Origin of the sequence: Planococcus chinensis (assembly GCF_020071995.1) — a bacterium.
In the GTDB taxonomy this organism is placed as follows: domain Bacteria; phylum Bacillota; class Bacilli; order Bacillales_A; family Planococcaceae; genus Planococcus; species Planococcus chinensis_A.
The window spans coordinates 56006-169394 of sequence record NZ_JABWTK010000003.1; the positions used below are offsets into that span (position 1 = coordinate 56006).

Below are 113389 nucleotides of genomic sequence, written 5' to 3' on the forward strand. Positions count from 1 at the left end.
TCTTCGTATTTTGTACCTGGTTTGCCGTAGTTTGTATAAGGGTCGATCGACAAGCCGCCACGCGGCGTAAATTTGCCCCATACCTCGATATAGCGGGGTTCAAGCAATTTGATCAAATCGTTCATGATGATGTTTACAACGTCTTCATGGAAATCGCCGTGGTTGCGGAAACTGAACAAGTACAATTTCAGCGATTTGCTTTCCACCAATTTTTTATCCGGGATAAAGCTCAAGTAAATCGTGGCAAAATCCGGTTGTCCGGTCTGTGGACACAGCGAAGTGAATTCCGGGCAATTGAATTTTACAAAATAATCGCGTGTATGCAGATTATCGATTGCTTCCAGAATATCGGGGTCGTACTCAAATTTATACTTCGTGTTTTGGTTGCCGAGAAGCGACAAATGGTCCAGTGTATCTTCGTTTCTTCCTGCCATAAAAAAGGCCTCCTTCAAGTGTCCGACTTGAGAGAGGCCTATAAAAACGGAAAAAGAAAAAGCCAAATCGCATGTGGATTTGGCTGAGTTTCGTCAATCCATAGTTTTTTATAGAGGGTGAAATGCTATGAACCTCTCCCGTCGCCGGGTTATTTAATTGATGCTTCCTCACTCATCGTAAAAGACTTTCGGTTTGCTGTCAATTCTCTTTTAAAAGAAATCATACAAATTGCCGTAGGGGCCAAGGGGAGTTTTTGGTGCTGCACAAAAATGAATGTCTCGGATTGTTTGGCAGATTTTCCTTGAGGGTAAGTTAATTGGAAAAGTAGCGCATTAAAGGAGGAATTGCAGTTTATGGCAGAAACTCGACCAATCCCGCGTGATAAGGGCGTAGACAATACATTGGCTTTGATGACAGAAGGTTATCTATTCATACCGAACCGGACAAGGCAACTGAAGACAGATGTTTTTCAAACACGTTTGCTTGGCCAAACGGCGGTATGCATAGCGGGCGAAGAAGCGGCGCAGGTATTTTATGATGAAGACAAATTTCGGAGAAGAGGAGCCGTTCCAAAGAGAATTCAGAAAACCTTGATGGGCGAAAAAGGGATCCAAACAATGGATGATGCAGCCCATAAGCATCGCAAGCAGCTCTTTATGTCGCTTATGACCCCGGAACGTTTGCGTCTCTTAAATCTTTACGTTGCAGAAGAATGGCGTTCCGCTGTTGAGCGATGGAGCGCGATGAAAGAAGTTTTGTTTTTTAAAGAAGTGGAAGAATTAATGATGCGGGTTGCCTGCCGCTGGGCAGGAGTTCCTCTCCGGGAGAACGAAGTGGAAATGCGTTCCCGTGATATGGGGGCTTTGATTGATTCGTTTGGAGCTGCTGGCCCAAGGCATTGGAAAGGCAGAACTGCGCGTAAACAGTCGGAAGAATGGATTGAGAAAATAGTAAAAGCGGTGCGCAAAGGAAAACTGCAAGCGCCAAATGGAACAGCGCTTCAAGCCATGAGCTGGTATAAGCAGCCGAATGGGAAAAAAATGACGACTCATATGGCGGCAATTGAAGTGATCAATATTTTACGGCCGATTGTCGCAATTGGCCGCTATATTACCTTTGGAGCGATCGCTCTTCATGAAAATCCCGAAACACGTGAAAAATTGGCTGCCAACCGCGGGGACTATAGCCAGTGGTTTGTCCAGGAAGTGCGCCGTTATTATCCGTTCGGGCCATTTACAGGAGCAAGAGTCCGTGAAAACTTTGTCTGGCAAGGATATCATTTTAAAAAAGGGACGCTTGTGCTGTTGGATATCTACGGCACGAACCATCATCCGGATTTATGGGTTCAGCCGGAAGAATTCCGTCCGGAACGGTTCCGTGACTGGAAGGAGAGCCCATTCAGCTTTATTCCGCAGGGAGGCGGGGAATACGATTTGGGCCATCGATGTGCAGGAGAATGGGTAACGATTGAAGCGATGAAGACCAGCCTCGAGTTTTTGGTCAGAAAAATGGAGTACGATGTTCCAGATCAAGATGTCAGTTACAGTATGGCACGAATGCCTACACTTCCGAAGAGCCGCTTTGTTATCCGGAATGTGCGTCCGGTGCGGTATTAAAGGTTAATTTGCCTGCTTGAACTGGTTTAACCAGAGGGCGGGCTTTTTTCTGTCCAATGAAAGGAGAAGGGAAGATGACGATAAAACAAATGGGGTGGCTGCCGTCCAACATCGTGGAGTGGGTGGATAAAAAAGTCGGTGAACAAAAAGAACTTCTCCGTATCGAACCGCTTGTAGGGGGCACTTCTTCCCATCTGTATGAAATAGATTATTCAGATGGAACCGGTACAGAATCCTGCGTCCTGAGGCTTTTTACAAAAGCCGAATGGCTGGCGATGGAACCCGATTTGGCGGACCACGAAGCAGCAAGTTTACGGGAAGCCGCCAAAACGGGTCTTGCCGTACCGGAATTATTGGGATTGGATGCCACTGGCGAACAATGCGGCGTACCGGCGGTTTTGATGACGAAAATTGAAGGAAGCGTCGTGCTGCAGCCGGACAATGAACAAGAATGGCTGGAGGGATTGGCAGAGGCGCTCGCGAAGATCCATTCACATCGAGCTTCTGACTTCCGGTGGGAATACTTTTCTTACAACCAAGCTCTGTCTTTAGAGCGGCCGGCATGGTCTGATCATCCGGAAGATTGGATGCGGGCCTTTTCGATTGCTGGCGGAGCCCGGCCATCTGTTGAAGCTTGTTTTCTTCATCGCGATTTTCATCCAGCCAATGTATTATGGGACAATCGAAAAGTGAGCGGGATAGTGGATTGGGTGAATGCATGCAAAGGGCCGGCTGGAGTAGACGTCGGCCATTGCCGGCTGAACTTGGCACAGCTTCACGGCGTTGAAATGGCTGATCAGTTCCTCGATGCATACGTACGGCATGCCGAGGGTTTTGTCTATCAGGCTTATTGGGATATTCTCGCTTTGACCGATATTCTGGACGGACCTCCAGCAGTTTATCCGGGATGGGAAACCTTTGGAATGAGCGGATTAACGGATGAATTGATCAGGCAGCGGCTGGATGCTTATTTGCTTAGTTTGCTCGGTCGTTTCGAACCGGAATCTACTTGAAAACCGTCAGGCTTCTCTGGCATCAGGTTTGATTTCTCTGAAAAAGGAAATATACAGAACAAGCAAGTTTTGAGGAGGAAACCCAATGACTGATGAACAATTAAAGCAATTAAAAGACCAATTAATGGAACAGAAAAATTCGATTGAAGACCGGGTTGAACATGCCGAAGAATTCGATACAACTGAACTGTCCAATTACGATAACCATCCAGCCGATAATGCCACCGATTTGTTTGACCAGGAACGCGGAATGGCATTGAACCAGTTCAAAGAAGATGAACTCAATGATACGAATGCCGCGCTAGAAGCAATAGAAAACGGCACGTACGGCAAATGTGCAGTATGCGGCACGGAAATCCCGTTTGAACGCTTAGAAGCACTCCCGACGGCTTTGACGTGCATTGATCATGCTCAGCAGGACATTGATATGACGTCGCGTCCGCCGGAAGAAGATGTATTGCAAAGTTCTACAGGGCAGCCGGTGGAAAAAGAAGACAGCCGGATTCGCGATTACACCGATACTTTCCAGGATGTTGAAGACTTTGGATCTTCGGACAGCCCGCAAGACCAGCCTGGAGAAGATAAAGATATGAAAGATTTCTACGAAGAAAGAGACGGAGAATGAGCATGACCCTGTGCCTGATGAGCATGGGGTTTTCTTTGGTTCAAATGCAATTGGAGGAGAATGAGATATGAAAGAGCTGGAAAAAAAGATTTTCGAACTGGAATGCAGCCACATTCAACCTGACGTACGAATTTCAAAAGAGAAGCTGGGAGAAATACTGGATGATGGCTTTTTTGAGTTTGGAAGCTCGGGGAAAGTATGGAAGCGGTCGGATTACGATACAGATCATTCTTTATCCCCTGACCGCATGGAGATTTCAAGCTTCAGGATGGAGGAGCTGGGACCTGAAGCGGTGCTCACTACATACCAGATTTTCAACAAAACCACTGGAATATCTTCCCTCCGCAGTTCCGTGTGGAAAAAGCGGGAAGCCGGATGGAAACTGTTTTTTCATCAAGGGACGCGTTCGGATTAGGTGTTTGAGGGAAGCGAAAAGAGGTTATTACATAACTAGGTGTTTTAACGTGAAGGAGGGATAAAGATGGATCATGCAGTAGTATTGTTTGATGGGGATTGTAATTTCTGCGACTCCAGTGTGCAGTTCATCATAAACCACGACCCCGCCGGCTATTATCAATTTGCTTCTCTGCAAAGTGACATTGGCCGTGAACTGAGAAAGAAACATGAAGTGCCGGAAGACGTGGACAGCCTGGTCTTGATACAGGACGGCAAAGCGTACGTTAAATCAGAAGGGGCATTGATGATTTCCCGCCACCTGACAGGGTTATGGAAACTGGCTTTTTATTTAAAATCATTCCCGCGCCCACTGCGCGACGGAGCTTATGATGTTGTAGCAAAAAACCGCTATAAGGTATTCGGTAAACTTAACAGTTGTATGTTGCCGCCTCCACATATCCGGAAACGTTTTCTGGATAAACAATAAAATCCTGATGCGCTGAAGCGCACCAGGATTTTTATTTGGGTCGGTCGGGGTTAAATGAGCGCTTGCGCTTTTCCTTGTCTAACTCCGGCTCCCAGCCCCTCGAGGTCGCGGTCTGCCTTGCCGATGAGGGCAAAAGAACGCCATCACGGAGGCGCTTCCGCTTTTCTTACTCAAAGTTCGATATTCTCCAGTACTGGCTGGCGATGCTTCGCGACATCCAGGCCAGGCCTTTGCTTTCCGCTTCATGGATTTGGAGCCAGTCATCCATTTGATCGTTTTTCAAGTAAACTTCATGGTTGGGTGCCTGATCGTGAAGGCCGGTGATATCATAATGCCCATCCCGATAAAAGGTTGCCGATACATCATAGTCAATATTCGGTGACGTGGTTAACGGATTACCGACGCTATGCGTCAAGTTAACCACCACGTTTCGTTCGTCTTCTTTTACTTTTTCCAATTGGATTCCTTCAGAAGAAGCGACATCCGCTTTCCGGAATTTTTTCCGCCAATCATACGCAATGCTCGGACCCACATCTTTATGCAATTCCAGCTTGGCATCTTCTTTTCCTAATTGCAGCGAAAAGGTGACCTGCGTGCGGTAATGAGACGATTCAGGATCAAATGTCCGGTTGTCTCCTGCAAAATAGCGGTTGGGCGACAGCAAATTTGGATTGGTTAAATATTCGTCCGGCAGGAAAGTGGTGTAGCGGAAATCCCAGACCTGATTAAATTCCGCTACATTGACCTGAGGCGAGTCCGCTAGTAATTGTTTCAAGGGCGCAATTTTTTTCATCATCCAAAATTTTTCCATCGCTGCTTCTTGCTGCGACGATTTGATGTTAAGCAAGCCGAAAAAACGGGCAGCTATGGATTTTTCTTCGCTGAAGCCGGTTTCGGATTGTTCCAAAGGACGTTCCGCACGAATCCAGTAAGAGTATTCCCGGTCCATTTCGACATCAGAATCGGTAAACTGAGTTTTTCGGGTCGTTTCCAACGGTTCGCCGTCCCGGTAAATTTCATATTCTTCGATTCCGTCGATGTCTCCCCATGCCAAGATAATTTTTGATTCCAAGACGATTGTCGTGAAGGCGATTTGCTGCAAATAATTGACGGTGTCTTTTGTATGATCTTCTGTGCTGGTTTGCATTTTGATCCGTTCTTTCACTTGGCCGTCAGTGCCGAGGCGTTCAATTGTATAGATGTACAATTCACCGATTTGCAGATTTTCATCCCTAAAACTGTTTTTGGTCCCGGTATAGACGGTATCGGCATCTCTTTTTACCAAACACTCATCTCCCGTATGTGACCATTCAAAGTAAATCATCGTATCTGTCTGCTGCAGTAAATCAATTTCCAGATGCTTCGCAACCATTCGACCATCTCCTTACAAGGGTTATAGTAAAGCTATACCCTGTTCTGGAAATTCCTGAACCCCGGTTGTCTATTCCGCCACTTTGTTACATAAATAACATGATAAATTTATGAATAAAATTGTATGATTAACGAAATGCTTGCAAGAGGGTAGATTTGCAAAGCCCCGCGACAAATAGTATGTTAAAGAAAGATGATAAGCGACGAAACAGAAAGAGGAATTGAGATGGGGAGGTTGTGGGAATGGCTTTAAAGGAAACAAAAAAAGCAGGAAGCTTTAAGAATTTTGATGACGCTGCTGAACACATTCTTCAAATGCTAAGCAAACAATTAAAGATCAACACCTTATTCATTGCCAAAAATGATGGACAGACAAATGAAATTGTCAAAGCGTTGAATGTTAAAGAGGAATTAGTGACTGCGGGAAACGCGTCTCCTTTGAGCCAAACTTTTTGCAGTTTGAGCATCAACCACGGAAAAGAGCCCTTGATTATCGAAGATATTTCCCGCGAAGATCAATCGAATCAATTGGAAATCGCCTCCCGCTTTGGCAACGGTTCGTTTATTGGCATCCCGATTCTTTACGAATCCGGAGAAGTGTACGGCACGATTTGCGGCATTGACCAAGTGCCTTTTGACTTTACAGAAGAACATAGTCAAGCATTGGCGACGATGTCGTCGCTGCTGACGTATGTGCTGGAACTTGCCAAAGCAAATGAGCAAATTGAATCCCTCTCCTCTCCACTTGTACCGGTCACCCGTGGAGTTGCCATTCTTCCCGTCATCGGTGAAGTGACAGCAGGGCGGGCACAGACCATTATCAATCATGTGCTGGAAAAGTGCGGAGATGCCGAACTGGATTATTTGATCGTCGACGTATCCGGTGTTTCTCAAATCAATTCGGTAGTAGGCGAATACTTATTAAAGCTTGTCAGTATCCTGAAAATGGTTGGGGTCACACCGGTGGTCACTGGAATTCAGCCTTTTATGGCTTTAAAAGTTCCACATTTTGCAAAAGCCTTACAAGGCGTCATGATTCAAGCAAATCTTGAAATGGCGTTAAAAGAACTTGGATTTGTGCTAATAAAAGAATGCCAGGAAAAATCGAGCCGATGAGAAATCCGGCTCGATTTTTAGCTTTCTTTATCAAAAAATACATGCTTAAGCTCCCACGAATCGCCAATCTCCAACAAACCAAATGAATATTGAGGCTGTTTTCGCTTATCTGTAGGGGAACCGGGATTGAAAAGTGTAATGCCGTCCATTTTCCGCTTCACCGGGATATGGGAATGGCCAAAAACAATGATATCGACTTCGTCTTCGGCAAAAGCTTCATAGGCGCGCTGTTCAGTGGTTTTTCGGCTGCCGTCGCCGTGGATGACGCCAATTTTCAAATCTCCGAAGGCAAAAATCTTTTTCTTTCCAAAACGGTCCGCTATTCCCCAAGGGTCGACGTTTCCGGTCACGCCATCAGTTTCTGTATAAGCCGACAATTCGTAATATACATCAAGCGTCTGCCAATCGCCGGCATGAATGATGAAATCCGCGGATTGGCATTCCTCAACCAAACGCTGGGGGAGCTTTTTCGCCCGCACTGGAATATGGGTGTCCGACACAATCACAATTTTTTGCATATGCACGCCTCCATTCATCAACTTTCTTCCACTTTAACAAAGTTTCGGGATGCCGTCCCGCTCCACTAAATTTGCTTTATAGCCGGAATGGTTATTCAACCGAAAAGCGGGGATAATAAATGAAAGCAAAAATCTGAGAAGAAGAGGAGGGAGAACATGGTTCAGGAACGCAAGATCTCTTGTTATATTGCCGCCAGTCTGGACGGCTATATCGCCACAAAAGACGATTCGCTCGACTGGCTCTTTAAAGTGGAGATGGAAGGAGATGCCGGCTACGCCGAATACATGGAAACCATCGACACTGTAGTTATGGGACGGCGCACATACGATTGGGTCATGGAAATGGAAAAAGGGAAACCCCCGTATCCGGATAAAAAATGCTATGTGTTTTCAAATTCAAAAAGCGGCCAAGAAGGGCACATCATCTTTATTAATGAAAATGTTAAGTCTTTTGTCGAAAGAGAAAGAGGGCTTCCAGGAAAAGACATTTGGGTAGTTGGGGGAAGTGCTCTTCTCCACGATTTTCTAAAGGAAAAGCTGATCGATGAATTTATCATTTCGGTTGCCCCTACTTTGATTGGACAAGGCATTCCTCTTTTTCAGGAATTGGATTTCGAAATGGAATTCACTTTGAAAAATGTCCGGCAATCCGGCCAGTTTGCGCAGCTGCACTTAATCCGCAAATGAAAGGAAGAATTGAACATGGCGATGTTAAACCATGATCCGGTCGTCAAAGCGGAAATGAATATAAGAAAACCGGTTGATGAAGTATTCGCGGCATTTATCGATCCCGAAAAAACAACGAAATTCTGGTTCACCAAGAGCAGCGGAAAGCTGGAACTTGGCAAGCACATTCAATGGGATTGGGAAATGTACGGAGTCTCCACAAACGTCTATGTAAAACAGCTGGAAGAAAACAAGCGCATTGTGATTGAATGGGAAGAGCCTTACGGCTATTCAATAGTAGAATGGACGTTTACTCCGAGAAACGACCAAGAAACTTTTGTGTCAATCACCAATACGGGGTTTCAAGGCGAGGGCGATGAAATGGTGGCACAAGCCCTCGATTCCATGGAAGGATTTACAATCGTGCTATGCGGCTTGAAAGCCTATTTGGAGCATGGCATCTCTCTAAATTTGATTGCAGATAAAGCGCCGGATGCCCATGCCAATCCATAATCTTTTTAAGGACCATTATTGGTCCTTTTTCTATTTTTACGCCCTTACTGGTTAAAAAGAATGGCTCTGGCTTTGGCGATCACATGATCCTGGTCGTCGTGGATGATGCAGTCTGCATGCGTAATATTGCGCCCTTCTTTTACAGCAAAAGCGCGGGCAGTTAAAAACTCGGATTTTGCTCCTTTAAGAAAAGTGACATTTAAATCGACGGTCACCACTTTTTGCTTGCCTTCTGCATCGGGCATTACTGTATTACAGAGCGCCACATCAGCGAGTGTAGCAATAATGCCGCCATGAATCACGCCTACACTGTTGACAAATAGCGGCTGGATGGGCAACGTTACTTTCACGCTGTTTTCACTTATACGTTCGTAGGACATATCTAAAAATTCATCGAAAGGCTGTCGGATGAACATCGCAATTCCTCCCCAAATAACATGGTTTTTATTGTATTCGCCAATTTACCACTTGAACCCTTTTTCCTGGGTTCTTTTGGGCAAAATCCCGCAAAGATATAACACTTATTATGTAATTTTATTCCAAATAATTATTATGCAAGACTTTAGTACTTTTATTAATTGGAAATTAAGTAGGTATGAAGGGTTTAATTTTCAAACTTCGCCCTATATACTGAGGAAAGGAATTGTTTTTGGCAATTCCGGATAAAGGAAGGAGAGAAAGCATGAAAAGTCTTAAAACTTTAGCATTCGGTTTGTTTGTAGTTCTGTTCCTGAGCTTTTCACAGGCAGAAGCAGAAGCGCATGCTCCAGATCTTCACTCAGGATCCAAAGGACAAGCAGTAACTGAACTGCAGACCAAACTGAAAAAACTCGGTTACTTCCATGTCACCCCAACAGGTTATTATGGTTCGATTACAGAAACAGCAGTAAGCCAGTTCCAGCGTGATTTCGGCGTCCCGGCAACAGGTTACACGGGAACTTTGACTCGAAATAAAATGGAGCAAGTAGATATGATGGCACACGTAGTGCATGGAGAAGCAAGAGGCGAGGTTTACAAAGGGAAAGTGGCGGTAGCCGCTGTAATTTTGAACCGTATCGATTCGGGACATTTCCCCAACAGTACATACAATGTCATTTTCCAACGCAATGCATTTACCGCGGTCAATGACGGGCAGTACTGGTTGACGCCTGATGCTTCCGCTTACCAGGCAGTGCGTGACGCTTACCAAGGATGGGATCCAAGTGCCGGCGCCACGTATTATTACAATCCGGCTGGCGTTACGGATAAATGGATTTTCTCACGGACCGTCATTACAAAAATCGGCAAGCATTATTTCGCGAAGTAAACGAAAGCCTTGGAGTCTTCTCCAGGGCTTTTTATATTCATCGTGAAAGACATATAGAACTGCTGCTTCGTTTATAATGAAGGGGAAGCAAAAGAAAGGCGGAATAGAAATGGCTGAATTACCGAACAATGAATTGCCACCAAAAACATGCAGCATCGAGAAATTGGTGACGAATAAAAAAGATGTAGCAAAAGTGCTCGATGGTAGCAAAACGGCCACTCGGCGGAATGGCCGCTATGCGGATATCGGAGAAGTGATGGTGCTGGAAGGAAGCGAGTTTGTGGTAGAGCGCGTCTATGCACAAACGCTGGGTGAATTGACGGACGAACATGCACGCCAGGAAGGATACGGCAGTGTGGAGGAATACAAACAATCCATCCTGAAATTTCATCCAGGCATGCCGTGGCTTCCACAAATGTCCGTTTGGGTCCATGAGTTTGCACCGGTTGTGAACTAAACGATGTATACAGTGATTCTGTTTCTACATGTCCTCAGTGCCGTTTCATCCATCGGTCCGTTCTTTGTGCTCGTCCCGTTGATCGAACGGATGAATGCTGCCTCTGAAGACGTGCTGCATGCCCATATCGCCACGTTCCGCTCAGCGGTCCGCCTCGTCAAACATGCTGGCCATGTGCTGGTAACGACAGGCGTGCTGCTGATTTGGCAAAGTTACTGGCAATGGACAACGCCGTGGATTGTGATGACGCTTGTCATCATGTTTGGATCCATTGTCTTTTTGGCCCGTGCATTCAAACCGGTTTTGAGAAAGTTCGAAGAACCGAGTGCTGACCGCCAAACGCTCATCCGAAAACTGCAGCGCTCCTTATGGATTTATATTCTAATTTTATTGGCGATGTTGTGGCTGATGGTGGCAAAGCCGGAGTTATGGTAAAAAGATAAAAGGCTGTCGAGAAGTTCTCGACAGCCTTTTTGAATAGATTAGCCTTTGACGGCGCCTGCTGTCATGCCGGCAACGAAGAAGCGCTGCAGGAAAACGTAGGCGACCACCATCGGGGCAGAAGCGATAATGACACCCGTGAAGAGCATCGGATAGTTTGTGGAATATTGCCCTTGGAATTCAAGCAAAGCGAGCGGCAAGGTCTTGTAGGCATTGTCTGTGATGAACAGCAACGGATAAAGCAAGTCGTTCCAATGCATCACGAACAGGAAAATGGCGGTTGCCGATAAGGACGGCAAGGACAAAGGAATCGCGACTTTTGTGAACATCTGCCAATTTCCGGCGCCATCAATCGTCGAAGCCTCAAATAATTCTTTCGGCAAAGTTTTCATAAAACCAGTCAAAATGAATACGGCAATCGGCAAGGTTGTTGAAACATTCACCAGAATCAAACCTACTAAACTATTGGTAAGATTCAAGTCAAGCATCAGCGAATAAAGCGGCACCATGATAACTTGCGCCGGTACCATCATGCCAAGCGTAAACAATGTAAACAAAATGTTCCCAAGCCAGCTGCTGAGGCGGGTAATGCCAAAAGCGATCATGGCAGCGAACAGCAGCGTGAAGGTTACGGAAAACAGCGTAACGATGACACTGTTCATGAAATAGCCGGCCATCGTCTGTTCCTGGAAAATGGCTACGTAATTATCAATGTTTATGCCGTCTGCAGGAAGCCCGAGTGGATTCGAAAACGTTTCTCTCAAAGTTTTCATCGAGGTCAAAACAACAACCAGCAACGGGATTAAGATAAGCAACGCATAAACGAGCAGAGAAAATCTTCGGAAAAGCAAGCTGTTTTCCTCCTTTCAATTAATAGGAAACCCGATCCGAGCGCAATGCTTTGAATTGCAGGAACGTGATAATCGCTATGATGATCATGAAAATAACGGAAATGGCACTTGCATAACCGAATTGATAATTTCTAAAAGCGATGTCGTAAATGTACGTAGCGATGATTTCGGTCGAATTGTTCGGACCGCCGCCTGTCATCGCAAACACCAAATCGAACGCTTTAAACGATTGAATAGTAGTATAAGCGACAACAATCGTAGCGGAAGGGGCAAGCAACGGCCACGTCACGGAACGGAACGTCTGCCACTTGGATGCTCCTTCAATTTTGGCTACTTCATACATTTCCTGCGGAATGGCTTGCAGACCGGCGACAAATACAATCAGCATTTGGCCTGCGTGGAACCACACTTGGGTAATGGCCAATGAATAAATCGCAATATTGGAGTTCCCCAGCCAGTTCTGCGCTAAAAAGCCAAGGCCGATTCCTTCAAGTATTTGATTCAGGATGCCCAGCGACGGATCGTAGACGAATGCCCAGATAAATGCCACTGAAACGGACGACAGAATCGTCGGGAAGAAATACAGAGCCCGCAGGAAAACCGTAGTCTTTGTATTCTTAATCAGAATCATGGCGAAGGCAAGTGCAACAAGCGTTTGGAAAACGACGACGACCAGCATGAATTTCAAGTTATTGCCGATCGTTTTCCTGAAAATCGAATCACCTGTAAACGCCCGTTCGAAATTATCGAATCCAATAAAGGCGAAAGCATCGCTAAAGCCATCCCAATCGGTGAAGGAATAGAACAAGGCACTTACAGTTGGATATAGAAAGAAAATACTGTACAGGACTAGGCCCGGCACAAAGAATAGAAAAATGGTTTTTGAGGTTTTCATGACATCATTCCCTGTTTTCGTCTACGATTTTCTGTGCAGCTTCTGCAGCTGCCATCGGATCTTCTCCGCCAAGTACGTTTTCAATCGAGCTGAGTACAGCATCTTCAACTTGTGCATTGGTGATTAAATAACGCGGCTGAAATCGGGTTTTTCTTTCATCAATCCAATAAGCTGTATTTTTCAAAGCTTCGGATTCATAGTTCACGTCTGTAATCGTCAAATGCTGGCCGGTTTCATTTGCATATTTAGAAGCTACTTCCGGCTGGCTCAAATAATCGATGAATTTCTTAGCTTGATCTTTTTTCTCAGAATTGCTGTTTACAGCAAGCATGAAAGTCGCTGTGTTGATGCCTTCATAGACTGCTTCGCTTTCTTCAACCGTAATCGGCGCAAGCAAGTCCAATTGAAGATCAGGATTCAATCCCAGCAGAGAAGCCATGTGGTAGGAGCCGGTTGCAAGCATGGCAGCTTCTTCGTTGGCTACCATAGACATTGCGGCATCCTGGTTTGTACCTAAAGCGTTTTCCTGGATATACCCTTTTTGCTCAAGCAATTGGAAATCTTCGAGGGTTTTTACCCACCACTCGTTTGTCAGCTTTTCTTCACCACTTAAAAGTTTGGCGAAAATCTCTTCATCTGGTGCGTTGTTCATGACCATGCTGTTCATAAATTGGTTAGGGCCGATATCGGCGCCAGGGAAGGCGATAGGGGTGATGCCGTTTTCAAGAAGCGTATCACATAATGCCTGGAATTCAGACCAGCTTTTTGGCACTTCCAACCCGAGTTCTTCGAACATGCCTTTGTTGTAAATCGGCATATTGAATACCAACTGATACGGAAGAGCATATTGCTTGCCGTCAACTTGTCCGACACTAATTAAGTTTTCATCAAAATTAGAAACAAATTCTTCGCTGCTTAAATCTTCAAAAATGCCAGCTTCTTGAAGCGACTGGAATTGTGCTCCGGGGAATGAAGCAAAAACATCGCCCGTGGAACCTTCCTGCAGCATGCGTTGTGCAGTTCCGAGGTATTGGTCGGAAGGATAGATGTTCATTTCGACAGCAATATCCGGATTTTCTTTTTCAAATTCAGCAATAATTTCATCGAATACGGCTTTGTCTTCACCGCGCCAATGCATAAAGCTGATTTGTGTCTTGTCGCCGCTTTCGCCGCCGCTGTCATTGCTGCTGTTGCTTTCTCCGGCGCAACCTGAAAGAATCAAAATCAGCATGAGAAATCCAGCCATTAGAAACTTAAAATTTTTCGTCATTTCTGTATCCTCCCCTTTTATAAGTAATAACTGCTTACTAATAGTTATACCGTAAAAATACAACTATGTACAAACAATACTGAATTATCGAATATCAGCCGCTTTTTTATTGACAAAGGGCAAAAATTCCAATAAGATAGGTGCAACCTTTTTGTACGGATTATGGCAGAAGGTGCCGGGAGCGGCATCGCCGGAAGTACAGTTGAGCTGAGAATAGCAGAGCAAATCGTTGAATAAGAAGAGTAGTGCACAGAATTCCTCTCAAAGAGAGCCGGTGGCAGGTGGAAATCGGCGGGGAATGTGCGTGAATGGACTTATGAGAGATTCCTTGAATTACAGTAAAGGAATCCGTTTTCCCCGCGTTACTGGGGACAAAGTGAAAGCTTTTTCAGCTTTAACATGAGGTGGCACCGCGGTCAAACCGTCCTCTGCAAGGGAGATTCCTGTTCCTTGCAGAGGGCTTTTTTTATTGGTTGCAGGTGTGTGACTGAAGCGGTAATGTGGCCGCTTTCGCTTTTCTAAGTGTCTAGCTGCAGCGCCTAGCCCCTCGGGGTCTTAAGTCAGCCCACTCTGGAAACCAGGATTTCCGGCGTGTTCTGCCTTAAGCCTGTCGGGGCTGCACAGGCGCTTCCGCTTTTCTAAATGTCTAGCTGCAGCGGCCAGGTTCTCGGGTCATAAGCCCACCCAGCTATGTGGCAAAAAGCGCCACTTCGCTGGTCCGTCTTATGCCTGTCGAACCTGAACGGCCGCTTTCGCTTTTCTAAAAATCGAGGGAGATGAGCAGAGATGAAGTTGAGAAAAATTGATGGAGATTCATTGACGCCGATTGTAGTGTTCAACCGGCTGCAGGGCAAACGGAAGTGTTTATTGGAAAGCTCGTTGAAAACGGGGGTGACAGGCCGCTATTCATTTATCGGAGCGGATCCTTCGAAATCCTATATTGGAAAGGGAAATGCATTGAAAGAGATAGATTTCCGAACCGGTCTTGAAGAAAGTTATAGTGGAAAGCCGTTGGAGCTTTTAAAAGCCCGCTTGCCGGTTCATGAGGCGAAAGTGGAGGAATTGCCGTTTACCGGCGGGGCTCTCGGCTATATTGGCTATGATGCAATCGGAGCTTACGAACCGGTGGAAGCGGCACGAGCGGATAGCTTGGAGATGCCGGACCTTCATTTGCATTTGTACGAGACACTTGTTGTATTTGATCATGTGAAAAATGATATTACCATCATTTCATTTGAAGACAAACTGGATGAAGTGGAAGCGCAGCTCACTATGCCGGAGCCGGATGCCGTACAGGAAAAGCAGCATCCGCTGAAGTTCACTTCCAAAACCGATGCAGCGAAGTTCCGGGCTCAGGTCGACCAGGCGAAAGCGCATATCCGGAATGGAGATGTGTTTCAATTGGTGTTGTCGCAGCGCTTGTCGGCTGCTTATCAAGGAGACGCCTTTCAGCTGTACCGCAGACTGCGAAAAGAAAATCCGTCGCCCTATCAGTTTTTCATCGACTTTGATGATTATGCTATTGTCGGCGCATCGCCCGAAAGTTTATTGACGATCCGCAATGGCCATATGGTGACCAACCCGATTGCAGGAACGCGAAAACGGGGGCGCACGGAAAAAGAAGATGCATTTCTTGCCGAAGAGCTGGCGAACGATGAAAAAGAACGGGCAGAACATCAGATGCTGGTCGATCTCAGCCGCAATGATGTGGGGCGTGTAGCCGCCATTGGTTCGGTAAAGATTCCGAAATACATGGTCATTGAGCGGTATCAGCATGTCATGCATCTGGTATCCGAAGTGACAGGGGAGTTGAACCGTGCGATGCATCCGCTTGATGCACTGGTGTCTTGTCTGCCGGCAGGAACTGTATCCGGTGCACCGAAAGTGCGGGCGATGCAGCTGATTCAGCAATTTGAAGAAGAGCGGCGGGGAGTCTACGGCGGAGCCATCGGTTATTTCGGATTTAACGGGAATCTGGATGTGGCCTTGGCGATACGGACCTTCGTCGTCAAAGACCAGCATGTCCATGTGCAAGCGGGTGCAGGAATCGTTTATGATTCCGATCCGCAGGCAGAATTTGAAGAAACTTTGCACAAAGCCCGTTCATTGACGGAGGTGTTTGGATGATTCTCTTAATCGATCATTACGATTCTTTTACTTATAATATTTATCAGGCAGCAGCAGAACTGGGAGAAGACGTAGAAGTGGTTCGCTACGGTGCATTAACAATTGATGAAATACTGGCGAAAAAACCGCAAGCCATCATCTTATCGCCAGGTCCGGGGCATCCGGAGGCCTTGCCGGAATCGCTGCGGTTGATCCGCCAAGTTTACCAGAGCATGCCGATTCTTGGGATTTGCCTTGGCCATCAATTAATTGGCGCTGCTTTTGACGGAGAAATCGCTCAAGCGCCAACCATTCGGCACGGCAAAGTCTCACTGGTGGAGCATGGACAGCAAGGAATTTTTGCCGGTTTGCCGGACCCTGTCCCTGTTATGCGCTATCACTCACTAGCGATACAAAAGGAGACAATGCCAGTGTGCTTTGATATCCACGCTGCAGCAACGGATGATGGCACTGTCATGGCTATCAAACACCGGAATTATCCGATATACGGCTTACAATTTCATCCCGAATCAATCGGCACACCCGATGGCGCTAAGTTATTGGAACATTTCTTTGCTGAAATCAAGCGAGAGACTGCTGTCCGGTAAAATCAAAAGAAAGAGGAAGGACCTGTAGGGTCCTTCCTCTCTTTGTTATTTTCTGATAAGCGGCATTGTGCAGCAGCGGAATGCTCCGCCGGATTTAATAATTTCGGAAAAGTCCACTTCGATCACATTGAAATTATGTTTTTTCAACAGGTGATTAACTTTCTTGTTTTGGGGCTGGCTGAAAACACGCCGGTTTCCAATAGACAAGACGTTGGTGCCGAGCGCAAATTGCTCTTCGGCATTCACTTTCAAAAGGGTGTAGCGTTTGGCCAGCATTTTTACTGTTTCTGCATCCAATGCTTCCGGGAAGATGAGCGCTTCTGTAGGCGACAGGATATTAAATACGCAATCAAGGTGCAAGTATTTTTCATCAAACGCAATAGGAACCACTTTAAAGCGCGGAAGTTTTGCCTGCAGTTCCTGGATGGCCGTTTTGGAAGTGCGGCTGCTGATGCCGACATACAAGGTGTCATGGTCGATAATGACATCTCCGCCCTCTACCCGGCTGCAGCCGAGCGATTCAAAGTGGATTTGATGGCCTTTCAGCCATTTTTCCAGCTCCGCTTCTTCGCCTTGCCGGACAGAGGAGGCCATTTCTCCAATAAAGACGGTATCGTCTACGGTAAAACCGATATCCCGGGTAAAGACCTGTTCAGGAAACTGCTCAGACGGTTGGATCAATTCCACCGCCACACCGTTTTCCTGCAGCGCTTTTACAAACTGTTCGTGCTGCTGCGTCGCTTTTGCTATATCGATGTTTTCTTTTTGATAGCGCTTTTGCACATCATTGATCACTTCTTTGATTTCCATGTAATGCGGCGGGCATAGCAAGACCGACTGAAGTGTATCGTATTCGCTTCTGCACCAGGCAAACGGCGCTTCTTTTGCATAAGACGTCATATTTTCTCCTCCAAAAAACCTAGTTAATTATTTACCTATTCCCTTGTGGATGGCCCCTTAAAACATAAGAATGCAGTACAATCAACAAAGAGGCAGCCGGATGCTTAAAAGCTGCAGTCTATATTTTCGTTTAGGAGGGATTATATGCATATTAGTAAACAAGAAGTTCAGGAAGACCGGGAGTTTATCCGGAACAAAGTGATTGAGCACAATGGGGCAAGCTTGCCGGAGGAACAGAAGTCACCAAAAGAAGGAATCAGCTTTATTGCCCGCGATGAGAACGGAGAAATCATTGGCGGTGTGACAGGCACGGCTTACTGGGGACATATGCATATCGACTTTCTTTGGGTAGATCCTGAAGTCCGCGGCCAACGGATTGCCGAACAATTGATGAAGCAAATGGAAGAATACTCAAGAACCCAAAACTACAGCCTGCTGGTCGTTGAAACCTTTAGTTTCCAGGCACCCGGTTTTTATAAGAAGCAGGGGTTCCAGGAGTTTGGAGTATTAGAAGACCATCCAAAAGGGCATAGCAAGTACTTTTTCGAGAAGCGCCTGTGAGCTTAAAGAGAAATGAAAAAAGACGCCCAAATGGCGTCTTTTTTAACTATTCCTGGTCTTTGTAAAATACTTTGTCGACATTGTATTTCGCTTTATGGGCGTTGATCAAATAGGTTTCGTAAATTTCACGTTCCATTGGATCTTCCACAATCGAAACCGTGATGCGATAAACTTCTTCGCGGTGGTTTTTCAAAGGCGATACGTTGTCCTCGAAATGCTTTTTCACACGTTGGCGCAGTTTGCGGGCTTTGCCGACAAACAACAATTCACCGCTGTGGTTGAAAAATTGAATGATGCCGCCTTTATCGCGCGGGATTTCATGCAAATCGATAAAGCCGTATAATGGCTTAATGACTGCTTCGTCGCCTGTGATTTCCTGTTTGCGCTGTGTAATGGTGATATCGGCTTTAGGTGGTTGAATATTAATCATGCTTATCACGTCCTCTATTATCGTAATGCCTATCTTAACATAAAAAAGAGCGAAAATCTATTCGCTCTTCATGTAAACGGATGGCAAGAAATTATAAATTGTTCAGCTCTTCTTCCAGTGGAGTGTCTCCTTGCAACACTTCAAAAATCTTGTGATGCGTATTTGGCTGATCCAAGGCTTTTACCAGAACCGCCGCCACATCAGCTCTTGGAATCGAACGGCCTTCCATGGAAGTGAAGCCTTCAGAAGAAACTTCGATTTTGCCGGATTTGTCTTCGTTGGATAAAGCACCTGGCCGGATAATCGTGTAATCGAGATTGGTCGCTTGCAAAATATCATCTGCTACTCTTTTAGCGACGAGGTAAGGCTTCATTTTTTCGCCGCCTTCATCAGGGTCCGGCGTACCCATTGAGCTTAACTGAACAAAGCGTTTTACGCCTTTGTCCTCGGCGTATCTCGCCGCTTTTACAGAACCCCACAAATCGATTGTCAAGGTTTTATCCGGGCCTGTTGAACCGCCGGAACCGGCTGCGAAAATCACTGCATCCACATCTTCAAAAGCTTCGCTGAAGTCTTTTTCCAAATCGCCCAGCACTACTTTTGCAGCTCCGAGCTCTTTTAAATGATCAACTTGTTCTTGTTTGCGGACCATCGCAACCGCATCATGCTGTGATGCTGCCAATTCCTGGACAACCCGGCGTCCGACTTGTCCATTTGCTCCGATAACTAATACATTCATGTAAATTCCACTCCTTTAAAGTTTACCATTTAGTTATTATTCCCGATGTTTCCCGTACTAAACGTTCAAGGATTGTAACCCGAAGCTACCAAAAACCTTGTTAACAGGCTAAAATGAAAAGATGGAGGTGTATATATGGAGATTACAAATTTTGGTTTTAACCAGTTAAAAGATCCGACGGGCATCATCGAGGGCGAACGCTATGAATTTCTGCTGGATGTAGAAGTGGAAGAAGACGATGAGCTGTTTACAGAAGGCGGCTTGGAGCTGCGTGTTATTTTGGCAGTAGAGGGAGATGGCGCACGGATTGCCCATTATAATTTTGCTGATAAAATGTCCCGCGAAGTTTTGGAGTTTGGGTTGGAAGAAGACGAAGAAGCGGAAGTATTGGCTTTTTGCAAAGATAAATTATAAGAATGCTAGTAAAAATCCCGGCTCAATTGCATTGAGCCGGGATTTTTTTAGATTTTCACATCAATTTTTGCTGTTTCTTTTAATTCTTCGATGCGATCGTAAACCGCTTGCTGTGTGTTTTGCTGTTCAAGAGACTGGCGAATAGTCGGTTCCATTTCTTCAAAAGCAGGAGCTTCTTCCCCAGCTGTTTCAGCAAAACCGTCATATGCCTCCTGTACTTCTTTATCGGTCACTTCGGCGGGCTTCATTTCCTTAGCGACATAGTTTTCATAAGTGATTTGTTCGCGGAGCTGGCTTTCCATATCGTCCATGGTATAGCCGTTTTCTTTCAAAGCTGCGTTCATCGCTTCTTCATCTTCAAACTGGCCTTTCAGTTCTTCAAGGCGTTCTTCAACCGCGGCATCTTCTGCGTTATACCCTTTTTTGTCTGCATCCTGCAAAATCAGCTTATTGCCGACAATAACAGTAATGGCTTGTTCTTTTATCAAATCGGCGTTCTCAGCTTCAGCCGTATCTTTTCCTTGCGTTGCAAGAGACGATTCCAGCTGGCGAGCCACGCTGTTATAGACATTGCCCAATACTTTTTCATCGTTAACAACGACCACTACATCTTTTTCAGCAGGCAGTTTCAGTTTTGTCTGCTGCTCTGCTGGCTGTTCTGTAGATGCCGAAGTTTCTTCTGTTGTGGTTTCTTCTTTCGGTGCTGCTTCTTCGCTGTCTGAACAAGCACCAAGTGCCAATGCCAATAAAATTGGTGCCGCAGCGTATTTCATTTTTTTAATCATGTGTAAACTCCTCTTTGATTAGTCTCGTTACAGTTAAACATATTTGCAGATGGGATACAAATAGTTGTGGTTCCTCGTTTAAATAATAGCACAATTCTGTATAATGGAACGGTATTCAGAATAAGAGCTGCTGAAGGGGATAGAGAAATGAGCAAGTACTTTACCCGGGCGACTGGGTTATTGGCCCTGTTGGTCATTATATGGGGAGTCAGTTGGTCGATTTACAAGCTGGCACTCGAATACACGCCGCCGATTTTGTTTGCCGGCACCCGCTCTTTTCTTGGCGGCCTGCTGTTGGCGCTTGTGCTTCTGCCTGCATGGCGCAAAATCCGCTGGCGAGAAAATTGGAAAGCTTATATGATTTCCGCTTTGTTGAATGCAGTGTTGTTTTACGGCTTGCAAACGGCCGGGCTTGAATATTTGCCGGGCGGTTTGTTTTCCGTAGTGATTTATTTTCAGCCGGTGCTGATCGGCATCTTTGCCTGGATGTGGCTTGGGGAAAAGATGACGGCTTTTAAAATAGCCGGATTGCTCACAGGGTTTCTTGGGATTTTGGTCATCAGTGCGGACAGCTTAACCGGGGACATTTCGATAACCGGAATCGTCATGGCTCTCCTGGCAGCGCTTAGTTGGGCGCTGGGTGTTGTTTATGTAAAGAAAGTGGGCCAGCAAGTGGATTCCATGTGGATGGTAGCTTTGCAGTTCATCATTGGAGGGGCCGTGCTGTTGGCGGGGGGCAGTGTGGTTGAAAGCTGGTCCGACATCACCTGGAACTTTCCTTACTGGACAGGCCTCTTGTTCGGCGCCACTTTTGGCGTACCAATTGCCTTTGTAATTTATTTTTTTCTGATAAACAAAGGCGAAGCGAGTAAAGTGGCGGCTTTTACCTTTCTTGTGCCGCTGGTCGCAGTATTGACGGGGACCGTACTTCTGGATGAACCGGTCACGGTTACACTAGCAATCGGGCTGGTCTTGATCATTTTAAGCATCTACCTCGTAAACCGGCGGCCGTGACAGGCGGCAAGACTGGCTGCAGAGAAGAAAAGCGGTTGATGCGGCAGAAACGGTATTTTAGGGTGCCGATTTGGAGCAATGACTGGTATAGTTAAAGATGTATTTAAATAAAAATTCAAGCAATTGAAACAAACCTGTTGGAGGGACTACTATGCGAAACAATAAAAACATTCAACCGCGCAAAACTTTGAACTCAATTCAACCGTATTCTCCAGGCAAGCCGATCTGGGAAGTGCAAGAAGAATTGGGTCTGGATCGCGTGATTAAGTTAGCTTCAAACGAAAATCCGCTTGGTCCTTCTCCAAAAGCGGTTGCAGCCATCCAGGCAAGCTTATCTGAATTAAACCGCTACCCGGATGCAGATACTACTTCGATGAAACAATCAATCTCTGCTGCTTACGGGGTAACACCGCAGCAAGTGATTGCGACAAACGGCGCAGACGAACTGATTACGCTGGTATCCGAAGCGTTTTTGGAGCAAGGAGACGAAGTTATCGTTCCTTCTCCTTCTTTCAGCGAATATGATTTTGGCGCCCACATTATGGGAGCTTCTGTCGTACCCGTGCCATTTGCTGAAAACTTCCAGTTTGACGTAGAGGCTATTATTGCAGCGGTTACGGAAAAAACAAAGATCATTTATATTTGCACACCGAACAATCCGACCGGCACCATCATTTCCAAAACGGATATTGAAAAGTTGCTGAATGCGGTATCTGATGTGCTAGTCGTCATTGACGGCGCATACAGCCATTTTGCAGATGCACCAGAATACACGAATGGCATTGAATTTGTGAACGCTGAGTATCCAGTGCTTGTTCTTCAGACCTTCTCAAAAATCTACGGCATCGCCGGCATTCGCGTTGGTTTCGGCATTGCTCCGGAAGCAATCATTCAATCGATTTTAAAAGTGAAAGAGCCGTTTAACGTCAATGCCTTGGCGCAAGCTGCCGCTGTTGCTGCGATTTCAGATGATGAACACGTGCGCGCTTCACAAGAAGCCAACAAAGCAGGGCGTGAACAGCTTTATGCCGCATTCACAGACCTCGGTTTAAACTATATTGAAAGCATGGCGAATTTTGTGCTTGTCCAAATAGGGACGGAAGGCGAAGAAATCTATAAAGCCTTGATGGCGAACGGCGTAATTGTGCGCTACGGAAAAACGTGGGGACTGCCGGATTATATCCGCGTCACCGTCGGAACGCCGGAAGAAAACGAATTCTTCATTAAGGTGTTAACAGGATTATTGGCGAAACAGGTATAAGATGAAGCTGCTTCCTTATGGGGAGCAGTTTTTTTATTATGGGAAATTCCTTGGATGATGCCGTGAAAAGCGTTTATCCTACCTGTGAAGCGGGAAGGTTTAGGGAAAAACCTACTAAACAAAGGATGAAGTTCATATGCGCTACGACTGTGTGATTGTCGGCGGAGGCCCTGCCGGGTTAAATGCTGCTTTAGTACTTGGACGATCGAGAAGAAATGTGATTCTTTTTGATGATGACAGTGGACGCAATCTGGTAACTAGAGAATCTCACGGATTCATTACCCGCGACGGGATCCAACCGGAAGAATTCAAGCGCCTGGCACACAAAGATATTGCAAAATACGATTCTGTTGAAATAAAAGAAGAACGGGTAATGACGATTAACCGCGTTTCAGATACCCATTATGAAATCACGACATCAGAAGGAAAAACCTATCACAGCATCAAAATCATCCTGGCAACAGGATTGCGGGAGCAGCAGCCCAATATTCCGGATATTGAAAAGTATTACGGAACGTCATTGTTCAGCTGCCCGTATTGCGATGGCTGGGAATTGCGCGATCAGCCGCTCGCTGTAATTGCCGACAAAAGTGTCTTTGAATTGGCGAAAAAAGTCTATACATGGAGCAAGGACCTGATTGTCTTTACAAACGGCGAAGGACGGCTTGAGCTGAAAGACCGGGACCGGCTGGTTGCCAAAGGCATACAGGTGCGGGAAGAAGTCATTGATGGACTGGAAGGCGAAAATGGACAATTACGCAGCGTGAGACTTGAAGACGGCACGCTCATTGACCGAGTTGGAGGTTTTGTCACACCTCTATGGAGCCACAACGCACAGTTCGGGAAAGAATTGGGCTGTGAAGAAAATGAATACGGCGGCATTAAAACAGATGAGTATGGACGTACCAATGTATGGAACGTCTATGCTGCTGGAGATGCATCTTTGATTGTGCCGGCTCAAGTAGTCATTGCAGCAGGAGAAGGAAGCGCAGCAGCAATCGGTGTAAACGGCGATTTGACAAACGAATATTTCGATTCTGAGGATTGAAAAAGGAAAGCTGTCTCTATTGGACAGCTTTTTTAGGTGGCCGGATGAAAAATTTTTTCCATAGCCAATATTGGCCCAGAAATAACAGCAGTGCTGCCATGCCAAGATTAAGGTAGTACCAGATTCCATTTCCGAAAAAACTTAAAGGCGTAGTGGCTTGAGGCAATTGAGACAAATATAAATAATTGGAGCCGGTAAGCGGATTGATCATCAATCCAATAAGCAGGGCATACAGAACAAGCAAGCTGTATACCAGGAACACGGAGCGGAACGTGATGGCTGAAGGTTTCCAAAGAGCTAAAAACAAACAAGCCCAGGGGATGGACATGTGATGGATGAAGAATTTCCAAAAACGGAAATGCTGGTAATCATACGGCAATTCAGGAGTAATTAAGGTTAACAAAGCTGGAAAGACGCCGATGAAAAAAGACACTTGAATCCAGAATGGACGCAGAGTCACAAGGCCGATTAGCGCTGTGACAGAAGCGATTCCGCATAAATGGAGAGGGATATGTCCGCTGAAGCGCCAAACACCGCTGGAGATGGCCCAGGTTTGATAAGAGATTTCAGAAACGAAAAGAAGGATAAACAAAGTCCAGCGCAGCTGCAAGAAAAAAGAAGAGGATTCGCGAAGCTGTTTTTTTCTGGCCATTAAAAACACCAATCCGCTTGCTGCAATTGCAAGCATGACCAAGTGGCTAACAGAGAATGGCTGAAAAGCAGAAGTGGACGTCGCCCCAAACCAATTTTCCATGCTGTACCTCCTTTTTCAAGTGGATGATGTATGAAAAGTGTAGCATGTTGTTTATGCTTTCGTGCAGCTCTTTTTTGAGAGGAAATCTTTGCTTATTGGATTGGGCATAAGTTAAACTTGACTCAATCGCAAGTCAGGAGGCGAATGTCCGTGGATCATGCAAACTCGTTGTCTTCCATCGCTTACATCGACACGGAACGTTCAATTGAAGCGGGGGAAATGAAACTGGTGCACTTGGAGTATCACTTGCACTTGTATGAAGATACTTTGGTGGCGCCTACCGCGAAGTATAATTTGGCGAATGTTTGGGATATGTCCTATAAATCATTTTCCGAAGAAGCAAACTTATTGTATCTGCATACGCATCGTGGTGTGATAACTTACAAAGTGTATGAAGACCCCGGCCAATTCGTGACAACTTTTAAAAAATTAAAAAATTCCAACTACTGAAGAAGACAGGCTCATCGCTTGTCTTCTTTTGTGTTAAAATTTAGAAAAAAGGGGGCTGCTTAATGGGGAATGACTACGCAATCGGTTGGGGGACACTGGCATTGATTAACGCAGGCATTGCACAAGGGAAAAATCGAAGCGGGCTCAACTGGTTTTTATTGTCTCTTTTAATGGGCCCTCTTGCTACACTCGCATTGGTCGTTTTTGAAAAATTGCCTTATGAAGGGAGCGAATGAACATGACAGAAACCATTAACGTTGCAGATGAATGGGTGGATAAAGTCAATGCGAAAGATATTGAAGGCATGCTGGAACTGTCAGACCACAACATCGAATTGATGGGCCCCAGAGGTTCGGCCGTCGGGCATGATACATTAAGGCAGTGGGCGGAGGAATCCGGCATTCGTTTAAATACTGTCACTCGCTATGCAAAAGGCAATAAAGTGGTTTTTGAACAAGAAGGCACCTGGGAAGACCAAAACGGCCAAGTGACCGTGTTCACATTTATGGAGATTAAGAACGGCAAAGTGGTACGGATTTCGAGATTTGATACGCTGGATGATGCATTTGGGGACAGTGGCTTAAAAGATGAAGACAAAGTTTAAGTGAAGGAAAGTGATTTCTGTAAATAGGAATCACTTTTTATATTTGTATGAAAAAACCGGCCAATTTGTTGGCCGGGCTGATAAAATTATTTAATTTCTTTCTGAATCAATTCCTGCAAATCCGCCCATTGTTTAATGCGCGGCAATTCCACGTGGCGATTATAGGACTGGTCTTTCACCATTACTTTCAGCGAACCATGGGACAAGGTATCAACCACTGCCGGTTTGTCGTCAAAATAGTAATCGAGCTGCAGCTCCTCGATGATGTGCACTTTTTCTGCATCTTTCATGCCGCAGTAAAATCGGTCATCATGCACCGGAAAGCCTTGTTGTTTCAGCCAAATTTTCGTGTTCTCCCCATGTTTGGCCGGACGGGCCGTTATGTAGAAGATTTCATGGCCTTCCCGGTCCAGCTGCTGAAGCAGTTCAACAGCGCCCGGGTAAGTAGGGCAGTCGGTGTAATACAGTTCATCCAAAACACTGTTCCACATGTCCGACCCTTCTTTGTCGGACATGCCAAAAAGTTCATGGATTTCCACGCGGTCAAGGGCATGGAACAGGTCAATGGCCACTTCACGTCCCAGTTTTTGCTGGTACAACTGAAAAGCGTATTCACGCAAGTTGATCAAGGTATCGTCAATATCAAATCCGAATCTCATCGCTAAACTCCTTTTTCACGGGATACCCAGTAAACCTGAAGTCTTTCCCGATTTTCAAAAACTCCCCGTCTTCCAGTTCCACCGCTTGCTTCATCAGCTCGAACCCGGAACCTTCCAGGAAAGTCGGGGCGTTTTTGCCCCCGATTAATTTCGGTGCAAAATACAACACTACTTTATCGATCAAGCCGTTTTCCAGAAATGCGGCATTGATGGTTCCGCCGCCTTCGATAAACAGGGAAGAGATGGATCTCTCTCCAAGGATGCGGACGACATCCGGGATATCGGTGCGCTGTTCTCCGCTGGTCTCAATAATAGTAATGCCTAATGCTTCGAGGCGGGCGCGTTTTTCAGCATCGTGCTGCTTGCTGGTGAAAATCCACGTATCTGCCAAATTATCTGTTACGACTTTGGCATCCAAAGGAATCCGCAGCTTGGAATCCAGGACAATGCGGAGCGGATGGCGTCCGTTTGGAATCCGAGAAGTCAATTCCGGATCGTCCGCAATCACGGTACCGACACCTACTAAAATGGCCCGGTTTTCACTGCGCAGCATGTGGACATCCCGGCGTGCATCTTCCGAAGTGATCCATTTGCTGTCCAGCGTATGCGAAGCGATTTTGCCGTCTAAAGTAGAAGCTGCTTTCAAAGTCACAAACGGCTGTTGAGTCACAATGAATTTATTAAAGACTTCGTTCATTTTCCGAGATTCTTCTTGCCGGATGCCAACGATGACTTCAATGCCGGCTTCCTCAAGCATCTTGACACCGTTCCCGGCAACAATCGGATTAGGGTCCAGTGTGGCAACCACAACTTTTTTCAGACCGGCTTCAATGATAGCGAGTGCACAAGGGCCGGTGCGCCCATGGTGAGAGCAAGGCTCCAATGTGACATAAATCGTTCCGCCGCGTGCAGCTTCGCCGGCCATCCGGAGCGCGTGAATCTCAGCATGGGGCTCGCCGGCTTTCAAGTGGGCGCCGATGCCGACAATGCGATTGTCATTGACGATGACCGAACCGACAAGCGGGTTTGGGTCTGTCTGGCCTTTCATGGTTTTTGCATTATTCAAGGCCAAGTCCATATAAAATTCATGGTTTGGCATGAACAGCGTCCTCCTTATCTCCCAAATGGCCCGAACGATTGATCTTGGTTTGCAGGTACTTGGCGTTGTACTCCGATTCGTCTCCCCACAACGAAATGCGGCCAGCAATTTCAAGGTCTGAATTTTCTAAAGCCGAAATCTTTTTTGGATTGTTTGTCATTAACGTTACCGGTTTAGTGCGCAGCGATTTCAATACGGCAATTGCATCGTCGTAATTGCGGGAATCGTCGACAAAGCCGAGGCTTTCATTGGCTTCGACGGTATCATAACCATTTTCCTGAAGCACATATGCCATGGCTTTGCTGAACAATCCGATTCCACGGCCTTCGTGGTTCGCCAAGTAGAATAAGGCGCCTGATCCGTGGTCAGCAATCTGCTGCATCGACTGCTTTAATTGGAATCCACAGTCACAGCGTTTACTGCCGAAAATATCGCCTGTATGGCAAATAGAGTGCATGCGGATCAACGCGTCTTCGCTGTTTTCAAAATCACCATATACCAATACGCTTGATTGCTGATATTCGGCCAGATTGGCAGAAGACAGCTTTTCAATGATGGTTTCATAATCGCTCGTCACTTCGTCTTGTTTCAACCAGCAATACCACTGGAACACAACGGTTTCTCCGTGTAAATTCACTGGCAGCCGGATGGGGCCGACAACATAAATTGCTTCATTGCCCATTTGAATCAAGTCAATTTTATCTTTTAGCACATCGAACACTTTTGGTTCAAGTTTGATTGGTGTCATTGTAATTCCCCCTGTTTGAAGAGTCTATTTAAATCATGAAGTTATTATACTACAATTGGTTACTAATAGTAAGTAATTGATTCGAAAGTTCAGCATTCTCTTACTAATTATCCTCTAGATAATAATTATTATCAATTGCAAGTTTGAGGACGGGAATTTATTTGATTTTAATTCTCAATTAAAAATTATTTTCTCATGTGTTTTGCAATGGATTATGGGGTATGGTATAGTGTCTACATTAGAATGATTATAAATAAGAAAACGGAGGGATTTCTCATGTTACCACAAAAATTAACGATGGCATTAAATGACCAATTCAATAATGAATTACAAGCTTCTCATGCCTATACCGCAATGGCGGCGTACTTTTCGAAAAAAGGGTATCATGGATTCGCCAATTTCTATTTGATTCAATCCCGTGAAGAACACCAACATGCGATGAAATTTTACGATTACCTTGTGACGATGGACGAAAAACCGGTGCTTCAAGCATTGGCGGAACCTAAAAATGATTATGTAAATGCCATGGACGTTCTTCAAAGTTCATTGGCGCAGGAGAAAGATGTAACAAGCAATATCTATGCACTGGTTACACTTGCAGACGAGCTGCAGGAACATTCCACTTTATCGTTCCTGGATTGGTTTATCGAAGAACAAATGGAAGAAGAAAAAATGTTCCGCGATATTATTGCACGAATGGCCCATATTGAAGAAGGCGGAGAATATTTCTTGAAAATGAACGACGACTTCGCAGAACGCAGATTGGAAAATTAATTAGCTTAAAGCAGCACACGGCTGACTGTGTGCTGTTTTGTTTTTAAAAGGAAGTGAAAAGAGTGCCAATTCAATATAAACCTGCTGTCCATTTCAATCATGTGAGTTATTCTGCAGGCGATACCCATATATTAAAGGAAATTACAGGATCCTTTCCGGCAGGCAAAATCACCACGTTGGTGGGTCCATCTGGAGCAGGGAAAACGACGCTATTAAAATTATGCAACGGTTTGCTGTCGCCGGATACGGGAGAAATTTATGTGAAAGATCAGCCGATTGACAATATTGAACCGGTCGAGCTTCGCCGCCTTATCGGAATGGCTTTGCAAAGTGCCCCAATGATCAGCGGCACGGTTTATGACAATTTGGATTTGCCGCTGGAGCTGCAAGGGAAGAAACTGCCGGAACAAGAGGCATTGGCGTTGCTGCATGATGTCGGGCTTGAGGCAGACCTTATCCGCCGCAATGTAAAAGATTTATCGGGCGGGCAGCGCCAGAAAGTTTCCATCGCCCGTACCCTGGTCAACAAACCGGAAGTGCTGCTGCTGGATGAAATCACTTCTTCATTGGACCGGACTTCTTTAAAGGAAATAGAAGAGCTGATTGTGAAAATCAACCAAAAATACGGCACCACGATTATTTGGATCACCCACAACCTGCAGCAAGCCATGGAGATCGGCGACTACACGTGGGTTATGATGGCCGGTGAAGTGATTGAAACCGGTGAAAGCGAATTGCTGGTCAATCCGGCGAATGACAAAGTTAAACGGTTTGTAAGGGGGGAAGCCGGATGAGTTATTTTGCTTTGTCCTTAACTTTGATTTTTGTATTGATTCCGCTGGTTTTATCAAAAACGTTCAACCTGGGCCTTGAAAAAGACACGCTCGTCGCAACGGTCCGGTCCATTATCCAATTGCTTGCAGTCGGCTATGTACTGAAATTCGTCTTTGAGTCAGATAGCCTGATCTACATCTTCTTGATGGTCACGCTGATGATTGTCGCAGCGACGCATAATGCGCAGAAAAAGGGAGCCGCTATTCAAGGCATTGTCGTCAAGGTTGCTGCAACCTTAGTGTTTGTGGAAGTGTTGACGCAAGGCATTTTGATCGGCTTCAATATCACACCGGCGACTGCACAGTACATCATCCCGATCAGCGGGATGGTCATCGGCAATTCGATGGTGCTGTCCATTTTGTTCCTGAACCGGTTCACTGCGGAAGTGGAAGCGCATCAGGATCAGACCGAGTTGATCCTGTCGCTTGGCGGAACGCCGAAACAGGCCATCCACCGGCAATTAATCCAGTCGATCAAAGCCAGTATGATTCCGACGATCGAAAGCCAGAAAACGGTGGGACTTGTTCAATTGCCCGGTATGATGAGCGGGCAGATCATTGCGGGAGCAGACCCGATTCAGGCAGTTCAATTCCAATTGCTGATTATGTTCCTGTTATTGACAACCGCTGCAGTCACTAGCATTCTGCTCGGATTTTTATCGTATCCAACCTTATTCAACAAACGCATGCAATTGATGAAGAGCTGAGCTGTCCACAGAGGGCAGCTTTTTTGTTTTAAAGAGCGGGATAAAAAGTATCGACTTCGAATTTTCCAGATCCCGGCAATGTTTCAAGGAATCCAGAACCGAATAATTGGGAAGGCGTGTAGCTGCCTCCTGAAAAATTTCCAGCCAGCACCCCGTTTACAGAAGCAAGAGCACCGTAAACTGTGAGATCGTATACATTGGCTGTTTGAATACGTACGACCTTGACGATTCCAGCATCATTCTTGGCTTCTCCCCAAATATAAGCGGGTGAGTTGGAACGGAGAGCTTCGTCGGGTCCGCTAACGCGCTTTTCCACCCAATTTGACAGCGTATCTTGCACGCGGGAAGAAGCGAGCAGCGGCTGCAAGGCCTTCATTAATCCGGTACCAGCAGCAAGCGGTTTTGGAAACGGGATCCAAGTAGTGATGTTCGGAATTTCCGTGGTGTAGTACGCAGTTGCCACATCCCCCCAAGGAATTCCCATAGCCGTCCGCTTGCCGCGCCCAAAATCGATTGTTCGGCGCTGGCTGCCGATGGGCACTGCAGTCAGTTTTCCGTTCCGGCGTTCCGCACTGCCGGTGCCCAGCCCTTGGATCATGGTTTTATAAGTCCCTCTGGAAATGCCAGAATCCGAATCAAATCCGAGTGCCAGATAAGTGGCGTCAGGCATCAGTTCTTTAAGTTTCAAGGCCGTGCAATCCGTTGGAATGACATCGAAACCGACACCTGAGCAAAGAACCACGCCCGCCTCTTTTGCCCGTTCATGCCGGGAATGGGTCCGTTCGAAGACAGGGATTTCTCCGGTGATGTCCATGTAATGGGCTTTGGCAGAAAGGCAGGCTTCAATCATCAAGGCGCTCGTTTTGCTGAAGGGACCGGCGCAGTGCAGCACAGCATCGATGTCCGAAAGATGGTTTGCTGTATGATCGTCTATTGGAAAGCTGCGCATCTCAAGGTTCAGTTCAGTTGCCAAGGGTTCAAGCTTCTGCAAATTCCGTCCGGCAAGAACCGGCTTCAATCCGCGCTTTGCTGCTTCGCGTGCAATCAATTCTCCTGTATAGCCATAGGCTCCATAAATCATCCACTTTTTCTCCATCTGATTTCCTCCTTGTAATGAGTGTTGGTTTTCCAGTCGTGTTTAACGTCGCTGCCGTCTAAATAGGATTAGACAATATCGTGCCACTTCTTCAGCAAAATTGCGAGCTTTTCGATTAATGTTTCTGAACAATCGAAAAGGGGCAATCTAATCACAAAAGCGTCTTTTAAAAAGGGGGACTAATGATGAATAATGTCCATTTAATTCCTTATTGGGTTGAAGAAATTACTGCCGCAGCAGTACAGATTCCACCGGGTATAGAAATGATCCAGGCGCCGGCTGTGTGGGAAGAAGCAGAGCATGGCAGTGGCAATGTCCTGGCTATTTTGGATACGGGTTGCCAAAGCGACCATCCGGATTTGAAAGACCGGATTATTGACGGCAAAAATTTCACGCCGGATTATGGCAGCGATCCAAAGAATTTTGACGACAACAATGGCCATGGCACCCACGTAGCAGGAACGGCTGCCGCATCTTTACGGCCGGAAGGCGGTATTGCCGGAGTAGCGCCGTCTGCGAAATTGCTGATTCTGAAAGTATTGAACGGCGAAGGCAGCGGAGATTACGCCGGCATCATCGATGGCATCCATTACGCAATTGACTGGCAAGGTCCAAACGGGGAAAAGACCAGTGTAATTTCGATGTCGCTTGGTGGTCCGGATGATGTGCCTGAACTGCAGGCTGCGGTGAAACGTGCCGTGGATGCCGGCATACCTGTCGTTTGTGCAGCAGGCAATGAGGGCGACGACAGCCCGTCCACTGACGAAACGGCTTATCCCGGAGCCTATGCAGAAGTGATTCAAGTAGGGGCGGTCGATTTTAACCGAAAGATGGCGCCGTTTAGCAATACCAATGACGAAATTGACCTGGTTGCTCCAGGAGTCCGCATTTACTCGACGTACCTTGACGGCAAATATGCCACATTATCCGGTACTTCGATGGCAACGCCTCACGTAACGGGAGCGTTAGCGTTGGTGAAAAATATAGCGGAAAAAGAGTTTGCAAGAAAGTTGACCGAAGCGGAACTGTACGCTCAATTGGTGCGACGTACCGTACCGCTTGGCTATCCGAAATCAGCGGAAGGAAACGGGCTGCTTGCCTTGGATGCATTAAATAATTTCGAGCGTATGATTGAGTTGATGAATTCGTTTAACCGTTCGGGAAAATGGGAAAACGAATGAAGTTCTGCTAAAGGCAGGTGATGTTTCCGGAAAGGAGGAGAAGAATGGCTGCTGAAAAAAAAGGAGAAGTGAATTGGAAATCGCTTTTGCTTTGTATAGTCTTGGGTTTGGTTTTATGGTTCATTCCTGCACCTTCCGGACTGGAGACGGATGCGTGGCATTTGTTCAGTATTTTTGTAGCGACGATTGTGGCATTGGTGATTAAACCGGTGCCTATGGGAAGTACCGCCATCATTGCGCTGACCCTTATTGTCTTAACGAACATCCTGACCTTGGAACAGGCGTTGAGCGGATTCCAAAACACGACAATTTGGCTGATTGTCATTGCTTTTTTCATTTCCCGGGGATTTATCAAGACCGGTTTGGGAACACGGATTTCCTATATTTTTGTCCGTTTGTTCGGCAAGAAAACGCTGGGGCTGTCTTATTCGATGTTGCTTAGTGACTTGATACTGGCCCCGGCAATGCCTTCCAATACAGCCCGGGCTGGCGGAATCATTTTTCCGATTATCCGTTCGCTTTCAGAAACATACGGATCGAGAGTGGGAGATGGGACAGAACGGCGCGTCGGAGCTTTTTTGGTCAAAGTCTCTTTTCAAGGAGATATGATCACCTCGGCCATGTTTGTAACGGCAATGGCAGCGAACCCGCTGGCTGTCCAGATTACCCAGGAAATCACCGGTGAGACCATTACCTGGGGCGGCTGGGCGCTTGCGGCACTGGTGCCGGGACTTATCAGCCTGGCACTGATACCTTTTGTAATCTATAAACTGTACCCACCCGAATTAAAGGAAACACCGGAAGCTTCTTCGATTGCCACAGAGAAGTTGAAGGAAATGGGTCCGCTGAAAAAAGAAGAGCGCTATATGATCGGGGTATTCGTGCTTCTTTTGGCTCTTTGGATTTTTGGTGGAAACTTTGGCATCGATGCGACGACCAGTGCTTTTATCGGTCTTTGCGTGTTGCTGCTCAGCGGAGTGCTGACCTGGTCGGATATTAAAAAAGAGCAAGGTGCCTGGGATACGCTCGTATGGTTTGCGGTTCTCGTCATGATGGCCACCTATTTGAATGAATTAGGCATGATTCCATGGTTCAGCGAGCTGATGGGGAATGCCGTCGGCCAACTGCCATGGATATTAACCTTGGTGATCCTTGCAATTGTTTATTTTTATTCGCATTACTTTTTTGCCAGCAATACCGCACATGTCAGCGCGATGTATGCGGCTTTCCTATCTGTTATTGTGGCTTCAGGCGCGCCGCCGCTACTGTCGGCCCTGATTCTTGCATTTTTCTCAAACTTGTTCAGCTGTTTGACGCATTATGGAGCCGGTCCGGCACCAGTCTTTTTCGGAAGCGGCTATGTCAGCCAGCAAAAATGGTGGATGCTCGGGTTTATCATTTCCATCATTCACATTATCGTATGGTTCGGTGCCGGCGGACTCTGGTGGAAAGTGCTTGGACTCTGGTAAATGGACAAAATTCCAATTGAATAAAAATCAAGAACCTTTGTCTCTGGTGAAAAGAGATAAAGGTTCTTTTTGTAAAAAAGAGTGTCCAAAAAACAGGACTTTATACCACTTTATGGATATCTTTTATTGACGCACCTCCACTTAAATGTTTTAATTATTTTTAGATTCAGAAAAATGTAAATTCAAAGGGGTGTTGAATTTGGCGAAGACGATAGCTGGCAGTGAGAAAAATGTTGCACATCGGCAAAATGCTGTTAGGGAGGAAAGGCCGGAAGGGCATATTCCAGATTTTCAGGCAATTGAAGAATCAGCAGGATTCAGAGAATTAATGCGCAAGAAAAAAGCTTTTTTGATTCCGACGACGGTCTTATTTTTAGGATTGTATCTTCTGTTTAATGTCATTATTTCATATACGAATCTATTAGACGCGACATTCATCGGAGACATCTCTTGGGTTTGGGTATTCGCTTTCGGATTGTTTGCGATGACCTGGATTCTTGTAACCGTTTACATGAAGCGGGCGGCGAAATTTGATGAAATGGCTCGGGATACATTAGTTGAATTCAATTATGACAAGGAGGAAAATCGATGAATGCTACAGTAATTATTATCTTTTTAGTCATCGTGGCCATGACCCTTGTCATTACTTATTTTGCGGCAAAACGGACGAATACGACGAGTGATTTTTACACGGCGGGCGGCGGCTTGACAGGCTGGCAAAACGGAATGGCCATTGCCGGGGATTACCTTTCTGCGGCTTCGTTTTTAGGAATTGCAGGTTCAATAGCGTTATTCGGATTTGACGGCTTCCTATTCTCTATCGGGTATTTAGTCGCGTATCTAGTAGTTCTGTTTGTTGTCGCAGAACCTCTCCGAAACCTTGGGAAATTTACATTGGCGGATATGATCAATGCCCGCTTTAATGCGAAAAAAGTCCGCGGTGCGGCAGCGTTAAGTTCCATCACAATCGTTATCTTCTATATGATCGCCCAACTTGTAGGAGCAGGTGCACTTATTCAATTGCTGTTTGGGATCGATTATTTATGGGCGGTCCTGCTTGTTGGAATTATGATGACCATCTATGTCTTGTTCGGCGGTATGACAGCAACCAGCTGGGTTCAAATTATCAAAGCTGTCCTATTGATGGTCGGTACAGTCATCTTATCTTTCCTGGTGCTGCAGCGTTTTGACTTCAGCATCCTGGAGATGTTCGCCCAAGTAAAAACGGCGACGCCTCACGGAGAAGCTTTCTTAAATCCAGGCGTAAGATACAAAATCCCACTGGATACGATTTCCTTGATGCTTGCGTTAGTGCTGGGTACAGCAGGGCTTCCGCACATCTTGATGCGTTTCTTCACGGTTAGAGATGCTAAAACCGCGAGAAGTTCTGTGATGTGGGCCACTTGGATTGTCGGGATTTTCTACGTCATGACTATTTTCCTTGGATTTGGCGCTGCAGCGTTTGTTGGATCTGAAACCATCATCAGCACAAATGCTGCCGGCAATATGGCTGCACCGTTGCTTGCCCAGGCGTTAGGCGGCGACATTTTGATGTCGTTCATTTCCGCGGTGGCTTTTGCAACCATCCTGGCGGTTGTAGCCGGCTTGGTATTATCGGGGGCGTCTGCTTTTGCCCATGATATTTACGGCCAAATCATCAAAAAAGGAAAAGCGACAGAGCGCCAGCAAATGCTGGCTGCCCGCTATGCATCCGTTGGAGTAGCAGTTCTGTCGATCACATTGGCGATTTTTGCCCAAAGTTTAAACGTTGCCTTCTTGGTATCTCTGGCGTTCTGTATTGCCGCAAGTGCCAATTTGCCGGTAATCGTCTACACGATTTTCTGGAAAAAGTTCAATACAACCGGAGCAGTTTCCGCCATCTTTACAGGTCTGATTTCTGCTTTGATTCTGGTGTCAATCAGCCCGAGTGTAATGAATCCGGAAGCTGGCGCAGCCATTATAACCGGAAATCCGATTTTCCCATTGACCAATCCGGCGATTGTTTCTATCCCGCTTGGGTTTATCGGCGGAGTCATCGGAACGCTTTTATCTAAAGAAAGCGATGTTAAAAAATATGCTGAAGTCAAAGTCCGTGCCAACACAGGCGGATTCAGACAGTTGTGATTTTTATGAGGAAAATTTAAAAACCGGCTCCCTGATTCTGGGGAGCCGGTTTTTTGCTGTGCCTGTCAGTTTTCCAAATTTCTCAGCAACTTGCACGCCAGTTGAAGATTCAGTAAATCGTCTGGATTTTGCAGGTCGGCATGAAGCAAGTCGGCAATTTTTTTTAGCCGGTAATGCAAGGTGTTCAAATGGATGTGCAATTCCTTGGCGGCTTGTCCGGGATGCTGGATAAATTGCGTATAAACCATCAAGGTCTTCAGCAATTCAGCTTCTTTTCCACGGTCATGCTCCATCACAGGGCCAAGAGTTGCTGATACAAAAGCATTGATGTCTTTGTCTTCATTGGCAATTAAAAGGCTCTCAAAACCAAGAGACTGGCTATTGACCACATTTTCTTTCATCCGGGTAGTCCGCATGAACCGAAGGACTTTCAATGAATCTTCGATGGAAGAAGGCAGATCCTCGATGCTATGCACGCATGGGCCGACGCCGAACTTCAAACGGGCTTCCAGTTGCTGTTGGTCGATAAAGTTCTGCAATTCTGCAGCCAGACGCTTTATTTTTTCAAACTGTACATCTTTTGCGGTGCCTTTGCGTGTGGAAAGCAGAAAAATATAATGCTGCTGTTTTTGGACCACCAGGCTCCCAGGAAAGCGTTGGTTCACTTCCACTTGGAACAGATGCGTGAGCTCTCTTTTGTACAATAAATCAGCCATGGTATTGTCATGTGCGGAAACTGAGGCTTCTACAGCAACCGGCAGAAAGTGATTGTCGATATCCAAGCCAAGCCGCTTGGCGCGTTTGATGAAGTTCTCTGTCAGCATGCCGTTCAGCAAATCGTCCATCAATTCAGCTTTAAAGCGGTGTTCCGCTTCGCGAAGTGCCGCTTCCCGGTTGATTTCTAACGTGAAATATAAAATGCTTTGCCGGATAAAGTAAAGATCGGTATCCGTAATTTTTTCATCCGGTCCTGTTAAAACAAAAAGTTTGCCGAGGAGCAAACGTCCGCTTCGGATAGGAAACTCCTGTACTTCCAAGCCTTCCGGTTGATTGCCCATTTGCAAATATTCTCCGTAAATGGTCAACAGCGATATCGGTTTTTGAATTTGGATGGACAGTTGCTTGAGCATATCGCTTAAACCGACCCCATCGTTCATTTTCAACAGCAATTGCTGCTGATAGCTGATAATCTGTTCAAACTCTTCGTTTTTCTTTTTTAAGTCTTCATGGAGGCGGGCTTTGGATAAAGCGATGGCTGCTTGTCCGGCAATGGCTTGAAGAAGCCGCAAATCTTTGTCGGTAAACGTGCCGCCATCAGCAAAGCCGTTGAGTGTAATGACGCCAATGCACTCGTCGTTTTCTGTAATCAACGGTACGCACATGGCGCGCAATGCATTTTGCCCCTTATGCTGGGCAATGGATTCTTCAAGCAATTGGCGGTTCCGTGCCGTCATCGTTTCTGTTTCGACAGGGAGGCCTTGAGGAGAATTGATGAGGACGGGTTCACGGGTCGAAAAACATTTTCCGGTAAACGATTCATTCGCATCCAGGCTGATGTTTTCGACTGCACGGGTGAAATTCACATAAGAAAGGCAAACAAGCTTTTGGATTTCTTCGTCATATAAAAACAAGACACCGCCATCGGCATCCGGTATGGCTTGAATGGATTCTTTTAAGGTAAGTTGAAACAATTCATTCAAATTGAGCGTGGAGTTAACCGCTTCGGCTACTTTGATCAAAGCTTCCATCTGGGAATGGGAAAAGGTTTTCTGCAGGAGCCGGGGCATTCGATCACCCTCCTTTTTTTCAAACCATTTTAACACATCGAAGCGAATTAAAAATAAAAAATTCAAAAAATAAAAAGCGATTCCTAAAAGAATCGCTTTTATTTCCATTTATTCGGTTTTGTCGTATTCGAACAAAATAGCGGCGAAAGACTTAGCGGTGCTTAACATCGCTTTTTCGTCAAAATCGAACATGGCGTGATGGTGAGGGTACACTTCCTGTTCGTTCTCGCGCTGGGCACCCGCAAAAATAAAGCTTCCTGGGACACTTTGTGTATAGTAGGAAAAATCTTCGCCCGGCATGACAGAAGGGGTTTCGGCGACAGCTTCTGCACCCAATACCCGTTCGATGGCCCGCTTGGCAAGCTGTGTTTCTTCCGGGTGGTTCCAGAGGGCATCATAGCCTTTATCAATCACCACTTCTGCCTGTGCGCCCAGTGCCTGAGCCACTTGGGTCGCAATGCCGGCCAAGCGCTCCGCAGCCAGCGCGCGCACTTCCGGTTCATAAGAACGGATGGTTCCGGTCATCACCGCTTCTGTCGGTATGACGTTGTTCGCTTTGCCGCTATTGATGGAACCGACTGAAATCACCAATTGCTTTAAAGGATCTGTGTTGCGGCTGACAATGCTCTGAAGAGCGGTAACAATATGGGAAGCAGTAACGATCGGGTCGACCGTTTCGTGCGGAATCGCCCCGTGACCGCCTTTGCCGTTAATTGTAATGGTGAACGTATCGACCGCTGCCTGGATGAAACCTTCTTTATAGAAAATGACGCCTGCCGGCATGGTGCTTTGAAGGTGGCAGCCGTAAACGGCATCTACTCCGTCGAGGCAGCCGTCCTCGATCATCGCCTGGGCGCCTCCCGGATATTCTTCTTCGCCAAACTGATGAATGAAAACCACATTCTGGCGGATATGTTCAGCATGGTTCACCAAACTTTTGGCAAAAACCATTAGTGCTGCCGTATGTCCATCGTGTCCGCAGGCGTGCATCACATTCGGCACGGTGGATTTATACGGAACTTCTTTTTGGTCTTGAATCGGCAACGCATCAAAATCAGCGCGGAATGCAATGGTTTTAAGCGGATCTTGCGCTTCGAACTTTGCCACAACACCGCGTCCGCCAACGCCTTCGCGCACTTCAAGGCCGAGCTCCCGGTAATAATCCGCAATGTATTTCGGTGTTGCCACTTCCTGATGGGACAGTTCAGGATGCTGGTGCAAATGGCGGCGTATCGCCACCATGCTTGGAAACAACGTGTCCAACTCTGTACAAACTTCTTCCAAGCCTTTATTTTGTATAGACAGATTCTCTGTTTGAATGGCCATGGACGAGAGTTCCTCCTTTATAAACAGCATCAACGCTGCGGAATGCTGAAATATTGTCTTCCGGATCTTCTGAAAGAACGATAAAGTCAGCAACTTTTCCTTTTTTCAGCGAACCGGTTTGGTCTTGGACGTTCAAGGCGCTGGCCGCCTGATAAGTCGCGGATGTGATGATGTCCCGGATCGGCATACCGCATTCATGCATCAATTCCAATTCTTTTGCAAAGTCGCCGTGCAGATTGAACGGAGTCCCGGCATCTGTACCAGCCGCAATTTTTACGCCGGCTTTGACCGCTTTGCGGAAACTTTCCTGATGGGCATCCAGACAGAAAATGGCTTTTTTGACTGCATGCGGCGGGATAGCGCCGGAATCAGCATTTTGCACAATATAATAAGGTGCGGCAAGCGTCGGCACCAGGACAGTGCCGTATTCGATCATCAGCTCAATCGTTTCGTCATCCAGGAAAATGCCATGCTCAATCGTCGTGATGCCGGCACGTACCGCATTCTGGATGCCTTGAGTCCCTTGTGCGTGGGAAGCGGTTGTTTTTCCTGCATGCAAGGCTTCTTCGACCGCTGCCCGCATTTCTTTTTCTGACAGCTGCGGAGAACCGGGGTCAACGCCTGGCGTCATGACGCCGCCTGTCGCCATCAGCTTCAAGACGTCTGCCCCTTGTTTTAAGGTTTGGCGTGCAGCCTTTCGGACTTCATCTTCACCGTCTGCTTCTGATGCCATCGGGTAGCCGTGGCCGCCGGTCATAACAATGGGCTGGCCAGAACCGTAAACAGTAGGCCCGGTAAGAAGGCCGGCGTTGACAGCATTTCGGTAAGCAAGGTCGACATGCCATTTCGATCCGAGATTTCTTACGCTAGTGACCCCTGACTGCAATTGCTTTACTGCATTTGCCTGATGGCGGTAAGCGGAAGAGGCTTGCGTTTCTTTCGCCATTTCCGCAAATGGATCGGCAACGCCGTCCATCCCGAGGTGAATATGCATATCGAATAATCCGGGCAAAATAGTTTTGCCTTGCCCATCGATGGTTTCAGAAGCTGCCATTTGGACAGCTTCTTGCCCCGTTGCAACGATTTTCCCACCTTCAACTACGATGGCGGATTGCGTCAGTTTTTCTCCAGTACCGGTGTATAACGTGATATTTTCCCATTTTAAAGTCATAAAAATTCCTCCTTATTGTGGCAAATGAATTCCGCCGCCAGGTCCGAGCGGAAGGCCGAGCAAGAACCAGATAACGAACAAGATAATCCAGAAAATCGCAAACGCGATGGAATATGGCAGAAGGGAAGCAAGCAAGGTCCCCATCCCGATATTCTTGTCGTATTTTTTCGCGAATGTCAGCAAGATGGCAAAGTAAGCAAGCATCGGTGTAATTGGGTTGGTAATGGAGTCTGCAATGCGGTAAGCCACTTGCGTAACCGCCGGGTCGTAGCCAAGAAGCATGAACATCGGCACAAATACCGGTGCAAGGAGCGCCCATTTGGCAGAAGCGCTGGCAATCAGCAAGTTGATCAAAGCGGCTATCGCGATAAAGCCCAGGATAAGCGGCAGCCCTTCAAATCCGATGCCTTTCAAGAATCCCGCGCCTTCGATGGCAATGATCGGACCTAGGTTGCTCATGCCGAAGAATGCAATCATTTGAGCAGCAACGAACGCCAAAACGATATAGCCGCCCATTCCGGACATTGCTTTTGTTAAATGTTCGGCAACGTCTTTATCGCTTTTTAAGACTTTTGCACCAAATCCGTAGGCAAGAGCAGGCAACAAGAAAGCAAACAGCATGATTGGCACAATGCCGGTCATAAACGGAGAAACAATGACGCCGCCCGTTTCCTGGTTGCGCAAAATCGCATTTTCCGGAAGAACGAGTAACAAGATGACGACTGTGTAAAGTGCAAGAGCAATAGCTGCCCACAGGAGGCCGCGCTTTTCTTCCGGCGTCGCTTTTTCCAGTTTTTCAACCGTGCCTGTATAGGCGCCTAAGCGGGGTTCTGTAATTTTTGTCGTTACAAACATCGCTACCGGAATAATCACGAATGTGGAAGCGATCATGAAATACCAGTTGATAGCAGGATTCGCAACGTAATTTGGATCAATCAGGTTGGCGCCTGCTTGCGTAAATCCGGACAATAACGGATCGAGCATGCTGACAAGCAAGTTGGCGCTGAAGGCACCGGTAACTGTGGCATAACCGGCAATCAGGCCGGCAATTGGATTGCGCCCGAGTGCAGCAAAAATCATGGCGGCGATTGGAGGCAACACAACTTGCGCTGCATCAGCAGCTGTATTTCCAAGAACTGCAATCAATAAAATAGTCGGCAAAATAATTTTTGCCGGAGCATTTAAAATCGTCGTTTTCATAAACGTCGTTACAAGGCCGGTCGATTCCGCAAGGCCTACGCCAAGCATAACGACAAGCACGAGTCCGAGAGGGGGGAAGCCCGTAAAATTCGGAACCAAGGTTTCAACAATGGACCGGATGCCAGCGCCGTTGAGCAAATTGACGACTTGGATTTCTTCGCCTGTCCCAGGGTGTACCGACTTAACACCAAGAGATGAAAAAATGGCAGAAGCAACTAAAATGATGAGAGTAAAGGCGGCGAACAGTGTTACCGGGTCCGGAAGTTTGTTTCCGTAAATTTCTACTTTGTTTAACAACTTTTGAAACAAGCTTGGTTTTTCTGCTTTGCCATTGGCTGCATTAGCTTCTACAATCTTGCTCATGTATTCACTCCCTTTAGTTTGAATTGTTAAAATATTATTACTTTATTCGATTAAACTATATAGGAAAGTTCACAAAAAGAAGAAGAAAGCTTTGTGGATTGTCATAAAATCTGTTTAATTTGCTAAACGCGTGGGTATAGAAAAAGCTTGTTAATTCGCCAATCGGGCTAGCTTAAAATCATAATTAACAGAATTGATGGATTTGATAATTAATTATTTTTCTATATACTTGTTAACTAACTTCTTTCATAAAATTTTCAAGGAGTTGGGATTTGCATAAATGAAAGAAGAAAAACGACAGGGGGTATGAAAGAAAAGATGAATGAATCCAATGAACCGACTTATGAAAACAATAGAAAAAGCAAGTGGAAATGGGAAATGCCCGATACATACGTGATTTTGCTTTTCGTATTATTACTGGCGGCGGCCGCCACATACATAGTGCCAGCGGGCACATTTGAACGGGAAGTAGTGGAAGAAGTCGAAAGAGTGGTGCCGAATACATACAGCGAAACGGAACAAAACCCTACCGGCTTTATGGATATCTTTTTGGCTTTGCAATCCGGAATGGTCCAATCAGGCGGGCTGATCTTTTTAGTGCTGTTTGCCGGAGGAGCATTTGAAGTAGTGGAACGCTCTGGAGCCATCAAGGGAGGAATTCTTCGGGCAGTCAATAAGACACGCGGAAAAGAATTTTGGCTGATTGCGCTTGTATCGATCCTGTTTGCACTTGGAGGAGCGGTAGGAGCGGTAGCGAATTCCATCATTCCATTTGTGGCTATCGGCCTGATCATTGCGCGGGCATTGAAGCTCGATGCCATAGTAGCAGTATCGATTACATTTGGAGCGACTTTTGCGGGATTCAATGTCGGTTTTTTAAACCCTTACACAGTAGGAATTGCCCAAAGCATTGCGGATGTTCCGCTGTTTTCAGGAATGATGCTGAGAATTTTTGCGTTTGTTGTAATTGTTGGCGTAACCATTTATTATACATGGCGTTATGCCAAGAAAATTCTTAAAGATCCGGCAAAAAGCCTGGTGGGAGTGTTGGAAGTAGGGAGTGGTGATGAATCGGAATTGCAAGCGCCCTTCACCGTCCGGCACAAACTGATTTTGTCGTTTGTCGCACTTTGTTTGGCGTTCTTTGTATTTGCCACCATCCAATTTCAATGGTCGATCGACCATATGGCCGCGTTCTTTATCATCATCGGCATCGGTTCCGGAATCATTGCGGGCATGGATTACAATAAACTGACCATGACGTTTCTGGAAGGCTGTAAAAACCTCGTGTACGGGGCGTTGATTATCGGGGTTGCCCGTGCAATTTTGATCGTTATGGAAAACGCACAGATTCTGGATACCTTTGTCTATGCTTTATCGGTGCCTCTTGAAGGACTGACTCCTGTGTTTGCAGCGCTTGGAATGTTTGTTGCGAATGGGATGATTAATTTCTTAGTTCCTTCAGGCAGTGGACAGGCGATGATTGTGATGCCGATTCTTTCGCCTTTGGCGGATATGATTGGAGTCACGCGCCAAGTTGCGGTCCAGGCTTACCAATTCGGTGATGGATTCACCAACAGCATTTTCCCGACTTCCGGTCCGCTGATGGCGAGTCTCGCCATTGCGGGTGTTCCGTGGATCAAATGGGCGAAATGGATGTTGCCTCTGCTGCTCATCTGGGTGGTTATTGCGGTCGTCATGCTGACAGTCGGTGTACTGATCGAGTGGGGACCGGTATAAAAAGAAGATGCTCCGCTGGGGGCATCTTCTTAAGCTTGTATAGAGTTGCGGCGCTTTTTTGCCGTTTCTGCCCAACCGGTAAAAGCAGCTTTGTTCTCCAGCCGTTCTTTGATGCGGTCGGCACAAAAAGCAATTTCCGCTTTGGACGTATCCACTTCCAGGTCGTATTGTTCATTTTGCTGATGCACATACTCCAGCTGCTTCTTGGCGAGTCCCGGCGGACGGTCGCCTCTTTGGGATTCTCTTTTTTCAATTTCATCGAGCGGGCAGTGGACGCCAACAAACAGCACCGGATAATCTTTCAGGACGGCCAGGCAATCATTCAGTGTAAAATCATCATGCAAAATTTGATCGACCACCAAGTGAATGCCGCTTTCGGAAAACATGGCAATGTTTCGGTGAAAATAATACTCTGTCGGGACCGGAATCAGCCGGTTTTGATCCCGGTCCTCCATCTGTTCAATGATTCCGTCAAACTCATCGATACTCAGCGCAAAATAATCAGGAAGCTGTTTGATGAGTTCGTTTGCCAGAGTGGTTTTGCCGGAACTGGATGTCCCGTTCAATAATATAATCGTTCCTTTATCCATAACTTTCTCCTCCGAAATAGAAAAGTTCAATAAAAAAAGTATACCTGCTGGTTTTCCAGCAGGCAATCTAATGGAAAACTGTCCCAATCCATAAAGGATTATGGTAGAATTTCTTCGTATGCAATAATTCACTACGGGTGTTCAGAAAGAGCAGGTGCAGAAATGATTGTCGGTATCGATGCAGGCGGGACCTTGATTAAAGTGGCGTACACCGAAAACGGTTCACTCCATTTTATAAAATACCCAATTGCCGAAATAGAGCGGGTTGCCGGTTGGATAAACGGGCTGGAGAATCCCGTGATTTGTGTGACCGGCGGTAAATCGGGTGTACTCCGTTCGCTAATAAATATAAATTTAAAGGAAATGGTGGAATTTGATGCCACACATCTCGGCGTTCAATTCCTGTTGGACCGGATGGGGCGTTCAGAAGATATTTATGTCGTGACCAATGTCGGAACAGGCACGTCCATCCATTGCATCCAGAACAATATGCAGGAACGCCTTGGCGGAACAGGAGTCGGCGGCGGAACTTTGGTAGGGTTGAGCCATCTGCTGACGGGCATTACGGATTATGAAGAAATTGTCGAATTGGCAAGCAAAGGTTCGAGAGACCGCATCGATTTGAAAGTAAAGCATATATACGAAGGCAAAGAACCTCCGATTTCCGGCGAATTGACCGCCAGCAATTTTGGCAATGATTTATTTTCTGCTGCCGGTGAACTGTCGAAAGAAGAACTGTTGGCAACAGTGGTCGGCCTGGTTGGCGAAACGGTCAGCACGGTAAGTGTCTTAGCCGCTCGCCAGTGTGCCAGTTCAACCATTATTTACATCGGGTCTTCCTTTATCCACAATCCACTGTTAAAAGAAGTGGTGGAAAGCTACACAATATTGCGCGGGGCAACACCGCTATTTTTGGAGAACGGCGAGTTTTCCGGAGCAGTCGGCGCCATGATCAGTTTAAAATAAAAAAGATGGCGCTTCTGGCGCCATCTTTTTTATTCATTGATGATAATCAATTTTTCCCGGATGTCTGTGCGTTCCCGTTTTTCCGGTACGTGCTGCGGATAACCGATCATCATCGTCGCTACAATCTTTTCGCCGGGCTGTACGCCGATGGCTTCCCGGAATACGGGATCGTAAATCCAGTCATTCGAGCGCCAGATCATTCCGATGCCGCGTGCCCAGGCAGCGAGCTGGAAGTTTTGTAGAAGCGACGAAATCGCACCGTAGTCTTCGTCCCAGCGTCTTTGGCGCGGATCTTCCGGCATGATCACCACCAAATGCAAAGGAATATCGCGGAAGTATTGTGCCTTATTCAAGACTTTTTGCGGAACGGCTCCGTCTTCTTTTGGCATGGCATCGATAAAGGCCTGCACAAATTTCTCTTTGCCGTCGCCGGCATACAATTGAAAGCGCCAAGGCTGATTTACTTTGTGGTTGGGCGCCCATTTTGCCACGTTCAGCAATTCAATGATTTCTTCAATATCCACCGGGTCTTTTTTGAACTTCTTGATGGTCCGGCGCTCTAAAATATTTTGATCTATTGGGGTCAGCATTTGTCTCTCTCCTTTATGCAAATGATAAAGCTTCTCATTCAATCAAACCAGAATGGGCGTGAAAACGCAATCAAGTGCTCTTTTATTGCCTGGGAAATAAAATAGGAAGAAACCGAGGCAAGCGTATTAAAACTGACATAATATCGCCTGCTTTCAGTTCGGTTTGTTGGTAAAATGAAGACAATAGTAAGGAGTGGATGAGGAATGGCAACAGTAGCAGTGGTAGGCGGAGGCATTACAGGACTTTCCGCTATGCACTATTTGCAGCAACTAAAAAAAGAACAGAATCTTGATTTGGAACTGGTGTTAATTGAGCAAAGTGAAGAATTGGGCGGGAAGATCCGTACGGTAAAAGATGCCGAATTCATCATGGAAACCGGTGCGGATTCGATTGTTGCTCGCCATGCCAGCGTCATGCCGCTGATTGAAGAGCTGGACTTGCAGGACCGGGTCGTCTATAACGGCACGGGCATTTCCTATTTATATGCCAATAATCAACTGCACGCTATTCCGGCCGATACGGTATTTGGCATACCGATGGATGAAGAAGCCCTTTTCAGTTCGACGCTAGTGTCGGAAGAAGGGAAGCGAGCGGCGCTGCGGGATTTTGAAACGAAGAATGAGGCCTTCACACGCGACAGTTCAATTGGGGAGTTCCTGGAAGCGTTTCTTGGCAAAGAACTTGTGGACAATCAGATTGCACCGGTGCTGTCAGGCGTTTACTCCGGGAATCTGCATGAACTGACGCTTGCTTCGACTTTGCCTTATTTGGTCGATTACAAAAATAAATACGGCAGCATCATCAAAGGGCTGGAAGCGAACAAACAGCATTTTCAAGGGGCTGCGAACAAGAAATTCATTTCGTTCGACGAAGGCATGGCGGTGTTGATTGACCGGCTGGAAGAAAAACTGGATGAAGCGACAATCATAAAAGGGACGGCTACAGAAGCGGTCGTGAAAACGGAGGGCGGCTATGAAGTGAAGATGGCTGATGGAAGATCGGTGATAGCCGATTACGTCATTCTGGCAACGCCTCATGAAGCGGCGCAAAGTCTGTTGAAGGAAAAAGCGCTGGAACCGGAATTTGGCCAGCTCTTGAATTCATCATTGATCAGCGTCTATTTTGGTTTTGACTTGCCCGACGCACAACTGCCTGCAGATGGCACCGGGTTTATCGTATCTCAGGATACAGATTTGATATGCAATGCCTGCACGTGGACGAGCCGCAAGTGGAGCCATACTTCCCGCAACGGAAACTTGCTTGTTCGATTGTTCTATAAAAGCTCCAATCCGTCGTATGGCCGTTTGAAGGATTTATCAGAAAGCGAACTGGCGGAATTGGCGTTGACGGATATCGAGAAAAGTCTGGGGATTTCGTCTAAACCCGTATCGGTTGAAGTGACCGGCTGGAAAAACTTGATGCCGAATTACACGATGCAGCACAAGACGGCTGTTTCAGCGCTGGAAGAAAAAATGGCTGAACTAATGCCGAATGTGAAGCTCGCAGGTGCTTCGTTTTACGGTGTCGGCATCGGCGCCTGCATCCAAAACGGCAAAGATGTGGCTATGGAGATTGCAGCAAGCATAAAAGGTGAATGAAAACAGGGGGAGTGGCCAACGGGCTGCTCTCTTTTTTAGTTTACGAGCAACTTTGGGGTGGATATGAGCGACTTGCTTGGTTTTACGAGCAAGTCCGGGTGCAATACGAGCAACTTCAGAGCATATACGAGCAACTCGCACCACTTTACGCCCAACTCCCCAAAAAACGATAAAAAAACAGCCATCCCCAAAGGGACAGCTGCCATCAAATTATTTATTTAACTTCAGTAAGGCCAGGTACTGGAAGGCCTAGACCTTCAGCAACGCGTGTACCGAATTCAGGATCCGCTTTGTACAAGTGGCTGATTTGACGAAGTTTGATATCTTCTTTTGTCACCGCGCTCAAGCCGCCGACGAAAGTAGCAACAAGGCGTTCTTGCTCTTCCGGAGTCTGCAAGCGGTAAAGGTCGCCCGGTTGTGTGTAGAAGTCTTCTTCACGGTAAGGCACAGAATCAGTGAAGCCTTCAACTGCAAGTGGAGCTGGTTTTGCAGCAGCCGTTTCAGTCGGTCCGCCGTAGCTGTTTGGCTCGTAGTAGACAGAACCGCCGCCGTTTGCGCCAAAGTTCATTTGGCCGTCGCGCTGGTAGTTGTTTACTTCGTTTTTCGCAGCGTTGATCGGCAGCATTTGGTGGTTAGCGCCTACGCGGTAACGGTGTGCATCGTGGTATGCGAACAAACGGCCTTGAAGCATTTTGTCCGGAGATACGTCGATACCCGGAACCAATGTACCAGGAGAGAACGTTGCTTGCTCAACTTCTGCAAAATAGTTTTGCGGATTGCGGTTAAGCACCATGCGTCCAACTTCGATCAACGGGTAGTCTTTGTGAGACCATGTTTTTGTAACATCGAACGGGTCGAAGCGGTATGTGTTCGCATCTTCCAAAGGCATGATTTGCACGTACATTTTCCAAGCAGGGAAGTCGCCTTCTTCAATGGCATTGAAAAGATCTTCTGTATGGAAGTCAGGGTTTTCGCCGGCAATTTTGTCAGCGACTTCCTGAGTGATGTTTTGGATGCCTTGTTCAGTCAGGAAGTGGTATTTCACCCAATGGGATACGCCTTCAGCGTTTGTCCATTTGAATGTATGGCTTCCGAAACCATGCATGTGGCGAAGAGTCGCAGGGATTCCGCGGTCGCCCATCAAATACGTTACTTGGTGCAACGATTCTGGTGACAATGACCAGAAGTCCCACACTGCGTTAGGGTTTTTCAAGTGAGTGCGTGGATCACGCTTTTGTGTATGGATAAAGTCAGGGAATTTGATCGCATCGCGGATAAAGAAAATCGGCGTGTTGTTTCCAACTAGATCGTAGTTTCCTTCTTCTGTGTAGAATTTCAAAGCAAAGCCGCGTGGGTCGCGAACAGTGTCAGCAGAACCAAGTTCGCCGGCTACTGTAGAGAAACGGGCAAACATATCCGTCTTTTTGCCGACTTCTGACAAGAAAGCAGCTTTTGTATATTTTGTAAGGTCTTGTGTAACTTCAAAGTATCCGTGAGCGCCAGCGCCTTTAGCGTGGACAACACGTTCAGGAACACGTTCCCGGTTAAAGTGTGCTAATTTCTCAAGAAGATGAACATCTTGAAGCAATACTGGTCCGCGTTGGCCAGCCGTCTGCGAGTTCTGGTTGTCGCCAACCGGTGCCCCCCAGCTAGTCGTTAAAGTTCTTTTATCTGTACTCATGAATCGAACACCTCATTCTCATTATTAGGTAAAACACTACATTCATAATGATAACAGTTTTCAAATTAAAATCAATACTTAATGATAATGATTATAATTAAAGAAATTTGTTAGAGGCTGTAAGACACAAAATTTTTATATTCACAAAAGCAATTCTCAATTGGATAGAGGATTCTTTCTACTATCTTTAACATTGCCCGAAAAAAGAAAAAAACTCAACTTTAAACTCCTGTTTGAAAATTAAACATACGTGTATAGAAAGAGATTGCATTTCAAAATAAAAATAGCTAAGATAAAATTCAAGTAAAAGTTTTCAGAAAACTAAATCTATTGAGGTGAAGGAACAATCAAAAAGGGGTTAAAGGACGGATGAAATGTAAGCCTTTTCATATGAGGTTAGTTATGCAGATGCCACTAAAACAAAAGGGGATGGGAAAGATGCTCATTACACAATCAATCGCAGAGTATGCGGATATACAGCCTGAAAAAGTTTATACCTCTTATCAAGGGAGAGAATGGAGCTATAGCGAGTTTTATCAAAAGGTCAAACAGGTTGCGGCATATTTTCAGCAGAAGGGTTACCAAAAAGACGATATTATCGCCTTGTATGCATTGAATTCCGATACGTTTCTTGCTTGTTATTTCGGCATCCAGTTAGGCGGTTTTATTGCCATGCCGGTCAACACGAAACTGGCAGCGCCGGAAGTTCAGTATATTTTCTCAAATTCGGAAGCGAAAGCGTTGATCTATGATGTGCGTATTGAAGAAGTGATCAAAAACACGGCGCATGAGTTCCGGGATACGTTAACCATCGGCGGAGAAGATACGTTAGGGCACATTATGGAAGATGCTTCGCTGGAGTTTAAACCGGTATCCTTGGACGCGGAAGATACCGCTGTAGTGATGTATACCTCGGGAACAACGGGAAAACCGAAAGGCGTGATGCTGACGCACGGCAATATACAAGCATGCGCGGAAATCTGGTCCGAAGCCATGGCGATTACCGGGCAGGACCGGATGCTTATCTCAACGCCTCTTTTCCATTGTGCAGCGGCTCATGTTTTTGTCGTGCCTGTCACCCATAAAGGCGGCTCCTTGGTGATAGAAGAAGCGTTTTCTCCTGACAAGACGCTGGGTATGCTGAAGTCCGCCCAGCCGACCATGTTTTTCGGCGTTCCGGCGATGTACAGCATCATTTTGAACCTGCCGGATATTCAAAAAGTGCAATTGCCGGCATTGCGCCTGTTTTGTTACGGGGCGGCGCCCATGCCTTATGAGCTCGTTAAAAAATTGAAAGAGACCTTCCCGGCTGTCGGTGTCCAAAATTGCTATGGGCAGACGGAAAACGCGCCGGCTGCCTCTTCCTTAAAAGACCATTTTGCCCTTGATAAAATTGGTTCGGTCGGAGAAGTGCTCCCGCAGACGGAAATCCAGGTGGTGGATGAATTTGGGGATCCGCTGCCAACCGGGCAAGTGGGTGAAATCGTCGTCAAAGGTCCGCAGGTGATGAAAGGCTATTTAAGGAATGAAGAAGCGACGCGCCAAGCGGTTAAAAACGGCTGGATGTACAGTGGCGACCTTGGGAAATTTGATGAAGACGGCCTGTTGTATATCGTTGACCGCAAAAAAGACATGATTATCCGCGGCGGCGAAAACGTCTATCCGGTGGAAGTCGAAGAAGTGCTGTACCAAATTCCGCAATTGCTCGAAGCGGCAGTTGTCGGCGTGCCGCACGAAGTATACGGCGAAGTGCCAAAAGCCTACGTTGTCCTAAAAGAGGGGAAGTCCGTGTCAGAAGAAGAAATCAAATCGTATTGTACGACCCAGCTCGCAAAATACAAAGTGCCGCTGGAAGTGGAATATCTGGATGAATTGCCGCGCAATGCGTCTGGAAAAGTGTTGAAGCATACATTGCGTGCGGCGGAAAGTTCGCGGGCTTAATGAGAGGGGAATTTCAAAAAATGCACAGTATCCGACAAAAAGAAACTTTCTGCAAAGAATTCAAACGGGAAATTCAGGAGGCGGCTAATCATGCTTAAGCTTCCAGTGATTATCTCACCTATGTTCTTGGTGTCGACGCCCAAAATGGTTATTGAAGCGGGAAATGCCGGTGTGATCGGCTCATTCCCTCTATTAAATGCGCGTCCAGTTGAAGCATGTGCAGCCTGGCTGCAGGAAGTGAAAACGGCTCTCGGCGATAAGCCATGGGCCGTCAATTTCATTTGCCATACGGGCTCCAACAGCCGCTATGCCGAGGATCTGGAATTGATCCGCCAATACGAGCCGCCCATTGTCATTACTTCATTAGGGTCGCCAGGTGAAGTCATTGAGATTGTACATGCATACGGAGGCTTTGTGTATTCGGATGTAGCGAATGTGCGGCATGCGAAAAAAGCGGCCGCTAGCGGAGTGGACGGCCTGGTGCTGGTTTGTGCAGGGGCAGGCGGGCAAGGCGGCACCTTAAATCCGTTTGCATTTATTGCTGCGGTGAAAAAATTCTACAGCGGCACCATTATTTTATCGGGCGGCCTTTCAACAGGGGCAGACGTTGCCGCGGTTAAACTGATGGGTGCTGATTACGCGTATATGGGGACCCGCTTTTTAGCGGCGGAAGAAAGCAGTGCACCGGAAGACTACAAGCAAATGGTCATCGATTCCACCATCGAAGACGTGCTGTACACCGATTCGTTCAGTGGGGTGCCGGTCAACGTATTGGTTCCGAGCCTGGTGAAACAGGGAATTGATCCGAAAACCTTGAAACCGAAAGAAGAAGTCGATTTATCGCATTTGGTCAATGCCAAAGCATGGCGGGATATTTGGTCAGCAGGCCACGGCGTTACCACCATCACGAAAAGGGAAACCACAAAAGAAATCGTGGACACGCTGATTTCCGAATACAAGGAGGGGGTGGCGAGTCTTGTATGAAACGATTAAAACAGATTTAAAAGGCGGTATTTTAACACTTACGTTAAACCGGCCGGAGCAAATGAATGCCTATACGGATATAATGAACGAAGAACTGCTGCATTTCTACAAAGAAGCGAATCAAAATGACGAGATCCGGGTCATTGTGGTGACCGGAAGCGGCCGTGCATTTTGTGCCGGCATGGATTTATCGGACGGAGGGTCGACGTTCTCTTCCGAACAATCGGCAGAAGAATACCGGGATCTCGGTGGCCAAGTGAGCCTTCAAGTCTATGAAGGCACCAAACCGATCATTGCCGCTATCAACGGTGCAGCGGTAGGCATTGGCCTGACGATGACCCTCCCGATGGATATCCGGATCGTCAAGAAAGATGCGAAAATCGGTTTTGTTTTCGGGCGTCGGGGAATCGGTCCGGAAGCAAGTTCAGGCTGGTTCCTTCCGCGGCTTGTGGGAATTGGAAAAGCGCTTGAATGGACGCTGACCGGGCGTTACATCCCGACAAGCGAAGCGGTTAGAACCGGTCTGGTGCAATACGAATCAGAAGATCCGTTGGCGAAAGCTTACGACATCGCCAAAGACATTGTGGAAAACACCGCAGCTACTTCGAATGGTTTTACACGGCAATTACTATGGAAGATGCTTGGGCAGGAACATCCGCATGCTTCTCATCTGGTCGAATCCCGCTTTTTGCATTGGGCAGGGCAAAATGCCGATGCGGAAGAAGGCATCCAAGCGTTTGTTGAAAAGCGGCTTGCCAAATTTCCGATGAAAGCGTCCGAGTTGCCGGATTTCTTCAATTCCACAAAAGAATAGCGAAAAAGAAAACAACACCGGAAAAAATTCCGGTGTTGTTTTTGGTTTAAGGAGAAAAAACAGGAGTTGTTTTCAATTAATCCATCGCGTATAGGCGTTTGAATCCATCGAAATGTTTGCCCCAATAAGAATCGCTCAAGCTGGTGATTTGGACGCGGTCTCCGCCGGCATGGATGAATTTGTTGTCTCCCAGGTAAATGCCCATATGAGAAATCCCTGCACGGTACGTATTGCTGAAGAACACCAAATCACCCGGCTTTGGATTGCTTACATCGTATGAGCGGGCATCGTAGCCCGTTGTATTCGTGCGCGGAAGGCTGACGCCGGCTTTATTGTAGACATAGTAAATATATCCGCTGCAATCAAATCCGCTTGGTGTCGCACCGCCCCAAACGTATGGAATGCCGGTCAGGGAAGTTGCAGTTGAAATTACTTTTCCGGCAACTCCAGCTGCTGGGACTGCGGGCTGTGAAACAGGTGTAGGTTTAGGCTGTGCAACGACTGTGGCGTTCTTCACATTCAACACTTGTCCAACCCGGATCGAACTTGAAGTCAAGCCATTCCAGTTCATTAATTGTGTCACGGAGATGCCATGACGGTGGGCAATATTTGTCAATGTATCTCCGCTTACCACTTTATAAGTGCTGCCGGAAACCGTCGGGGCCGTAGTTTTAGCTGGTGCCGGCGCTTTAGGGGCGGCAGGAGCCGCAATTGTGCCGCTTACTTTCAGTTTTTGGCCGACGGAAATTGTGTTTGTGGAAAGGTTGTTCAGCTTTTGAATGTTGCTGACGGTTGTTTTATGTAGAGTAGCGATCTTGTAAAGCGTATCTCCTGATTTTACTATGTATAAATTTTGCGAACTGGCTCCGGTCGAAGAAGGAGTAGCTGTTGTAGTAGAAGCTGGCTTTTTTGATGGCGCAGTAGCGCTTAATTTTAAAACTTGATTTGGATAAATGGAATCAGATTTTAAATTGTTCCATTGTTTGATGTTTGCTACCGAGACATTATTTGAAGAAGCGACCTTCCATAATGTATCTCCTGGTTTAATGGTGTACGAACTTGCATCTGCACTCGCAGCTCCGATGCATAGAGCCAAAGAACCTGCAGCAAGTACAGAATAAGCTAATTTTTTCATGTTTTTTCTCCTTTTTAATGAATAATTTGTATATAAAATAGTAAATTTTATTGAATACTTAAGTTGTATTTAATTGTATATTCAAAAAATTAAATAGGCAATAAGTTTTAATATTACAATTGTGTTACAAAGTGTGTGGTCATGGTTTAAATCCAAGTAATAGGGGGTAATGAAAAAAGTTTCGGAACATTGCTGTTCCGAAACTTTTTTCGTTAAAGAGTATGGAGATATTGATGAATCTGCCGAAAATCTTCTGAGGTATCAGCGGCGTTTGCCAAAACATCTTCGTACCATTTGGTTAGCTGTTTGGTTTCATGGAAAGCTAAGCTTTTCTGGTTTTCGGCTTTTTCCACGAAGTGATTGATGCTATTGACCCGATTTTGAAAATAGGGAATATGTTGGCGGAACCGATCTTCTACTTGTGGATTAAAGAGCTTGCCGAAGTGCATCAGCCCATTGTTAATGTATTCTTCTGCGTAAAGCGCAGCACCGGCGACGGCTAACTGATCTTCCAGTTGAGGCTCTTCCGCCACCTTGAGTGTCAGGGGCATAAGTTCTTCGATGGTCTGTAAAGCAACAAGCATTTGCTGTTTCTGTATTTTGGTTAGGCCGTTCTGCCGGTCGAAATTTCCAAAGACGGAGCTCGCGGAATCCAAGTGAGAAGAGAGCCGCTCAAGTTTCAGTTCTTCGGGTTTTGTGCCTACCAAACTTTTAATTTTTCCGTAAACAAAAAGACGCTGCAAGTAACCGTACAATAAAACAACGCCATTGAATTGTGCTTCTGCTGCATTCATCAGCCATGCTCCTTTCGAATTCTGTTTCTTTCAGTATACATTTTTCTGAAGGAGGGCAGACAGCGCCAACAGAAAACATCAGCTTTGTTTTCAAGCCAGATGTTCTTGGACTGACAAGCGGGTTTGGGAAGCACTGCAAGCCGCAGAAGTTTTGCGGAAAAAATTAAAAGCGGGTTTGAAAAAGGTAGGCATCATTCTTGGGATATGATATGTTGGCACTATTAACGAAAAGGAGGAAGTTTATGAAAATCAAGCCATATGAAAAAACGATAATGGGAACGCTCGGAATCGAAATGGGAGAAGTGGAAGCAGATCGTGTCGTCGCGACAATGCCGGTCCACGAAGCAACGCATCAGCCATTTGGCCTTCTTCACGGAGGCGCTTCAGTTGTATTGGCTGAAACGGTCGCAAGCATCGGTACATGGAATTTAATCGATCAGGAAACCGAAATTGCGGTCGGGCTGGAGATCAATGCCAATCACATCCGCGGGAAACAAGAAGGAACAGTAACGGCTGTCGGAACTCCTTTACATAAAGGCCGGACCACAATGGTATGGGATATAAAAATAATGGACGAAGAAGAAAAGTTGATTTGTGTATCGCGCTGCACCGTAGCGATCGCCCCCAAAAAACGCTAAGGTTATGCGGGAAATTTTTTGAAAGAGGACAACTGTTCAAACTTAATTAGTCAGAAAAATTAAAAAACATATTGAACTTGTAGAACGGATTAATGTATACTCAATGAAAATGATTAATTAAAGCGCTTACATTTTTGGTTCCAGCTTCCAAGAAAGATAGTAAGCGTCTTTTTTTAAATCTAACATACCGAACGTTCAGTATTTAGTTTTGGGCATCCGATATGTACGGAAGGAGAATGATGATGACAAATTCTTTTTTTGATTTGAGTGGACGTACAGCGCTCGTTACTGGAGGAGGAAGCGGTTTAGGGAAAAATATTGCCGAAGTCTACGCAGAGTATGGAGCAAACATTGCCGTCTGTTCCCGCAAACTCACCAATTGCCAGGAAACTGCAGAAGATCTGGAGCGCAGATTCGGCATTAAAGCAAAAGCTTACGAATGCGATGTCAGCAACGAACAACAAGTCGAGAAGACCGTTGCGGAAGTGCTTCAGGATTTCGGCGCCATCGATATTTTGGTCAATAACAGTGGAGCCACTTGGGGCGAATTTGCTGAGAACATGCCGCTTGAAGCGTGGCAGAAAGTGATGAATGTCAATGTGACTGGAACCTTTCTCATGTCAAAAGCCGTTGGCAAGCACATGATTGGCAACGGCTACGGAAAAATCATCAACATCGGTTCGACTGCCGGCTTAAAGGCGGAATCTCCGGAAGTGTTGAATGCCATCGGCTACAGCACGAGCAAAGCTGCGGTCCACCATTTCACAAAAGATCTGGCTAGGAAGTGGGCTGGCCATGGCCTGTACGTGAATGCCATCGCCCCCGGCTTTTTTGAGACAAAAATGACAAAACAGACAATCGCAAAGCATGCTGACAAAATCATCAGCAGAAATCCGATGAAAAAGCTGGGAGAACCGAAATCGCTTCAAGGCGTGGCGCTTTTTTTAGCAGGGGCAGCAAGCGACTACGTAACCGGCCAGATTATAGCAGTTGATGGAGGCAGTTCATTATAAAGTTCGGTGAGGAGGGAAGGCGATGGAAAGACCTTGGCTGCAATACGTAGTAGAAGGCAATCCAAAAGAAATAGAAATTCCGGAAATTTCATTAGTGGAGCTGCTTGGCGAATCGCTCCAGGCGTATCCGCACCATACAGCAGTAACTTTTTTCAACCAGACTTATACATACAAGGAACTGGAGAGCCACATCCAAAAAGCGGCCGGCATGCTGTGGGATAAAGGAATCCGAAAAGGCGACCGGGTAGCCATTATGCTGCCGAACTGCCCACAGTATCCGGTCAATTTCTACGGGGCACTTTCATGCGGAGCGACAGTCGTCCAATTAAATCCGATGTTTCAGCCGGCTGAACTGCTTCATATCTTGAAGGACTCAGAAACAAAAGCCTTGATCATCCTGGACCGCTTGTTGCCGCTCTTTCAAAACATCGCGGGAGAAACACCCGTAAAAGAAGTGATAGCGGTTGGCTTGGAACCTGATTTTACGGATGGAGAATCAGCGAAAGAAATGCCCCAGGTGAAAATTGACCCTATAGATGATGTAGCGGTTCTCCAATATACAGGAGGAACGACGGGCCTTCCCAAAGGTGCCATGCTGACCCACTACAACATCGCAGCAAATACGCTGCAAAGTGCGGCTACCGGATTGGTGAAAACGAGAAAAGGCGAAGAACGGGTACTGACGATTGCTCCGCTGTTCCATGTCTACGGCATGACGAGCGGCATGTGCGTGACTTTCCATAATGGCGGCAATCTGATCCTGGTGCCGAAATTCGATGTCGAACAAGTGGTGGCTTTGATCGAACAAACAAAACCAACAGCTTTTCCAGGCGTGCCGACGATGTACATCGCTTTGCTGGACTACTATAAAACCCGGCAGTTCGATCTGGGCTGCCTAACCACTTGTTCAAGCGGCTCGGCTCCGCTGCCGCTCGAAGTGCTTGAACAGTTCAATAAAGTCAGCGGCACCAAAGTGGCAGAAGGGTATGGGTTGTCGGAAGCATCTCCGGTCACGCACCGCAACCCGATTTCAGGGCTTCAGAAAAATGGCAGCATCGGCATTCCCTTGCCGAATACGGATGCCCGCATCGTTGATATTGCAACGGGTGAGCAAACACTTGAAGCCGGCCAAGTCGGCGAATTGGTGATTAAAGGCCCGCAAGTCATGAAAGGCTATTGGAACAGGCCGGAAGAGACCAATCTCACAATACGGGAGGGCTGGCTGTTCACGGGAGACCTGGCAACAATGGACGAAGATGGCTTCTTTTATATTGTGGGCCGCAAGAAAGAAATGATTCTTGCCAGCGGCTTTAATGTGTACCCGATTGAAGTGGAGAATGTGATTTATCGCCACCCCGCTGTGCTGGAAACTGCGGTGTTCGGGATTCCGGACGAATACAGGGGAGAAACCGTACAGGCCATGGTGGTGCTGAAAGAAGGAGCGGAACTGACCGAACAGCAATTGATTGATTTTTGCCGAACGGAATTGGCGGCCTATAAGGTCCCTGCACATGTCCAGTTTGTTCAACACCTGCCAAAAACAGCGGTGGGCAAAATACTGAAACGTACGTTGCGAGAGCAATTCATCAACAATAAAGCCCAATAAAAACGAATGGAGAGATGACGATGCATTTACGTTTAACGGAAGAACAGGAAATGGTCCGAAAAACAATCCGGAGATTTGTCGAGAAAGAATTGATTCCGCTGGAAAACGATGTGCTGAAAAATGAGCGGGAAGGTAAGCCTGGCATTTCAAAAGAAAAACTGAAGGAATTGCAGCAAAAAGCAAAAGAATTCGGTTTTTGGGGCATCAATACACCGGAAGAATATGGCGGAGCGGATATGGGACAGATGATGATGGCGCTGGTCCTGATGGAAGTATCGAAAACCTTCGTGCCGTTCACGTTCGGCGGTTCAGCTGACAATATTCTCTACTATGGCAACGAAGAACAAAAGCAGAAATACTTGATTCCGACCATCAACGGAGATAAAAAATCGTGTTTTGCGATGACGGAGCCGGATGCGGGATCGGATACGCAGAACCTGAAAATGACGGCCGTCAAAGAAGGCAATGAATGGGTGCTGAACGGCGAGAAAACCTTTATTACCGGCGGGAACGAAGCGGATTTTGTAATGGTCATTGCGATTACAGACAAAGAACTGCATTCAAAAACCGGCCGCGAAGGCGTGACGTGCTTTATCGTCGACCGCGACATGGGCTGGAAATCCGAATACATCGATACGATGGGTGAATGGGGGCCAGCCGGGCTGGTGTTTGATAATGTTCGTGTTCCGGAAGAGAACATTCTCGGCGAAGTCAACGGCGGCTATAACCTGGGGCTTGAGTGGATCGGCTTTGCCCGATGGGTGGTAGGAGCGCGCGCTGTCGGCATGAGTGAACGGCTCCTGCAAATGGCGATTGACTACTCGAAAGAACGCAAGACCTTCGGCAAACCGATTGCTGAGCGCCAAGCCATCCAATGGCCGATTGCCGATTCCGCGGTGGAAATCGAGGCAGCGAAATGGCTGGTGCTGAATGCGGCATTTACACTCGACCAAGGAGAAGACAACCGCCATTTGGCATCGATGGCAAAATTGTACGGCGCCAATATGGGCAACCGCGTTGTTGACCGTGTCTTACAGATCCACGGCGGCATGGGGTACACAAGGGAATTGCCGATCGAACGCTGGTACCGTGAAGCCCGTCTATGGAGAATTTACGACGGCACGGATGAAATTCAGCGCATGATCATTTCGCGCAACTTGTTAAAAGGGCATGTGAAGGTAGGCCAATTCATTTAAATCCACGGACTGAAAGGAAGTTATGGAGATGAAAAACACATTTGAAGGAAGAACGGCATTTGTAACCGGAGGCAGCCGGGGAATCGGCAAAGAGATTGCGGAGCGCTTTGCAAGTGAAGGTGCAAACGTCGCCATCATTGACGTCAATGAAGAAGCGCTGAATGAAACGGCCGCGGAATTTTCGGGGAAAGGCTATTCCGTCTATACGAAAAATGCCAGTGTGACCGATAAAGAACAAATCGAAGAAGCGATGAAAGGCGTGTTTGAGCAATTCGGTTCGGTGGACATCCTGGTCAATAACGCCGGCGTGATCCGGGACAATATGCTGTTTAAAATGACCGATGAAGATTGGCTGACGGTGATGGATGTCCATTTAAAAGGGGCATTTTATGCCACACGCGCCGCTCAGGCATATATGACCCAGAACAAATATGGCCGCATCATCAACATTTCGTCCACCTCTGCGCTGGGGAACCGGGGCCAGGCGAATTACGCCACTGCCAAGTCCGGCCTCCAAGGGTTTACGAAGACATTGGCGATTGAGCTGGGCAAGTTTGGCATTACTGCAAACTCCGTAGCGCCAGGGTTTATTGAAACGGATATGACGAAAGCGACGGCTGAACGGATTGGCATTCCGTTTGACGATTTGATCCAGGCAAGCGTCTCGAACATTCCGGTCAACCGGAGCGGAAAGCCGGAAGACATTGCCAATGCAGTGGCATTTTTCGCTGATGAACGCTCATCGTTTGTCAGCGGGCAAGTACTGTATGTGGCAGGCGGTCCGAAAAACTGATGAAAGGGGCAGAAACTATGTTGAAAGAAAGCATTGGGAAACGTTCGGAGAAAGTGAAAAATACGATTGAACGGGGCGCAGTCCGGAAATTTGCAGAAGCAATCGGCGATCCGTCGCCGCTGTTTCTGGATGAACAGGCCGGGAAAGAGTCGAAATACGGGAGAAATATCGCACCGGCGACATTTCCGGTGACATTCGATGCCGGCAGCATCCCCGATTTGAAACTGCCTTCGCAAGGATTGATCCACGGCGAGCAAATTTACCATTACAACCGGCCGCTGTTTGTAGGCGAAGACATTTATTGCTGGATGGAAGTCAAAGACTATTACGAGAAAAGCGGCAATTTCGGCGATATGGGCTTTTTGGTCATCACCAAATACGGAGAAGATGCAGAAGGCGCTTTGCTGTTTACAGAAGAACGCATCGTCATCATCAACGAAGCGGCGAGAAAGGGGATGCCGGTATGAAGCAGCTGAAAGATCTTCAATTGGGAGAATCCCTCTCAGAGATGGAACTGGCGCCGGTTGAGCGCCTGGATTTGATCAAATATGCAGGTGCTTCCGGCGATTTTAATCCGATTCATACGATTGATGCGGAAGCTGAAAAAGCAGGGCTTCCAGGAATCATCGCCCACGGCATGTGGACGATGGGCAATCTATCCAAGCTGTTTACGCCTTACTTAAGTGAAGGATTTATCCAGGACTATTCAATCCGTTTTAGAGGCATGGTATTTATTGGCGACGTCATTACATTAAAAGCGGCCGTTTCGGAAAAGCAGCAGGAATACACGAAGTTCACAGTACAAGCCGTCAATCAGCAAGGCAAGGATGTACTAAAAGGCGATGTCGTTTTTTCGTTTTGAATGAGAAAGAGTGAAAAAAGAGGAGGAGAATGGATTGGCGAATAATCGGGACGCAGTTATTGTATCAGCAGTTCGTACGGCGATTGGCAGGCAAGGAGGGGCACTTGCTTCGGTTCCTGCGCATGTCTTTGGTGCAGAGGCAGTCAAAGAGGCTTTGAACCGCGCTGGCATCAGTTCGGAAGAAGTGGATGACGTCATTATGGGCAATGTCTTGAGCGGCGGCGGAAATATTGCGCGGCTCACGGCGCTTCAGACAGGGATGGGCGACCATTTAGCCGGTCTGACGGTCGACCGCCAATGCGGATCGGGCATCAATGCGGTAAATCTGGCAGCGCAAGCCATTTGGTCCGGGGACGGCGATGTGTACATAGCTGGCGGAGTGGAAAGCATGAGCCAAGCGCCTTATTTGATGGCGCGTCCAGAAAAACCGTTCAGCCCGGCTCCGCCGAAATTCCGGAAATCCCAATTGTCACCAAAAGAAATCGGCGACCCGCCTATGGGCATTACAGCAGAAAATCTGGTGGAAAAATACGGCATCAGCCGCGAGGAACAGGATGACTTTGCACTTCAAAGCCAGCTGCGGACAGCGCGCGCTATGGAAGAAGGGCGTTTTGACGAACAGATTGTGCCGATCACCATTCCGGTGCGCAAAGGGGAACCGGTGGTTTTTGATAAAGACGAACATCCGCGTCCGCAGACAACGAAAGAAGCACTGGCAAAATTGCCGCCGGCATTTCTGGAAGGCGGCACGGTGACAGCTGGCAGTAGTTCCGGATTGAACGATGCGGCTTCAGCAGCGGTGCTGATGTCGAGGGAAAAGGCAGAAGAACTGGGGCTTGCTCCTTTGGCGGTTGTGCGCGCGCACGCCGTAGCCGGAGTGGATCCGAATATCATGGGCATCGGTCCGGTGCCGGCAACCCGTAAAGTTCTCGAAAAAGCCGGCCTTTCTTTGGAGGACATGGACATAATCGAAATCAACGAAGCCTTTGCTGCACAAGTTCTGGCTTGCGATAAAGAATTGAAAATGGACCTTGATAAAGTCAATGTCAACGGCGGTGCGATTGCATTAGGCCATCCGCTCGGAGCAACAGGAGCAATCCTGCTGACGAAAGCGGTCTACGAATTAAAACGTTCAGAGGGCAAATACGCACTGATCACTGCCTGTATCGGCGGAGGACAGGGAATCGCAACAATCATCGAACGGGAAGGGTGAGCTAGGGTGAAGGAAAAACCGGAGATCAACGTTTACGTCAGATTTTGCGAAACCGATGCCGGAGGGCATGTCAGCAATACCAGTTATTTTTTCTATATGGAAGAAGCGCGGTCAAAATTCTTCCGGGAAATCGGTTATACCGGAACCCAAAAACGCGGGAACATCGATTTTATCATCGCTTCGACTGCCTGTGATTTTTTAGCCCAGGCTTATGCCGGCCAAACGCTCCTTGTTAAAACGACAGTTGAACAGATCGGCTCGAAAAGCTTTAAGCTGGTGCACGAATTAACGGAATCGGAAACCGGGGCACGCATCGCTTCAGGAAGTGCGGTTATTGTCTGCTTCGACTATGCACAGCAGCAGACGGAGCTCATACCTGCTGGTTTGCGGGAGGCATTGGAAGAATTCCTCGTCCCTGTGTAAAGGTTTAATGGAATAACAAGCTTAGGAAAAGGAGGGATCTTATGGAGTTGTTTTTGCAGCAGGTGTTCAACGGATTGACTCTTGGAAGCGTTTACACGCTGGTGGCAATAGGCCTGACCTTGGTCTTTGGAATCCTGCACATCCCAAACTTCGCACACGGCGCCTTGTATTTGATTGGGGGCTACGTCACGCTCGTCGTCATGCAAAGCACCGGTGTCCATTATTTTATTGCCATACTGGCATCCATTCTGGTAGTGGCTGCCCTCGGCGTTTTAATGGAGCGCCTCGTATTCAACCCGCTCCGTAATTCGCCGCCCATCCATGACAAAATAGCGGCAATCGGATTGGTGCTGTTTTTTGAAGCACTGGTCCAGCTCATATGGGGAACCGAATACCAGCGGATGATGACGCCTTTTGACAATAATATTTCCATAGCCGGCATTTCCATGACCAGCCAGCGCATTCTGGTCATCGTGGTTGCGGTGGTCACTGTATTTTTGCTGACGCTGTTTCTGAAGAAAACAATGATCGGCGCATCCATCATGGCGATGGCGCAAAACCGGGAAGGCGCATTCCTTGTCGGCATCAATGCCAATGCAGTGGCGATGATGACATTTGCAATATCCGGCGCCCTTGCTGCAATTGCAGCTTCTCTGGCTTCTCCGATCAATCTGGTTTTCCCGGCGATGGGCCACCTTGTCATTCTGAAAGCTTTCGTGGTCGTGATTATCGGCGGCATGGGCAGCATACCCGGCGCCATTGTGGCGGGACTTCTCCTGGGCATGACCGAAAGCATGGGGGCCACTTACATTTCCAACGATTACAAAGACATGATCGCTTTTCTGCTGCTGATTGTCATTATGACGGTCCGGCCAAAAGGGCTGTTTGCGAAAGGGGTGTATTAAATGGGAAAGATTTTAAATCAGCGAACCGTTATTGCCGTCCTGGTGATTTTTGCTTTAGTCTTCCCATTGATCTACGCGGATAACCGCTATGTTCTGCACGTCATGACCATCGGATTCATTTTCGCAATCAGCGTATACGGCATGAACCTGATTGCCGGATTTACAGGCCAATTGTCGCTTGCGCATGCCGGTTTTTTTGCCATCGGCGCGTATACGCTCGGCATCCTGACCACCCGCAACGAAATGAACTTCTGGCTCGCATTGTTGCTTGCGGTGCTGCTGACCAGTGCGGCCGGATTGGTGCTCGGTCTTATTGCCTTGCGGACTAAAGAGCATTTCTTCGCTATCTACACCTTAATCGTCGGCTATTTGATTTACTTGCTGATTGATAAATGGGACGGACTAACCGGCGGCGTGAGGGGATTGATCGGCATCCCGATTCCCGACCCGATCGGCCCGTTGACGTTTGAATCGGCGACTTCGATGTATTATCTCGTGCTGGCGTTTTTGCTGCTGTCGATTTTCATTTCGGTGCGGATTGTCCGCTCACTTACCGGCCGGACGTATATCGCCATCCGCAATAGCGAGGAACTGGCCCAGACGCTCGGCATCAATACCCGCGTCAATAAGCTCGTATCGTTCGTCATTTCGGTTGCTTATGCCGGTCTGGCTGGAGCTCTTTACGCTTCATTGACCCGTTTTATCGGTCCCGATGTAGCCAGCACCAATATGGTTTTCAACTTCTTAATGTACTTGATAGTTGGAGGAATCGGTACGCTGTCCGGTCCGCTCGTAGGAACGATGCTGTTTATCTGGCTTGAGCAGTTTCTCCGGAGCTACCAGGAATACCACCTGCTGATTTTCGGTCCGATCCTGGTGCTGATGGTTATTTTCTTCCCGACTGGAATTGTTGGTGGTTTTTACAAGATCAAAGCCAAGTTGCAGCATAAAAAACTGCCGAAAGAAAGCAAATACTTTAATCCGGTTCCAGAGAAATCCGCTGAAAAATAAGAGGGGGAATTTCAGGTGGCATTTATTGAAGTAAAAGGAATCACCAAAAAGTTCGGTGGATTGACGGCGGTGGACAACGTGGATTTTGAAATTGAACAAGGCAAAATTACGGCAATCATCGGTCCGAACGGTGCAGGGAAATCGACTTTTTTCAATCTGATCAACGGCTTTCATAAGCCGACATCCGGCAGTGTTTTTTTCGAAGGCCGCGACATCACCAAACTGCCGGTCCATCAAGGAGCGCGGCTCGGGATTGCGCGGACGTTCCAAACGACTCATTTATTTGAACAGTCCACAGTGATCGACAACGTGATTGTCGGGCATAGGCTGCGGACCAAATCGAAGCTGTTTGATGCCATTTTCCGGACAAAGCGCGAAAAGCAGGAAGAGCATAACGCATATCAAAAAGCGATGGAGTCGCTGGAATTTGTCGGCATGGAAAAAATAGCGCAAGTACCGGTTTCGACCATTACCCAGGAAGAAAAAAAGCGGTTGGCCATTGCGCTGGCATTGGCAACTGACCCAAAAGTCATGTTTCTTGATGAACCGGCAGCGGGCATCAACCCGGACGAAACAGAAGGGCTCGCCCAACTGATGAAAAAGCTGGCAGCCAGCGGGATTACCATCTGCACAATCGAGCACAAGATGCAGATGATTATGGGCATGGCAGACAAAATCATGGTGTTGAACCAAGGAGCAAAAATTGCGGAGGGCACACCGAATGAAATCAAGAACAATCCGGTGGTCATCGAAGCCTATTTAGGGGGTGAGCCGATTGCTGAAGCTAACTGACGTTACGGTAAGGTTTGGGGCGTTCGAGGCGCTGACGAAAATCAATATCGAAGTGAAAGAAGGCGAACTCGTTGTACTGCTTGGAGCAAACGGAGCCGGAAAAACCACCATTTTCAATACGATCAGCGGATTGTATAAGCCGGCAGCGGGAGAAATTGAATTCGTCGGAAAAAGAATCAACGGCTATTCGCCGGACCGCATGGTAAAGGAAGGGACGTCCCAGTGTCCGGAAGGGAAAAAGCTGTTCCCGGATATGACGGTCCAGCAAAACCTGATGATGGGCGGGTTCGTCCATCGGCGCCATAAAGACCAGTTGAAAACTTCACTTGAAGAAGTGTACGAGTTGTTTCCGATTTTAAGGGAGAAAAAAGAACACGCAGCAGGGTCATTGAGCGGCGGGCAGCAGCAGATGGTAGCAATCGGCCGGGCATTGATGGCCCGCCCCAAGCTGATCATGATGGATGAACCGTCAATCGGCCTGGCGCCGCTCATCGTGGAGCAAATGTTTTCAATCATCCGGAGGATCAATGAAAGCGGGACAACGGTTTTGCTTGCGGAACAAAATGCCAACGCAGCATTGAAAATCGCAGATCGAGGCTACGTGATTGAAAACGGATCGGTCGTCCTGCAGGGAAGCAGCAAAGAACTGTTCCATAACGATGCCATTCGCCAAGCTTATATTGGAGCATGAGACAAGCCCGGATCCAAAGGCTTTAAAGGGGGTGGAAACTGCCTTTGGAATTAGCTTAAGCACCATAATCTTATATGAAAAAGGGGAGATTTGAATGCACTCATTGAAGAAAAGCTTATTCGGCAGTTTTTTACTCCTTATGCTTCTGATATTAGGGGCGTGCGGCAGCGAAGAAGAGGCAAATGACGCAGATGCGAAAAGCGGCGGCTCAGGCGGTTCTGGAGGAGAAGTGACCATCGGATACAGCGGCCCGCTTAGCGGCCCTGCAGCGTCTTACGGAGAAGAAACGTTAAAAGGTTTAAAAATAGCAGTAGAAGATATTAATGAAGCAGGCGGTTTTGAAGTAGACGGCAAAACCTACACGTATAAACTGGAAACAATCGATGATAAATATTTGCCGAACGAAACAGCGGCCAATGCCAAGCGCTTAGTACAGGAAGAAAATGCAAAGTTCATTTATTCCCCGCACAGCGGCGGTATTTACGCAATGCAGGTATTTAATGAAATGGAAGACTTCATCATCATGGGTTATACAAGCGAACCGGGAGTGACAGATCAAGGCAATAAATTGAACGTCCGGATTCCGCCGCGCTATGACCAATATTTAGAGCCGTTTACAGATTACGAAATGGAAAAGTTCGGCAAGAAAATCGCCTTTCTGCCGACAGCTAGCCAGTACGGAAAAGACTGGGCAGAGATGCTTAAGCCGGTGTGGGAAGAAAAAGGCGGCGAAGTGGTGTTCAATGAATCAATCGATTTCAGCAAAGACACGGATTTCCAGACGATTGTAGCGAATGCATTGGAAGAAAAACCGGATGTGCTGTTTATCGGCGGACCTTCTGAGCCGACAGCTTTAGTGGCAAAACAGGCGCGTGATCTTGGCTTTGAAGGCGGATTCCTGATCATGGACCAAGCAAAGCTTGACGAAATGGCGGCAGTTCTCGGCGGCAACTACGATATGCTCGAAGGTGCGATTTCCACGACGCCGTTAATCCATACAGAATTCCCGGGTACAGAAGAATACATCAAGAAGTATAAAGAGAATAACGACCGCGACCCGAGTGCTGAATCGGCATTCCATTATGTGTCTCTCTATGTTTTAACGGAAGCGATGAAAGCGGCAGGTTCAGTGGACGATACAAAAGCCATCATGGCAGCGTTTGACGAGGGCGCCAAAAACTTGCCGGAAGACAAGCAGGTCTATATGATTCCTGAAGTCGGGGAAGACGGCGGATTCGGCTCCATGCTGCGCATTGCTTATGTAGAAAATGGAGAAATACAAGTCATCGAGAAATAATCATGCAGCTCACACTGTCGAGAAACCTTGAAAGTCTTCCTTATCCCGCTTCAGGCGGACGCTTTTCGCGGGCTTGCGCCGAGCCGCTTCGTTGCTCCTGCGATTACTCGTCGCAAATTGAAAAAATATTCGCTTTGCGACTCCAGGGTCTCGACGGCTCCGTCGCTTGCGCTGCCCCGCAGGAAAGGCATTGAGCGAAGTCTGCGAGCCCAAGTCTTTGCGACGAAGCTAGCGCAGCGATGCAACGCTCTTTCATGTTTCGAAGATAGCGAAGCGATGCAGAAACAGGAGCATATGTTTTTAGCGGAGCTGTTTTGCGGAATATCGGAGCTATTCTATATCTAAGGGGGATTTTTTCTATATCTTTCTCAACAAGCTGGAGAGTACAAATTGTACTCTCTTTTACTTTCTGGATAAGTGAAGGCTGCGTGAGTAATGGTATAATATTTTAAAACATCTGGTTATAGCGAAAGGCAGTGGAATGCGATGAAAGCAGAATTAATCAAGGAAAGCATCAATCTCTTTGTGGAGAAGGGGTTCAGTGCCACTTCAATCCAGGACATCGTGGATAAGCTGGGCGTGACAAAAGGTTCCTTCTATTATCATTTTAAGAGCAAAGAGGCGCTTCTTATGCATATTCATCTGTCTTATATTGATGATTTGCTGAAAAGGCAAAAAACGATTTTGGAGACAGAAAAAGAGGCACGCGGAAAACTAGTGAAAGTGGTCGAACTGCTGATTCATGATATTGAAAAGCAGGGAGCCCTTGGACGGGTTTATTACCGGGAAATACGCCATTTGACTCCTGAAAATGCAGCGACTATCCGGGAAAAGCGCGCCGAGTTCAGAGATCACATTGAAAGCATCATTAAAGAAGGGATTGAAAATGGTGAATTCCGTAAAAATCTGGAAGCCAAAATGATTACATTTGCCATCCTGGGCATTACCAACTGGAGCTATCAATGGTTTAACCCGAGCGGCGATTTGTCCGTAAGGGAATTGGCTGATATGTATACAGACTTCATCTTGCACGGCATTCAATCAAAAGAATCATAAATAATGGATACGTACGTTATCCGAAAAAACCTCCAAACGGCTTTCACTGGCCGTTTGGAGGTTTTTTGATAGAGCTTGAAATCAATTCCGCTCCACAGAAGGAGAGCCGGGAGTATGCGCGTTTTCTTTATGTGCCTTCTCAAGTTCCAACAGGAAGGTTTTCAATTCCAAGCCGCCGCGGTAGCCTGTCATGGCGCCATTTTTGCCGACGACCCGGTGGCAAGGTACGCTGATCATCACGGGATTTGCGCCGATTGCGGCTCCGACTGCCCGGACTGCCGCTGGACGCTGGATGCGCACGGCAATGTCGGAGTAGGAGACGGTCTGGCCATAAGGAATCTCACGCAATGCCTGCCAAATTTCTTCTTGGAAAGGAGTCCCTTTCACATCGATCGGCAAAGAAAAAAGCGTCCGGTTACCGCTGAAATAACCCTGCAGTTCTTGCAGATAAGGTGCAAGAGAATCCGGATTTTCGTGCAGCACCGCTCCAGGAAAACGTTTTTTGAGATAGGCTTGGAAATCTTTAAAACTTTGGCCGGGAGAACCGACGTAGCAAAGGCCTTTAGAAGTTTTGGCGACATACAAAGTCCAGCGGCTGTGTTCTAAAACCGCCCATTCAATTTGATTTTCCATATTCATTTGCTCCCCTCAAGGATTTTCGGTAGCTGGCAGGCGTCTGCCCATTATTCTTCTTATATAAAGTGATAAAATACGGCGCATTCGGAAATCCGCTAAGCCGGCCGACTTCTGCAATCGGATCATCCGTTTCAGCTAAAAGCCGGGATGCCTTTTCAAGGCGCAATTGCTGGATGTATTCCAAAGGACTACAGCCTTTCAGGCGTTTGAACAGGCGCTGCAAATGGTAGGGGCTGCCATGTAAAATGTCGGCAAGGCGTTCCAAATTTATAGATTCTGTAAAATGTTCATCAATCCAGTCCGTAATCTGCTCAATCCATTCGTCTGCAGGAAGATTCAGTCCATCCGGCTTGCATCGTTTGCATGGCCTGAAATCCTCAGCTAATGCGGCATAAGCATTTTTAAAAATAAGCACATTCTCTTTGTTCGGGATTCGGGAATGGCAGGAAGGACGGCAAAAGATTCTGGTAGTTCGGACTCCGTAAAAAAACTGATCGTCGAATGAGGCATCGTTTTCCAAAATGGCTTTCCAGTAAACAGCGGGAACAACAGCAGATTTTTGTTTTGCCATCGCATTTCACCTCTAGTAATAGTATATACGCTAAGCTTGAATAATTAAGCTTTTAGCGATGGAACAGCAAGATAACGAAATAAAAAATTTAAAAATTTTGCAGTTTTATTAAATTTCTTTGGGGAATAACAAGCAGTAAGAGGAGGGATTACATGGCTAGAGACAAAAATTTAGAAGAACTTAAAGACACGGTGCGAAAACAGGAGTTTAGGGAAGAGACACAGGAAGTAAAACAACAGACACGTTTTCCTGATGAACGGCGGGAACAGAACGACTTGGACGATGAGGATCAGCAAAAAAAATAATTTTCACTGCCCTGCAAGCCGGTTAACCGGTCTGCGGGGTTTTTAGTTGAAAGGGTTTAGCAACGTGATAAAATGTACACAATCCAGCATACGGAAAGAGAGTGGGGTTATGTTTAATTCGTTAACAGAACTAATGGAAGCAAAAGAGTATAAAGATAAACGGGCTGTCCAATGGAATAAAATCTGCCAGGAAGAAAAATTGAGTGAACAGTTTATCCAGGAAAACGAAGAGCAGGTTAATTGGAGATTATTGTCGGAACACCAAGAGCTGTCAGAAGCCTTTATCCGGGAATTTAGCGGTCGCCTGTTTTGGGAGCCGGTTCTGTCGGAGCAAAAAGTTTCGGAGCAGTTTATCGAGGAATTCGCTGCAAAAGAGAAATGGGAACCGGCAAAAGAAAAGCTGAGCAAACGCCAGTTGAAAACATTGGAAAGAGAAGGCAAACAGTTTGATGAGGGCGAATATTGGACCATTGTTTCGATGAAGCAGAAGTTGTCGAATGCCAAGGGCTTGTCGCCTGCATTTATGGAAAGGCACCAAGACAAGCTGGCGTGGAGCTGCCTGTCGCTTTGCCAAACCTTGCCGATGTCATTGATTGACCGGCATGCCGATAAAGTGGACTGGCATACGGTGACAAGAGTACAAGTGCTGTCAGAGCGCTTTATTGAAAAACATCGCAGCCGGGTAGAGTGGGAAACGATTTCTTTTCATCAGGATTTGTCGGAGCGCTTCATCAATCGGCATCACGCCAAAATGAGTTTCATTTCCGCCGAGCGGAAACGCTCAGAAGGCTTCCTATATACTCACTTGGAAAAAATGGACATTGCTTCGGTCCTTGAAAACCAAAACCTTCGGAACGTCAAAAAGTACGAGCCGTTTGATATTTACAGCGTAGGGAAAAATGGGCGCAAAAAATACATTTTGAAATATCACGGCAATTCTTATTCAGAAGATTTCAGCCTCCACATAGCGGATGAAGAAGAATTGTATGAGCAGCTGGAAGAATTCGAACTGGATGACGTAATTGAAAAAGATTTTCCGGAATTAAAGGCAAAAGAAGATTTTCAGTTTTAATCCGATAATTGTTTCAATAGTCTTTTAATTCATGGTATAACTTGTATAGAAAGTTCTTCTGCAGCAGCGCTTCTTTATTAAATGACGTTATGAACCCACAGCCATGATTCCTTCAGCCGGACTAACACTTCATTGCTTTACCGATTGCATGTATCTCATTTAGAGGAGGAGCCCTTATGGCAAATATCGGCGCAACTGAATGGATTATTATTGTAGTGATTGCTTTGATCATTTTCGGGCCGGCCAAATTGCCGCAGCTCGGCCGTGCTGTCGGCGAAACGCTGAGAGAGTTTAAAAACTCAACGAAAGGAATCATGGAAGACGCAAAAGAAGACGGGAAAACGGGAAAAGAAAAGTGAACGAACTTCAAAGGGAAATCAAAAATAGCCACCCGCCATATATGCGGTATGGTTATTTTTATTTGCCACAGATTTCAGGCCTTTCAGCCGTGCTATTGCGAGGGGAACACGTTAGAATGGAATAAGTGGAAACTTTATTTTTAGGAGGCGAACAGAATGCCGAATATTGGTGTGCCGGGACTGATCCTGATTCTTATTATTGCGCTGCTTATCTTTGGGCCAGCCAAGTTGCCGCAACTCGGAAGAGCCGTTGGGCAGACGCTGCGAGAGTTTAAAAGCTCAACCAAAGGATTGATGGACGAGACAACTGAAGAGGCTAAGACAGAGGAAAGCCTGGATAAAAAAACCGTTGTTGTTAAAGAGAAAGAATTGAAGTAGGAATTTTGTAAATTCCTGTTTTTATAAAGAAGGCGCCGTTTGAACGATTTAAACGGCGCCTCCTGCTGTTAAAAGCCCCTTTAATGGCGAAATTTGAAGCGGAATTTTTTTTGATTTTTTAAGCAGTATTTACAATGGGATGTTTTGTCATTTTGTTCACACCTGCGAGTGTTAATTCATTGAAATACGGGCTATATGATTTACAAATAAGCTGTGTAGCGTATAATAGCTAGTGAATTGAAGCGCGAAAAATCTTCTTTAAAGCAAGGCCGAAAAGATGGTTGATTGGTTTGGATAACGTGCAGCTGTTATGTAGTGGCCAGTGACTGAATTTTTATATTTAGCAAAAATAGGTGGTTAACAAATATGGAGCAGGAATATACCGTTGTTGAGCATTTAACCGAGTTAAGAAAACGCCTGGTCATTATCTCATTAGCCTTTGTCGTTTCTCTGGGCATTGGATTTGCGATTGCAACGAGAATTTTAAATTTTATTAAAATGCAGCCGACCGCCGCAAATGTCGAATGGAACGTTTTCGGCTTTACGGACGGCATTATGATTTACTTCAAGTGTGCGTTGCTGTTGGCGATTTTAATCACCTTGCCGATTGCCTTGCACCAGATCTGGCTGTTCGTCAAACCCGGCCTGTCAGAAGCGGAAGCTAAAGGGACCGCGTGGTTCATTCCCGCATCCTTCTTTTTATTCCTGGCTGGGGTAAGTTTCAGTTATTTCGTCATGTTCCCGATGATGTTGAATTTTATGTCGAACATCAACCAATCCATCGGGGCAACCGAAACGTACGGGATGAATCAGTATTTCAGCTTTTTGTTTAATCTGGTCATACCGGTGGGCATTGTGTTTGAAATGCCGATTGTCATTATGTTCTTGACGAAATTAGGGATCGTGACCCCAGCCTCGCTGCGGAAAATGCGGAAAGTGGCTTACTTCGCACTTGTGGTCCTTGGAGTTCTGATTTCGCCTCCGGATTTCATATCGGATATTTTGATCATCGTACCTCTGCTCGTTTTGTTTGAATTCAGCATCATCATTTCAAGCTGGACGCTGAAACGCACAAACAAAAGACTTGCAGAAATGGCGTTAAAAGAATAATATTACTTACGGACAGGAGGGGAACCTTATGCCAAATATCGGCGTACCAGGATTGATTTTAATCCTTATCATTGCTTTGGTCATTTTTGGACCGGCTAAATTGCCACAGTTGGGCCGTGCAGCAGGACAAACTTTAAGAGAGTTTAAAAACTCGACAAAAGGCATCATGGACGACGTGACTGAAGAGTTCAAAATGGACGAAGAGCCTAACAAAGAAAAGCATGTAGAATTGACAAAAAAACAATAATTTTTCCAATGAACCGTTTCTTGCTGATGCAAGAGACGGTTATTTTTTTGTTTTTTGCGCTTGCAGGTTATAATAAAAGAAAAATTTGAAAGTTGGGGAATGAATGGCATTTACGGATTTATCGATAGCTATGGATGCAAAAATGTTGCCGATACAAGAAGTTGCTGAGCGCGCGGGAATTCCGGGTGAAGCTCTTGAACAATACGGAAATTATAAAGCAAAGATTAATGTCGATTTATTGCCGCCTGCAGAAAACCTTGGGAAAGTGGTATTAGTCACAGCCATCAGCCCCACGCCGGCGGGAGAAGGGAAATCGACCGTGACGGTTGGGCTTGCGGATGCATTCAAGCAATTGGAAGAATCGGTTGTGGTCGCGTTGCGTGAACCGTCCTTGGGGCCGGTGATGGGCGTAAAAGGCGGAGCGACGGGCGGAGGATTTGCGCAAGTGCTGCCAATGGAAGACATCAATCTCCATTTTACAGGGGATATCCATGCCATTACATCAGCAAATAATGCACTCGCTGCCTTTATTGATAACCACTTGCACCAAGGCAATGCGCTGAACATTGATCCTCGGCGCATCACCTGGAAGCGTGCGCTTGATATCAATGACCGGGCGCTCCGGGAAGTGACGATCGGCCTTGGCGGCCCTGCGCAAGGCGTTCCACGCCAAGACGGGTTTGATATAACGGTCGCTTCTGAAATCATGGCCGTATTATGCCTGGCTACCTCGCTGGAAGATTTAAAAGAGCGGCTGTCCCTGATGGTCATCGGCTACACGTATCAGAAAGAACCAGTGATGGTACGGGACTTGGGCGTAGAAGGTGCGCTTGCGCTGTTATTGAAAGAGGCGTTCAAACCGAATTTGGTGCAGACGATTGAAGGGACGCCGGCCATTATCCATGGCGGTCCGTTCGCCAATATTGCACATGGCTGTAACTCGCTTGTGGCCACCCAGACAGCCAGAAGATTGGCTGATATTGTGGTGACAGAAGCCGGCTTTGGCGCAGACTTGGGCGCTGAGAAATTCATCCACATCAAATCCCGCAAAGGTGACTTCCATCCGGATGCAGTGGTCGTGGTGGCAACTGTACGAGCATTAAAAATGCACGGCGGCATAGTGAAAACGGACTTGGCGGAAGCAAACCATGAAGCGGTGAGACGCGGCATGGTCAATTTGGCAAAGCATGTAGATACTATTCGCCAGTTTGGCATCGAGCCGGTCGTTGCTTTGAACCGCTTTGTTACGGATACTGACGCTGAACTTGCTGAAATTTTCAGCTGGGCCGAGGCCAAAAGTGTCCAGGTCGCATTGACGAATGTCTGGGAACAAGGCGGAAAAGGCGGTTTGGAATTGGCCAAGCTGGTCTTGCAGGAACTGGAGCGGCCGAAAAACTTCGTGCGCCTTTATGACGAAACTGATTCCGTGGAAGAAAAACTCCGGATCATTGTACAGAAAGTTTACGGCGGAGCAGATGTCCAATTGACGGATGCGGCGCAAAAGCAATTAGCGGAATTGAAGAAGTTTGGCTGGGACGAGTTGCCGATTTGCATGGCGAAAACCCAGTATTCCTTATCGGATCAGCCGAAATTGCTTGGCCGGCCGGAAGGCTTTACAATCACTGTCCGCGAAATCATGCCGAAGCTTGGGGCAGGTTTCCTGGTCTGCCTGACCGGCGACATCATGACAATGCCCGGCTTGCCGAAGCAGCCGGCTGCTTTGAAGATGGATGTAGGGCCAGACGGCCAAGGGATTGGTTTGTTTTAAAGGAGAAGAGCCCAAAAGCTAATGAGCTTTTGGGCTCTTTTTGGGCCGTGCAGGCCGAGAAGCTCGTATCTCGTAGAAGTTGCTCGTATTTGACGGAAGGTCGCTCATAAAAACGAGGAAGTCGCTCGTATCCGCTGATAAGTCGCTCATAAGCCAATAAAAAGGAGTTATAAAAATGGAACACCGAATTTCCATCATTGATTACGTGGAACGGGGGAGCTCGCTTTACATTCAGCTGGAAGTACAGGATGCTGAAACTGAAAAACAATTCCGGGAAGAAGTCAGGTTTTTGGATGACTTGCTTTACGGGGAATTGGTGCACCCAGAAAAGTCTCCATTATCGGAAAGCTGCCGCACGGCGGTAATCGCTTATTTAAAAAACCACTTCAATCGCTGAAGTGGTTTTCTTGTGTTTAGGAATAAGCTTTTTCGACTTCGGAAAGAAATTCTTCAATGTCTCCTTCGGTGGTATCAAACGAGGTCACCAACCGGATCTCATGAATGGCCGCATTCCATAAGGCAAATGCATAAGTCTTCTGGAGCAGCTCAATTTTTTCTTTTGGCAGGGAAATAAAAACGGCGTTCGATTCAACCGGTTGAGTGAGTGCTGTATCCGGAAATTTCTGCAGGCCAGCCGCTAGCAATTGTGCCATGCGGTTGGCGTGGCTTGCGTTTTCATGCCATAAATCGTCCGTCAGCAAACGTTCAAACTGTGCGGCAATAAAACGCATTTTCGAACCTAATTGCATGCCTTGTTTGCGGATGTATTTTAGTTCGGACGCCAGTTCTTTACTAAAGCACACCACGGCTTCGCCTAGCATCAGTCCGTTTTTGGTGCCGCCAAACGCCAGCATGTCGATTCCGGCATCCACGGTCATTTCCTTAAAGCTACAGCCAAGGTGAGCAGCTGCGTTGCTCAGGCGGGCACCGTCCATATGTACATATAAGCCATTGGCATGGGCAAAAGAAGTGATTTTCTTAATTTCTTCAATGGTATAAACGGTTCCGAGTTCGGTGCATTGCGAAATGGAAACGGCTTTTGGCTGGCTGCGCTGCTGGTTGCCGATATGGTGCAAGTGTTCAGCAATCCCTTCGACTGTCAGCTTGCCGTCTGCAGACGGGACCGTCAGCAGTTTTCCGCCGATAAAGCCTTCTGCAGCGCCACCTTCATCGGCATGGATGTGGGCACCATTCGTGCAAATGATGGCCTGATGGGAGCGCACCATCGCTTTCAAGCCTGTGACATTGGCGCCGGTGCCGTTAAACACAAACAGCACTTCGCAGTCTTCGCCGAAATGGTCTTTGAATTTGCTGATGGCGTCGGCTGTATACAAATCATCGCCGTAAGCCGGGACATGGCCGTCGTTGGATTCTGCAATGGCTTCCAGGATAGCTGGATGGATCCCTGAATTATTATCGCTTGCAAACATTTTAATGGTCATTGAAATCGCCTCCTTTTTTCAGTTTAAAACAGAATTTCTGCCGGCGATAGGTTTTCTATAAAATACAAAAGCATTCACACAAAACGGGCAGAGAAGAGAGTAATATTTAAATTTAGTTGTCAGAAAAGTCATTCTATTTTTAGGGGAAAATGTTAAAATGTCGGTAGATGTGAAATAACTGCTGCTTGAAAGGGGAAAGAAGATGCCGAATTTCGGAAATCAAGTTCAATTTGAAGTGTATCAGACAATGCCGAATCCTTCGCCTGACCGTTTGCCGATTGTCTACGAAGATTGGGAAGCACGGGCGCGGGAAGTGCTGGAGGATGGACCGTATTATTATGTGGCAGGAGGAGCAGGCGGGGAACGGACGATGGCCGCCAATCTGAATGCCTTTGACCAATGGAAAATCGTTCCGCGGATGCTGCGCAATGTAGAAAATCGGGATTTAAGTGTGGAGCTTTTTGGAAGGAAGCAAGAGTTTCCGCTGCTTTTGGCTCCTGTCGGTGTGCAGTCCATCATCCATAAAGATGGAGAGCTTGCTTCCGCTAAGGCGTGTGCGGCAATCGGGGTTCCGTATATCACCAGCTCCGCTTCCTCCGTGCCGATGGAGGCCATTGCTGAAGTCATGGGCAATGCTGAAAGATGGTTTCAATTGTATTGGAGCAAAGACAAAGATATCACCGCCAGCTTTTTGAGAAGGGCAGAAGCATCAGGCCATTCGGCAATTGTCGTGACATTGGATACACCGATGATGGCGTGGCGCGAATACGATCTGAAAAACGTCTATTTGCCATTCTTGATCGGAGAAGGAGTCGGCAATTATTTGAGTGATCCGGCATTTTGCGCAAAGCTTGAAAGATCGCCAAAAGAAGACCCGAATGCTGCCATCATGTACTGGACGCAAATTTTTGGCAATGCCGGATTGACTTGGGAAGACTTGGCGTTTCTCAAAGAGCACACCAAGCTGCCGATTTTGCTGAAAGGCATTCTGCATCCGGATGATGCCGAGCTGGCGATGCGGCATGGAGTGGATGGCATCATTGTTTCCAATCATGGCGGCCGCCAAGTAGATGGGGCGATCGGTGCACTTGATGCGCTTCCTGCAGTTTGCGAAGCGGTGCAGGGAAGGATTCCTGTGCTGATGGACAGCGGAATCCGGCGCGGTTCGGATGTCATTAAAGCATTAGCGCTTGGGGCGAGCGCTGTATTAATCGGCCGTCCGGCGATGTACGGCCTTGCTGTGGCGGGAGAGCAGGGAGTAAAAGAAGTATTGCGCAATATGATTGCCGACTTGGATATTACACTGGCGCTGTCAGGAGAAAAAGCGATAGATGATTTAAAGCCGGCCCTATTAGCGAAGCACCGCAGTTAATCTCTGTATGACAGGAAAGCGGCCAATTCTAAAGCACATAAAGGATGTGTCGAGATGGAATTCCAATCCACTAAAAACGATAGGCTATCGCTGGGTCTGACTCTTTATATGGACGGCTTTGCAGCAGTTAAAGACATGCGTAAACTTGTATCGGAATCAGTAATTGAAGAAGTGCAATTTCTGGATGTGGCAGAACGGATTGAACCCGGTTCCATCGTTATCCGGGGGTCAACCACAACGGAACAAAGTTTTGATCCGGGGCTTTTAGCTAGCGGAAAGCTGCTCGAATTGTACATCGGGGATGTAGTGACTGTCCGCAACCTGGAAGTGGGGGAAGAAACTCAATTGCGCTTATTGAGCGTGTCTCCAAGCCTGATCGGCGAACGCGTCGAGACCAAGGAAATCTTATTAAATCCTTCCGGTGAATTAGTTCTGCCGCCATTGCCGGAAGGCGCAAAAATGAAGCCGTCTGTCACTTGGAAGACTGCACACGGGCCGTTAAATGAGGAAGTGCATGTCTCATATTTAACACGGGGCCTTGGTTGGGAAGCAATTTATATAGTGGAAATCCGGGGAGAAGTGCTTAGCTTGGCGGGCTGGATTAATGCCAATAACCAGACGGGCATTGATTTTCACGATGTCCGATTGAAATTGGTTGCAGGTCAAATAAATCGGCAAGGTCCAAACCAGTTGTATGAAGAAGCCAGTATGATGCTCGCAAAAAACATGCCCATACGGGATTCTTTTGAAGAGCGCAGTTTTGGCGATGCCCATGTGTATGCACTCGAACGTAAAGTCGTTTTATTAAACGGGCAATCCAAGCAAGTCCGTTTTTTGTCGGTGGAAGAAGTTGCGTTCAAAAAAGTCTATAAAGTAGAAAAAGGGAGCAAGCATGCAAGAGCGTGCCTGCTGCTCGCTAATACAAAAAAGAACGGACTGGGAATTCCTTTGCCTACAGGAATGGTAAAAGTTTATGAAGCCGATCAGGATGGAGAGATGGAATTTACAGGAGAAGATGAAATCAGCCATACTCCGGTTGAAGAGAAATTGTCTTTGACGATTGGAGAGGCTTTCGATGTCATTTCGGAGAGCCGGGAAATAACACGTGAAAAACGCGAAGGACTCGAATATGTAACGTATCGATATGAACTGCGAAACGGTAAACAAGAGAATATTCGGATTGATATCGGCCATGTCATTTACGAACAGTTATGGAAGATGGAATCTTCAACCCATGACTACGAGGTTAAAAATACCAGCGAAGTGGAATTCAGTGTGCGGGTAGCTGCAGGAAAATCAGTTGTGGTGGAATTTACTTACAAAGTGGATAAACACACAAACCTCATATAAAATTGCGGAGAAAGCAGCTCCGCATTTTTTTGTGGCAAAAAATTCAGGGACGCTTCTTGTAATCCAAAAGAAATCGTGTTAAATTATTTGTGGATATATTTTATCTATAATGGATAAACGAAGTATATAATAGAGGTGGAAGAAATGAAATTAACAAAAGGCGTGGAACAGGCAATCTGCATTATTGTTTTGCTTGCGACCCAAGAAAGCAGTGCGCCGCTGGCATCGGACGAAATTAGCAGGCGATTGGATGTGTCGCCATCTTATATGAAAAAAATCACCAGAAAGCTGGTGGTGCAAGGGATTGCTATGTCGGTACCGGGAACAAACGGAGGCGTGTCACTCGCAAAATCTGTGGAAAAAATCACAATGCTTGATTTGATTGAAGCGATGGAAGGGCCCATTGAGATGTATCCGGACAGCGGCCTGATCAATCGAGCTTTCCACAATGGCCAGTACGCCGAACGCGGCGAAACGATTTTGCGCAAAGTTTTCGCTCAAGGCGACAACCTGCTCATCGAATATTTTTCGAAAGTGACGGCTGCCGATTTGCTGAAAGAAGGGTTTGGCGTGGAAAACTTGCCGACGCTCAACTGGAATCGGGAAACTTTAAGTGATGTATTGAATAAAGAACAGGATGATAAAAAGTGAAGATGTTTAAACAGGAATGGAAGCAGCTGTTTTCTAAGCCGCTGCTGATCGGAACGATGTTTGTCATGATGTTTATCCCTATTATTTATGGCGGTTTTTTTCTGGGATCTTCATGGGATCCATATGGCAAAACCGATCGGCTGCCGGTAGCTGTTGTCAATCAGGACAAAACGGCAGAGTTTGAAGGGCAAACTTTATCAGTCGGAGAAGAATTGGTCGATAATCTAAAGGGAAATGAAGACCTGGAATGGCATTTTACGGATGCCAAAGAGGCGGAACGGGGAATGGAAGAAGGCAAGTACTTTATGACATTGACCATTCCGGAAGATTTTTCGTTTAATGCAACCACGGCTATGGGGATGCAGCCCAAGCCGATGAACCTTCAATACGAAACCAATCCGGGCCGTGGCTTTTTTATTGAAGCGGTCAGCAAACAGGCGACTGCGGATATCCGTGAACAGATTTCAGAAAGTGTCACAAAAGAATATGTGCAGGCGGTATTCAGCCAAATCCAGACTATCGGCGAGGGCATGGCCGAAGCGTCAGAAGGCGCAGGCAAGCTCGGAACCGGAGCAGGTGACCTTCAAACAGGGAACAATCGGCTTGCTGCCGGGCTAAGTGAACTGACAAGCGGAACTTTGACGTTTCGCGATGGTGCTGACAAGCTGGAAGTGGGCGTCGGCCAATTCGCAGAAGGGGTCAACCAGTTAAGCGCTGGAGCTGGACAGCTTCGGGAAGGGGTTTTTGCTTACACTTCCGGAGTGGGCAGTTTGCAGTCGGGCATAGCTGGACTCGCTGACGGAAGCGTCCGGTTGTCCGAAAACGGATCAGCACTCGTTCAGGGGTCTGAAGAACTTGCCAATGGCATTGGAGCGCTCGTCCCTGGAGCAGCGCAATTGAACGCCGGTTTATACGATGCCCAAAACGGCAGCGGAAAACTGGATCAAGGCTTACACGAACTGCAATCGAAAACCAGTCAGCTGGTCGGAGAAAATTCAAGCGTCCAGCAATTGGCAGACGGACAGAAAGGGCTCCATACAGGCCTGAAGGAATTACAGGCAGGAAGTGCCTCGTTGGAGCAGGGTCTTGCTTCACTGCAAGGCGCTTTGCCGGACAGCGGGCAAATTGAAACGCTGCAAGCAGGCCTTTCCAGTATCCAGGAAAATGCGGCTAAGCTGAATGCGGCTGCCTCTGCCGGCAGTGCTGGCGGCAGCGTTTCAGAACTGCAGGGCAATCTGGCTGCAGCCCAGCAAATCTTAGAAGAACTGAAGAATGCATCTTCTGCAAGCGCAGTGGAAGCGGTGCAAAAAACAGAGGCTTACAATAGCTTAACGCCTGAACTTCAGGCAGAACTGGATGCTGCGCTTCAGCAAAGCGCGGATACACAGGCAGCGAACCAGCAGGCAAATCTCGAAGCGCTAAGCGCTAATTTGTCGGCAGCAACCGCTGGCTTGAACGAAAAAATTCTGCCGGCTTATCAATCGCTCGGCAGCTTGCCTGAGTTAACAGCTGGTTTAAACAGCGCCGTCGCCCAGGTCAATCCGGGAGCGAGCAAGGCACTTGGCGGCTACGCGGCTATCCGCGAGGCGTTAAGCGGCAAACTGATACCGGGAGCGGGCTCTCTAAACGATGGCCTTGCAGAAGCTTCTGCAGCGAGCGGCCAATTGACTGAAGGGACCAGCCAAATGGCTGCCACGCTTCCGCAGCTGGCTGGAGCAGTGGACAGCCTCGCACAAGGCAGTACTGCTTTGAATGAAGGCGTTTCGTCTCTTGCATCCGGGTCTAATGAGCTTGTAGACGGAGCCAATGCTCTTCAGTCCGGATCTGCTTCACTCACTCAGGGAGCTGCAGCTTATACAAATGGAGTTGCGGAATTGGCAGAAGGGGCAGGCCGCTTGAAAGCCGGGTCGGACGAACTGGCAGCGAATTCTGCACAGCTCGAATCCGGTGCAGACGAATTGGCAAACGGCACCGTTGCTTTGAAAGAAGGCGTACCGGCGTTAGCTGAAGGCGCAAAAGGCCTTTCCGGTGGAGCCGGCAGCTTGAATGAAGGCGCTGGGGCACTTGAGGAAGGTGCCGGTGAACTCGGTGCCGGAATCGGAAAGCTGAAAGCAGGCTCTAATGAACTGGCCGGCAGCTTGGAAGAAGGCGCAGAAGACATAAACGGCACTCAGTTGACGGATGCCAATTATGAAATGATTGCGGCGCCGGCTTCTGCTACAGAAAGCCAGCTCAGCGAAGTGCCGAACTACGGTCACGCACTGGCGCCTTATATTTTATCGCTTGGGCTTTATGTCGGAGCGTTGTCGTTCAACCTGGTATTCCCGCTCAATCAGCCAGCGGGACGCCCGACATCAGGCGCTGCCTGGTGGTTCAGCAAGTTTTCGCTCGGCTTTATCCAAGCGACGGCTTCTGCGCTGATTGTCGATGCCATTATGCTTTTCGGCTTTAATTTGCAAGTCGAACATATCGGGGAATTTATTGCGATTTCCATTGCCACATCGCTCGCCTATATGTTCCTGATTATGTTCTTGAGCATAACGCTTGGAAATCCGGGCCGCTTCTTGGCGATGATCATATTGGTGTTGCAGCTGGGCGCAAGCGGCGGCATGTTCCCAGTCGAACTGACCAACTCATTTTTCCAAAAAGTGCACGATTTCGTGCCGATGAGCTACGCGCTTCTCGGGTTCCGGGAAGCCATGTCATCAGCTTATGGAACTGAGACCTTCTTGACCAGCATGGAGGTGTTGGGAGGATTCATGGTGTTATGCAATATCTTGCTTTGGCTGGTGCTCAGCCGCCGAAGCCGCAAAATCCTGAAAACAGCTGAAGCCAATTAGCCGGAAAGACTGCACAGTTTTGTGTAGTCTTTTTTTGCTTAAATGAATTCGCCATTTAGCTGAGGGGGAAAACCATCACTTCTTCTTCGCCGTGGAAATCGCCGGTTAATTTAAAACCGAAATTGAGGTACAGGCTGCGGGCGCGTTGGTTCTCCGGGTAGACCGTCAAGCGCACTTCCCTGCACTGCGGCGAGTGGGCGGCAATCCAGCGGACCATCTCTGAAAGAGCCGCTTTGCCGTAACCCTTTCCTTGCTGCGCTTCATCAATGAAAAAGCCATTGATCCAATACATATCAACCGTTTCTTTCTCGAAAGCGTGCATGATAAAACCGACCATCGTTTCACCATCATAAATAGCAAATGGCAGGTACTCCACCTGATCGCCGTCCGGTTTAATATAAGGCTTTGCTAGAGATACCGCTGCAGCAGGGACAAACCGGCGTTGTTCTGAGCTGACATTTAGGTTTAAGCATTCTTCCCAGTTGGTTCTTGTGATGGGCACCAGGTTTATCTTCATTTTGTTTCCACCTCTTTCCTTGAATCTTGTTTAATCGGTATTTTACCATTCCGCCAAAGTGAAAGCTTTAGAAAACGCAATAAAATCATTGGATTCTTATGGTTTGCAATCCTTGTGCCAAAAAACATTAAGCGTTAAAGGCAGCGAGGAGCGATCCCTTCGGATGTTTACTTTTCCGGAAACAGGAAAGAGGAAAGAAAAGGACAGAAGACTAAATTAGGAGGAGAAAACATGGAGATTGCAAAAGTAAATGGAAAACTGGATGGCAAAAAACTGGCTGTGAACATTCTCGTACCGGTTGTCGGCGGATCGATTATCGGAGCTCTCGCCAACAAGAATACACAGGAAAAGTACAAGAAATTGAAAAAGCCGTCTTTCTCGCCGCCGCCTTGGCTTTTTCCGACGGTCTGGACCACTTTATATACGACAATGGGCCTTGCCAAATACCGGGCAGAGACACAAGCGGAATTGAAAAACCAGAAAACCCAGACGGATGTACCTTATGACATCCAGCTCGGCTTGAATTTCCTTTGGTCGTTTCTGTTTTTCAAATGGGGATTGCGGGGGATCGCACTTGTTGAAATGGCGTTGCTGCTGGGGGCCGTGACGTGGACCACTTATGAATTCTACAAACAGGACAAACTGGCAGGATCGTTGATGGTGCCGTATATCGGCTGGGTCGGTTTTGCGCTGGGCCTTAACTATTCCGTATGGAAACTCAATAAATAAAAAGTTCAAAGACAGGAATCTCAGAAACATTTCTGTGATTCCTGTCTTTTTAAATATTTTCACTTCTTCGTGTAGACAGTCAAATTTTTTGATAAACTGTTAGATAATAGAGTCTATTATTTTCCAATAGGAGGAATTTATACATATGTTCAAAAAAATGGCTTCAGACGCTCTAGGATTATCAGATGTCGGAAAAATTATCGATCCGCAGGATTATGACAAAACCGATGCAGACGATTACGTCATGCACGAAGACCAAGAAAAAATCTTCTTCTTAATCAAAACAAAAGCGGATGAATATTGCTTCACTAATCTGGCGCTTATTCATGTGGACGGAGACAGTGCGATGTCGTCGAAGCGTACATTGAAACGCTATCCGTATTCTCAGCACTCTATTTCAGACGTAGTGATGGAGACGGCGGGAAAAATCGACTTGGACATTGAAATCGGCTTTAAATTGGGCCAGATTCCGTTTAAAATCGATGTGCAGAAAAATCAGATTGAACGTTTGAAGGATCTTTACAAATCGTTATTGCGCATTGCTGAAATGACGCATGAAAATGAAATCATCATTTCGATGGCAAACCAAAGCTTGGATAAAGCAGTAACGGTTCTGCAAAACTCCCGGCCGAATGACGTGGCCTTGGATGTCCAGTACTCGAAATTGACGGATTTCGGCTTTACGTGGATGACTTCTGTCCGCAACCAGTACCATGTAAAAGATTTTGGGGATGTCTTCGAAAAATACATCAACAACTAAACTTTGGTAAGGCCTTTCTTCTCTGATTTTGTTAGGGAAGAAAGGCCCTTTTTTATTTTCTTGAAGCATTTTTGACCAGCTCAAAATCTCTCCATGTTAAGCTGAAACTGAAGAGAAATTTAATTAAAAGGAATTTTTTGATAAATAGAATTGGAGGAGAGAATAATATGGCCATCAAAGTAGCAGCAATCATTGGAAGTGTGCGAGAAGGTTCGATGAATATGAGGCTAGTGGAGTTTATGAAAAAGCGTTATGCAGACCGTCTGGATATCGAATCGGTTACCATCAACGATATCCCGCTGTTCAATCCGGACATTGAAGGAAATGTGCCGCAGGAAGTGGTCGACTTTAGAAACAAAGTGAAGAACGCGGATGCGGTTCTTTTTGCGGTCCCGGAATACAATTACTCAATTCCCGGATCTTTAAAGAACGCCATTGACTGGCTGTCGCGCGGCGGTTTTGTGCTTCGTGAAAAACCAGCGTTCATCGTGGGATCTTCAATGGGGGTGCTGGGAAGTGTGCGAGCCCAGATTCATTTACGGGAAGTGTTGTCAAATCCGTCATTGTCTCCGATGCTGTTGCCGGGAAATGAAGTTTATATCGGATCGGTCCACGAGAAACTGAATGAAAATAACGAAATTATCGATTCCGGAACACTTGGCTTTTTAGACCAGGTGGTGGACAATTTCGTTACATTTTACAACAAAATGGCTTAAGCGCAGAGTTGGTGCTCTTGAAGTTTTTTCCGCTTCAAAGGCACTTCTTTTTTTGTTTTATTTTCTTGATGCAGGTTTTGAAAAAAAAGATTACAATAAGACTTGCTTGTATTGAAGGAGTGCGTCCCATTCTGTTGTCTATTCGTATAAGCGACTTTTAGGGGAATTGTATCAGGAGGGGAAATCATGTTAAAAGATGTGTTTATCGGCTTGTCGCAAAATCAATTTTTAACAAGCGCAGCGAAAAAGTATGGCTTGAAATTAGGAGCCCAAACCGTTGTGGCGGGAACAAATATCGAACAAACAATCGACAGCATCCGGGAATTGAATGCACAAGGAATCAGCTGCACAGTAGATAACCTTGGGGAATTCGTTTTTGAAAAAGAAGAAGCATTAAAAGCGAAAGAAAGCATTCTTGAAGTAATTGAAAGTATCCATGCAAATGGAGTAGATGCGCATATTTCTTTGAAACCTACCCAGATCGGATTGGATATCGATTATGATTTTTGTTATGAAAACTTAAGAGAAATCGTTGCGGCCGCAAACCGGTACGATATGCATATAAATATTGATATGGAAGACTACGGGCACGTACAGCCTTCATACGATTTGATTGAAACGCTTTTGAAAGAATACGACAACATCGGAACTGTGATACAGGCGTATTTCTTCCGGGCAGAAGACGACATCAAAAAGCATAAAGACTTGCGTCTTCGCATTGTTAAAGGGGCTTATAAAGAACCTGCCGAGTATGCTTACCAAACACGGGAAGAAATTGATGCGAATTTCATTCAGTTGATTGAATACCATTTGCTGCACGGGAAATTCACGTCTATCGCCACTCACGACCATAATGTCATTAATCACGTGATCGAATTTGTGAAAGAAAATGACATTCCGCGTGAAAAATTCGAATTCCAAATGCTGTACGGCTTCCGGAAAGACATGCAGTTGAATTTGGCGCGCCAAGGCTACAACTTCTGCACATACGTGCCGTTTGGCGATGACTGGTACGGCTATTTCATGCGCCGCCTTGCTGAGCGTCCGCAAAACTTGAACCTTGTTGTCAAACAAGTATTTAACAAGCGTACGAATACGGCAATCGGTTTGGCTGCCGGAGCATTCCTGCTTGGCCGTTTGACATCAAAAGGGAAAAAATAAATAAAACCAAAAAGAATGGCTCAATCCGTGAGCCATTCTTTTTTCGTTTCTGCCAATTTTCTTTTGCCGAAAATGAAATAATAATAGATAGCGGAAATGCAGTAAAGCGCCGCTGTGATAGTGAAAGCATAGGCATACCCCCAGTAGGAGCCGAACGAGATGACCAGTCCTGCAGCAATCGGCCCCATCGCTGCCCAGCCAATGTTGAAAACCATCTGGTTGGCCGAATTGGCAAGGCCTTTGTATTTGTCGTGGACCACTTCCATTGCAATCGCACTTTGAATCGGATTGCCGGCATTCATCAAAGCTTGCCGCAATAAAAAGCCAAGGGAAGCGAGGAGAAGTGAGGTCGTATAAGCTGTCAAGATCAAAAAGGGAATCGACAGCAATTGAAACAGCAGCATCGCTTTTACTTTCCCGACTTTATTGACCAGCAGAGGCCCGATCAATGTCGCCACTACTGTCATGGCGGAACCGAGTGCCAAAATGAGTCCGATATAGGTGTTGGATGCTTCAAAGCGGTTGGAAAAGTACAAGTTCAGATAAGGAACTACCAATCCGGAGCCGAGGCCGATGAGCAGGCTGGCGAACGAGAAATGAAAAATGGCGACTAAATTTTTTGAAAGGCGGGCATCCGCCGCATCGATGTCGATGCGGGTATTTATTTTTTCTTCTCCCGGCGGCTTCTGGTTGCTCAAGCGAAGCAGCGGAATCAGCCCGAAAGCATAAAGCAGGGAACCAAACAAAAGAGACCAGCGAATGGCGTGGACGGCATCCATTGCAAGAAGCCATTGGAGGGCATCCGATACCACACCGCCAAGCAAGCTACCCAAGACATTGGCCAAGGTCATCAAAGCAAAATACATGCTGAACAGATGGACGCGTTCGGATGCTTTGGAATGCTCCGCGAGAAAAGGAATGCCGGACACTTGGACAAATGCCATGAACAGACCGGTCAAAAAAGCCGCTGTGACAAGCGGCAATTCCGCTACGGCAAAGCTGCGGTAAAAAAGAGTCAATGCGCCGAGCACGGCTCCTCCGACAATGGTCCATTTCCGCCCGAACCGGTCGCTCAAAAAGCCGGCAGGAATCAGCATAATGGCAGAAGCCAAGGCAGTCATTGAAATCACTTTGCCGTTGATGGATTCCGGCATGCCGAGTTCTTTTATGTAGAGGTTGTACATCACCATAAAAACGCCCATGCCGATCTGGATGAGGACATTGGCCAGCATAAACAACTTGATATTGCGGTTAAAAGATAAAAACTTCTTTTTCCAGTCGACAACCCACGTTTGCATGCGCTTCACTCACTTTGCCTATTATTATTTCGCCTCTCTAAATATATAGCTTCATTTCCATGAAATCAACTTTAAATCGTGGAATTTTTAATCGAGTGGGACGATTCGGAAAATGGTAGAATGGAGTTATACGAAATACGTGAAGGAAGAATTTGCTAAAGGGGGATATACATAGATGTATCAGACAATTATTGAACCACGGGTGTCGGAAACAGATGGGGTTGGTCATATCAACAATACGACTTTGCCGGTCTGGTTTGAAGCTGCCAGAAATCCATTATTCAGCTTGTTTACGCCGGACCACGATTTTTCAAAATGGAAAATGGTGATTGCGAAAACGACATTGGAGTTTGTAAAGCAAATCCATTTCGGTTCCGATGTGAAAATTTGCGTATGGGTAAAGAGAATCGGCAATTCGAGCCTGGAATTGCATGAAGAGCTTTATCAAAAAGAAGAGCTTTGTGCAAAAAATACAGTGGTTTATGTAAATTACAATTTGGCTGTCGGGAAATCCGAAAAAATTCCGGATGGCATCCGGGAGGAATTAGAAAAGCATCTCCAATCATAGGAACCATGGGGGAGGCAGGATTAACTTTCTGGTTAATTATTTGAATTCTCTTTTATTTTATGTTATCTTGAAATGCTTTTTCGACGTGCTATAATGATACCATTCTAATAATATTCACTCATATAATCGCGGGGATATGGCCTGCAAGTTTCTACCGGTTTGCCTTAAACAAACTGACTATGAGAAGCAACGAAATGATGGGGAAGTGCCTTTTTTGGGAGGCATGAACCTGTTTATTTCCTTTCGAATTTTTAGCTCGAAGGACATTGCTCCACTCATGGTATGAATGGATGCACGTTCTGAGGGCTATTTTTTATGCTCTCGGCGTGACGAAAGGAGTGCTAATAGCATGAAACAATTACAGGAAAAAATATTGACAGACGGTCAGGTTTTATCGGATTCAGTCCTAAAAGTAGATTCGTTTTTGAACCACCAAATCGATCCGGTGCTTATGCAGGCGATCGGTGAGGAATTCGCTTCCAAATTTGCGAACGAGGGCATCACCAAAATTTTGACGCTTGAGTCTTCCGGGATTGCACCTGCGATGATGACGGGCCTGGTACTCGGTGTACCGGTGATTTTTGCAAGAAAACGCAAATCCCTCACGTTAATCAACGAATTATATACGGCGAGTGTCCATTCGTTTACGAAAAACGAAACAAACGATATTTCCGTTTCACAGAAATTCATTGGCAAAGATGATGTCGTGCTGATTCTGGATGATTTTTTGGCGAACGGGCAAGCGGTTCTTGGCTTGATCGATATTATTGAACAAGCAGATGCAGCGCTTGGCGGTGTGGCCATTGTGATTGAAAAAGGATTCCAGGACGGCGGCAAGATGATTCGCGACCGCGGTGTCCACGTTGAATCCTTGGCGAATATTGCTTCTTTGGCTAATGGCAAAGTTGAATTTCTTGAGGAGGTTCCTGTGGGATGAAAAGTGCAGCTTTAGGATTCCAGCATTTGCTGGCCATGTATGCAGGTGCCGTATTAGTTCCATTGATCGTTGGAGACGCCCTCGGCTTAACATCAGAACAATTGACGTATTTGGTAGCCATCGATATTCTGCTTTGCGGTGTCGCCACTATTCTGCAAATCGTAAACACGCGCTTTTTCGGAATCGGCCTTCCGGTCGTATTAGGCTGTACTTTTACAGCAGTCGGCCCGATGATTGCCATTGGTGCTGAATACGGAATTTCCGCTATCTACGGTTCGATTCTGGTTTCCGGTTTGATTGTTGTGCTGATCAGCGGCTTTTTTGGAAGCCTTGTCCGCTTTTTCCCTCCTGTGGTGACAGGATCGGTTGTAACGATTATCGGAATCACGCTAATTCCGGTAGCCATCAACAATATGGGCGGCGGCCAAGGAGCGAGCGATTTTGGATCCCTTACAAATATCGCTTTGTCTTTCGGCACTTTGCTGTTCATCGTTTTGGTTTATAAATTTGCCACGGGCTTTTTACGGGCCATTTCGATTTTGCTTGGCTTGGCAGTTGGAACCTTTGCTGCAACGTTGCTGGGCGTAGTCGACTTTTCCGCAATCGGCGAAGCTTCTTACTTCCATATGGTAGAGCCTTTTTACTTCGGTGCTCCGACATTTGAATGGTCTGCCATTCTTACGATGACTTTGGTTGCCATGGTTTCTTTAGTGGAATCGACAGGCACCTATTTCGCTTTAAGCGATATTACCGGAAAAAAATTAAACGAGAAGGACTTATCCAAAGGGTATCGTGCAGAAGGACTGGCGATTATTCTAGGTGGAATTTTCAACTCGTTCCCGTATACGACGTTTTCACAAAACGTGGGGCTGATTCAAATGTCGGGCGTCAAATCGAGAAAAATCATCTTGATTACCGGCTTGATGCTGATTTCACTTGGCTTCTTGCCAAAAGTGGCAGCCTTTACGACAATTATTCCGACTGCCGTACTTGGCGGGGCTATGATTGCCATGTTCGGAATGGTCATTTCACAAGGCATTAAAATGCTGAGCAAAATCATTGCAGAATCCCAGGAAAATTCAATGATTGTGGCATGTTCGGTAGGAATCGGGCTCGGCGTTACGGTCGTGCCTGAAATCTTTGCCCAATTGCCGGCGGGCCTTCAGATTTTGACAAGCAACGGCATTGTAGCGGGCAGCGTGACGGCGATTGCGCTGAACATTCTGTTCCATATGATTCCTTCAAAGAGAAAAGCAGAAGCAAAGGCACCTGTTTCCGTACAGAAGAATGCTGTAAACCACAGCTCCATATGAAATTAAAAACGAGCCGCTGCTATATGCAGGGGCTCGTTTTTAGCTTGTTGAGAAAGATATAGAAAAAATTTCTCTTAGAATATCTCCGATATTCCGCAAACCAGCTGCGCTTGCCGCGGGCGATCCGCCAAGCCTCCTCAGCCGCTGCGCGTCTTGCGGGGTCTCGGCTGTCTCGCTGTCCCGCAGGCGTCTCCGCTGGTTTGCTCCATATCGAAGGAGAGCAATGAATAAACAGCATGCTTACTCTTCTACTCTTTCTGATAGAAAGATTTCTTTATTAAAAGAATGAATCAAATGAAGCGGAAAGTGGCGACTCCTGCGGGAGCAGCACGAGCTGAAGACCCTGGACTGAGCAGCGCGAAGGAAGCGGCTGAAGCCGTCATAGCTGTCAACTTAAGAAAAAGTGTAACCCCTCTCAAAAGATGGTATGGAAGACTATCCATGAACGAGAGGGGTTTTTCCTATGTCGCCTTTAGCGACTGCCGACTTTCTTGACCAGCTGTTCGCCTTTCTGGAACCGGACAAAGTGGACGCCATCGCCCGGGAGACGGGCTTCATCCAACGGAAACGGGTTGTCACGGCCAGTGATTTCCTGGCGCTGCTGTTCCAGGTTCAGGGGAACCTGATGGACTGTACGCTTCAGGAGCTCTGTTTCAAGCTCACCACCGAACAGGACATCTCCATCAGCCGGGCGGCACTCGATAAGAAATTCACCATGAACGCCGTGCACTTTCTCCATCGCTTGGTAGAGGAGTTATGTCGTTTCCAGCACCAGCTTCTGCCCGAAGGGCAGGTCCACAATCTGCCCTTCACCAGCATCCGGATCCTTGATGCCACAGCGGCCAGCGTGCCGGACCATTTGAAGGCCCGTGCCCAGAAGACGCGCCAGACGTCGGTGAAAATCCAATACGAGTTTGACTTGTTGACCGGGCGGTTCACGTTCTTTTGCCTGGACCGCCAGAACATCAACGACGCCGTCATCGGCGCGAAACGGGTGCCGTTTCTGGAGGGACAGGAGTTGTGTTTGCAGGACTTGGGCTATTTCCACTTCAAGGTATTCGAAGGGATCCAACACTACGGCAGCTATTTCCTCACCAAATTCCGGAGCGATGCCTACCTGGCCTATCGGAACCCGTTTCCCAACTATCATCCGAACGGGGACGTGGTGGCGAGCAGCCAATACCACCGCATTGACCTGGCCGGTCTTTGCCGGAACATGGCGCCCGGTGAAGTGTTGGAGCTCGAAGAGGTCCATTTCGGAAGGGACGCCCATTTCCCCGCCCGGTGCATCCTCCTGTCTCACGATGATGCGCAGCGGCAAGTGCGCCTTGGACGCATCCAGCGCCGCGCGACGAAGTCGGGCAAAAAACCGAAGCAGCTGGTGCAGGACCTCGCCGGCATCACCGGGTATATGACCAATCTGCCAGAATCGGTCTCTGATGCCCAGGTGGTCGAATTGTATCGGTTGCGCTGGCAGATCGAATTGAGTTTCAAGATCCTCAAGTCGTATCTGGCGATCGATCACTTTAAGCTGGTCAAACAGGAACGCTGGCTCTGCCACGTGTATGGCATCTTCCTGGTTTTTCTCCTGAGCCAATTGATGGCGTATCGATTCCGGAACGCAATCTGGGAAGAAGAACAGGAAATCAGTGAGATGGTGGCGATCCGGAGCATCGGATGCGGGCTCTTGGCGAAACTCTACGAAGCTTTCCGGCAAAAAAAGAAGACGCCTCAGGCGTTCGTCCACTTGATTACGCGGCTGCTTATCCGAACCGCCCGGAAACCTGCCTCCGCCAAGGGGACCGCCATGAAACGCCTTCACGCCATGTAGCAGAACCCCAACGCCTCCTGGCCGGGAGGCTTATTTGGCGTTCTTATTTATTTCCATTTCCGATGTCCAAACGAATGAAACCCCTCCGGACAGAAAAAATGACCGGAAGGGTTTTGGGGAAATTCTTAAGTTGACAGCTATGGGCTGAAGCCGTGCCCGCGGAAAGCGTCCACTTGGAGCGAAATGGCTTAGAGAATGGAATATTTCTCGACAGCCAAAAACGAGCCGTTGCTATATGCAGGGGCTCGTTTTTTAATTGCTGTTGGCAAACAGAAAATCCAATGCGCGGGCTAAGGTTTCCTGGCCATCAATGGTGTCTAATGCGTATTGGAATTCGTGTTTCAACTGTTTTTCGGTACCGATGAAAAACATGCTGTCTACGGCCACACCGGCAGCTTCAAGGGATTCCGCGAGCTCTACGGATTGAGAAGCGAGCGGATCCGCATCCCCGACCGTGATAAAAACAGAAGGATACGCCGGAGTCAGGTGATTGACCGTTGATAATTGGTCGATGTTTTCGAATGACTCAAAAGGCTTGGCACCGGTATAAGCACTTAAAAAGTTGTCAATATTGGGAAAGCCGGTAGCACGAACCGTTTCCATATTGAATAATCCGCAAAAAAGCAGGGCGCCTTTCAGCTGTTCCGGCTGGACAGCGGGCACGATTTCCATTGTTTGCGCTAAATCTTCATTGGACATGACAGCGGCCACTTGGCTGGATATTTGGGCTCCTGCCGAATCACCGCCGATAAACACGCGGGACATATCGCCGCCGTATTTTTCAGCGTGCAGCTGCAAATAGCCAAGCGCTTCGTTTGCCTGTATGACCGGGCCGGGATAAAGCTGTTCAGGCGCCAGTGCATAGTCGATATTTGCCACCACATAGCCGGCATGGGCCAAAGCCATTCCATATTCCTGCCGGGTGTCTTTAGAGCCGCCGACGAATCCACCCCCGTGTATCCATAAAATTACCGGCAGCTTGTCACCGCCTTCAACCGGATAATAAATATCCAATAAGCTGTCTTTTTTATCGCTGTAAACGAGGTCTTTGACAATGTTGACTTCTTGTTGTATTTTTTCCAGGTCAAATAAGAAAGCCTCGGAAGCTTTCGGTGAAGAAGGGTCATCCATGAACGAAGCAGTTGCCCATACTGCGGCAGCTGCAATCATGAAGATGGCCACGGAGAAAAGCAGGATTTTTTTATTTGATTGCTGGAATGTGGTTTTAAAAGACATCGTAAGCATCCTTTGCAAAAAATTTAATGCTGGACAATAGCTAAAGCGTAACGTGAGGATGAAAGAAAAAATACAGACTAATTACCTATTATTACTTTTGTAACAAATATTAATTTGCAGTTTTCATGCTTTATCTCTTTTTTTCCGGGTATTGAATAAGGATGAAGTTTGAGACAGGGAAGTGTATGCAATGTTCGGTTTAGCCGATCTAATATCGTTAATCATTTCGGCATTTATCATTTTGCCGATTGTTGTATTTTTAAGGGAAAGCGGTTATTTGATTGTCAGTTTCGTCTTTGGCGTCAATAATCCAAGGCTGACAATCGGTTCAGGTCCGCGAATCATTAAAATTGGCATGTTTGATATACGCAAATATTATCATTTATATAGCTGGTATTCCTATGATTCATTAAAAAGGAAAAGCAAGTTTGTCTATGTAAGCATTTATGCGGGGCCAATTCTCGTAAACCTGATTGTAGCACTGACCATTAATGCTATGTTGGCCAATGGTTTGCTGCAGGAATATGAAACATTTTGGAGCCGCTTTGTGTTTTATGCTTTTTACTATGTGTTATTTGACATTGTACCAATGAAAACGGCAAATGGCATGCCAAACAACGGGCTCATCATTTATGAAATGCTACGTTATGGCCGGCGTACCGATTATAATCAGGAGCCTTTTATTCCATCAACCAGCGAAGTAGAAGAGCAATACCAGGAAGAAATGGAGAAAATCGAAGAAGTAAAAGAGCAGCAAAAAGAACAGATTGAGCAGGAAAAACAAGAAGACCAGCAAGAATTAAAAGAGCAGAAAGAGCACGAAAAAGAAAAAGTAAAAGAGCAGCAGAAAGAGAAAAGACAGCAGGATACCTAGTCATTTTTCATTCGGGACGTTGAAATGGTACGATGAAAGAGCAGATTAGCGGAATTGGAGGAAAGGCAGTATGGCAAAAAAATCAAAAGGGATTCATCATATTACGGCAATCGTCGGAAACCCACAGGAAAATGTGGATTTCTATGCCGGCGTCTTAGGGCTGCGGTTAGTCAAGAAAACCATCAACTTTGATGATCCGGGAACGTATCATCTTTATTTTGGGAACGAAACCGGTGAACCGGGCACAATCATTACTTTTTTCCCTTGGGACCAAGCTTATAAAGGGAAAATTGGCGATGGGCAAGTCGGCGTGACGACTTATGCAGTGCCAACGGGTGCTTTTGGCTTTTGGGAACAGCGGCTATCCAAGTTTGGGGTGCCTTATGAAAAAACAGCCCGTTTCGAAGAGCAGTATATCACTTTTGATGATCCTCACGGCTTGCATTTGGAGTTGGTGGAAAGAGAAGCGGGAAAACCGAATGCCTGGCGCTTTGGCAACATCGGCCCGGAAGCGGCAATCAAAGGATTTGCCGGTGCAACATTGTTTACTGCCAATGCTGAAAAAACCACAGAACTGCTGGAGATAGGCCTTGGCTTGGAAAAAGAAGGCCAGGAAAACGATTTGATGCGATTCCGTGCCTCAGCGGAACTTGGAAACGTGATTGACGTAAAACTGAGCCCTGTTGGTCCAGGACGCATGGGGGCGGGCACGGTTCATCACATTGCCTGGCGCGCGGCCGACAACGCAGATCAAATAGATTGGAAGCGGCAGATTGAAGAGTACGGTCTGCAAGTAACGCCGGTCCAGGACCGCAATTATTTCAAAGCGATTTACTTCCGTGAATACGGTGATCTATTATTTGAAATTGCGACAGACCCTCCCGGTTTTGCTGTTGATGAAACCCCTGATACTCTCGGTGAGGGTTTAATGCTGCCAAAGCAATACGAGCATTACCGGGCAAGGCTGAATGAAGATTTGACGCCGATTGCCGTTCGGGAATTGGATTAAAGCAATAAGGAAAGAGCGTCCTAAGGATATTCCTCAGGACGCTCTTTTTAATGGTTATTTTGAGACCATGCTCTTCAACGCTAAGTTGATATTTTGAGGACGTTCAGCCAACCGTCTCATATAATAGCCGTACCAGTCTTGCCCGAAAGGAACATAGGTGGTAAATGCAAAGCCTTCATCGGCAAGCTCTTTTTGCATATCGGTGCGGAAGCCGTATAGCATCTGGAATTCAAAGCGGCTACGCGGAATCTGGTTTTCTTTCGCAAATTTCTTGACGGCATCGATAATGTGATGGTCATGGGTAGCGATTGAAGTGAAGCCGGGCTGCTGCAGCCGGATTTTGATGAGCTTCAAGAAATTGGCGTCGATGTCCTGTTTACTTTGATAAGACACTTCGGCAATTTCCTTGTACGCCCCTTTTACAAGGCGAATCCGGGCATTTTGCAAGTTTTCCAAATCTTTTTCAGAGCGGTAGAGATACGATTGAATCACTGTGCCGACATTGTCGTATTCCTTTAAGAGTTCATGGAGGATATCTAGCGTTTGCTGCAAGTGGCTGTAATCTTCCATATCAATATTGATGAAGATGGCATAGCGGGCAGCTGCCTCAACAATTTCGCGCATATTTTCCAAGCAGAATTTGTAATCGACATCCAAGCCGACCTGAGTCAATTTGACGGACATATGAGCAGTCACGCCACGCTGTTGAATAGCTTCCAGTGTAGCCAAGATGTTTTCTTTTGCCTGAAGTGCTTCTTCTTTGCTGTAGACAAATTCTCCTAAATTATCGATGGTTGCACCGATGCCATTGGCGTTTAATTCTTTGACGGATTTCATCATGCTATCAATATCAGTACCCGCTACCACTTTGCTGGCGCCAAGCTTTAAACCCCATTTTTTTGCTCCGGTATTTAATAGCTGGTTTTTGGATAATGCTATGAAAAAGTCTCTAGTAAGCCCCACTTTTTTTCCTCCTATACTTTTAAAACCGCTTTCGATCGCAAGACAATTGAAACAAGAGACGGCGGAACCGCCGGATATATTTTTTTATGGATAAATAGGAAACCTAAATGGCTTCTGTTTTCTATTATAATCGAATATCAGGGTTCTACCTAACCGGAACTAAAAAACGAGCGCGCGGAATTGAAAGCTCTGCCATCCTGCCGTATACTTTCAATAGACTTAATAATCAGAAAAAGGAGGGTTTCAGTTGAAAGATATGCAAGAAACCAAAATTACAGCATCTGAGACGGTGATGGTTAATCAGTATGTGAACGGTGTCCTGGATCCGAGCCTGGATATGCTGGGTCCTGTCAAAAGCGGAGGGCATATCGTGGCGCATACAGCTCCTGGCTGCTGGGGGCCGATGATTACGCCGTGCATCCGTGGCGGCCATGAAGTAACTAAACCGGTCTATGTCGAAGGCGCAGAGCCTGGAGACGCCATTGTCATCCGAATAAAGTCGATTGAAGTGACTTCTCTCGCTACTTCATCGGGCAATGACAGTCCGGTGGAAGGTCGTTTTCTCGGAGATCCGTTTATTGCGGTGAAATGTCCGGGCTGCGGAACTTTGTATCCGGAGACTGTAATCAAAGGAACCGGCAGCGAAGCAATCCGCTGTGCCAATTGTGATGCAGATGTCACACCGTTTGTGTTCACCAATGGCTATACCATGTTTATGGGCGAGAAAGGCGATGTCGGCGTTACACTCAATCGGGAAGCGGCTGAAATGATTGCACAAAACGGGAGGGCGTATATGAAGACGCCGGATGCGTCGGTGCAAAACCCGATTGTCACATTTGCGCCGCATGATTTAGTTGGAACCATTGCACGCATGCGGCCTTTTTTAGGCCAGCTGGGAACCACTCCGTCGCGCCCGATTCCGGATTCCCATAATGCCGGCGATTTTGGATCGTTTTTAATTGATGCACCGCATGAATACGTCAGCACCCAAGAAGAACTCGACATGCACCGCACAGATGGCCATATGGATATCAGCCGGGTCCGGGCAGGTTCAGTCCTGATTTGTCCGGTGAAAGTTCCCGGCGGCGGCGTTTACTTGGGCGATATGCATGCGATGCAGGGAGACGGGGAAATAGCGGGCCATACAGCGGACGTAGCCGGAATTGTTCATCTGGAAGTGGAATTGATCAAAGGCTTGAACAATGCTGGTCCGATATTGCTGGCGAATGTGGAGGATTTGCCTTATACAGCCAAACCGTTTACAGCGGAAGAGCGATTGGCTGCGCAGAAAATTGCGGACAAATGGAACGTGCCGCAACTGGAAGAATCCTTGCCGGTCTCGTTCATTGGTACAGGTCCGACCTTAAACGCAGCTACGGACAACGGATTAGAACGGGCAGCCGCATTATTCGATGTAACCGTTCCGGAAATTATGAACCGGGCGACAATTACCGGTTCCATCGAAATCGGGCGCCATCCAGGGGTAGTCACCGTTACTTTTCTGGCTCCTGAAAGTTATTTGAAAAAGGTGAACCTGTATGATTTGGTAAAAGCCCAATACCATTAAAAGCAAAAAGGAAGGGCCTGATTAAACGGGCTCTTCCTTTTATTTTATTGTTTTAAGCTAATGGCCATTCCCGCTTTTTTATGTTTGCGGGGCGTGGATTTCCCAGGATAGTTTTAGGGCGCCTGCCAGATATTCTGCTGCCTCGTCGGCTTCAAACTGATCTATTTGGAATGTTGAGTGGTTTAGGGAGTAAATCGCTTGCCGCTCGTGGAAAAGTTGTTTGATGTCATCGATTGAGCGGTTCTTGAGCAATGGGCGGTTGCCGGAAAGAATCTGGATGCGGTCTTTCCAGGAATCCCAGGAAATATCCAAAAATAATACGATGCAATTTTTGAGGCACATGGCTTGGATTTCTTTTTGCAGAAAAGCGCCTCCTCCGACGGAGATGATGTAAAGGGGTTGTCGGCTATAGTAGCTGATCAGTTCCTTTTCTTTTTTGCGGAAGGCTTTTTCGCCATAAGTCTCGAATATTAAAGGAATCGGCATGGCAAATTCCTTTTCAATTTCTGCGTCAATGTCGATAAAATTGCGGTACAGTTTTTGGGCCAGCAATTTCCCGACAGTGGTTTTTCCCACACCCATAAAGCCGATGCACACAATGCTTTTTTCACGAATGGACAATTCGAAATTTCTCACTGGCAACCACTCTTTTCTATTGATAGTAAGTTGAAAACAGAAGGTACTCAACCCTACTTTACACGAAGCGGAATAATAATTCACTCAATTTTAAAAAGGACTGGAGGAGACAAGATGGCTGTAACTTATTTGCTAACAGGATCTTACGCTTCGGCGAAGGAACCGGGCATCAAACTTTGGAGATTCAATTTGGAAGAAGGAACATTAACCGAAATGAATAGAATCGGTGGAATTGATCGCGCTTCTTTTATTGCGGTTCATCCGGATGGTGAACATTTTGTAGCGACGAGTGAAGTGGGCGAAGGGGAACTGGTTTCTTTCCGTTTGGAGCTCTCATCCAACCAGATGACAGAAATCAGCCGCCAGTCTGCCAATGGAGATCACCCGGCGCATGTCTGCATTGATGCATCGGGGAAATGGGTGCTCTCTGTCAATTACTCAGGAGGCAATGTCAATGTCTATCCTTTTATGGAAGACGGTTCTATTGGTGAACGGACCGATTCCGTTCGCCATAAAGGCGAAGGGCCAAATGAAGAACGCCAAGACGCGCCGCATCCACATTCGGTGTTCCAGCTGCCGGGCAGCAACAATTTTTTGGTTTCTGATTTAGGGACGGATCTGATTTTTGTCTACGAATTGGATCCGGCAACCGGCAAATTGGCAACCAAGCAAATCGTTGCGACTACTCCTGGTGCAGGTCCTCGCCACTTAGCTTTTCATCCTGCAAAACCCTACGTCTACTCTCTGGAAGAGTTAAGCTCAGCTTTGTCGGTGTATCGGCTAGGGGGAGAAGAGTTTTTGAAATTTGCCCAAGTGGCTGATTTGGTGCCGGAAGATTTTGTGGGAGAAAATACGAGTGCAGAAGTGGCAGTGTCCGAAGACGCCCGTTTTCTTTATGCCTCCAACCGTGGACATGACAGCATTGCTGTTTTTGAAATTCTGGAAGACGGAAGCCTGCAGTTACAGGGGCATGTCCCTTCAGGCGGAGCTGGGCCACGGCACTTTGCACTTGTTCCGGGAGGCGAATGGCTGGTTGTGGCAAACGAACAATCAGACTCGCTGTGCATCATGAAAATTGACGCGTCTGGAATACCGGAAATCACCGGCGAACCGATCCATACGACTTCACCCGTCTGTGTAAAAGTAATTAGATAGAAAAAAGCAGCCAGAATAGCTTCTGGCTGCTTTTTTAAATTACCAATCTTCCGATTCTTTTTCCATCACGCCAAGTTCTTTCATTAAATCAATAAAGAAGCTGTCGTTATTGCCTTGGAATGATTTTTCGGTGCATGGTGAATGCGGAAGGTAACCAAGTTCCTCGGCATCGCCCAAGGTGGCGTCTTCCAGGAAATTTGTCGCATCCGCTTCATCAAAACAAGATGGGGCAATATAGGTCCGGTGGGTATGTTCGAGCACGACGCGTGTATTCGGAGCCGGTTCGTTGTTGCGCGGCATGAACATCGCAGCAATCAATGCAATGACTATTAGTCCGACTGCCACCGTCCACAATTTTTTGTTCTTCATCTACTTATTCCTCCGAAAGCAGGATTTTCGCATCCGCCATGATTTCTTCAGCCGGCAGTTTGACGCCGTCGTAATCTTTCATGACGACGCCGTTTTGATCCACCAGATAGAAGGAAGTGCCGTGGATGACCTGGTCTGTATTTTCAGGTTTTCTGGCGAGCACCTGGAAGTTTTCCATCGCAAATTGATCGATGGTTTCAGGTGAATAGCCCGTAAGCAAATTCCATGAAGACAGATCCGCTCCGTAATTTTCCGCATAGGATTTTAAAATCTCCGGCGTATCCACAGTAGGGTCTACACTGAATGAAACAATTTTTACGTCCAGTCCCTCTTCTTTAAACTGCTTCTGTAAATCCACCATATTGGATGTCATCGGCAGGCAGACAGTCGTGCAATTTGTAAAGACAAAGTCTGCCACCCATACTTCTCCTTTTAAATCGGACAAGCCGAATTCTTCTTTTTCTTGATTGGTAAAAGTGAAATCTTCTATTTCCCAGTTAAGGGGGTCTTCAATGGCTTGGCCGCATCCGGCAAGCAATAAACTGAAAAGTAACAGTGTTGAAATCCATAAGGTTTTCCGCAAGATGCCTCTTCCTTTCTGAAATGACTCGCCTCCACTAAGCCTAGTAGAAAAAGGGCTTACAAACAAGAGCTAGCAACCTTAATTATGTGTAAAAATTGCGAACGCTTCTGCCCTTTTTCTTTAAATATGTTATGAATCTATTTGATTTTCAAATATTCCGATTTTTTTCAAGGGATTCTATTGTTGAATGTAGAATAATGGTAATAGGAACGAGAAAATTGCCAGTACTTTTGGAGGTGTTTTTTTTGGGCGATACCTTGGTTTCTTTTACTGATGAAAAACTATCGGATTTTCATACCGGAAAGATGACAGATGCTTATCTGTATTTCGGTTCACATATTCACCAGGATGAGACATACTTTGCGGTTTGGGCACCGGATGTCAAAAGCGTCTCCGTCATTGTTGCCAATTCGGCGGATGCGGATGAAAGACAGTACCGAATGGCGCCGCTTTCGCTTGATCCAACGATTTGGGAAGTGCGGGTACTGGAAGATTTAACAGGGGCTGTGTACGAATATGAAATTGAAACGGTTCAAGGGGATTTTATCCGAAAAACAGATCCGTTTGCAAGAGCCAATGAGAAAAGGCCGCAGCACCGTTCGATTGTAGCAGGCAACTCCAAACACGTATGGTCTACGGAAGTATTGGAGCAGAAAAAAAGTATCGTGAAAAATCATTTTGAAAAGCCGATGGCCATTTATGAGGTACATATCGGAACCTGGAAACGGAACAAAGAAGGAGATTTTTTGACTTACCGGGAGCTGGCAGGTGAATTGATTCCGTATGTAAAGAAACAAGGTTTCACGCATATTGAAATCTTGCCGATTACGGAACATCCGCTTGATGAGTCCTGGGGCTATCAGACAACAGGGTTTTTTGCGCCGACTAGCCGCTACGGCACGGTAGATGATTTGAAATATTTCATCGCCAAATGCGCAGAGAGCGGCATCGGCTTAATATCGGACTGGGTGCCCGGACATTTCTGCGTCGATGCTCATGCACTGGCATCGTTCAATGGATCGCTGCTTTACGAAGAACAACGGCCGGAGCGCAGGAGCAATCCCGACTGGGGAACGTTAAATTTTGACGTGCAAAAAGGAGAAGTCGTCAGTTTCATCCTATCGAGTGCACATTACTGGTTTGAAGAGTATAAATTTGATGGCTGCCGGATGGATGCACTGGTGAATCTGTTGTTTATCCCGAACCGCCCGGAAAGGCCGCATAACAAAGAAGGGGCGGATTTTTTGCGGAAGTTGACTGCAAGCTTGCGCCTCCATTATCCAGAAGCCATTTTGATTGCAGAAGATGCCTGGCATTATCCGAAAGTCACAGGGGATATCAAAGAAGGCGGCATCGGCTTTGATTATAAATGGAATTTTGGCTGGATGAATGATACACAATCATATTTGAAGACACCGTTTTCCGAACGGCGTGATTCCCATCGCAAGCTTAATTTTGCGATGATGTACTACTATGATGAAAGATTCATCTCGACTTTTTCCCATGATGAAGTAATTCCGGAAAAAGGATCTCTGCTGGGGAAAATGTGGGGAACAACCGAAGAAAAGTTTGCCCAGCTGCGGCTATTGCTCAGTTTCTGGGTGGCTTTTCCGGGGAAAAAGCTGTTATTTATGGGGCAGGAATTCGGGCAGGTCGACCCATGGGACTTCCAGCCGACATTGGATTGGCATTTGTTCGATTTTAAAGCCCACCGGGAAATGGCATCTTTCACAAAAGAACTTTTGAGCTTTTATAAAAAAGAACGGGCATTCTTTGAGTTGGATTATGATCGCCAAGGATTTGAATGGCTGGATGCAGACGATAGCGAAAAAGGAGTGCTTTCATTTATCCGAAGGGGCCGCTCGGCTGAAGACACGTGCATTGTTGTTTGCAATTTTTCAGAACGGTCCTATGACGCGTTTCAAGTAGGTCTGCCTGCAAATGGTTTTTACCGGAAAATCTTTTCAACAGCCAGTGGCAATTCCGGAAAAACGGGGGACGGGAAAGGTGCGGGAATTCAAGCGCAGCAAGTCCCTTTGAAAAAGCAGCAGTACTCCATGAAAATAGACTTGCCAGCATTTGAAGTAAGCATTTGGAAACTAAAACAGGATGGGAGTGTAGAGGCATGAAAAGAAAAATAGTTGCGATGCTTTTGGCAGGAGGTCAAGGAAGCCGCTTAAAATCATTGACCTATGATATTGCGAAGCCCGCTATTCCGTTTGGCGGAAAGTACCGGATCATCGATTTTCCTTTATCGAACTGTGTGAATTCTGAAATCCATACGGTTGGCGTCCTGACACAATACCAGCCTCATGTTCTGCACAATTATATCGGACTTGGGACGCCTTGGGATCTTGACCGGCGTACAGGGGGCGTTACGATGTTGACGCCATATGCCGGAATGGAAGGCATTAAATGGTACAACGGCACAGCGAATGCCATTTATCAGAACATCAAATACCTGACGGAACAAGATCCGCAATACGTCATCATTTTATCAGGCGACCATATTTACAAAATGAATTACCAGACGATGCTGGATTTCCATATTGAACAAAATGCGGGAGCGACAATTTCCGTTATTGAAGTGCCATGGAAAGATGCCAGCCGCTTCGGGATCATGAACACCGATGAAAATATGCAGGTTAAAGAGTTTGTGGAAAAACCGGCAGAACCGGAAAGCAACCTGGCTTCAATGGGGGTGTACATTTTTGATTGGGCGAAGCTGAAAAAGTATTTGCTGATGGATAACGACAATGAAAATTCCTCCCATGATTTCGGAAAAGACATTATTCCGTTGATGCTTGAGCAAGGCGAGAAGATGGTGGCTTACCCATACAAAGGCTACTGGAAAGATGTAGGGACGGTAGAGAGTTTATGGGAAGCCAATATGGATTTATTGAATTCAGATTCGGATTTGAATTTGAATGATCCGGCATGGCGCATTTTCTCCTCCAATCGCCAGCTGCCGCCGCAAGTGGTCGGCGAAACCGGTTATTTGCAGGAAGCGCTGATTAATGAAGGCTGTGTCATCAACGGAAAAGTGGAGAAATCGGTTGTTTTTCAGGATGTTGAAGTGAAAGAAGGCGCTACTCTTTATGAATGTGTCGTCATGAACTGCGTGAAGATTGGCAGCGGCGCCAAGTTATCGAGAGTGATCATTCCGCCTGATTTGGTGATTCCGGAAAATTTTGAGCTGAAAGAACAAGGGGATGAAATTGTCTTATTGACCCAAGACATCATAGATGAGTGGAAAGGAAGTGTTGGCAAATGAGATTAGTCGCAGTCATTGATGCTGCAGTGAAGAAGCCGGGCCTGGAAGATTTAACGATGTACCGCACCACTGCTTCGGTTCCTTTTGCCGGGCGTTACCGCTTGATTGACTTTACCTTATCAAATATCGTGAATTCCAATATCAATTCCGTCGGCGTTTTTGCTTCCTATCCTTTTGTTTCATTATTGGATCATATTGGAATGGGGAAAAACTGGGATTTGGATCGCCGGAAAGACGGGCTGTTTTTTCTCCCGATTTCCCAAAAGGCTGGAGACCAAATTACTGTTGGATCTTTCGCAGCGCTTGAAGAACATATGGACTTTTTCGATAAGAGCCGGCAGGATTATGTGGTTGTGACGGCTTGCTCGACAATATGCCAAATCGATTACGAAGACATGCTTGATGCCCACATAGCGTCCGGTGTTGATATAACGGAAGCTGTCGGCGGCGGGTTGGGGCTGAACAATTATATTTTGAAGAAAAGCTTGCTGAAGGAATTGATCCGGACGCACCGGGAAAAGCGCGTTATTAGTGTGGAAGACGTTGTTAGACTGAACAGAGCGCCTTATTCTTACGGGAAATATGAATATACAGGCTACTACGCCATCATTGATTCCATTGAAAGTTATTTTCAGGCGTCGATGGATTTACTGGAACAGGACAAAAGAAACGAATTGTTCCTTTCAAAACGCCCGATTTACACAAAGGTGAAAGATGAGCCGCCTACCCGTTACATGCCGGGGTCGCACGTCGCCCGAAGTTTGATCGCCAATGGCAGTACGATTGAAGGCACTGTAGGCAACAGCATCATCAGCCGGGCAGTTTCCGTCAACCAAAGCAGCAAAGTCGACCATTGCATTATCATGCAAAAATCGTTCATTGAGAAAAACTGCGAGTTGTCTTATGTGATTGCTGATAAAGATGTCTATGTCGAAGAAGGTGTAGTACTTAAAGGAACACCGGAAAAACCGGTGGTTCTCCGCAAAGGAGAGCGGGTAACAAAGGAGGAAGTCCGATGAAGATTGTAATGGCTGCTGCGGAATGCGTGCCTTTTGTAAAAACCGGGGGGCTTGCAGACGTGATGGGCGCATTGCCAAAAGAATTAGTGGCGCTTGGCCATGAAGTCACCGTGATTCTTCCCAAATACAGCCTGATTCCGGAAGAATATAAAAATGAGTTTTCGTTGTTTGGAGAAATCCAAGTCCCGTTTAAAGGGCAACAAAACACTCACACGCTTTTCGAGTACGTGCTCAAAGGCGTCCGTTATGTATTAGTGGAAAACGACTCTTATTTTGCACGTGAGCAAATATACAGCCAACCCGACGACGGGGAGCGTTTCGCTTTTTTCAACCGCGCCGTATTGGCAGCAGTGGAAACCTTGGAAGAAGGCGTGGATATTTTACATATTCACGACTGGCATACCGGAATGATTCCTTTTCTATTAAAAGAAGATGAGCGTTACGCAGTATTAAAAGGGAAGTTGAAGACGATTTTAACGATTCACAACCTGCAGTTTCAGGGCTGGTTTCCTAAAACACTGCTGGTGGACGAGCTGGAAATGGATGACTCCCATTTTCACGAAGAAGCCGTTGCCTGGCATAACAATGTCAATTTTTTAAAGACCGGCATTGTTTACGCCGATAAAGTCACGACCGTCAGCCCAACATACCGGAACGAAATCCTGACCGAGCAATACGGGGAAAAACTGGATTCGCTATTGCGTACGAGAGAAGAAGATTTAATCGGCATTTTGAACGGCCTGGATACCGAAGCTTATAATCCGGCTGCCGACATGGATATCGAAATGGTATATGACCAGACTTCTGTAGAAAATAAGGCTGTCAATAAGCGTGCGGTGCAATCCCGTTTCGGCCTTCCGGAGCGTGGCGACGTACCGCTGTTAACCATGGTTTCCCGGTTGTCGGGCCAAAAAGGAATTGATGTTTTGGAGCAGGCATTGCCGGGGATACTGGAAGCACAAGACGTTCAGTTTGTCTTGCTTGGTTCCGGTGAAAGCCAGTATGAGCAGTTTTTCGAAGTCCTGGAAGCGGACTTTCCTGGGCAAGTGGTAGCCCATATCGGTTTTGACGAATCGCTTGCCCATTTGCTGTACGCGGGCGCAGATATCTTTTTGATGCCTTCCCATTTTGAACCTTGTGGATTAAGCCAGCTGGTTTCGATGCGCTATGGCACAGTGCCGGTAGCCAACAAGACAGGGGGGCTCAAAGATACGGTCGTGGAATACGATCCAGACCTGCAAAGCGGCAATGGATTTTTAAGCGATTTTTCAAAGCAGGAAAGTTTTGCAGAAGCCGTGAACCGTGCCCTGTCCCTGTATCAACAGCCCGAACACTGGAAAATGATCAAACAAAATGGCATGCGGGGCGATTACTCCTGGTCACGTTCTGCAAAAGAATACGCCAGTGTATATGAGGGAATCGCCGGAAAGTGAAGGTGGCGGATGTTTTATTCAAAAGAAGAATTTAAAGAAAACTTTGCAAAGCTACTGGAACAGCAAGAACAGCCTGCAGCTCCCGAAACCGCCTACTTCGTTTTAGCTGGAATGGTGCGGGAATTTGTCCAACGGGATTGGGATGAAACGACTTATCTGTATCAGGAAGAGCAGCGGAAACAGCTGTATTATTTTTCGATTGAATTCTTGATCGGCCGCATGCTGGGACAGAACTTAGTGAACTTGTCGCTTTATGAAATGGTAAACGAAGGCTTGGCTGAACTTGGCTATAATTTGGCGGAACTTGAGGAACAGGAGCCAGAACCGGGTCTTGGCAATGGCGGTCTTGGCCGGCTTGCCGCCTGTTTTATGGACTCTCTTGCCTCGCTTCAGATGCCTGGGCATGGCTGCGGCATCCGCTACAAAGGCGGATTGTTCAGCCAAGGCATAAGCGATGGTTTTCAGACCGAGAAGCCGACCGACTGGATAAATGATTCCATCGGATGGGATACCAGACGGGAAGATTTGGCTTTGTATATCCCGTTTTTCGGGAAACTGCATGCCTCAGATGACGGGCCATTCAAGCCGGAACATAGAGATGTGAAATGGGTAAAAGCTGTACCATACGACATGCCGGTAGTCGGCGCGTATGGAAACACAGTTAACACACTGCGCCTTTGGCAAGCCGAACTGCCGGAACCGCATTTGCTGCCTGATGGCGACATCGACGCTTATCAGCAGCAAGTCGAAACCATTTCGGATCGTCTGTACCCCGATGATTCAACCGAAGAAGGGAAAATCCTCCGGTTGAAGCAGCAATATTTTCTATGCAGCGCTTCCCTTCAAACCATAGTCAAAAATCGTGATTTTCCGATGACGGTTCTGGCAAAGCACGTAGCCATCCAAATCAATGACACCCATCCAGCTTTAGCTATTCCTGAACTGATGCGGATTCTGCTCGATGAAGAAGGAATGTCATGGGAAGAAGCGTGGGGAATTACGACTCACACCATTTCTTACACCAACCACACCATTCTGGAAGAAGCGATGGAAAAGTGGAGCAGCCACATTCTTGAACAGCTCCTTCCACGCGTGTATATGATCATCCAGGAAATCGACCGCCGCTTTAAGGAGAAATGCCATCAGGAAAAATTAGAGCCTGAAGCGCTGAAGAAACTCGCCATCATCGATGACGGAATGGTCAAAATGGCGACGCTAGCTGTCGTGGGAAGCTACAAAGTGAACGGAGTTGCCAAGCTGCATACGGACATTTTAAAAAGGCGTGAGATGAAAGAGCTGAATGAGCATTTTCCTCATAAATTCCATAATAAAACCAACGGCATCACCCACCGGCGCTGGCTGATAAAAGCGAACCCTGAACTTTCGAATCTGATTTCTTCCGCAATTGGAGACGAATGGAAGCGGGACACGATGAAGCTGCATAAGCTGAATGAATTTACGCAGAATCCGGTATTTGTCGGTGATTTTAAAGCCGTGAAGCAGCAAAAAAAGAACCAGCTTGCCGATTATGTATGGAGCCACCAAGCTATAACCATCGATCCTGAATCGATTTACGATATGCACATCAAAAGATTCCATGGCTATAAGCGGCAGTTGATGAATATTCTGCATATCCAAATGCTTTACAACCGGATTAAAGAAGATGCCTCTTACCGGCCATACCCGCGCACTTTTTTCTTTGCGGGCAAAGCGGCAAAGAGCTATCAATTCGCCAAGCAAGTCATTAAACTGATCAATACTGTAGCAGAAAAGGTGAACAATGACCCTGTCGCGCGCCATCATCTTCATGTTGTCTTTGTTGAAGATTACAGCGTCAGCCGGGCTGAAAAAATGTTTCCTGCAGCTGATATCAGCGAACAGATTTCGACCGCCTCAAAAGAGGCTTCCGGCACCGGGAATATGAAATTCATGATGAACGGCGCTGTAACATTGGGCACTTTTGACGGAGCGACTGTAGAAATCGTTGAACAAATCGGAGATGACAACGCCTTTATTTTCGGGTTGTCTGCGCAGCAAGTTATGCAGTTTGAAAAAGAGAAAACCTATCATGCAAGGGAATTCATCGAAAAAGACCGGGAAATCGGCCGGGTGGTCAGTGAATTGTTAAGCGGCAGCTTGTCAAAAGGACCGGAAAATATCGACTTTATCCGTCAGCAGCTTGTCGGCGAAAACGATCCGTTTTTTGTGCTGAAAGACCTTCAGCATTATGCCAGAACCCATAACCGGGTATTGGCCGTCTATGAAGACAGCTTGGCTTGGCAAGAAATGTCGGTGGTGAATATTGCCCAATCCGGAATTTTTTCAAGCGACCGGACCATTCGCCAATATTCGGACGAAGTATGGAATTTGGAAAAAGTGCACAGTAAATAACCGTACCGGGAAGGGTGATAGCATGGCGGAAGGGAATTTCGATAATACGGATTTGAAAGATTACAAAGCAAGCGGAGTCCTCCAAGGGAAAGTGGCCATTATTACCGGGGGGAACAGCGGAATTGGACAAGCGGTCGCTTTCGCTTACGCCAAAGAAGGCGCCAAAGTGGTGATCGGGTACCTGGACGATGAAGAAGCTACCGCAAAAACGATTGAAACGATTGAAAGCTACGGGGGCGAGGCAAAAGCGCTGAGCGGTGACTTAGGGAAATCCGAAAACTGCGATAAGCTCGTTCAATTTGCGCTCGATTCATTCGGACAAATTGATATTCTGGTCAACAATGCCGGGTACCAGTATCCGGAAAGCAATCCGGTGGATATTACCGATGAACATATATTGAAGACGTTCGAAATCAAGGCGTTTGCCATGCTGTACCTGGTCCGCGCGGCACGCCCGCATTTGAAAGAAGGCGCTCGCATCATCAATACCGCCTCCATCAATGCCTACCGGGGGCATTCGGATTTGATCGATTATGCCGGGGCAAACGGCGCTATGGTCTCGATGACGCGTTCGCTCGCCCGTCGTTTTGTCCGGGAAGGCATTGCGGTGAACGGCATTGCTCCGGGCCCGGTTTGGACCCCGCTGATCCCGAAAACGTTCGGCCATCTGGATCCGGAACTGGAAGAAGGATTTGGCAAAGATGTGCCCGCCGGACGGCCCGCCCAACCTTATGAACTCGTAAAAGCTTATGTCTTTTTGGCAGATCCCCAAAATTCGTATATGACCGGGCAATTTTTGCATATGAACGGCGGAGACTATATGTCCACCTGATTCCAAAGAAAAAAGCTGGCCAGATTGAAGGCCAGCTTTTTTGTGTTGCCTGGAGATTAAATCGCCGCCTCCTGTTTGAATAATGCCCCTGGTTTCCGGCCTTTTTAGCTGCTTTGGAAGAGAACGGGCCGCTGAGAATATGGTAAAATTCAGTATAGGAAGAGGCGAGGAATATGAAAAATAAACTTATATGGCTGGCCGCACTGACTCTCGTGCTGCTGGCTGGCTGCCTGCAAGAGGCAAAGCCCCAGGAGAAGCCCGGCCCATCCGAAGCACCTACAACACCGGCGGCGACAGAATCCGCAAAAGAAAATTTGAAAGTTCATTTTATCGATGTCGGCCAAGGGGATGCCACGCTTTTGGAGTATGAAGACTACAAGCTGCTGATTGATACCGGTGACTGGAACAGTACAGCGACCGTTGATTATTTGAAAGCGAACGAAGTTGAAAAATTGGATATTGTCGTAGGGACGCATCCCGATTCCGACCATATCGGCCAATTGGAGCGCGTCGTCGAGCAATTTGAAGTCGGAGAAGTTTGGATGTCCGGAAATGCCAGCACTTCGAATACGTTTATCAATGCTTTGAAGGCGATTGACGAGAAGGGAACGGATTACTACGAACCGCGTGCCGGAGAAGTGTTTGATGTCGGCAGCCTGCAAGTCGAAGTGCTTTATCCTGAAGAAATTACAGGCAAGGCCAACGAGGAATCCATCTCGCTGAAACTGACTTACGGCGATATCGACTTTGTCTTTACGGGGGATTCCGGCGTAAAGGAAGAGCAGGCAATGATTGATAATGGAGCGGATTTGGATGCAGAAATTCTGCATTTGGGCCATCACGGCTCCAATACTTCTACAAGCAATGCATTCTTAAAAGCAGTAACCCCTGAAGTGGCCGTATACAGTGCCGGAATCGATAATTCCTATGGGCATCCGCATGCGGAAGTAATCGCGGCTGTCGAAAACGCGGGAGCGGAAGTATACGGCACTGATGTCAACGGTACGGTAGTGCTTGATACAAACGGAAAAACCTATGAAATCAGTACGGAAAAAGAAGGGACAGTGGTGGAAGGGAAAAACCGCTGCCTCGATATCAATAAGGCATCTACTGCTGAATTGCAGGAAATTGCCGGCATCGGGACATCTTTGGCCGAAGCCATCATCGACGAGCGGCCGTTTAAAACCATCGAAGAACTGGATAAAATAAAAGGCATCGGCAAAGGCAAAATTAGCGCCATTAAAGAACAGGGCCTTGCTTGCATAGGGGAGTGATTGGATGAGAGGCACACTGGACCGAATAGAAGACGGCCATTTGGCGGTCATCCTGCTGGAAGAGGCGAAGCAGGAAATCATTTTGCCCATCAGGCATTTGCCGGAAGGCAGCCGAGTGAATTCATGGTTTGAAATCGAGCTGGATGGAGAAGAAATCATTTCAATTTCATTAGATGAAGAAACGGCGGAAGCCAAAGAAAGCGAAGCCCAGGAATTGATGCAAAAGCTGAGATCGAGACGCCGCGGCAGCCGCTTTAAGCGGGAATAATCCCGGTTAAGCGTAAATGCCGCAACGCTGAGCATAAATTTCAAAACTTGGGCATAAACACAAAAAGAAGGCCGGGAGACTAACTCCCGGCCTTCTTTTCTTATGAATCATTATGCTTTTTCCATCAATTCCAGATGATAATCGGCTACTTCGTCTGCTTGGTAAAGATTTGTGATGGACGTGGAATAATTGGAAATGGAAGCGGGAAAATCCAGATTTTTTTCAGGCACGCGGATCTGGAAATCCATTTCATACAATAGCACCGCAATGTCATGGTACTCGTTGCTCGTCACTTTAAAATCAATAATGATCTTATGCAGTTCCCGTTCGGTCCCGGGAGTCTTCACCGTTTCATGTGAAAATTGAAAAGCTTCGATGACGCGGTCGTTAATGTGGATTTGTGTACTCATGTAATTGATTCGCCTCCATTTTTTGTTTTGAAAAACTCGATGGCTTTAGATGCCAGTTGTGCTTTCACCATGTCTTCCATCGGCGGATTGTATAAGCCGGCGCGGATGTTCAAGTAATGGCGGTGCATCGGATTGGCTTCCGACAGCGCACGTGAGCCCACAATTTTCATCGCTTTGTCGACAATGCCCATTGCTGCATGGGTTACAGCTATTTTGGCCACGTCGAGTGCTTCGTCCATTGTGGACTTGTCAGGTGCCAGTTCATAGCGTTCGACTGTTCCGTAAAGCATATGGCGGGCGGTCGCGAGTTCCAATTCCATCTCCCCGATGGTCTGACGGATATTCGGCGTCTCAGCGATCGGTTTGCCAAGTGAAGCGGGTGCATAGGACGAGGCAAAGTCAATTGCGTAATCGCGGGCTGCGGCGGCAATGCCGATGTAACAAGCGGGTATGTGGAGCAGCCAACCTTTTCCGGCTGCTTGTGCACCCGACGGTTTCAGTACATAGGAAGCCGGTATGCGTACATTTTGAAGCACTAATGTGTGGCTCGCAGTTCCGCGCATCGCCAGCATATCCCATGTTTCATCGATTGAAACACCTTCCGCTTCCCGCGGAATGATAAACGTCATTACTTCTTCGGTCTCCAAAGCAGCCGTCACAAAAATATAGTCGAGGGCCGGCGCGAGGGAGGTGTAAGTCTTTTCCCCGTTAATGATCCATTCGTCGCCGTCGCGTACAGCAGTGGTGCGCGGCAAGGCGCCGCGTGCCGGACTGCCGGCGTTATTTTCAGTAGCAGCCGTATTGATCAAGGCGCCGCTGGCAATCTGTTTCATCAGCCATTTCGCAGATTCGGGGTGCCAGTGCCGGTTTTCGGCAAATTCAAGCACAATTCCGACATGCCAGCCAATCGATAAGCCGGTAGGGCCCGACGCTTTCGATATCGCTTCCTGGGCCAATATGTATTCGTATAAGCCAAGCCCTTGTCCGCCGTATTCAGCCGGCAGCGTTAAAGTATGGTATTGGATATTTTTTAAATCTTGTATATTTTCGTGAGGGAACGAGCCGAGGGCATCGAGTTCCGGCTCGCGTTGTTGAAAAGTTGGCTGCAACGCCTGGATCTGTGCGGCCAGCTTTTGCTGTTCAGGGGTTTTGATAAAAGCGTCCATGAAAATATGCTCCTTCCAGCAGGGTTTACTAAAACCATAACATGAAAAGCCGCCAAAGCGGGACTTGCATGCTTTGGCGGCTTTCGCTTAATTATTATTTACACTGCTGTTGATGCCTACAGGTTTATCGGAATTTCTGATGTCTGCCCAGATCAAAGCCGCTACTAGGAAGAATCCAAGGTAACCGACGACCGGATAGAACATATTCACAAGTTCAGTGAATCCGACAAAACTCAGAATGTAAGAAATGATTCCCACAATGATTACGAAAATCTTGAACTTGGCTGTGCCGGAGTGCATGAAGCGTGCTGAAAAAGCATAAATCATGCCAACTGCGGTATTGAAAATCATTCCGAATAAAATGAAAGACATAAACCAGCCGATAAGAGGTGAAATGTCGTTGGCAATTTGAAGCATTGGCATTTCTGCGCCTCCAACTTCATCGACTCTAGCAAATATTGCCAAGTGGCTCAAAATGATTA

The 113389-nt window shown here is 46.9% G+C and carries 119 protein-coding genes, 2 riboswitches and 1 other annotated feature (2 of these 122 cut by a window edge); of the genes, 81 read left to right on the plus strand and 38 right to left on the minus strand.

Features of this window, described 5'->3' with window-relative positions:
• Positions 1-434, minus strand: partial view of a preQ(1) synthase gene (queF, locus tag HU147_RS05790; protein ID WP_224075355.1) — the 5' portion only. The gene continues 61 nt to the left of window position 1, outside the view; only the first 434 of its 495 coding nucleotides appear in the window; its start codon is at positions 432-434; its stop codon lies off the left edge, out of view.
• 94 nt (positions 435-528) lie between these two features.
• Positions 529-576: riboswitch (PreQ1 riboswitch) on the minus strand.
• Positions 577-788: 212 nt separating this feature from the next.
• On the opposite strand from queF, the gene HU147_RS05795 reads away from it, so the two are divergent.
• From HU147_RS05795 to HU147_RS05815, 5 genes are all read left to right on the plus strand, one after another.
• Positions 789-2051 (plus strand): cytochrome P450, encoded by a 1263-nt coding sequence (locus tag HU147_RS05795; protein WP_224075356.1) that lies wholly within the window; start codon positions 789-791, stop codon positions 2049-2051.
• A gap of 74 nt (positions 2052-2125) precedes the next feature.
• Positions 2126-3064 (plus strand): phosphotransferase family protein, encoded by a 939-nt coding sequence (locus tag HU147_RS05800; RefSeq protein ID WP_224075357.1) that lies wholly within the window; start codon positions 2126-2128, stop codon positions 3062-3064.
• A gap of 85 nt (positions 3065-3149) precedes the next feature.
• Positions 3150-3689, plus strand: coding sequence for a TraR/DksA C4-type zinc finger protein (locus HU147_RS05805; protein ID WP_224075358.1), 540 nt, complete (start codon positions 3150-3152; stop codon positions 3687-3689).
• Positions 3690-3756: 67 nt separating this feature from the next.
• Positions 3757-4104, plus strand: coding sequence for a nuclear transport factor 2 family protein (locus HU147_RS05810; RefSeq protein WP_224075359.1), 348 nt, complete (start codon positions 3757-3759; stop codon positions 4102-4104).
• A 66-nt stretch (positions 4105-4170) separates the two neighbouring features.
• The gene (locus HU147_RS05815) at positions 4171-4572 is read left to right on the plus strand and encodes a thiol-disulfide oxidoreductase DCC family protein (protein WP_036802752.1); all 402 of its coding nucleotides are present in this window, start codon (positions 4171-4173) and stop codon (positions 4570-4572) included.
• Positions 4573-4738: 166 nt separating this feature from the next.
• Here HU147_RS05815 and HU147_RS05820 read toward each other — a convergent pair whose 3' ends face one another.
• A complete protein-coding gene (locus tag HU147_RS05820) occupies positions 4739-5944 on the minus strand; it encodes a DUF3238 domain-containing protein (protein WP_224075360.1) in 1206 nt (401 codons plus the stop codon).
• A 242-nt stretch (positions 5945-6186) separates the two neighbouring features.
• On the opposite strand from HU147_RS05820, the gene HU147_RS05825 reads away from it, so the two are divergent.
• Positions 6187-7059, plus strand: a complete 873-nt coding sequence (locus HU147_RS05825; RefSeq protein ID WP_224075361.1) for an STAS domain-containing protein — start codon at positions 6187-6189, stop codon at positions 7057-7059.
• Between the two features lie 17 nt (positions 7060-7076).
• On the opposite strand, the gene HU147_RS05830 is transcribed toward HU147_RS05825, so the two are convergent.
• Entirely contained in the window at positions 7077-7577 is a 501-nt protein-coding gene (locus HU147_RS05830) for a metallophosphoesterase family protein (protein WP_224075362.1), read from the minus strand.
• Between the two features lie 156 nt (positions 7578-7733).
• Between HU147_RS05830 and HU147_RS05835 the strand changes: the two genes are divergently transcribed.
• Together HU147_RS05835 and HU147_RS05840 are read left to right on the plus strand one after the other, a co-directional pair.
• A complete protein-coding gene (locus tag HU147_RS05835; RefSeq protein ID WP_224075363.1) occupies positions 7734-8264 on the plus strand; it encodes a dihydrofolate reductase family protein in 531 nt (176 codons plus the stop codon).
• A 15-nt stretch (positions 8265-8279) separates the two neighbouring features.
• Positions 8280-8756, plus strand: a complete 477-nt coding sequence (locus tag HU147_RS05840; protein WP_224075364.1) for an SRPBCC family protein — start codon at positions 8280-8282, stop codon at positions 8754-8756.
• A 44-nt stretch (positions 8757-8800) separates the two neighbouring features.
• Here HU147_RS05840 and HU147_RS05845 read toward each other — a convergent pair whose 3' ends face one another.
• The gene (locus HU147_RS05845) at positions 8801-9172 is read right to left on the minus strand and encodes a PaaI family thioesterase (RefSeq protein ID WP_224075365.1); all 372 of its coding nucleotides are present in this window, start codon (positions 9170-9172) and stop codon (positions 8801-8803) included.
• 266 nt (positions 9173-9438) lie between these two features.
• Between HU147_RS05845 and HU147_RS05850 the strand changes: the two genes are divergently transcribed.
• The 3 genes from HU147_RS05850 (at position 9439) to HU147_RS05860 (ending at position 10954) form a co-directional block, all read left to right on the plus strand.
• A complete protein-coding gene (locus HU147_RS05850) occupies positions 9439-10062 on the plus strand; it encodes a cell wall hydrolase (RefSeq protein ID WP_224075366.1) in 624 nt (207 codons plus the stop codon).
• Positions 10063-10171: 109 nt separating this feature from the next.
• The gene (locus HU147_RS05855; RefSeq protein ID WP_115650538.1) at positions 10172-10519 is read left to right on the plus strand and encodes an ASCH domain-containing protein; all 348 of its coding nucleotides are present in this window, start codon (positions 10172-10174) and stop codon (positions 10517-10519) included.
• A gap of 3 nt (positions 10520-10522) precedes the next feature.
• Positions 10523-10954 (plus strand): DUF2269 family protein, encoded by a 432-nt coding sequence (locus HU147_RS05860; protein ID WP_224075367.1) that lies wholly within the window; start codon positions 10523-10525, stop codon positions 10952-10954.
• 47 nt (positions 10955-11001) lie between these two features.
• Here the strand turns inward: HU147_RS05860 and HU147_RS05865 are convergent, their stop codons facing one another.
• The 3 genes from HU147_RS05865 to HU147_RS05875 are packed head-to-tail and all read right to left on the minus strand — an operon-like array spanning position 11002 to position 13976.
• A complete protein-coding gene (locus HU147_RS05865; RefSeq protein WP_224075368.1) occupies positions 11002-11811 on the minus strand; it encodes a carbohydrate ABC transporter permease in 810 nt (269 codons plus the stop codon).
• A gap of 19 nt (positions 11812-11830) precedes the next feature.
• Positions 11831-12706 carry a carbohydrate ABC transporter permease gene (locus tag HU147_RS05870; RefSeq protein WP_224075369.1) on the minus strand — a complete coding sequence of 292 codons (876 nt, stop codon included), beginning with the start codon at positions 12704-12706 and terminating at the stop codon, positions 11831-11833.
• 4 nt (positions 12707-12710) lie between these two features.
• On the minus strand, positions 12711-13976 hold the full coding sequence (locus HU147_RS05875) for an ABC transporter substrate-binding protein (protein WP_224075370.1): 1266 nt from the start codon (positions 13974-13976) through the stop codon (positions 12711-12713).
• Positions 13977-14196: 220 nt separating this feature from the next.
• Positions 14197-14408: a binding site (T-box leader), on the plus strand.
• A 354-nt stretch (positions 14409-14762) separates the two neighbouring features.
• Here HU147_RS05875 and trpE point away from each other — a divergent pair.
• Together trpE and HU147_RS05885 are read left to right on the plus strand one after the other, a co-directional pair.
• Positions 14763-16103, plus strand: a complete 1341-nt coding sequence (gene trpE / locus HU147_RS05880) for an anthranilate synthase component I (protein ID WP_224075371.1) — start codon at positions 14763-14765, stop codon at positions 16101-16103.
• Positions 16100-16690: an anthranilate synthase component II gene (locus HU147_RS05885; protein ID WP_224075372.1), complete on the plus strand. Its 591-nt coding sequence runs from the start codon at positions 16100-16102 to the stop codon at positions 16688-16690. The genes trpE and HU147_RS05885 overlap by 4 nt, the downstream gene beginning before the upstream one ends.
• Before the next feature lie 45 nt (positions 16691-16735).
• Here the strand turns inward: HU147_RS05885 and HU147_RS05890 are convergent, their stop codons facing one another.
• The gene (locus HU147_RS05890; RefSeq protein WP_224075373.1) at positions 16736-17590 is read right to left on the minus strand and encodes a dimethylarginine dimethylaminohydrolase family protein; all 855 of its coding nucleotides are present in this window, start codon (positions 17588-17590) and stop codon (positions 16736-16738) included.
• A gap of 144 nt (positions 17591-17734) precedes the next feature.
• Between HU147_RS05890 and HU147_RS05895 the strand changes: the two genes are divergently transcribed.
• Complete coding sequence (locus HU147_RS05895; RefSeq protein ID WP_224075374.1) at positions 17735-18151, plus strand: GNAT family N-acetyltransferase; 417 nt, start codon at positions 17735-17737, stop codon at positions 18149-18151.
• Positions 18152-18197: 46 nt separating this feature from the next.
• Here HU147_RS05895 and HU147_RS05900 read toward each other — a convergent pair whose 3' ends face one another.
• Positions 18198-18581: a nucleotide excision repair endonuclease gene (locus HU147_RS05900; protein ID WP_036802782.1), complete on the minus strand. Its 384-nt coding sequence runs from the start codon at positions 18579-18581 to the stop codon at positions 18198-18200.
• Between the two features lie 91 nt (positions 18582-18672).
• On the minus strand, positions 18673-19320 hold the full coding sequence (locus tag HU147_RS05905; protein WP_224075375.1) for an SDR family oxidoreductase: 648 nt from the start codon (positions 19318-19320) through the stop codon (positions 18673-18675).
• Between the two features lie 135 nt (positions 19321-19455).
• On the opposite strand from HU147_RS05905, the gene HU147_RS05910 reads away from it, so the two are divergent.
• Complete coding sequence (locus tag HU147_RS05910; RefSeq protein ID WP_036802785.1) at positions 19456-19734, plus strand: DUF6509 family protein; 279 nt, start codon at positions 19456-19458, stop codon at positions 19732-19734.
• 47 nt (positions 19735-19781) lie between these two features.
• Here the strand turns inward: HU147_RS05910 and HU147_RS05915 are convergent, their stop codons facing one another.
• Positions 19782-20519, minus strand: coding sequence for a SurA N-terminal domain-containing protein (locus HU147_RS05915; RefSeq protein ID WP_224075376.1), 738 nt, complete (start codon positions 20517-20519; stop codon positions 19782-19784).
• Between the two features lie 147 nt (positions 20520-20666).
• Here HU147_RS05915 and HU147_RS05920 point away from each other — a divergent pair, with 147 nt between their 5' ends.
• The 3 genes from HU147_RS05920 to HU147_RS05930 all read left to right on the plus strand — a co-directional run bounded on the left by HU147_RS05920 (position 20667) and on the right by HU147_RS05930 (position 23842).
• Entirely contained in the window at positions 20667-21533 is an 867-nt protein-coding gene (locus HU147_RS05920; protein ID WP_224075377.1) for a DMT family transporter, read from the plus strand.
• Positions 21534-21684: 151 nt separating this feature from the next.
• A complete protein-coding gene (hisC, locus tag HU147_RS05925; protein WP_224075378.1) occupies positions 21685-22794 on the plus strand; it encodes a histidinol-phosphate transaminase in 1110 nt (369 codons plus the stop codon).
• A 136-nt stretch (positions 22795-22930) separates the two neighbouring features.
• Entirely contained in the window at positions 22931-23842 is a 912-nt protein-coding gene (locus HU147_RS05930; RefSeq protein ID WP_224075379.1) for an NAD(P)/FAD-dependent oxidoreductase, read from the plus strand.
• Positions 23843-23858: 16 nt separating this feature from the next.
• Here the strand turns inward: HU147_RS05930 and HU147_RS05935 are convergent, their stop codons facing one another.
• Positions 23859-24596 (minus strand): YwaF family protein, encoded by a 738-nt coding sequence (locus HU147_RS05935; RefSeq protein ID WP_224075380.1) that lies wholly within the window; start codon positions 24594-24596, stop codon positions 23859-23861.
• 144 nt (positions 24597-24740) lie between these two features.
• Here HU147_RS05935 and HU147_RS05940 point away from each other — a divergent pair, with 144 nt between their 5' ends.
• The 3 genes from HU147_RS05940 (at position 24741) to HU147_RS05950 (ending at position 25650) form a co-directional block, all read left to right on the plus strand.
• The gene (locus tag HU147_RS05940; protein ID WP_224075381.1) at positions 24741-25046 is read left to right on the plus strand and encodes a hypothetical protein; all 306 of its coding nucleotides are present in this window, start codon (positions 24741-24743) and stop codon (positions 25044-25046) included.
• Positions 25047-25108: 62 nt separating this feature from the next.
• Positions 25109-25282, plus strand: a complete 174-nt coding sequence (locus HU147_RS05945; protein WP_224075382.1) for a hypothetical protein — start codon at positions 25109-25111, stop codon at positions 25280-25282.
• 2 nt (positions 25283-25284) lie between these two features.
• Positions 25285-25650, plus strand: a complete 366-nt coding sequence (locus HU147_RS05950) for a nuclear transport factor 2 family protein (protein WP_224075383.1) — start codon at positions 25285-25287, stop codon at positions 25648-25650.
• Between the two features lie 86 nt (positions 25651-25736).
• Here the strand turns inward: HU147_RS05950 and HU147_RS05955 are convergent, their stop codons facing one another.
• From HU147_RS05955 to HU147_RS05965, 3 genes are read right to left on the minus strand one after another with little or no spacing between them, the layout of a single operon-like run.
• Positions 25737-26309: a 5' nucleotidase, NT5C type gene (locus HU147_RS05955; RefSeq protein WP_224075384.1), complete on the minus strand. Its 573-nt coding sequence runs from the start codon at positions 26307-26309 to the stop codon at positions 25737-25739.
• The gene (gene ribD / locus HU147_RS05960) at positions 26293-27408 is read right to left on the minus strand and encodes a bifunctional diaminohydroxyphosphoribosylaminopyrimidine deaminase/5-amino-6-(5-phosphoribosylamino)uracil reductase RibD (protein ID WP_224075385.1); all 1116 of its coding nucleotides are present in this window, start codon (positions 27406-27408) and stop codon (positions 26293-26295) included. Before ribD ends, HU147_RS05955 begins: the two co-directional genes overlap by 17 nt.
• Positions 27395-28156: a GTP cyclohydrolase II gene (locus HU147_RS05965; RefSeq protein WP_224075386.1), complete on the minus strand. Its 762-nt coding sequence runs from the start codon at positions 28154-28156 to the stop codon at positions 27395-27397. Before HU147_RS05965 ends, ribD begins: the two co-directional genes overlap by 14 nt.
• Before the next feature lie 276 nt (positions 28157-28432).
• Here HU147_RS05965 and HU147_RS05970 point away from each other — a divergent pair, with 276 nt between their 5' ends.
• The 3 genes from HU147_RS05970 to HU147_RS05980 all read left to right on the plus strand — a co-directional run bounded on the left by HU147_RS05970 (position 28433) and on the right by HU147_RS05980 (position 30470).
• Complete coding sequence (locus HU147_RS05970; protein ID WP_224075387.1) at positions 28433-28930, plus strand: ferritin; 498 nt, start codon at positions 28433-28435, stop codon at positions 28928-28930.
• A 62-nt stretch (positions 28931-28992) separates the two neighbouring features.
• Positions 28993-29724: an ABC transporter ATP-binding protein gene (locus tag HU147_RS05975; RefSeq protein ID WP_224075388.1), complete on the plus strand. Its 732-nt coding sequence runs from the start codon at positions 28993-28995 to the stop codon at positions 29722-29724.
• Complete coding sequence (locus HU147_RS05980) at positions 29721-30470, plus strand: ABC transporter permease (protein ID WP_224075389.1); 750 nt, start codon at positions 29721-29723, stop codon at positions 30468-30470. Before HU147_RS05975 ends, HU147_RS05980 begins: the two co-directional genes overlap by 4 nt.
• 28 nt (positions 30471-30498) lie before the next feature.
• On the opposite strand, the gene HU147_RS05985 is transcribed toward HU147_RS05980, so the two are convergent.
• Positions 30499-31566: a saccharopine dehydrogenase family protein gene (locus HU147_RS05985; protein ID WP_224075390.1), complete on the minus strand. Its 1068-nt coding sequence runs from the start codon at positions 31564-31566 to the stop codon at positions 30499-30501.
• A 185-nt stretch (positions 31567-31751) separates the two neighbouring features.
• On the opposite strand from HU147_RS05985, the gene HU147_RS05990 reads away from it, so the two are divergent.
• From HU147_RS05990 to HU147_RS06005, 4 genes are all read left to right on the plus strand, one after another.
• Complete coding sequence (locus HU147_RS05990; RefSeq protein ID WP_224075391.1) at positions 31752-32747, plus strand: S8 family peptidase; 996 nt, start codon at positions 31752-31754, stop codon at positions 32745-32747.
• 44 nt (positions 32748-32791) lie between these two features.
• On the plus strand, positions 32792-34216 hold the full coding sequence (locus HU147_RS05995) for an anion permease (protein ID WP_224075392.1): 1425 nt from the start codon (positions 32792-32794) through the stop codon (positions 34214-34216).
• A gap of 199 nt (positions 34217-34415) precedes the next feature.
• Positions 34416-34808, plus strand: coding sequence for a DUF485 domain-containing protein (locus HU147_RS06000; protein WP_224075393.1), 393 nt, complete (start codon positions 34416-34418; stop codon positions 34806-34808).
• Positions 34805-36340, plus strand: a complete 1536-nt coding sequence (locus tag HU147_RS06005; RefSeq protein WP_224075394.1) for a solute symporter family protein — start codon at positions 34805-34807, stop codon at positions 36338-36340. The genes HU147_RS06000 and HU147_RS06005 overlap by 4 nt, the downstream gene beginning before the upstream one ends.
• A gap of 65 nt (positions 36341-36405) precedes the next feature.
• Here HU147_RS06005 and HU147_RS06010 read toward each other — a convergent pair whose 3' ends face one another.
• From HU147_RS06010 to HU147_RS06025, 4 genes are all read right to left on the minus strand, one after another.
• Positions 36406-38127, minus strand: coding sequence for a GAF domain-containing protein (locus HU147_RS06010; protein ID WP_224075395.1), 1722 nt, complete (start codon positions 38125-38127; stop codon positions 36406-36408).
• A 108-nt stretch (positions 38128-38235) separates the two neighbouring features.
• Positions 38236-39453 carry a M20 metallopeptidase family protein gene (locus HU147_RS06015; protein ID WP_224075396.1) on the minus strand — a complete coding sequence of 406 codons (1218 nt, stop codon included), beginning with the start codon at positions 39451-39453 and terminating at the stop codon, positions 38236-38238.
• Complete coding sequence (locus tag HU147_RS06020) at positions 39416-40624, minus strand: metal-dependent hydrolase family protein (protein ID WP_224075397.1); 1209 nt, start codon at positions 40622-40624, stop codon at positions 39416-39418. Before HU147_RS06020 ends, HU147_RS06015 begins: the two co-directional genes overlap by 38 nt.
• Before the next feature lie 12 nt (positions 40625-40636).
• Positions 40637-42187: an AbgT family transporter gene (locus HU147_RS06025; RefSeq protein WP_224075398.1), complete on the minus strand. Its 1551-nt coding sequence runs from the start codon at positions 42185-42187 to the stop codon at positions 40637-40639.
• Positions 42188-42493: 306 nt separating this feature from the next.
• Between HU147_RS06025 and HU147_RS06030 the strand changes: the two genes are divergently transcribed.
• A complete protein-coding gene (locus tag HU147_RS06030; RefSeq protein ID WP_224075399.1) occupies positions 42494-43927 on the plus strand; it encodes a YfcC family protein in 1434 nt (477 codons plus the stop codon).
• A 29-nt stretch (positions 43928-43956) separates the two neighbouring features.
• Here HU147_RS06030 and HU147_RS06035 read toward each other — a convergent pair whose 3' ends face one another.
• The gene (locus tag HU147_RS06035) at positions 43957-44517 is read right to left on the minus strand and encodes a chloramphenicol phosphotransferase CPT family protein (protein ID WP_224075400.1); all 561 of its coding nucleotides are present in this window, start codon (positions 44515-44517) and stop codon (positions 43957-43959) included.
• Positions 44518-44679: 162 nt separating this feature from the next.
• On the opposite strand from HU147_RS06035, the gene coaW reads away from it, so the two are divergent.
• Positions 44680-45483, plus strand: a complete 804-nt coding sequence (gene coaW / locus HU147_RS06040) for a type II pantothenate kinase (protein WP_224075401.1) — start codon at positions 44680-44682, stop codon at positions 45481-45483.
• 29 nt (positions 45484-45512) lie between these two features.
• On the opposite strand, the gene HU147_RS06045 is transcribed toward coaW, so the two are convergent.
• Positions 45513-46073 carry a nitroreductase family protein gene (locus HU147_RS06045; protein ID WP_224075402.1) on the minus strand — a complete coding sequence of 187 codons (561 nt, stop codon included), beginning with the start codon at positions 46071-46073 and terminating at the stop codon, positions 45513-45515.
• Between the two features lie 204 nt (positions 46074-46277).
• On the opposite strand from HU147_RS06045, the gene HU147_RS06050 reads away from it, so the two are divergent.
• Positions 46278-47672 (plus strand): protoporphyrinogen oxidase, encoded by a 1395-nt coding sequence (locus HU147_RS06050; protein WP_224075403.1) that lies wholly within the window; start codon positions 46278-46280, stop codon positions 47670-47672.
• A gap of 214 nt (positions 47673-47886) precedes the next feature.
• On the opposite strand, the gene katA is transcribed toward HU147_RS06050, so the two are convergent.
• Positions 47887-49353, minus strand: coding sequence for a catalase KatA (katA, locus tag HU147_RS06055; RefSeq protein WP_224075404.1), 1467 nt, complete (start codon positions 49351-49353; stop codon positions 47887-47889).
• A gap of 438 nt (positions 49354-49791) precedes the next feature.
• Here katA and HU147_RS06060 point away from each other — a divergent pair, with 438 nt between their 5' ends.
• The 3 genes from HU147_RS06060 (at position 49792) to HU147_RS06070 (ending at position 53092) form a co-directional block, all read left to right on the plus strand.
• Positions 49792-51294: a class I adenylate-forming enzyme family protein gene (locus HU147_RS06060; RefSeq protein ID WP_224075405.1), complete on the plus strand. Its 1503-nt coding sequence runs from the start codon at positions 49792-49794 to the stop codon at positions 51292-51294.
• 90 nt (positions 51295-51384) lie between these two features.
• Positions 51385-52278: an NAD(P)H-dependent flavin oxidoreductase gene (locus HU147_RS06065; protein WP_224075406.1), complete on the plus strand. Its 894-nt coding sequence runs from the start codon at positions 51385-51387 to the stop codon at positions 52276-52278.
• The gene (locus HU147_RS06070; RefSeq protein WP_224075407.1) at positions 52271-53092 is read left to right on the plus strand and encodes an enoyl-CoA hydratase-related protein; all 822 of its coding nucleotides are present in this window, start codon (positions 52271-52273) and stop codon (positions 53090-53092) included. The genes HU147_RS06065 and HU147_RS06070 overlap by 8 nt, the downstream gene beginning before the upstream one ends.
• 76 nt (positions 53093-53168) lie before the next feature.
• Here HU147_RS06070 and HU147_RS06075 read toward each other — a convergent pair whose 3' ends face one another.
• Entirely contained in the window at positions 53169-54227 is a 1059-nt protein-coding gene (locus tag HU147_RS06075) for a C40 family peptidase (protein ID WP_224075408.1), read from the minus strand.
• A gap of 212 nt (positions 54228-54439) precedes the next feature.
• Complete coding sequence (locus tag HU147_RS06080; protein ID WP_224075409.1) at positions 54440-55021, minus strand: hypothetical protein; 582 nt, start codon at positions 55019-55021, stop codon at positions 54440-54442.
• Positions 55022-55263: 242 nt separating this feature from the next.
• Here HU147_RS06080 and HU147_RS06085 point away from each other — a divergent pair, with 242 nt between their 5' ends.
• The 15 genes from HU147_RS06085 (at position 55264) to HU147_RS06155 (ending at position 68517) form a co-directional block, all read left to right on the plus strand.
• On the plus strand, positions 55264-55659 hold the full coding sequence (locus HU147_RS06085) for a hotdog fold thioesterase (protein WP_317985493.1): 396 nt from the start codon (positions 55264-55266) through the stop codon (positions 55657-55659).
• A 239-nt stretch (positions 55660-55898) separates the two neighbouring features.
• On the plus strand, positions 55899-56672 hold the full coding sequence (locus HU147_RS06090; RefSeq protein ID WP_224075669.1) for an SDR family oxidoreductase: 774 nt from the start codon (positions 55899-55901) through the stop codon (positions 56670-56672).
• A 22-nt stretch (positions 56673-56694) separates the two neighbouring features.
• Positions 56695-58278: a long-chain-fatty-acid--CoA ligase gene (locus HU147_RS06095; protein ID WP_224075410.1), complete on the plus strand. Its 1584-nt coding sequence runs from the start codon at positions 56695-56697 to the stop codon at positions 58276-58278.
• Positions 58279-58298: 20 nt separating this feature from the next.
• Positions 58299-59474 carry an acyl-CoA dehydrogenase family protein gene (locus tag HU147_RS06100; RefSeq protein WP_036802848.1) on the plus strand — a complete coding sequence of 392 codons (1176 nt, stop codon included), beginning with the start codon at positions 58299-58301 and terminating at the stop codon, positions 59472-59474.
• 28 nt (positions 59475-59502) lie between these two features.
• Positions 59503-60267, plus strand: a complete 765-nt coding sequence (locus HU147_RS06105) for an SDR family NAD(P)-dependent oxidoreductase (RefSeq protein WP_224075411.1) — start codon at positions 59503-59505, stop codon at positions 60265-60267.
• Positions 60268-60284: 17 nt separating this feature from the next.
• Positions 60285-60734, plus strand: a complete 450-nt coding sequence (locus tag HU147_RS06110) for a MaoC family dehydratase N-terminal domain-containing protein (protein ID WP_053165988.1) — start codon at positions 60285-60287, stop codon at positions 60732-60734.
• On the plus strand, positions 60731-61129 hold the full coding sequence (locus tag HU147_RS06115) for a MaoC/PaaZ C-terminal domain-containing protein (protein WP_036802852.1): 399 nt from the start codon (positions 60731-60733) through the stop codon (positions 61127-61129). The genes HU147_RS06110 and HU147_RS06115 overlap by 4 nt, the downstream gene beginning before the upstream one ends.
• A gap of 34 nt (positions 61130-61163) precedes the next feature.
• Entirely contained in the window at positions 61164-62342 is a 1179-nt protein-coding gene (locus HU147_RS06120; RefSeq protein ID WP_224075412.1) for a thiolase family protein, read from the plus strand.
• Positions 62343-62348: 6 nt separating this feature from the next.
• On the plus strand, positions 62349-62765 hold the full coding sequence (locus HU147_RS06125; RefSeq protein WP_224075413.1) for an acyl-CoA thioesterase: 417 nt from the start codon (positions 62349-62351) through the stop codon (positions 62763-62765).
• A 41-nt stretch (positions 62766-62806) separates the two neighbouring features.
• Positions 62807-63670 carry a branched-chain amino acid ABC transporter permease gene (locus HU147_RS06130; RefSeq protein ID WP_224075414.1) on the plus strand — a complete coding sequence of 288 codons (864 nt, stop codon included), beginning with the start codon at positions 62807-62809 and terminating at the stop codon, positions 63668-63670.
• Positions 63671-64681: a branched-chain amino acid ABC transporter permease gene (locus HU147_RS06135; RefSeq protein ID WP_224075415.1), complete on the plus strand. Its 1011-nt coding sequence runs from the start codon at positions 63671-63673 to the stop codon at positions 64679-64681.
• A 15-nt stretch (positions 64682-64696) separates the two neighbouring features.
• Positions 64697-65473, plus strand: a complete 777-nt coding sequence (locus HU147_RS06140; protein WP_224075416.1) for an ABC transporter ATP-binding protein — start codon at positions 64697-64699, stop codon at positions 65471-65473.
• Positions 65457-66164 carry an ABC transporter ATP-binding protein gene (locus HU147_RS06145; RefSeq protein ID WP_224075417.1) on the plus strand — a complete coding sequence of 236 codons (708 nt, stop codon included), beginning with the start codon at positions 65457-65459 and terminating at the stop codon, positions 66162-66164. The genes HU147_RS06140 and HU147_RS06145 overlap by 17 nt, the downstream gene beginning before the upstream one ends.
• Before the next feature lie 94 nt (positions 66165-66258).
• Positions 66259-67461: an ABC transporter substrate-binding protein gene (locus tag HU147_RS06150; protein ID WP_224075418.1), complete on the plus strand. Its 1203-nt coding sequence runs from the start codon at positions 66259-66261 to the stop codon at positions 67459-67461.
• Positions 67462-67947: 486 nt separating this feature from the next.
• Entirely contained in the window at positions 67948-68517 is a 570-nt protein-coding gene (locus HU147_RS06155; protein ID WP_224075419.1) for a TetR/AcrR family transcriptional regulator, read from the plus strand.
• 81 nt (positions 68518-68598) lie between these two features.
• On the opposite strand, the gene HU147_RS06160 is transcribed toward HU147_RS06155, so the two are convergent.
• Entirely contained in the window at positions 68599-69150 is a 552-nt protein-coding gene (locus HU147_RS06160; protein WP_440137291.1) for a methylated-DNA--[protein]-cysteine S-methyltransferase, read from the minus strand.
• A complete protein-coding gene (locus tag HU147_RS06165) occupies positions 69134-69724 on the minus strand; it encodes a bifunctional transcriptional activator/DNA repair enzyme AdaA (RefSeq protein WP_224075421.1) in 591 nt (196 codons plus the stop codon). The genes HU147_RS06160 and HU147_RS06165 overlap by 17 nt, the downstream gene beginning before the upstream one ends.
• A gap of 152 nt (positions 69725-69876) precedes the next feature.
• Between HU147_RS06165 and HU147_RS06170 the strand changes: the two genes are divergently transcribed.
• The 8 genes from HU147_RS06170 to HU147_RS06205 all read left to right on the plus strand — a co-directional run bounded on the left by HU147_RS06170 (position 69877) and on the right by HU147_RS06205 (position 75360).
• On the plus strand, positions 69877-70029 hold the full coding sequence (locus HU147_RS06170; RefSeq protein ID WP_224075422.1) for a hypothetical protein: 153 nt from the start codon (positions 69877-69879) through the stop codon (positions 70027-70029).
• A gap of 109 nt (positions 70030-70138) precedes the next feature.
• Positions 70139-71101 (plus strand): hypothetical protein, encoded by a 963-nt coding sequence (locus HU147_RS06175; RefSeq protein ID WP_224075423.1) that lies wholly within the window; start codon positions 70139-70141, stop codon positions 71099-71101.
• Positions 71102-71277: 176 nt separating this feature from the next.
• Complete coding sequence (gene tatA / locus HU147_RS06180) at positions 71278-71460, plus strand: twin-arginine translocase TatA/TatE family subunit (protein WP_224075424.1); 183 nt, start codon at positions 71278-71280, stop codon at positions 71458-71460.
• Positions 71461-71616: 156 nt separating this feature from the next.
• Positions 71617-71838: a twin-arginine translocase TatA/TatE family subunit gene (gene tatA, locus HU147_RS06185; RefSeq protein ID WP_224075425.1), complete on the plus strand. Its 222-nt coding sequence runs from the start codon at positions 71617-71619 to the stop codon at positions 71836-71838.
• A gap of 366 nt (positions 71839-72204) precedes the next feature.
• Positions 72205-72948 (plus strand): twin-arginine translocase subunit TatC, encoded by a 744-nt coding sequence (tatC, locus tag HU147_RS06190; protein WP_224075426.1) that lies wholly within the window; start codon positions 72205-72207, stop codon positions 72946-72948.
• A gap of 28 nt (positions 72949-72976) precedes the next feature.
• Positions 72977-73195: a twin-arginine translocase TatA/TatE family subunit gene (gene tatA / locus HU147_RS06195; RefSeq protein WP_224075427.1), complete on the plus strand. Its 219-nt coding sequence runs from the start codon at positions 72977-72979 to the stop codon at positions 73193-73195.
• A 103-nt stretch (positions 73196-73298) separates the two neighbouring features.
• Positions 73299-74963 (plus strand): formate--tetrahydrofolate ligase, encoded by a 1665-nt coding sequence (locus HU147_RS06200; protein ID WP_224075428.1) that lies wholly within the window; start codon positions 73299-73301, stop codon positions 74961-74963.
• A gap of 175 nt (positions 74964-75138) precedes the next feature.
• Entirely contained in the window at positions 75139-75360 is a 222-nt protein-coding gene (locus tag HU147_RS06205) for a hypothetical protein (protein ID WP_224075429.1), read from the plus strand.
• 16 nt (positions 75361-75376) lie between these two features.
• On the opposite strand, the gene HU147_RS06210 is transcribed toward HU147_RS06205, so the two are convergent.
• Positions 75377-76405 (minus strand): threonine aldolase family protein, encoded by a 1029-nt coding sequence (locus tag HU147_RS06210; RefSeq protein ID WP_224075430.1) that lies wholly within the window; start codon positions 76403-76405, stop codon positions 75377-75379.
• A gap of 202 nt (positions 76406-76607) precedes the next feature.
• Here HU147_RS06210 and HU147_RS06215 point away from each other — a divergent pair, with 202 nt between their 5' ends.
• From HU147_RS06215 to HU147_RS06230, 4 genes are all read left to right on the plus strand, one after another.
• Entirely contained in the window at positions 76608-77777 is a 1170-nt protein-coding gene (locus HU147_RS06215; protein WP_224075431.1) for a lactate 2-monooxygenase, read from the plus strand.
• A gap of 54 nt (positions 77778-77831) precedes the next feature.
• The gene (locus tag HU147_RS06220; protein ID WP_224075432.1) at positions 77832-79127 is read left to right on the plus strand and encodes a DUF4139 domain-containing protein; all 1296 of its coding nucleotides are present in this window, start codon (positions 77832-77834) and stop codon (positions 79125-79127) included.
• Between the two features lie 144 nt (positions 79128-79271).
• A complete protein-coding gene (locus tag HU147_RS06225) occupies positions 79272-79778 on the plus strand; it encodes an RrF2 family transcriptional regulator (RefSeq protein ID WP_224075433.1) in 507 nt (168 codons plus the stop codon).
• Between the two features lie 2 nt (positions 79779-79780).
• Positions 79781-82618 carry a YhgE/Pip domain-containing protein gene (locus tag HU147_RS06230; protein ID WP_224075670.1) on the plus strand — a complete coding sequence of 946 codons (2838 nt, stop codon included), beginning with the start codon at positions 79781-79783 and terminating at the stop codon, positions 82616-82618.
• A gap of 55 nt (positions 82619-82673) precedes the next feature.
• Here the strand turns inward: HU147_RS06230 and HU147_RS06235 are convergent, their stop codons facing one another.
• Positions 82674-83135 (minus strand): GNAT family N-acetyltransferase, encoded by a 462-nt coding sequence (locus HU147_RS06235; protein ID WP_224075434.1) that lies wholly within the window; start codon positions 83133-83135, stop codon positions 82674-82676.
• 231 nt (positions 83136-83366) lie between these two features.
• On the opposite strand from HU147_RS06235, the gene HU147_RS06240 reads away from it, so the two are divergent.
• From HU147_RS06240 to HU147_RS06255, 4 genes are all read left to right on the plus strand, one after another.
• Complete coding sequence (locus HU147_RS06240; RefSeq protein ID WP_224075435.1) at positions 83367-83864, plus strand: TspO/MBR family protein; 498 nt, start codon at positions 83367-83369, stop codon at positions 83862-83864.
• 145 nt (positions 83865-84009) lie between these two features.
• Complete coding sequence (locus HU147_RS06245) at positions 84010-84624, plus strand: PH domain-containing protein (protein ID WP_036810778.1); 615 nt, start codon at positions 84010-84012, stop codon at positions 84622-84624.
• 167 nt (positions 84625-84791) lie between these two features.
• Entirely contained in the window at positions 84792-85340 is a 549-nt protein-coding gene (locus tag HU147_RS06250) for an NADPH-dependent FMN reductase (protein ID WP_224075436.1), read from the plus strand.
• Positions 85341-85526: 186 nt separating this feature from the next.
• Positions 85527-86501, plus strand: a complete 975-nt coding sequence (locus HU147_RS06255; protein ID WP_224075437.1) for a proline dehydrogenase family protein — start codon at positions 85527-85529, stop codon at positions 86499-86501.
• 20 nt (positions 86502-86521) lie between these two features.
• Here the strand turns inward: HU147_RS06255 and HU147_RS06260 are convergent, their stop codons facing one another.
• A complete protein-coding gene (locus HU147_RS06260) occupies positions 86522-87799 on the minus strand; it encodes an MFS transporter (RefSeq protein WP_224075671.1) in 1278 nt (425 codons plus the stop codon).
• Between the two features lie 175 nt (positions 87800-87974).
• On the opposite strand from HU147_RS06260, the gene HU147_RS06265 reads away from it, so the two are divergent.
• The 4 genes from HU147_RS06265 (at position 87975) to HU147_RS06280 (ending at position 92448) form a co-directional block, all read left to right on the plus strand.
• On the plus strand, positions 87975-88367 hold the full coding sequence (locus HU147_RS06265) for an acyl-CoA thioesterase (RefSeq protein WP_224075438.1): 393 nt from the start codon (positions 87975-87977) through the stop codon (positions 88365-88367).
• 98 nt (positions 88368-88465) lie between these two features.
• A riboswitch (purine riboswitch) is annotated at positions 88466-88567 on the plus strand.
• A gap of 149 nt (positions 88568-88716) precedes the next feature.
• Positions 88717-89304 (plus strand): xanthine phosphoribosyltransferase, encoded by a 588-nt coding sequence (locus HU147_RS06270; protein ID WP_224075439.1) that lies wholly within the window; start codon positions 88717-88719, stop codon positions 89302-89304.
• Positions 89301-90617: a nucleobase:cation symporter-2 family protein gene (locus tag HU147_RS06275; RefSeq protein ID WP_224075440.1), complete on the plus strand. Its 1317-nt coding sequence runs from the start codon at positions 89301-89303 to the stop codon at positions 90615-90617. Before HU147_RS06270 ends, HU147_RS06275 begins: the two co-directional genes overlap by 4 nt.
• A gap of 463 nt (positions 90618-91080) precedes the next feature.
• On the plus strand, positions 91081-92448 hold the full coding sequence (locus HU147_RS06280; protein ID WP_224075441.1) for an IS4 family transposase: 1368 nt from the start codon (positions 91081-91083) through the stop codon (positions 92446-92448).
• Between the two features lie 252 nt (positions 92449-92700).
• Here the strand turns inward: HU147_RS06280 and HU147_RS06285 are convergent, their stop codons facing one another.
• Positions 92701-93684, minus strand: coding sequence for an alpha/beta hydrolase (locus tag HU147_RS06285; protein WP_224075442.1), 984 nt, complete (start codon positions 93682-93684; stop codon positions 92701-92703).
• A 190-nt stretch (positions 93685-93874) separates the two neighbouring features.
• Between HU147_RS06285 and HU147_RS06290 the strand changes: the two genes are divergently transcribed.
• Positions 93875-94558, plus strand: coding sequence for a hypothetical protein (locus tag HU147_RS06290; protein ID WP_224075443.1), 684 nt, complete (start codon positions 93875-93877; stop codon positions 94556-94558).
• A gap of 70 nt (positions 94559-94628) precedes the next feature.
• Entirely contained in the window at positions 94629-95567 is a 939-nt protein-coding gene (locus HU147_RS06295; protein ID WP_224075444.1) for a ring-cleaving dioxygenase, read from the plus strand.
• A gap of 54 nt (positions 95568-95621) precedes the next feature.
• Here HU147_RS06295 and HU147_RS06300 read toward each other — a convergent pair whose 3' ends face one another.
• The gene (locus HU147_RS06300) at positions 95622-96530 is read right to left on the minus strand and encodes a proline dehydrogenase family protein (RefSeq protein WP_224075445.1); all 909 of its coding nucleotides are present in this window, start codon (positions 96528-96530) and stop codon (positions 95622-95624) included.
• Positions 96531-96786: 256 nt separating this feature from the next.
• Between HU147_RS06300 and HU147_RS06305 the strand changes: the two genes are divergently transcribed.
• Positions 96787-98097, plus strand: coding sequence for an acetamidase/formamidase family protein (locus HU147_RS06305; protein ID WP_263427767.1), 1311 nt, complete (start codon positions 96787-96789; stop codon positions 98095-98097).
• Positions 98098-98175: 78 nt separating this feature from the next.
• Here the strand turns inward: HU147_RS06305 and HU147_RS06310 are convergent, their stop codons facing one another.
• Positions 98176-98733 (minus strand): shikimate kinase, encoded by a 558-nt coding sequence (locus tag HU147_RS06310; RefSeq protein WP_224075446.1) that lies wholly within the window; start codon positions 98731-98733, stop codon positions 98176-98178.
• Between the two features lie 114 nt (positions 98734-98847).
• Here HU147_RS06310 and HU147_RS06315 point away from each other — a divergent pair, with 114 nt between their 5' ends.
• Positions 98848-99888: a lactonase family protein gene (locus HU147_RS06315; RefSeq protein ID WP_224075447.1), complete on the plus strand. Its 1041-nt coding sequence runs from the start codon at positions 98848-98850 to the stop codon at positions 99886-99888.
• A gap of 39 nt (positions 99889-99927) precedes the next feature.
• Here HU147_RS06315 and HU147_RS06320 read toward each other — a convergent pair whose 3' ends face one another.
• Both HU147_RS06320 and HU147_RS06325 read right to left on the minus strand, forming a co-directional pair.
• Positions 99928-100257 (minus strand): hypothetical protein, encoded by a 330-nt coding sequence (locus tag HU147_RS06320; RefSeq protein WP_224075448.1) that lies wholly within the window; start codon positions 100255-100257, stop codon positions 99928-99930.
• Between the two features lie 4 nt (positions 100258-100261).
• On the minus strand, positions 100262-100843 hold the full coding sequence (locus tag HU147_RS06325) for an SCO family protein (RefSeq protein ID WP_224075673.1): 582 nt from the start codon (positions 100841-100843) through the stop codon (positions 100262-100264).
• Positions 100844-101085: 242 nt separating this feature from the next.
• Between HU147_RS06325 and glgB the strand changes: the two genes are divergently transcribed.
• From glgB to HU147_RS06365, 8 genes are all read left to right on the plus strand, one after another.
• Positions 101086-102969, plus strand: a complete 1884-nt coding sequence (glgB, locus tag HU147_RS06330) for a 1,4-alpha-glucan branching protein GlgB (RefSeq protein ID WP_224075449.1) — start codon at positions 101086-101088, stop codon at positions 102967-102969.
• Entirely contained in the window at positions 102966-104114 is a 1149-nt protein-coding gene (locus HU147_RS06335; protein WP_224075450.1) for a glucose-1-phosphate adenylyltransferase, read from the plus strand. The genes glgB and HU147_RS06335 overlap by 4 nt, the downstream gene beginning before the upstream one ends.
• Complete coding sequence (locus HU147_RS06340) at positions 104111-105133, plus strand: sugar phosphate nucleotidyltransferase (protein ID WP_224075451.1); 1023 nt, start codon at positions 104111-104113, stop codon at positions 105131-105133. Before HU147_RS06335 ends, HU147_RS06340 begins: the two co-directional genes overlap by 4 nt.
• Positions 105130-106566 carry a glycogen synthase GlgA gene (gene glgA / locus HU147_RS06345; RefSeq protein ID WP_224075452.1) on the plus strand — a complete coding sequence of 479 codons (1437 nt, stop codon included), beginning with the start codon at positions 105130-105132 and terminating at the stop codon, positions 106564-106566. The genes HU147_RS06340 and glgA overlap by 4 nt, the downstream gene beginning before the upstream one ends.
• 9 nt (positions 106567-106575) lie before the next feature.
• The gene (locus HU147_RS06350) at positions 106576-108957 is read left to right on the plus strand and encodes a glycogen/starch/alpha-glucan phosphorylase (RefSeq protein WP_224075453.1); all 2382 of its coding nucleotides are present in this window, start codon (positions 106576-106578) and stop codon (positions 108955-108957) included.
• Positions 108958-108979: 22 nt separating this feature from the next.
• On the plus strand, positions 108980-109789 hold the full coding sequence (locus tag HU147_RS06355) for an SDR family oxidoreductase (protein WP_224075454.1): 810 nt from the start codon (positions 108980-108982) through the stop codon (positions 109787-109789).
• Positions 109790-109962: 173 nt separating this feature from the next.
• On the plus strand, positions 109963-111063 hold the full coding sequence (locus HU147_RS06360; RefSeq protein WP_224075455.1) for an MBL fold metallo-hydrolase: 1101 nt from the start codon (positions 109963-109965) through the stop codon (positions 111061-111063).
• A gap of 4 nt (positions 111064-111067) precedes the next feature.
• Positions 111068-111331: a DUF3006 domain-containing protein gene (locus HU147_RS06365; protein ID WP_224075456.1), complete on the plus strand. Its 264-nt coding sequence runs from the start codon at positions 111068-111070 to the stop codon at positions 111329-111331.
• A gap of 110 nt (positions 111332-111441) precedes the next feature.
• Here the strand turns inward: HU147_RS06365 and HU147_RS06370 are convergent, their stop codons facing one another.
• The 3 genes from HU147_RS06370 to HU147_RS06380 form a co-directional block, all read right to left on the minus strand.
• On the minus strand, positions 111442-111741 hold the full coding sequence (locus HU147_RS06370; RefSeq protein ID WP_224075457.1) for a DUF3219 family protein: 300 nt from the start codon (positions 111739-111741) through the stop codon (positions 111442-111444).
• A complete protein-coding gene (locus tag HU147_RS06375; RefSeq protein WP_224075458.1) occupies positions 111738-112907 on the minus strand; it encodes an acyl-CoA dehydrogenase family protein in 1170 nt (389 codons plus the stop codon). Before HU147_RS06375 ends, HU147_RS06370 begins: the two co-directional genes overlap by 4 nt.
• Before the next feature lie 87 nt (positions 112908-112994).
• On the minus strand, positions 112995-113389 hold the 3' portion of the coding sequence (locus HU147_RS06380) for a YkvI family membrane protein (protein WP_224075459.1). Its footprint extends 685 nt past the window's final position; only the last 395 of its 1080 coding nucleotides appear in the window; its start codon lies off the right edge, out of view; the stop codon is at positions 112995-112997.

Coding starts and splice junctions, on each gene's coding strand:
- HU147_RS05855 (WP_115650538.1), top strand. CDS start 10,172: ATGGCTGAATTACCGAACAATGAATTGCCACCAAAAACATGCAGCATC.
- HU147_RS05995 (WP_224075392.1), top strand. CDS start 32,792: ATGGCTGCTGAAAAAAAAGGAGAAGTGAATTGGAAATCGCTTTTGCTT.
- HU147_RS06035 (WP_224075400.1), bottom strand. CDS start 44,517: ATGGATAAAGGAACGATTATATTATTGAACGGGACATCCAGTTCCGGC.
- HU147_RS06305 (WP_263427767.1), top strand. CDS start 96,787: ATGCAAGAAACCAAAATTACAGCATCTGAGACGGTGATGGTTAATCAG.
- tatA (WP_224075427.1), top strand. CDS start 72,977: ATGCCAAATATCGGCGTACCAGGATTGATTTTAATCCTTATCATTGCT.
- HU147_RS06210 (WP_224075430.1), bottom strand. CDS start 76,405: ATGACCATTAAAATGTTTGCAAGCGATAATAATTCAGGGATCCATCCA.
- HU147_RS05810 (WP_224075359.1), top strand. CDS start 3,757: ATGAAAGAGCTGGAAAAAAAGATTTTCGAACTGGAATGCAGCCACATT.
- HU147_RS05800 (WP_224075357.1), top strand. CDS start 2,126: ATGACGATAAAACAAATGGGGTGGCTGCCGTCCAACATCGTGGAGTGG.
- HU147_RS06350 (WP_224075453.1), top strand. CDS start 106,576: ATGTTTTATTCAAAAGAAGAATTTAAAGAAAACTTTGCAAAGCTACTG.
- HU147_RS06045 (WP_224075402.1), bottom strand. CDS start 46,073: ATGCTGACCCCAATAGATCAAAATATTTTAGAGCGCCGGACCATCAAG.
- HU147_RS06080 (WP_224075409.1), bottom strand. CDS start 55,021: ATGAATGCAGCAGAAGCACAATTCAATGGCGTTGTTTTATTGTACGGT.
- HU147_RS05920 (WP_224075377.1), top strand. CDS start 20,667: ATGAGCAAGTACTTTACCCGGGCGACTGGGTTATTGGCCCTGTTGGTC.
- glgA (WP_224075452.1), top strand. CDS start 105,130: ATGAAGATTGTAATGGCTGCTGCGGAATGCGTGCCTTTTGTAAAAACC.
- HU147_RS06295 (WP_224075444.1), top strand. CDS start 94,629: ATGGCAAAAAAATCAAAAGGGATTCATCATATTACGGCAATCGTCGGA.
- HU147_RS06115 (WP_036802852.1), top strand. CDS start 60,731: ATGAAGCAGCTGAAAGATCTTCAATTGGGAGAATCCCTCTCAGAGATG.
- HU147_RS05935 (WP_224075380.1), bottom strand. CDS start 24,596: ATGGAAAATTGGTTTGGGGCGACGTCCACTTCTGCTTTTCAGCCATTC.
- HU147_RS06215 (WP_224075431.1), top strand. CDS start 76,608: ATGCCGAATTTCGGAAATCAAGTTCAATTTGAAGTGTATCAGACAATG.
- HU147_RS06265 (WP_224075438.1), top strand. CDS start 87,975: ATGTATCAGACAATTATTGAACCACGGGTGTCGGAAACAGATGGGGTT.
- HU147_RS05890 (WP_224075373.1), bottom strand. CDS start 17,590: ATGACGTCTTATGCAAAAGAAGCGCCGTTTGCCTGGTGCAGAAGCGAA.
- HU147_RS05820 (WP_224075360.1), bottom strand. CDS start 5,944: ATGGTTGCGAAGCATCTGGAAATTGATTTACTGCAGCAGACAGATACG.
- HU147_RS05940 (WP_224075381.1), top strand. CDS start 24,741: ATGTCCGTGGATCATGCAAACTCGTTGTCTTCCATCGCTTACATCGAC.
- HU147_RS06255 (WP_224075437.1), top strand. CDS start 85,527: ATGTTAAAAGATGTGTTTATCGGCTTGTCGCAAAATCAATTTTTAACA.
- HU147_RS06105 (WP_224075411.1), top strand. CDS start 59,503: ATGAAAAACACATTTGAAGGAAGAACGGCATTTGTAACCGGAGGCAGC.
- hisC (WP_224075378.1), top strand. CDS start 21,685: ATGCGAAACAATAAAAACATTCAACCGCGCAAAACTTTGAACTCAATT.
- HU147_RS06015 (WP_224075396.1), bottom strand. CDS start 39,453: ATGGCCATTCAAACAGAGAATCTGTCTATACAAAATAAAGGCTTGGAA.
- katA (WP_224075404.1), bottom strand. CDS start 49,353: ATGAGTACAGATAAAAGAACTTTAACGACTAGCTGGGGGGCACCGGTT.
- tatA (WP_224075425.1), top strand. CDS start 71,617: ATGCCGAATATTGGTGTGCCGGGACTGATCCTGATTCTTATTATTGCG.
- HU147_RS05840 (WP_224075364.1), top strand. CDS start 8,280: ATGGCGATGTTAAACCATGATCCGGTCGTCAAAGCGGAAATGAATATA.
- HU147_RS06320 (WP_224075448.1), bottom strand. CDS start 100,257: ATGAAGAACAAAAAATTGTGGACGGTGGCAGTCGGACTAATAGTCATT.
- HU147_RS06290 (WP_224075443.1), top strand. CDS start 93,875: ATGTTCGGTTTAGCCGATCTAATATCGTTAATCATTTCGGCATTTATC.
- HU147_RS06230 (WP_224075670.1), top strand. CDS start 79,781: ATGTTTAAACAGGAATGGAAGCAGCTGTTTTCTAAGCCGCTGCTGATC.
- HU147_RS05955 (WP_224075384.1), bottom strand. CDS start 26,309: ATGAGATTCGGATTTGATATTGACGATACCTTGATCAACTTGCGTGAA.
- HU147_RS06275 (WP_224075440.1), top strand. CDS start 89,301: ATGAAAAGTGCAGCTTTAGGATTCCAGCATTTGCTGGCCATGTATGCA.
- HU147_RS05930 (WP_224075379.1), top strand. CDS start 22,931: ATGCGCTACGACTGTGTGATTGTCGGCGGAGGCCCTGCCGGGTTAAAT.
- ribD (WP_224075385.1), bottom strand. CDS start 27,408: ATGCCAAACCATGAATTTTATATGGACTTGGCCTTGAATAATGCAAAA.
- coaW (WP_224075401.1), top strand. CDS start 44,680: ATGATTGTCGGTATCGATGCAGGCGGGACCTTGATTAAAGTGGCGTAC.
- HU147_RS06340 (WP_224075451.1), top strand. CDS start 104,111: ATGAGATTAGTCGCAGTCATTGATGCTGCAGTGAAGAAGCCGGGCCTG.
- HU147_RS06200 (WP_224075428.1), top strand. CDS start 73,299: ATGGCATTTACGGATTTATCGATAGCTATGGATGCAAAAATGTTGCCG.
- tatC (WP_224075426.1), top strand. CDS start 72,205: ATGGAGCAGGAATATACCGTTGTTGAGCATTTAACCGAGTTAAGAAAA.
- HU147_RS06175 (WP_224075423.1), top strand. CDS start 70,139: ATGTTTAATTCGTTAACAGAACTAATGGAAGCAAAAGAGTATAAAGAT.
- HU147_RS06280 (WP_224075441.1), top strand. CDS start 91,081: ATGTCGCCTTTAGCGACTGCCGACTTTCTTGACCAGCTGTTCGCCTTT.
- HU147_RS05870 (WP_224075369.1), bottom strand. CDS start 12,706: ATGAAAACCTCAAAAACCATTTTTCTATTCTTTGTGCCGGGCCTAGTC.
- HU147_RS05795 (WP_224075356.1), top strand. CDS start 789: ATGGCAGAAACTCGACCAATCCCGCGTGATAAGGGCGTAGACAATACA.
- HU147_RS06375 (WP_224075458.1), bottom strand. CDS start 112,907: ATGGACGCTTTTATCAAAACCCCTGAACAGCAAAAGCTGGCCGCACAG.
- HU147_RS06235 (WP_224075434.1), bottom strand. CDS start 83,135: ATGAAGATAAACCTGGTGCCCATCACAAGAACCAACTGGGAAGAATGC.
- HU147_RS06225 (WP_224075433.1), top strand. CDS start 79,272: ATGAAATTAACAAAAGGCGTGGAACAGGCAATCTGCATTATTGTTTTG.
- HU147_RS06110 (WP_053165988.1), top strand. CDS start 60,285: ATGTTGAAAGAAAGCATTGGGAAACGTTCGGAGAAAGTGAAAAATACG.
- HU147_RS05980 (WP_224075389.1), top strand. CDS start 29,721: ATGAGTTATTTTGCTTTGTCCTTAACTTTGATTTTTGTATTGATTCCG.
- HU147_RS05825 (WP_224075361.1), top strand. CDS start 6,187: ATGGCTTTAAAGGAAACAAAAAAAGCAGGAAGCTTTAAGAATTTTGAT.
- HU147_RS05805 (WP_224075358.1), top strand. CDS start 3,150: ATGACTGATGAACAATTAAAGCAATTAAAAGACCAATTAATGGAACAG.
- HU147_RS06260 (WP_224075671.1), bottom strand. CDS start 87,799: ATGCAAACGTGGGTTGTCGACTGGAAAAAGAAGTTTTTATCTTTTAAC.
- HU147_RS05985 (WP_224075390.1), bottom strand. CDS start 31,566: ATGGAGAAAAAGTGGATGATTTATGGAGCCTATGGCTATACAGGAGAA.
- HU147_RS06315 (WP_224075447.1), top strand. CDS start 98,848: ATGGCTGTAACTTATTTGCTAACAGGATCTTACGCTTCGGCGAAGGAA.
- HU147_RS06250 (WP_224075436.1), top strand. CDS start 84,792: ATGGCCATCAAAGTAGCAGCAATCATTGGAAGTGTGCGAGAAGGTTCG.
- HU147_RS06030 (WP_224075399.1), top strand. CDS start 42,494: ATGAAAGAAAAGATGAATGAATCCAATGAACCGACTTATGAAAACAAT.
- HU147_RS05835 (WP_224075363.1), top strand. CDS start 7,734: ATGGTTCAGGAACGCAAGATCTCTTGTTATATTGCCGCCAGTCTGGAC.
- HU147_RS05950 (WP_224075383.1), top strand. CDS start 25,285: ATGACAGAAACCATTAACGTTGCAGATGAATGGGTGGATAAAGTCAAT.
- HU147_RS06090 (WP_224075669.1), top strand. CDS start 55,899: ATGATGACAAATTCTTTTTTTGATTTGAGTGGACGTACAGCGCTCGTT.
- HU147_RS05965 (WP_224075386.1), bottom strand. CDS start 28,156: ATGACACCAATCAAACTTGAACCAAAAGTGTTCGATGTGCTAAAAGAT.
- HU147_RS05910 (WP_036802785.1), top strand. CDS start 19,456: ATGGAGATTACAAATTTTGGTTTTAACCAGTTAAAAGATCCGACGGGC.
- HU147_RS05850 (WP_224075366.1), top strand. CDS start 9,439: ATGAAAAGTCTTAAAACTTTAGCATTCGGTTTGTTTGTAGTTCTGTTC.
- HU147_RS06245 (WP_036810778.1), top strand. CDS start 84,010: ATGTTCAAAAAAATGGCTTCAGACGCTCTAGGATTATCAGATGTCGGA.
- HU147_RS06020 (WP_224075397.1), bottom strand. CDS start 40,624: ATGACTTTAAAATGGGAAAATATCACGTTATACACCGGTACTGGAGAA.
- HU147_RS06365 (WP_224075456.1), top strand. CDS start 111,068: ATGAGAGGCACACTGGACCGAATAGAAGACGGCCATTTGGCGGTCATC.
- HU147_RS05885 (WP_224075372.1), top strand. CDS start 16,100: ATGATTCTCTTAATCGATCATTACGATTCTTTTACTTATAATATTTAT.
- HU147_RS06085 (WP_317985493.1), top strand. CDS start 55,264: ATGAAAATCAAGCCATATGAAAAAACGATAATGGGAACGCTCGGAATC.
- HU147_RS05875 (WP_224075370.1), bottom strand. CDS start 13,976: ATGACGAAAAATTTTAAGTTTCTAATGGCTGGATTTCTCATGCTGATT.
- HU147_RS06370 (WP_224075457.1), bottom strand. CDS start 111,741: ATGAGTACACAAATCCACATTAACGACCGCGTCATCGAAGCTTTTCAA.
- HU147_RS06065 (WP_224075406.1), top strand. CDS start 51,385: ATGCTTAAGCTTCCAGTGATTATCTCACCTATGTTCTTGGTGTCGACG.
- HU147_RS06050 (WP_224075403.1), top strand. CDS start 46,278: ATGGCAACAGTAGCAGTGGTAGGCGGAGGCATTACAGGACTTTCCGCT.
- HU147_RS06355 (WP_224075454.1), top strand. CDS start 108,980: ATGGCGGAAGGGAATTTCGATAATACGGATTTGAAAGATTACAAAGCA.
- HU147_RS05970 (WP_224075387.1), top strand. CDS start 28,433: ATGTTACCACAAAAATTAACGATGGCATTAAATGACCAATTCAATAAT.
- HU147_RS06095 (WP_224075410.1), top strand. CDS start 56,695: ATGGAAAGACCTTGGCTGCAATACGTAGTAGAAGGCAATCCAAAAGAA.
- HU147_RS06025 (WP_224075398.1), bottom strand. CDS start 42,187: ATGAGCAAGATTGTAGAAGCTAATGCAGCCAATGGCAAAGCAGAAAAA.
- HU147_RS05845 (WP_224075365.1), bottom strand. CDS start 9,172: ATGTTCATCCGACAGCCTTTCGATGAATTTTTAGATATGTCCTACGAA.
- HU147_RS06220 (WP_224075432.1), top strand. CDS start 77,832: ATGGAATTCCAATCCACTAAAAACGATAGGCTATCGCTGGGTCTGACT.
- HU147_RS05945 (WP_224075382.1), top strand. CDS start 25,109: ATGGGGAATGACTACGCAATCGGTTGGGGGACACTGGCATTGATTAAC.
- HU147_RS05830 (WP_224075362.1), bottom strand. CDS start 7,577: ATGCAAAAAATTGTGATTGTGTCGGACACCCATATTCCAGTGCGGGCG.
- HU147_RS06155 (WP_224075419.1), top strand. CDS start 67,948: ATGAAAGCAGAATTAATCAAGGAAAGCATCAATCTCTTTGTGGAGAAG.
- HU147_RS05905 (WP_224075375.1), bottom strand. CDS start 19,320: ATGAATGTATTAGTTATCGGAGCAAATGGACAAGTCGGACGCCGGGTT.
- HU147_RS06150 (WP_224075418.1), top strand. CDS start 66,259: ATGCACTCATTGAAGAAAAGCTTATTCGGCAGTTTTTTACTCCTTATG.
- HU147_RS06170 (WP_224075422.1), top strand. CDS start 69,877: ATGGCTAGAGACAAAAATTTAGAAGAACTTAAAGACACGGTGCGAAAA.
- HU147_RS06285 (WP_224075442.1), bottom strand. CDS start 93,684: ATGTCTTTTAAAACCACATTCCAGCAATCAAATAAAAAAATCCTGCTT.
- HU147_RS06060 (WP_224075405.1), top strand. CDS start 49,792: ATGCTCATTACACAATCAATCGCAGAGTATGCGGATATACAGCCTGAA.
- HU147_RS05815 (WP_036802752.1), top strand. CDS start 4,171: ATGGATCATGCAGTAGTATTGTTTGATGGGGATTGTAATTTCTGCGAC.
- HU147_RS06335 (WP_224075450.1), top strand. CDS start 102,966: ATGAAAAGAAAAATAGTTGCGATGCTTTTGGCAGGAGGTCAAGGAAGC.
- HU147_RS06130 (WP_224075414.1), top strand. CDS start 62,807: ATGGAGTTGTTTTTGCAGCAGGTGTTCAACGGATTGACTCTTGGAAGC.
- HU147_RS05990 (WP_224075391.1), top strand. CDS start 31,752: ATGAATAATGTCCATTTAATTCCTTATTGGGTTGAAGAAATTACTGCC.
- HU147_RS06240 (WP_224075435.1), top strand. CDS start 83,367: ATGGAGATTGCAAAAGTAAATGGAAAACTGGATGGCAAAAAACTGGCT.
- HU147_RS06005 (WP_224075394.1), top strand. CDS start 34,805: ATGAATGCTACAGTAATTATTATCTTTTTAGTCATCGTGGCCATGACC.
- HU147_RS05915 (WP_224075376.1), bottom strand. CDS start 20,519: ATGATTAAAAAAATGAAATACGCTGCGGCACCAATTTTATTGGCATTG.
- HU147_RS06075 (WP_224075408.1), bottom strand. CDS start 54,227: ATGAAAAAATTAGCTTATTCTGTACTTGCTGCAGGTTCTTTGGCTCTA.
- HU147_RS06165 (WP_224075421.1), bottom strand. CDS start 69,724: ATGGCAAAACAAAAATCTGCTGTTGTTCCCGCTGTTTACTGGAAAGCC.
- HU147_RS06135 (WP_224075415.1), top strand. CDS start 63,671: ATGGGAAAGATTTTAAATCAGCGAACCGTTATTGCCGTCCTGGTGATT.
- HU147_RS06160 (WP_440137291.1), bottom strand. CDS start 69,150: ATGGAAAATCAAATTGAATGGGCGGTTTTAGAACACAGCCGCTGGACT.
- HU147_RS06360 (WP_224075455.1), top strand. CDS start 109,963: ATGAAAAATAAACTTATATGGCTGGCCGCACTGACTCTCGTGCTGCTG.
- tatA (WP_224075424.1), top strand. CDS start 71,278: ATGGCAAATATCGGCGCAACTGAATGGATTATTATTGTAGTGATTGCT.
- HU147_RS06100 (WP_036802848.1), top strand. CDS start 58,299: ATGCATTTACGTTTAACGGAAGAACAGGAAATGGTCCGAAAAACAATC.
- trpE (WP_224075371.1), top strand. CDS start 14,763: ATGAAGTTGAGAAAAATTGATGGAGATTCATTGACGCCGATTGTAGTG.
- HU147_RS06010 (WP_224075395.1), bottom strand. CDS start 38,127: ATGCCCCGGCTCCTGCAGAAAACCTTTTCCCATTCCCAGATGGAAGCT.
- HU147_RS05895 (WP_224075374.1), top strand. CDS start 17,735: ATGCATATTAGTAAACAAGAAGTTCAGGAAGACCGGGAGTTTATCCGG.
- HU147_RS05900 (WP_036802782.1), bottom strand. CDS start 18,581: ATGATTAATATTCAACCACCTAAAGCCGATATCACCATTACACAGCGC.
- HU147_RS05860 (WP_224075367.1), top strand. CDS start 10,523: ATGTATACAGTGATTCTGTTTCTACATGTCCTCAGTGCCGTTTCATCC.
- HU147_RS06205 (WP_224075429.1), top strand. CDS start 75,139: ATGGAACACCGAATTTCCATCATTGATTACGTGGAACGGGGGAGCTCG.
- HU147_RS06270 (WP_224075439.1), top strand. CDS start 88,717: ATGAAACAATTACAGGAAAAAATATTGACAGACGGTCAGGTTTTATCG.